The sequence below is a fragment of the Falsirhodobacter xinxiangensis genome (genome assembly GCF_004959935.1).
In the GTDB taxonomy this organism is placed as follows: Bacteria; Pseudomonadota; Alphaproteobacteria; order Rhodobacterales; family Rhodobacteraceae; genus Falsirhodobacter; species Falsirhodobacter xinxiangensis.
Genome location: NZ_SMYN01000008.1, coordinates 54361 through 157072, shown reverse-complemented (window position 1 = coordinate 157072; position 102712 = coordinate 54361). Strand labels below are relative to the sequence as shown.

Here is a 102712-nt window from a genome sequence, read left to right as displayed (position 1 = left end):
GAGCCTCTGCTTGATGTCCTGAGGTTGCATGTTGTGACCCTTGTCCTGCGGTTCCTGTGATGTGGATACCCTACTTCCCTGACGGCCGTCAACAACTTGTATTATGTGTTTGATGCAATCTGGGTGTCGTGCACAACAAACACTGTATCGCCGAGGCAGATTTTTCCGTTGCGGCGCTTGGTTGACCCTGTATTGGCGGCCTGTATGATAGGTTCAATCACGGAACCGAGGAGATATCCAGTGAAGCGACTTCTGATCACCGGCGCGGCGGGCGGGCTTGGCAGCGTGATGCGCCAGCGCCTTGCCTCGCGTGCCGAGATCCTGCGCCTGTCCGACATCGGCGACATGGGCGAAGCCGCCCCGAACGAGGAGATCGTGACCTGCGATCTGGGCGATGCGGCCGCGGTGGACCGGCTGGTCGAAGGCTGCGACGCCATCATCCACCTTGGCGGCGTGTCGGTCGAACGGCCGTTCGACCAGATCCTGAACGGCAACATCGTCGGGATGTATAACCTTTACGAGGCGGCGCGGGCGCATGGCCATCCGCGCATCCTGTTCGCCAGTTCCAACCACACGGTCGGATTCTATCGTCAGGACGAACAGATCGACGTGACTGCCCCGATGCGCCCGGACGGTCTTTACGGTGTGTCCAAATGCTTCGGCGAGGCGCTTGCGCGGCTGTATTTCGACAAGTTCGGGCAGGAAACGGCCATCCTCCGCATCGGGTCGTGCTTCCCCGAGCCGAAGAACCACCGGATGCTGTCCACCTGGCTGTCCTATGACGATTTCGAATCGCTGGTGGACCGGGTGCTGGAAACGCCGATGCTGGGCTGCCCGATCATCTGGGGCATGTCGGACAATGATTCGTCGTGGTGGGACAACAGCCACGCGAAATATCTTGGCTGGAAGCCGAAGGACAACGCAGAAGGTTTCCGCGCCGCACTGGAACAATCGGTCGAACGCCCCGCGCCGGACCATCCGAACGCCATCTTCATGGGTGGGCCCTTCACGCAGGACCCGATCTTCAAATGAAAAAAGGGGCCCCGCGGGGCCCCTTGTCGTTCAGCGGTTCTTCGTGACCGTCTCGAACCGCGTGATCCACGGGTTCACGACCAGCCCTTCGACATCGTCGCGATAGGCGGCGGTATCGACCACTTCGGAGAACGGCAGGATCGAGGGGACCACGTCTTCGATATAGACCTGAATTTCCTCGTAATCCTTGGTCTGCTGCGCGTCGTCCTGCTCCAGCAGCGCATCCACGATCATCGTGTTCAGCTTCTCGTCATAGAAGCTGGTGCGCCATGCCTGATAGTTGGTCAGCCCAGCCTCGTCCGAGTTGTCGGGGTTGTAGGCCATCGACCGCAGGTTCGAATCCGGGTGCGGCTGCTGGCCGCCGCCGCCGCGACCGACGATCAGCTCGAAGTTCCGCTCGCGCATCGCGCCATAGATCTGGTCGCCCGAACCGGTGATGATCTCGGCCTGAATGCCCGCTTGGGCCAGCGTCGCCTGAATCGCGGTGGCGATGTTCAGGAAGGGCGGTTCGGACAGGGCGCGCAGGGTGACGCGCATCCCCGATTCGAACCCGGCTTCGGCCAGCAGCGCCTTGGCCTTTTCCACGTCCAGCTTGTAGCCCGGATCGGGCAGCAGCCCCATCACGCCAGACGACAGCGGGCGCTGGTGCGGCACGCCATAGAAGGGCATGACGGCGGTGTTGATGCCGTCGTAATCGATCAGGTAACGCAGCGCCTCGCGCACCTTGGCATTGGCGAAACGTTCGTCCTTCATCGACACGGCAAGGTAATAGAAGCCCGCGCCGGGGGTGGTTTCGACCTCGATCCCGTCGGTGTTCGACAGCGCCTGAAGATCGGCGGCCAGCAGCGCATAGGCCACGTCGATGTCGCCGCGTTCCAGTTGCAGGCGCTGCGATTGCGATTCCGGCAGGTGGCGGATCAGCACGCGGCGCATCGCCGGTTCCTCGCCCCAGTATTCGTCGTTGCGGTCAAGGATGACATATTCGTTCGACCGCCACTCGCGCAGGTTATAGGCCGACGATCCCGCCGAGTTGGTCTTCAGCCATGCCGCGCCCAGATCGCCGTTCGTTTCGTTCTCCAGCGCCAGCTTGCTGTCGATGATCGAACCGGGGCCGGCTTGCGACAGAACCATCATGATGAAGTTCGGATCGTCCGCCTGCGGCAGGTTGATGCGGAAGGTCTGCGGGTCGATCACCTCGAACGAGGCGTCGGCGTTGTCGGCGTTGAAGCCGCGCGTCTTGAGGAACGATGCCTGCGCAAGGTTGATCGTCATCAGCCGTTTGAACGACCAAGCCACATCCTCGGCGGTGAATTCGTTGCCCGAGGCGAAGGTCACGCCTTCGCGCAGGTGGAACGTGATCGAGGAGCGGTCCTCGGCGATCTCCCAGCTTTCGGCAAGGCGCGGCAGGAATTCCGTGCGCTTTTCCGGGTTGGGGACGATCAGGTTGTCATAGACGCTGGTCAGAACCTGCACCGCGTCGCGCCCGGTGATCCCGGCAGGGTCGAGCGTCAGGATGTTGGTCATCGACAGGGCGATGACCAACTGGTTATCCGGCGTTTCCGCCAGTGCGGGACGGCCTGTCGTCAGGCAAAGGCCCAGCGCGACGGCAGCGACCGTGGAAAGAAGATGTTTCATAGTGCCTCCCGAAACCGCGGCCCGAGCGGGGGCCGCGTTGGCGTTCAGAAAGCCAGATATGATAGCATCTGTCAATTATCATATAAGTTGGGACACGACCGGGGCAAGCGCGCGGCCCAAGGCTGCCGTGGCCGGCGCATCCAGATGCACGCCATCCAGCGGCGATGCCTTGGCCGCGCTGCCGCCGTCGAAGAAGGCGCAGCCGGTTTCCGCGGCCAGCGCCGCATAAAGGGGCGCGATGGCCTCTGCCTCGGCGATGGAGCGGCCTTGGGCGGGGCCGCCGGTCGCGGTGTTCACGCAGGCGGGCGGGGCGACGATCAGGACCTTCGGGCGGCCTTCCTTGAACGGATAGGTCTGCACGATCTGGACAAGACGGCGCATCCCGGCCACCGCGCCCAGCGCCGTGCCGCACAGGAACGGTTTCAGATCGTTCGTCCCCAGCATGATGATGACCAGATCCAGCGGCTGATGCGCGCCAAGCGCCGTCGGCAGATCGCGCGCGCCGCTGCGCAGGGTCGGCCCGGTCGGGTCGTCATAGACGGTGGTGCGCCCGCCAAGACCGTCGGCAGTCACGCGGGCGCGGCCCGCCAGCGCCTCGGCCAGCGTGTTCGGCCAGCGCGCCTCGAACGGATGGCGCGGCCCGCCCGCCGGATCGGCGCCCCAGGTCAGGCTGTCGCCGAATGCGAGGATTTCCTTCATACGATGTCCTTTTCGATCACGATGGGTTCCGGCAGGCCGCGGATGCCGAGGTTCAGTGCGACCGTGCGGCCATCGTCGTTCTGCGGGTTTTCGCCAGCGATGCTGGTGACATAGATGGTTTCCAGATCCGCGCCCCCGAAGGCGATCTTGGTCGGGCGGGTCATCGGCACGGGGACGCGGCGTTCGATGGCGCCGTCCGGGTCCAGCCGCAAAAGCTGCGCCGCACCGATGGCGGCGCACCAGTAGAACCCTTCGGCATCGACGCAGCCGCCATCGGGGCGACCTTCCTCCGGGGTCAGGGTGCGGAAGACGCGGCGATTGGAAATCTCGCCCGTTTCGGGGTCGTGATCAAACCGCCAGATCGTCGCCACCGCCGCCCAGGAATCGGACATATACATCGTGCGGTCGTCGGCGCTGAAGGCCAGCCCGTTGCCGACATGCAGCCCGTCCAGCAGTTGCACCGGGCCGCCGGGGTCCAGCCGGTGCAGCGCGGCCAGCGGCTGGTCCGGCGGGCCCGCGACGCTGGCGGCGAAGAAACGCCCCCCGCGCGACACCGCGCCGTCGTTCAGCCGGTTCGCCGGGCGGTCCGGTTCCGGCGCGGACAGAAAGCGCGTTGATCCGTCTGCCGGATCGAACAGCGCGAAGCCGGTCTTCAGCCCAAGGATCAGCCTGCCGCGATCCGTCAGCGCGATGGGGCCGACCGGCTGGTCCAGCTGCCAGCTGTGCAGCGCCCCGTCGAAGCGGTGCAGGCGCATCCCGGTGATGTCCACCCACCACAGGCTGGATGTCGCGGCGCACCAGAGCGGGCTTTCCCCCGTTCCGGACCGATGCGGATGAATGGCTGTCATGCGTCCCCCAGTGTTTCATCCCATCATATGAGTCGCGACGACGATGCCAAGCCGCTTGATCCCCCGCGCGATCCGGGCGAGGAGTGGGAACCCACCCCGGAGGCGCGCATGAAACCCATCTTTGTCCTGAACGGCCCGAACCTGAACCTTCTGGGCAAGCGCGAGCCGGAGATCTATGGCGCCGAGACGCTGGCCGATGTCGAGCGCGACTGCGTGGCGCTGGCGGCGGAACTGGGCCACAGCCTGCGGTTCCTGCAATCGAACTGGGAAGGGCAGATCGTGGACTGGGTCCACGAGGCACGGGACGAAGGTGCGGCCATCGTCATCAACCCCGCCGCGCTGACCCATACTTCGGTCGCGGTGCTGGATGCGCTGAATGCCTTCGATGGCCCGGTGATCGAGGTCCACATCTCGAATGTGCACAAGCGCGAGGCGTTTCGGCACCATTCCTATGTTTCGCTGCGGGCGGATGGGGTGATCGCGGGGCTTGGAACCGAAGGATACCGTCTGGCACTGCGGCGCGTCGCCACGCTGCTGGCCGGCTGATCGCATCTTGCGCGGCCAGCGTGCCGGCCGCGCCCGAAAGCTTCTGCGGCTAGTTCCGCGTCGAATCCCCGTGGCGTTCGGCCAGCGCCTCGATGTCTTCAAGACTGCCGGGATGCGGCTTGTGCGTGGCACGGTTCCAGATCCACGTCGCGAGCCACAACACCACCCCGATCGCCAGAAGCCATGCGGCGACGCGGTATTGCCCCATCTGCGCCGGGCTTCGCGCCCACGGCCCGACAAGGAAGGCGCAGGTCGCGGCCCCCAGCCAAGGCAGCGCGGCGGGCGTGCGGAAGTGGTCATGCTTCACCGGCACGCGGCGCAGCACCAGAAGCGAGATGTTGACGACCGTGAACACGCCCAGCAGCAGAAGCGAGGTCGTCCCGCCCAGAAGGCTGACGGCCGGCGTGTCGGACCGCGTCACCACGAAATAGATCAGCCCGAAGGCAAGCGCCGTGGTGAACAGGATCGCGACCCAAGGCGTGCGGCGCTGGTGATCGATAAGGCCCAACGCGTGGGGCAGAACCCTTTGGCGGGCAAGGCCATACAGAAGGCGGCTGGCCATCATCATGTTGATCAGCGCCGAATTTGCGACCGCGAACATGCCGATGAACGGGAAGATCGTGTCGAAGGGCAGGTTCGGCGCCCCCGCCCGCACCACCTGCGTCAGCGCCGATCCCTTGGACGGGTCCGACAGATCGCCCACCGGCACAAGCGCCACGGCGGTGATCGACACCAGCACATAGATGACGCCGGTGATCCCCAGACCCGTCAGCATGATCTTGGGGAAGATGCGGACCGGGTCCTTCACCTCCTCGGCCATGTTGACGGAATCCTCGAAGCCGACCATGGCGAAGAAGGCCAGCGCGGTCGCCGCCGACAGCGACATGAAGGCGCTTTTCTCCTCGGACGAGGTGAAGACCATCACTTCGGAGAAATCGGCCCGCCCTTGGCTCATCGCCCAGAAGCCGATGAAGATGATCATCAAAAGGCCCGTCAGCTCCACGCAGGTCAGCACCACGTTGGCCTTGACGCTTTCGCCCACGCCGCGAAAGTTGATCGCCGCCACCAGCGCCATGAACCCAAGCGCGATCAGAAGGATACCGCTGCCGCCATCGGCAAAGCCGAAGCCGAAGCCGTCGTTCATGAACCCCGCGAAGGCGTTCGATGCGGTCGAGGCGGATGTGATCCCCGAGCACATGACGGTGAAGGCCACGAGGAAGGTCAGGAAATGGATGCCGAAGGCCCGGTGGGCATAAAGCGCCGCCCCCGCCGCCTGCGGGTATCGCGTGACCAGTTCCAGATAGGACAGCGCCGTGATGGTCGCGACGATGAACGCCACGAGGAACGGCGCCCAGGCCGCGCCCCCCACCTCGCCCGCCACGGTGCCGGTCAGGGCATAGACGCCGGTGCCAAGGATGTCGCCCACGATAAACAGAAGCAGCAGTTTCGGGCCCATGACCCGTTGCAGTTCAGGCTGGCCGGATGTTCCGGTCTGCGGCTGGTGTGTCCCCGCCATCAGTGCCTCCCTCGGTTGATCCTCTTTCAGGAAGTGGAGCCAGCCCCCGGCTTGGCAAGTGGGGGTTTCCGTTGCTGGGGAAGTCGTTGATAAAAGGCGCATCCCCGATTCCCGCGTGGTGGAGACGAGACGTCTGCATGAAGGCTGCATTCCAACGCCATGCCCTGACCCCCATCGTCGCATTTGCCGGGCTTGGGGCGTTCCTTGGGCTGGGCCTGCCGCTGCCGTTCCTGTTCGGGCCGATGGCGGCCTGCCTGATCGCGGCGCTGGTCGGCCTGCCGCTGCGGGGGCTTGGTCAGATCTCGGTCGCGGCGCGCAGCGTGCTTGGGATCGCCATCGGCACGTCCATCACCTCGGCACTGCTGATGAAGCTGCCGACGATGGCGATGTCGGTGATGCTGGTGCCGGTCTATATTTGCGCCATCGCCCTGATCGGGGTGCCGTTCTTTCGCCGCGTCTGCGGGTTCGATCCGATCACGTCCTTCTATGCCGCGATGCCGGGCGGTGCGGCGGACATGACCATCTTCGGGCAGGAGGCCGGGGCGAACGTGCGCCAGCTTTCCCTGGTCCATGTGACGCGGATGCTGGTGATCATGACGGTCGCGCCCATCGTGCTGTCGCAGCTGTATGGCGTGACGCTGACCAACCCGGTGGGCGCGCCTGCATCCGATCTGCCGTGGCACGAAATGGCGATCATGGCGGTGGTCGCGGTCGTCGGCTGGAAGCTGGCCGAAAAGGTGGGGCTGTTCGGCGCGGCGATCATGGGGCCGCTGTTCCTGTCGATGGCGCTGTCGCTGGGGGGCGTGCTGCACATGCGCCCCCCGCGCGAGGCGCTTCTGGCGGCGCAGTTCCTGATCGGGACCGGCATCGGTGTCAGCTATGTCGGGGTGACGCTGCGCGAATTGCGGCACACGGTCATGTCGGGCGCGGCCTTCGTGCTGATCCTCGCCTGTCTGGCGGCAGCGTTCACCGAGCTTGTGACCCTGACCGGCCTTGCCCCGCCGGTCGAAGGCTTCCTTGCCTTCGCCCCCGGCGGACAGGCCGAGATGACCATGCTGGCCATCATCGCGGGGGCCGATCTGGGCTTTGTGGTGGTGCACCATCTGGTGCGGATCTTCATCGTCATCCTTGGCGCGCCGATCGCCGCGCGCTGGATGACCCGTCAGTCCTCGTAGATCATCCGCCGCGTCATGCCGCCGTCCAGCGTCAGGGTCTGCCCGTTCATGAACCCCGCCCCGGCCAGATAGAGGACGGCATCCGCCACATCCTCGGGGCGGCCGACGCGGCCTGCGGGGTGTTGGGCGTGGTCGATGGGGCGCAGGCCACCCTCGGCCGCAACCCAGCCCGGCGCGATGGCATTCACGCGGATGCGCGGGCCAAGGCTGATGGACAGCGCATGGGTCAGCGCCGCCTGACCACCCTTGGATGCGGCATAGGCCTCGGTCCCCGGTTCGGACATGACGGCGCGGGTAGAGGTCATGTTGACGATGCTGCCCCCCTGCCGGATCAGCGGCACGGCGGCGCGCGTCATCAGGAAGGTGCCGGTCAGATGGCTGTCCACGATCCGTCGCCAACGCTCCAGCGACAGATCGGCGATGGGGCCGGTATCGGGGTTCGCGATCCCGGCATTGTTCACCAGAAGATCCACCCCGCTCCACCCGAGTTCGGCAAAGGCGTCGGCGACCGAAGATTCATCCCCGACATCGCAGCGCACATGCCGCGCCTTGGCCGATGTGGGTTGCAGATCGAAGGATGCGACCTGCCACCCCGCATCTGCAAGCGCCGCGCAGATCGCGGTGCCGATCAGCCCCGCGCCGCCCGTGACGATGGCCTTTTTCATGTCACAATTCCCGTGCGGGGACGGGCTCTATCCCGTTCAGCACGTGGTGAAGCGCCGTCTCGACCGTCTCGGCACTGTAGGGTTTTCGCAGGAAAAGGCTGGTCAGCCCCATGCTCTCCAGCTCCGCCGCCTCGTATCCCGAGGCGATGACCGTGGGGACATTGGCGCAGCGCAGCGCGTCGATCACGGGGCTGGCGGACGATCCGCCCAGATTGGCGTCCACGATCGCGGCATCCGGGGGGGCGGAAAGATCGCCAAGGATCGACAGCGCCTGATCGACCGACGCTGCAGGACCGATCACGCTGTAGCCCATATCCTCGATCATCGCTTCAAGATCCATGGCGATAAGGGCCTCGTCTTCGACGAGCAACAGGCGGAGCGGTTCAGTCTTCAGCAATGGGCGCCGTCCTTTCAAGCGGAAAGGAGATGCGGCAGGTGACGCCTTGCGGCGCAAAATCCAGCTTCATGTCTCCGCCCAACTCGCGGGCGACGCTGGCAAGCATCCTGCCTCCAAACCCCTTTCGGGTCGGCGGAATAACTTCGGGACCGCCACTTTCGTTCCACGCAAGATGCAGGTTGCAGTCGTTCTGCATCCAAGACAGCGTGATCTTGCCCGAGGGCGTTGAAAGCGCGCCGTATTTCGTGGCGTTGGTGGCAAGTTCGTGCAGCGCCATCGCAAGCGAGATGCTGGCATTCGGCGGCACGCGCAGCGCCGGGCCGTCCATCCTGATCCGCCGCGTGCCGTGGGCGAAGCTGTCCAGCACCGACATCGCCAATTCGCGCAGGTCCGACCCGCCCCAGTGATCCTGCGTCAGAAGACCATGCGCGCGGGCAAGCGCGGCAAGGCGCTGGCTGAAGGCTTCGGTGAACGCCTCGGGGTCGGGGGTGGTGCGCAGGGTCTGGCGGCAGATGGACTGCACCACCGCCAGCATGTTCTTCACCCGGTGGTTCAATTCGGCCACCATCAGTTCCCGCTCGTCCGTGTGACGTTTGCGGACGGTCACGTCCTGGAACACGATGGCCAGACGGGTCGTCCCCACGCGCGAGATGCCGACCTCGAACCAGCGGCCAAGGGGCTTGGCCCAAAGCTCGCGCCGTTCGCTCGCGCCGCCTTTCAGCACCCGTTCGGCCAGTTCGAACCACGGATCGTCCAGATGCGGCGCGATTTCCGACAGGCGCCGCCCGACCGGATCGCTGCGCACAAGACGGCGCGCGGCAGGGTTGGCGTCGTGGATCAGGATATCCGCAGGCCCGCTGCCCAGCCCGTGCAGGGGTTCGGCCAGCAGGTATCCTTCGTCCATCGCATCGAACAGCCCGCGATAGCGCGCCTCGCTTTCGCGCAGCCGCTCCTCGATCTCGCGCCGGGCGCTGATATCGACGAAGCTGAGCACGACGCCTTCGATCTTGCCCCCCACGGTCAGATAGGGGCGCAGCCGCATCATCAGCCATCGCCCGTCGCGGGTGGACACCTCGGCCTCGATCGGGGCGTGGTCGCGCAGAACGCGGGCGGCATCGCCTTCGACCCCGTCGAGGTTCAGCTTGTGCGTGAAATCCGAGATCGGGCGTCCGATGTCGCTGTCGGTCACGCTGAACAGACGTTCGACCGCCGGGGTCAGCATCTTGATCCGCAGATCGGTGTCGAGGAACAGCGTGCCGATTTCCGTCGCGTTGATCAGGTTTTGAAGGTCGCTATGCGCTGCCGCGATGGTGTCGAGCTTGCTTTCAAGCTCTCCGTTCACGGTGGAAAGCTCCTCGTTGATCAGCTGGAGTTCCTCCTTGCTGGTTTCCAGCTCCTCGGCGGTCAGGCGGTATTCTTCGTTGATGGACTGGAGTTCTTCGTTCGCGACGCGCAGTTCCTGGATCGCGCCCTCGTGTTCGCGGCGGCTGGCGCCGAGCCGTTCCTGCGTGGTGCGAAGTTCCTCCTCGATGCGCCGCAGACGGTCGTCGCCCTCCGACCCGGTGCCCGGCTCGGCGTCGGTCGTGGAGTGGACGGCGCCCGCATCCATGAACAGGACCAGCGCCTGCGGGGCGATGCGGTCGTCGCCGGTCAGCGGGGCGACATGCATGATGACGCGGCGCGTCGCGCTTTCGAACTGCACGTTGACCGGCAGAGTCAGCGTCGGCTCGCGTGCGGCAAGGGCGCGGTCCAGCGCGCGGCGCAGCTCCGCCCGCAGCTCCGGGCGCACCAATTCGGGCAGAAGGATGCTGATGGGGCCTTCGGGGGGCTGGATGTAACGGCCCGCATTCTTGGACAGGTTCAGGACGCGCTGCTCCTCGTCCACAAGGGCGCTGGGCGGGGCGACTTCCTCCAGCGCGATCTTGTGGGCGACGGGCGGGGGCGATCCGGTGCGGTCGCGCCCTTCGGCGGGCAGGCGGGGGAAGATGGTCGGGCGATGTTCGCGCGGCTGCTGTGTCAGCAATTCGACCCCCCGCACGGCGCGGGGGCGGGCCTTGAACACCCGCGCCTCGCGGTCCTGCGCGTGGAACAATTCGGGCGTGGTGTCGATGCTTTCGGCCGACCCGAGGAACAGGAACCCCCCCGGCCGCAGGGCATAGTGGAACAGCGACAGAAGCTGGCGCTGCATGTCCCGTTCCAGATAGATCAGCAGGTTGCGGCAGGTCACCATGTCCAGATGCATGAAGGGGGGGTCCTTCAGCGCGCTGTGATGGGCGAACAGCACCATGTCGCGCAATTCCTTGCGGATGCGGTAATGGGTGCCGTCATCGACGAAGAAGCGCCGCAGCCGGTGTTCGGTCACGTCGCCGTCGATGGTCTTGGGGTATCGACCCTCGCGCGCGGTGGCCAGCGCCGCTTCGTCCAGATCGGTGGCGAAGATCTGGATCGAGGGCGAGACCTGACGCCGCTCGGCCTCCTCCAGCAACATGATGGCAAGGCTGTAGGCTTCCTCGCCCGTGGCACAGCCGGCGGACCAGATGCGCAAGGTGCCCTCGTCCTCAAGGCTGTCGAACAGGGCGCCGATCGCCTCGCTGCCCAGCGCATCGAACGCGGCGGGGTCGCGGAAGAAGGCGGTGACCGAAATCAGCAGATCCCCGAACAGGTCATGCGCCTCCTCGGGGTTGTCGCGCAGATAGTCGTGATAGGCGGCCAGCGTATCGACGCGCGTGACCTGCATCCGCCGCATCACGCGCCGCATCACAGTCGCGCGTTTATAGGACGAAAAGTCGTGCCCGGTGCGCGAACGCAGGAAGCTGACGATCCGGCGCAGGTCTTCCTCGGCCTCCTCCTCCTCGATCTGCTGGATGGCCTTCTTGCTGCGCGCGACCTCGGCCACGCGTTCGACGATGCGCGGGATCGGTTCGATGAAGTCGGCCACGCCCGTCGCGATGGCGCTGCGGGGCATCATGCCGTATTCGGCCTCTTGCGGGTCTTGGACAAGGATGACGCCGCCCGCCTCCTTGACCTTGCGCACGCCAAGCGCGCCGTCGGAATTGGCCCCGCTCAGCACCACGGCCATTCCGTCGCCCCGGCCCGTGGCGGCGGAATGGAAGAAGCCGTCGATGGGCGCGCGTTTGCCGCGCGGTTCGGTGAATGGCAGTGCCCTGATCGCGTTGCCATCGATGATCAGCTCGCGGTCGGGCGGGATGACATAGACGTGGTTCGCCTCCAGCACCATGTCGTCATCGACCTGAAACACCGGCATCCGGGTGCGGCGGGCGATGATCTCGCCAAGCTGGCTGTCATGTTCGGGCGACAGGTGGACGATGACGACATAGGCCAGCCCAAGCTGGTCATCGATACGGCCGAAGAAATCCTGAAGCGCATGAATGCCGCCCGCAGACGCCCCGATCGAGCAGAGCGGGACAATGGGGAGCGGCCGCACTTTCGCCTTGGTCATCGCAATTCGCCTTCCTCGCCGCTTGTTGACCAATCGGTAACAGTCTTTTGCACTCGTGCGGAAGGGTCATTCGGTCTTTTCGGCCCGCGACCGCCGACGCGATCGGGCTTGATCGGGCGTTGATTTTGCCCAAGGCTGGCCTATGGATCGGGTGTCACATCATTGTCTTGTTCATCGCGCATGCGGATCGGCAAGGCTTGTTCCAAGAAGGGAGATTCGGGATGACTGGCTTCAACAGGCGTGGAGTGCTGAAAGGCGGCGCGGCGGCGGCAGGGCTTTCGCTGGCGGCCCCGTTCATCGCCCGCCGCGCGATGGCGCAGGGCGGCACGGTGAACATCTTCGCATGGGCGGGGTATCTGAACGACGAGATTCTGGGCGCGTTCCAGAAGGCGACCGGGATCACCCCGAACTTCACGCCCTATGGCACCAATGACGAATTGCTGAACCAGCTTCGTGCCAACAATGGCGGCGGGTTCGACCTGATCTGGCCGACGGTGGACCGGGTTCCGAACTATGTCGAATACGGGCTGATCCAGCCGCTGGACGAAGGCAAGATCGAGGTTGCCAAGGTTCTGCCCAGCGCGTGGGAAAACTCGGTCAACCTTGGCGCGGTCGTGGATGGCAAGCGTTACCAGGTGCCGACCGATTGGGGCACCGAGGCCGTGGCCTTCGACCGGGACCAGATGCCGCTGGAATATGGCACCGCCTCCTATGGCGACATCTGGGGCGAGCAGTCTGCGGGCCTTGCCACCGTCCGCGCCCATTCCAGCCTTGTTGGCCTTGGCTTGTGGCTGGAGGCCGAGGGCAAGCTGCCGCGCCCGCTTCTGGACGCGTTCAAGACGCCGGAAGCGCAGATCGAGATCTTCGACGTGATCGTGGCCGAGGCCATCGCGCGCAAGGGCAACATCATCCAGTTCTGGAACAACGAGAACGAGGCGCAGGGCGCGTTCCGCGTGAACGGCGCGGCTGTCGGCCAGACGTGGGATTCCACCGCCGCCGCGCTGGCCCGCGAAGGGCTGCCGGTCGGGTTCATCGCGCCGAAGGAAGGCGCGCTGGCTTGGATGGAGGGTCTGTCGATCCCGGCCGGGGCTGCGAACCTCGACGCGGCCTATGCCTTCATCAACTGGTTCCTGACGCCCGAAGCGGGGGCGATGTATACCAACGCCACCTCGATCAACTCCACCGCCGTGGGGTCGGCGGAGCTGACCTCGGACGAGGCGAAGGCCTTCTTTGCCGCCGCCTATCCCGATGATGCGCTTCAGAAACTTTGGTGGTGGCCGATCCAGGAAAGCTGGTATGTCACCAAGCGCAACGAGTATCAGGACCGTTTTCTTTCGGCCTGACCTGACAGGGGCGGGGATGACCCGCCCCCAACCATACGGGGGATGAATGTCGCATTCGGTGGAACTGTCCGGCATCGGCATGACGTTCGGCACGACCCGCGCGGTCGCGGACGTGAATTTCAAGGTCGAGCCGGGGGAGTTCTTTTCGATCCTCGGGCCATCGGGCTGCGGCAAGACGACGATCCTGCGGATGATCGCGGGGTTCATCCACCCGACCGAGGGAACCGTGCGGATCGGCGGCGAGGATATGGCGGGGCGCGGGCCGAACCAGCGCCCGACCGCGATGATCTTCCAGTCGCTGGCGCTGTTCCCGCTGATGCCGGTCTGGGAAAACATCGCCTTCGGGCTGGAGGCGCGGGGCGTCGGCAAGGCAGAGCGCCGCAAGAAGGCGGACGATCTGCTGCGCCTGATCGCGCTGGAAGGTTACGGCGACCGGATGCCGGGCGAGTTGTCGGGCGGACAGCGGCAGCGCGTGGCCATCGCGCGGGCGCTGGCGGTGGAACCGGGCGTTCTGCTGCTGGACGAACCGCTGTCGGCGCTGGATCTGAAACTGCGCCAGCACATGCGGGCGGAACTGCGCGCCTTGCAGAAACGCACGGGCGTCACCTTCATCTATATCACGCATGACCAGTCCGAGGCGCTTGCCATGTCGGACCGCGTCGCGGTGATGAGCGCGGGCGTCTTGCAGCAAGTGGCGACCCCGCGCGAATTGTATGAGAACCCCGCCACCCCCTTCGTCGCCCGTTTCGTGGGCGAGACGAATGCGATCAAGGGTCGCGTCACGGCCTCCGAAGGCGGGATCGTCACGCTGGACACGCCGATGGGTGCGCTGCGCGGGCGGGGGACGGCACAGGCCGGGCAGGGGGCGACGCTGTTCGTCCGTCCCGAGGCGCTGATCCCCGGCGGCGGCACGCTGGCCGCGCAGATCGACCGCGTGGATTTCGAGGGCGCCTTCGCGCTGGTCCATGGCCGCCTGCCGGATGGCAGCGCGCTGACCGCTTCGGTCGGCAGCACCGATCTGGCCCGCGCCCCCGCGCCGGGGGCCGAGGCCAGCTTCGGCTTCGCCCCCGAACATGCCGTGGTGCTGGCCGATGCGTGAGCTTTACACCCGGTTCGGCGGCGGGCTGGCGACGGTGTTCCTGACGCTGGTGCTGCTGTGGGTCGCGGCGATGATCGTCGCGCCGAACATCATGATGCTGGATTACGCGCTGCGGCCCAACCTGCCGCCCGCCGAACTGGGCGGGCCTCGGGACGTCCGGTCGCTGGACAACATCATGTATCTGGCGAACGAGGCGACGCACCGCGCGATCTTCTTCAAGACCGTCTGGGCAAGCGCGCTGGTGGCGGCGGTCACGCTGGTTGTCTGCTATCCCATCGCCTATTGGCTGGCGCAGAACGCGACGCCCCGGCAGCTTGGCATCGCGCTTTTGCTGCTGATCATCCCGTTCTTCATCAACGAGGTGCTGCGGACGCTGGCATGGTTCATCCTGCTGGCCTTTCGGGGGCCGCTGAACGCGGTGCTGCAATGGGCGGGGATGATCGACCGGCCGATCCGGTGGCAGGGCGATGGCGGCGTGCTGGCGGGGATGGTCTATGCCTATATCCTGTTCATGCTGCTGCCGATCTACAACGCCATCGAAAGCCTTGAGAAAGCGCAGATCGACGCAGCACGCGATCTGGGCGCGAAGCCGTGGCGCATCCACTGGCGGGTGGTGATCCCGCATGCCAAGGCCGGGATCGCGACGGGCTGCGTCTTCACCTTCATGCTGGCGGCGGGGTCCTATGTCGCGCCCGCGCTGCTGGGATCGCCCGGAAGCCGATGGTTCACCGAGGTGATCTATAACTGGTTCTTCGAAGGCGGGGACTGGAACCGGGGCGCGGCCTATGCGCTGGTGCTGCTGGTGCTGTGTCTGGCGGTGGTGCTGATCACCTTGCGGCTGTTCCGCGTCAATCTGGCGGATGTGGCGAAATGATCCAGCGCGCGTTTTTCATCTTCTACCTCGCCTGTTTCGCGGTGTTCATGTTCGCGCCCTTGCTGGTGATGGGGGCGGCGGCGTTCAACACCAGCCGCTTTCCCACCGTGATCCCGTGGCAGGGCACGACGCTGGATTGGTTCCGCGCGATGTGGGCCGATGCCGCGATGTGGCACGCGCTGTGGACCTCGGCGATCATTGCGGTGGCGGTGGTCGTGGTGGCGCTGCCCATCGGCACGGCGGCGGCGCTGGTGCTGACCTCGCTTCATGCGCGGGCACGCAGTTTCGCCTATGCGGTCATGGTCTCGCCCTTGCTGACGCCGGGGGTGGTGATCGGGATCGCGACGCTGATCCTGTGGCGGCAGGTGGGGGTCGGGGGCGGCCTTGCGCTGATCGTCGTGGCGCAGGTCAGCTTCATCAGCTGCTATGTCATGCTGATGGTGATCGCGCGGCTGCAACGGTTCGACCGCACGCAAGAGGAGGCGGCGCTGGGCCTTGGCGCCTCGCGCGGGATGGTGTTCCGCCGGGTGCTGCTGCCCTTCCTGCGGCCCGCGCTGGTCGCGGCAGGGGGGCTGGCCGTGCTGCAGAGCATCGAGAACTACAACACGACCCTGTTCGTGCGCGGGTTCGAAACGCCCCTGACCGTGTTCATCGCGACCAAGGTGCGGACGGGTCTGACCCCGGCGGTGAACGCGCTGGCACTGGTGATGATCGCGGCGGCGGTGATCGGCGCGATCATCTGGGAAATCCGGCGGCGCGCGCGTTAGGCGGCGCGGGCCTTCGTTTCCTCCTTGGCGTCGGCCAGCACGCGCATGGCCGCGGCCGCACCGCCCGACTGGTGCGGCACGCCCGCAAGGGCCAGCCCCATCTCCACCCCCGACAGCGCGCCCATCAGGGTCAACTCGTTCGTTTCGCCCAAGTGGCCGATGCGGAACACCTTGCCCGCCAGTTTCGACAGACCCGCGCCCAGCGACATGTTGAAGTTTTCCAGCACCATCTTGCGGAAGGCGTCGGCGTCATGGCCGTCGGGCATCAGCACCGTGGTCAGGATGGGGGAATATTCCTTCGGCTCCTGACACAGAATCTCCAGCCCCCAGCCCTGAACGGCGGCGCGGGTGGCGAGGGCAAGGCGCTGGTGGCGGGCGAAGACCTGCGGCAGACCTTCCTCCAGCAGCATGGCGATGGCCTCGCGCAGACCGTAAAGCAGCGTCGTCGCGGGGGTATAGGGGAAGAAGCCGGTGGCGTTGGGCTTCAGCATCTCCTCCCAATCCCAATAGGAGCGGGGCATCCCGCCCGCCTTGGACGCCGCCAGCGCCTTGTCGGAAATGGCGGTGAAGCCAAGGCCGGGCGGCAGCATAAGCCCCTTCTGCGAACAGCTTACCGTGACGTCCACGCCCCATTCCTCGTGCCGGTAATCGGCGGACCCCAGCGACGAGATCGTATCCACCAGCAGAAGCGCCGGGTGGCCGGCGGCGTCGATGGCGCGGCGAATCTCGGCGATGCGGCTGGTCACCCCGGTCGAGGTTTCGTTATGCACGACCGCGACGGCCTTGATCTCGTGCGCCTTGTCTTCGCGCAGTCGCGCCTCGATGGTGGCGGGATCGACGCCGCGCCGCCATGTGCCCGGGACGAATTCGACGTTCAGGCCCAGCCTGCGCGCCATGTTGTTCCACAATGTCGCGAAATGCCCGGTTTCGACCATCAGCACCTTGTCGCCTTGCGAGAGGGTGTTGACGATGGCCGCCTCCCACGCGCCGGTGCCGGAGGAAGGGTAGATGACGACGGGGCCGGAGGTCTGGAACACGGCCTTGCAGCCTTCCAGCACCTCTTGCCCCAGTTTCTGGAACTCCGGCCCGCGATGGTCCAGAACCGGCATGTCCATCGCGCGCATGATCCGTTCCGGCACCGGGCTCGGCCCCGGGATTTGCAGGAAATGGCGGCCTGTGGTCATGGTATCCTCCCTCTCAAGGCCGCTCCTCCGGCCGATCAAGGGTCATTTTGCATTCACTTTGCGTTCAATAGCAAGCGATTTGGTTTCGATCATGTATTCAAAGAGGGGATTGTGGCTTCCCCTGCCGGCGCGAAACCGGCTATATTGATGATGAATTCTGGAGGGATAGACATGGATCGCCCGGCGACCCTGCATGGGGAAATCCTGACGCGTCTTCGCGATCATCTGGTCGAAGGGGGCGTGCCGGATGGGGCGCGAATCCCCGAAAAGGACCTGTGCGAGCTGTTCGGCATATCGCGCACCCCGCTGCGCGAGGCGCTGAAGGTGCTGGCTGCCGAGGGGCTGGTGGAGCTTTTGCCGAATCGCGGCGCGCGCATGAAGGCACTGAGCGTGCGCGACATCAGCGAATTGTTCGACCTGATGGGCGGGCTGGAGGCGCTGGCGGGGCGTCTGGCCTGCGAAAACATAACGGATGCCGAGGTTTCTGCCATCGAGGCGCTGCATACCGAGATGTATGGCCATTACCTGCGCGGCAATCGGCATGGCTACTTTGCCTGCAACCAGCAGATCCATGAACACATCCTGATGGCGGCGCAGAATCAGGCGCTGGCCGCGAATGCCCATGCCGTCATGGGCCGCATCCGGCGCGTGCGTTTTGCCGCCAACCTTGATGATCGGGGCGAGCGGTGGAGTGCGGCGGTGAGGGAGCATGAGCTGATCCTCGATGCGCTGCGCCGCCGTGCCGGGGCGGAGCTTGCCACGATATTGTTCAACCACTTGCGCAGCAAGAAGCTGGCTGTCCTGCGCAATATCGAGGCGGGCGAAGCGCCTGAACCCCGGCAGAAGCAGGTAACTGTCACATAAATATTGAATGCAATCCTGAAAGGGTCTACACCTGTCTTTAATGCCGATGGATGAGTGGAGGCAGCCGCCGGCAGCACCTTTGGGAGGAGGGAGCAGCATGTTCAGACCTGCAATCGCGCTGGTTGCCTTGGCGTCGGGTATCGGCCCCGTCATGGCGTGGGAACCGACACGACCGATCGAGATCGTGGTCCCGTTCAGCCCCGGCGGCGCATCGGACCAGATGGCACGGACCATCCAGGGCATCATCCAGAAGAACAGTTTCACCAAGGCGCCCATCGTCGTCGTCAACAAGCCCGCCGCCGCAGGGGCCGAGGCGATGATGGACATCAAAAGCTCGGCCGGCGATCCGCAGAAGCTGCTGACCACCTCGACCGGGGTGTTTCTGACGCCGATGACGACCAAGCTGGATCTGGCATGGACGGATTACACCCCCGTCGCGATGCTGGCCGAGGATGCCTTCGCGCTTTGGGTCAACGCGGGGGCGCCCTATCAATCCGCGCAGGATTTCGTGGAGGCGGCCAAGGCTTCGGGCGCGCCGCTGAAGGTTGGCGGCACCGGGTCCAAACGCGAGGATCAGCTGATCGCGCTGGGCGTGAACAAGGCCGCCGGGATCAACACGATCTATATCCCGCATACCGGGGGCGGGCAGGCGTCGACCCAGCTTGCGGGCCAGCATCTGGACGCCACCACCAACAACCCCGCCGAGGAGGTCGCGAACTGGCGCGGCGGCGCGACCCGTCCGCTTTGCGTCTTTTCCGCCGAAGCCCTGCCTTACACCGAAAAGGTGACCGAGGATGAAAGCTGGCACGACATTCCGACCTGCGCCTCGCAGGGTCTGGACGTTCAATACCAGATGCTGCGCGGCATCTTCCTGCCGGGCGGCGTGACGCCGGAACAGCAGGCCTATTACGTCGATCTGTTCACCAAGGTTTCGGAAACCGACGAATGGAAGGAATACCTCGAACGCAGCGCGCTGCTGCCGGAATTCCGGGCGGGCGAGGATTTCGTGACCTATCTTCAGGGCGAGGAAGAAAAGCACCGCGCCATGCTGAGCGACGCGGGCTTCCTCGTCCAGTAACCGACCTTTCCCCGATGGCCGCAAGAACGACCCGGATCGCCGGGCCGGGAGGATGAGATGACGGCAATGGACAGCAACGAAGACTTCGACGAGGCGGTCGTCCGGCCCGCCGAACTGGACCCCGAAGCGGACGTTCCCGGAATTTCGCGCCGCACGATGGAAATCTGCATCTCGGGGGTTCTGGTCGTTCTGGGCGCGATGGTGCTGGTGGACAGCTATGGCATCGGGGCGGGATGGTCCGAAGGGCTGGGGCCGGAAAGCGGATATTTCCCGTCCCGTGTCGGCTGGATCTTCCTTGCGCTGTCGGTGCTGGTGCTGGTGCAGGCCATCCGCCGCCCCTCGGACGAGGTGTTCGTGACCGTGCCGCAGCTTTTGCAGGTGGTGCGGGTGCTGGTGCCGCTGGCCGTCTATGTCGCGCTGATCGCGCCCTTGGGCATCTATGTCGCCTCGGCGCTGTTCATCGCGGGGTTCATGATGATCGTCGGCGGGTCGCGGTGGGTCACGGTTCTGGCCACCGCGATCCTGCTGCCGCTGCTGGCCTTCTGGGTGTTCGAATTGCAGTTTCAGGTGCCGCTTCCGAAAGGGCCGCTTGAAACCGCCCTCGGGTATTGAGGGGGGATCATGGAAAACTTTCAGGCACTGATGCAGGGGTTCGAACTTGCCCTGTCGATGCACAACATCCTTTACATGATCCTTGGCGTGCTCCTGGGCATCGTCGTGGGGGTGCTGCCGGGCTTGGGCGGTCCGAACGGGGTTGCGATCCTTCTGCCGCTGACCTTCGGGATGGACCCGACATCGGCGATCATCCTTCTCTCCTCGATCTACTGGGGGGCGCTGTTCGGCGGGGCGATCACGTCGATCCTGTTCAACATCCCGGGCGAGGCGTGGTCCGTCGCGACCACCTTCGACGGATACCCCATGGCCCAGCAGGGCCGCGCGGGCGAGGCGCTGACCGCGGCTTTCTCCGCATCCTTCATCGGGGCGATCTGCGGCGTGCTGCTGATCACGCTGGTCGCGCCGCTGGTCGCCAGTTTCGCGCTGCGCTTCGGCCCGGCTGAATTCTTCGCGGTTTACCTTTTGACCTTCTGTTCCTTCATCGGCATGGGGCGGGAAAACCGGGGCAAGATCGGCATCTCGCTTTGCATCGGGTTTCTGCTGGCGGCGGTCGGGATGGACTCCATCTCGGGCGACATGCGGATGACCTGGGGCAGCGGAGAGCTGATGCGCGGCTTCGACTTCCTTGTCGTCGTGATCGGGCTGTTCGGCGTGTCGGAAATCCTGATGACGGTCGAGGAGGGGCTGGAGTTCAAGGGCAAGAACGCCCGCATCCAGATGACCGTGGTGCTGAAGACATGGGCGCAGATGCCGCGCCATTTCGTGACGCTGGTGCGCTCTTGCGCTGTGGGGATGTGGATGGGCGTGACGCCGGGCGGGGCGATCGCCGCGTCCTTCATGGGCTACGGCCTGGCGCGCCGGTTTTCCCGCAACGGCCGCAACTTCGGCAAGGGCGAGATGGAGGGCGTGCTGGCCCCCGAAACGGCGGCCCATGCGGCGGGCACCTCGGCGCTGCTGCCGATGCTGTCCTTGGGCATTCCGGGATCGGCCACGGCCGCGGTGCTGCTGGGCGGGCTGATGATCTGGGGGCTGCAACCGGGGCCGCTTTTGTTCGTCGAACAGAAGGATTTCGTGTGGGGCCTGATCGCGTCGATGTATCTGGGCAACCTTGCGGGGCTGATCATCGTGCTTCTGACGGTGCCGCTGTTCGCCGCGATCATGCGCGTGCCCTTCGGCATGGTCGCGCCGCTGATCCTGATGGTCTGCGCCATCGGGGCCTATACCATCGCCAATTCCATCTTCGACATCTGGCTGATGCTGGGCTTCGGCATCGTGGGATACGTGTTCAAGAAGCTGGACTACCCGCTGGCGCCGATGGTTCTGGCGCTGGTCCTTGGCGACCGGGCCGAGGAGGCGTTCCGCATGGCGATGCTGGGGTCCGGCGGCGATGTCGGGGTGTTTGCCGCCAATGGCCTCGTGTCCACCCTGATCGTGCTTGCGCTGACGCTGCTGCTGTGGGGGCCGATTTCGGACCTGCTGGCAAAGATGCGCGGCAAGATGGCCACCGAGTAAGAAAGGCAGCCATGAACATCTCCGCCCCCCCGCCCGCCGCCCGCGCCATGGCCAAGGGCCGCGCCTTCGGCCAGGCCCTGTCCGCCGCGATGGAGGGAGAGGTCCGCACCGACGCCTTCACCCGCGGGCGCTATGCCACCGACGCCTCGATCTATCAGATCATGCCCAAGGCGGTGGCCTTCCCGAAATCCGAGGACGACATCGCCGCCGCCCTGCGCATCGCCGCCGACCATGACGTGCCGGTGATCGCGCGGGGGGGCGGCACGTCGCAGAACGGCCAGCCCATCGGAAGCGGTCTGGTGCTGGACTTCTCGCGCGCGTTCGGGGGCGTGACGGATTACGACCCGGCGGCGCGGACGGTGCGGGTGCGGCCCGGCACGGTGCTGGACACGCTGAACGGGTTTCTGAAGAAGGACGGGCTGTTCTTTCCGGTGGAGCCGTCCACCGCCACCCGCTGCACCCTTGGCGGGATGGTCGGCAACAATTCGTCCGGTGCGCGATCGCTGCGCTTCGGCAAGACGGTGGACAATATCCTGTCCATCGACGGGCTGCTGCACGACGGCGAACGGTTCCACCTTGGCACCAATGCGCCGCAGGGGCGGATGCGCGCGGCGATGGGCCGCCTGACCGCCCTTGCCCGCAGCCACCGGGCCGAGATCGGGGCGATCTTTCCCAAGGTCCAGCGCCGCGTCGGGGGCTACAACCTTGACGAATTGCTGCCCGATGTGCCGAACCCTTCGCATTTGCTGGTCGGGTCCGAAGGCACGCTGGCGCTGTCCACCGGCATCACGCTGCAACTGTCCACCCTGCCGACGCACCGCGTGATGGGCGTGTGCCATTTCCCCAGCTTCCGCTCGGCGATGGAGACGACGCGCCATCTGGTCGATCTTGGCCCCGTGGCGGTGGAACTGGTGGACAACAACGTGCTGGTGCTGGGCGCCGACATCCCGCTGTTCGTGAAAACGCTGGGCGACATCACGCGGGGGCAGCCGAACTGTCTTTTGCTGGTGGAGTTCGCGGGCGACGATCTGGACGCGCTGCGCCGCGATCTGAAACGGCTGGACGAATGCATGTCCGATCACGGCTTCCCGGATGCGGTGGTCGAGGTGGTCGAACCCGCCCGCCAGAAACCCGTGTGGGAGGTGCGCGAGGCCTGCCTGAACATCATGATGTCGATGAAGGGCGAGGGGAAGCCCGTCTCGTTCATCGAAGACTGTGCCGTCCCGCTGGAGCATCTGGCCGATTACACCGACGCGGTGACGGACCTGTTCGCGCGGCATGACACGGTGGGGACGTGGTATGCCCATGCCTCGGTCGGGTGTCTGCATGTGCGCCCGATCCTGAACATGAAGACCGCAGAGGGCGCGGCGAAGATGCGCGCCATCGCGGACGAGACGGCCGATCTGGTGCGCCGCTTCAAGGGCAGCTTCTCGGGCGAGCATGGCGATGGCATCTCCCGCTCGGAATATATCGAGCCGCTGTTCGGATCGAAGCTGACCCGCGCGTTCGAGACGGTGAAGGACACGTTCGACCCCGAAAACCGCCTGAACCCCGGCAAGATCGTGCGCCCGTTGCGGATGGACGACCGCAGCCTGATGCGGTTCAAACCGGGCTATGCCGTGGATCACAAACCCGCGCTGGACTGGTCGGATTGGGGCGGTTTCGGCGGCGCGGTCGAGATGTGCAACAACAACGGCACCTGCCGCAAGCTGGCGGGCGGCACCATGTGCCCCTCCTATCGCGCGACCAAGGACGAGCAGCATGTGACGCGGGGCCGAGCGAACACGCTGCGGCTGGCGATCTCGGGGCAGCTCGGGCCGGACGCCTTCACCTCGCCCGAGATGAAGCAGACGATGGATCTGTGCGTGTCCTGCAAGGGCTGCAAGCGCGATTGCCCGACGGGGGTGGACATGGCGCGGATGAAGGTGGAATTCCTGCACCACTATCACGCAAAGCACGGGCTGCCCTGGCGCGAGTGGCTGGTCGCCCACCTGCCACGCTATGCCCCTTTCGCCGCGCGGATCGCGCCGATCCTGAACCTGCGCGACCGCATCCCGGCGCTGGCGCGGCTGTCGGAACGGATGCTGGGCTTTTCGGCAGAGCGAACCTTGCCCAAATGGCGCAGGCCGTGGCGCGAAGGCGCGGGCGCGGCGCAGGTGGTGGGCGACGGGCGCGATCTGGTTCTGTTCGGCGACACGTTCAACCGATATTTCGAACGTGAGAACCTTGAGGCCGCCGAGCGGGTGCTGATCGCCGCCGGATACCGGCTGCACCGCGTTCCGGTCTCGCGGCCGCTGTGCTGCGGTCGGACCTATCTTTCGGCGGGGCAGGTGGACGCCGCGCGGGCCGAAGCGAAGCGCAGCCTCGACGCGCTGCGCCCGCTGGTGGAAGCCGGGGCGCGGGTCGTGGGGCTGGAGCCGTCCTGCATCATGACCTTCCGCGACGAGATGACGGCCCTGCTGCCGGACACTGATTTCATCCACGGCAAGGCGTTGCTGTTCGAAGAATTGCTGGCCGCCGACAAGCCCGACCTGCCGCTGGCCGACCAGCAGGGCCGCGTCGCGCATGTCCACGGCCATTGCCACCAGAAGGCCTTCGACGCCATGGGCGCGGTCGAAACCGTGCTGCGATCCGTGCCGGGGCTGGACGTGCGGATGATCGAAAGTTCCTGCTGCGGCATGTCGGGCGCCTTCGGCTATGCCGCCGAGAATATCGAGGTGTCCAAAGCGATGGGAGAGTTGTCGCTGCTGCCCGCCGTGCGCAAGGCGGCGGTGGGCGATCTGGTCGTGGCCGACGGCACAAGCTGCCGCCACCAGATCCATGACGGGGCGGGACGGGATGCGATTCACGTCGCGCGGGTGCTGGAGGGCGCGCTGCGCGGCGGCTGAGGGCGCCGGAACCCCATTCCGGCATCGCTCCTGCGGGGAGGCAGGAGCAGGGAGGGAAGACCGAAATGTCGCGAATGATGATATCCGCGCTGCTTGCGGCGACGGCCCTGGGAACGCCTGCGATGGCGAAAGATTACTTCCTTGCCAGCGGACGCTGGGACAATGTGGTGCTGGTCATCGACCTTGAACGCGCGATGGACCCGGCCAATGACGGAACGCCGAACGCGGTGGTGAACCGTCTGCGCGTGACCCCCGATATCGAGGTGGATGGCGAGACGCAGATCGCATCCGGCCAGCCGATCATCGTGACGATCGCGCCGGATCACAAACGGGCCTATATCTCCAACCATTCCGGCGCGACGCCCGCTTTGCTGGCCGAGGAGTTCCAGCACGGCCATGCCGGATCGGTCACGGTGGTGGACCTGACCCGCGCACTGGACCCCGAGGCCAACGAGACGCTGCACGCGGTGGAAGGCTGGATCGCCAGCGAAGGCTTCGGCGCGACCGGCTTTGCGCTTCTGCCCGATGGCAAGCACGGCGCGCTGGCCCATGCCGAGGCCGAGGGGATCGAGGATGGCGGCCATCACATCAACATCGTCGATCTGGCGGCGGGCCGCGTGATCCACAAGGTCGAACAGGCGGTCGGCACCGATGGCTGCCCCCCGGCCGAGCTGCCGAAATCGGCCCCCGACGAACGCTTCGGCTGCTTTCCCGACAGCAACGGCGTCACGGCCTCGCCCCTTGGCGGGCCGCAGGGGCTGATCTTCACCGCAAATGGCGGCACGAACGACGTGTCGGTGATCGACATCGCCAAGGCCGTCGCGGGCGAGCCGGGGGCCGAGATCGGCCGCGTCCCGGTCGAGGCGGGGGGCTTCGGGATCACCACCTCGCCCGATGGCACCTTGGTCGCACAAGCCTCGCGCGAGAATCCGAAGGATGGCAAAGAGGCGAACACCATTTCCATCATCGACGTGGAAAAAGCGGGGCAGGACCCGGCCACGTCCGAGGTCGCGCGCATCCGCGTCGGCACCGACGATCCGGCGGAACCCTCGCGCCCCTTCGTTGCTGCCTTCACCCCGGACGGCACGCGCATCGTGACCACCAACTTCCGCACCAACAATATCGACATCATCGACGTCGCCAAGGCGCTGGCGGGCGAGGATGCGACCATCGCCCGCATCCCGCTATCGACCGGATCGGACGACCCTTCGCGCCCGCGCGGGGTGGCGATCACGCCCGACAATCGCTTTGCCGCGATCACCGGCGCGCCGCCCAAGAACGGGCATAATTCCAGCATGGTCTGGATCGTGGATCTGGAAACCCACGAGGTGAAGGGCCGCGTGACCGAGATCGGGTCCGAAAGCTATATGATCGGCCATTTCGCGGCGGAATAGGCTTCAGGGGGCAGGTTCGTGGATCTGCCCCTCGGCCACCAGTTCCGCGAACAGCCCGCCCTTGGCGACCAGTTCGGCGAAACGCCCCTGTTCCACGATGCGCCCGCCATCCATCACCAGAATGCGGTCGGCATCCGCCACGGTCGAAAGCCGGTGCGCGATGATCAGCGTCGTGCGGTTCGCCCGCAGCGCATCGATGGCGCGCTTGATCCGTGCCTCGGTCGCGGGGTCCAGCGCGGATGTCGCCTCGTCCAGAATCAGGACCGGCGCGTTCTTCAGCACCGCGCGGGCGATGGCCAGCCGTTGCCGTTCGCCACCCGACAAAGCGGTGCCCCGCTCGCCGATGACGAAGCCGTAGCCGCCGGGTTTGCGGGCGATGAAATCGGCGGCCTCGGCCCGCAGGGCGGCGTCGGCCACCTCGGCATCGCTGGCGCCGGGGCGGCCCACGCGGATATTCTCCGCGATCGAGCGCGAGAACAGCCCCGCCTCCTGAAACACCACCGCCGTCGCGTCGCGCAGCGAGGCCAGCGTCGTGGCCGCGACGTCCTGCCCGTCGATCTCGATCACCCCGGCATCGGGCGCGCGCAGGCGTTGCAACAGCGCCAGCGTCGTCGTCTTGCCCGACCCGGTGGGGCCGACCAGCGCGACCGTCTCGCCGGGCCTTGCCTCGAAGTCGATGTCGAAGACGCCCTGATCCGACCCCGGAAAGCGGTAACTGACCCCGCGATACCGCACATGCCCGCGCACCGGCTGGGGCAGGGCGCGCGCGCCGGGGGTGTCCGCCACCTCTCCCTGTGCGTCCAGCAGGGCGAAGAAGTTGCGCAGCGTCGGCGTCTGGCGGAAGATCGCGTTCACGAACCCGGCAAGGCGGTCAAGCTGGCCGATCATCAGCCCGGCGAAGGCGGCGAAGGACACGATCTCGCCCACCGTGATTTCGCCCGCCTGCGCCAGCAGCGCGCCGGTGGCAAAGACGATGACCATGGTGATCGTCGCCGCCGTCCGCGTCAGCACCGACAGCACGCCCCACCATGTCAGCACCGGGTATTGCGCGCGCAGAAGGTTTTCCGTCAGCGTGCCCAGCGCCTCCATCTCCAGCCGCAGGCGGGCATAGGATTGCACGACGGTCACGTTGCCGATCACGTCGCCCACGCGCCCGAACAGGCTGCCGGAATGCGCCTCCACCTCGGCCTGTCCGGCGCGGGTCTTGCGGATGACGAAGGTGTTCAGCGCGAAATACACGGCGCCAAGCCCCGCCAGCACCGCCGTCATCCGCGCATCGAGACTGAGCGCCGTGGGGATCAGCAGGATCAGTCCCGTGATCGCCGTCAACTGCTCGCGCAGCGCCGAAAGCATCAGCCCGAACAGCGCGTCGCTTCCGGCCAGCAGGGTGCGGATGACGGTGCCGGACCCCTTTTCGGCGTGATAGGACACCGGCAGCGTGATCGCGCGGGAAAACGCCTCGGACATGGATGCAAGCCGTGTGCGATGCGCCAGCCGGTCCGAGGCGATGGCCGTCACGGCTGATGCGGCGATCCCGACCAGCCCGAACAGCGCCCACAGCGCGATCACCCCAAACGCACCCGACCCGGTGGCCAGCGTATCGACCATCCGCCCGAAAAGGATCGGTTCCGCCAGCTGCACGCAGGCGACCAGCACGCCCGACCCGGCCAGCGATCCGGCCAGCCACCGTTCGCGGCGCAACTGGCCGATGGCGCGAAGATAGACCTGAAGGGTCGAGAGTTGGCTCATGGGCGGCAGTCTGTCGGGCCGCCGCCCCAAGTCAAGCGCCTACATCCAGCCGGGCAGGACGAAGGCCGCCCATGCCAGCAGCGGACCCGCCGCCACGATCAGCGCGCTATAGATCAGCAGCGTGCGGAAGAAGCGGTCCTTGTCGACATTCTGCGCATTGGCGACGACCAGCGCGCCGTTGGTCGAAAAGGGCGACACGTCCACGATGGTGGAGGACACCGCCAGCGCCGCGATCATGCCGGGGGTTCCCACGTCGCCCGTCATCAGGAACGGCACCGCCAGCGGAATGGTCGCGCCCAGAACGCCGACCGAGGATGCGAAGGCCGACACGATCCCGCCGATATAGCACAGCAGAAGCGCGACCAGCAGCGGCACGGCCAAGGATGCGACCCCGTTCGCGACATAATCGATGGCCCCCGCTTCCTCCAGCACGCCGACATAGGTGATGACGCCTGCGATCAGCAGCACCGTGGACCACGCGACCTTGTCGATCGCGCCCTTCTGTCCGCGCGGGCAGACCAGCGCCAGCACCACCGCGACGCACATCGCAACCAGCCCGACGTTCAGGCTGAAGACCAGCGCCAGCACCGCCAGCGAGCCAAGGCCGATCATCGTCAGCGTCTGTTCCATGTCGGGCCGCCCCGAGGGCTGCACCTCGGCCAGTTCGCGCGTGCGATCATGCAGATCGGCGGCCTCGTGCCCGCCATGGCCGCGGATGTCCACCGATACGCCCGGGCCGAAGGCGCTGCCATTGCCGTTCGCCGCAATCCGCGCGCCGCGATGCCCGCCCAGCACGAAGAAGGCGATGGCCGCGATGGCAAGGTTGAAGATCAGGCTGGCAAGGAACAGCGACATCTCGTTCCCCGGCAGCCCTGCGCGTTCGACCACCTGATTGGTGATGCCGCCATAGATGCTGATCGGGGAAAAGCCGCCGCCCTGCGCGCCGTGGATCACCATGATCCCCATCAGCAGCGGGTTGATCGCGTATTGCATGGCGAAGCGCAGCGCGATGGGTGCGATGATCGCCACTGCCGCCGGGCTGACAGCGCCGATCGACGTCAGCAGCGCCGCCACCCCGAACATCACCCACGGGATCGCCGAGATCCGCCCCCGCACCGCGCGCACGCAGGCTTGGACCAGCCAATCCACGGTGCCGTTGTTCTGCGCGATGCCGAACAGGTATGTGATCCCGACCAGCGTGACGAACAGATCGCCCGGAAAGCCGCCAAGGATGTCGTTCGCGCTCATCCCGACAAAGATCGTGCCGATCAGGAAGGCGAAGGCAAAGCCCAGCGCCCCCATGTTGATCGGCAGGGCGGTGGCGATGACGAACATCACCCCAAGGCCCAGTATGGTTGCCATCTGTGCGGACATATTCCCCTCCCTTTGCCCCGGCCTCCCAACCGGGGGTGTGTGTCTCAGTCGTCGAACCTCAGGTATCTGGCCAGCGCGGTTCCGGCGTTCAGCATGTGCTCGCGCATGACGCGGGCGGCCTCGTCCGGTTCGCCCCGCGTCATGGCGCGCAGGATGGCGCCGTGCTCGGCATGGGACGTGGCCAGCCGGTCCGGGTATCGCAGCTGCGTGCGGCGGAACGGCAGAAGGCGCGCGCGCAGGGCCAGCGCCTGTTCGACCAGAAACCCGTTATGCGTCGCGTGATACAGCCCTTCGTGGAACGACAGGTTGAACTCGTCATAGGCGGCGAAATCGCCGGTATCGGCTGCGGCGCGGGATGCATCGTGCAGGTCGGTCAGCTTTGCCCGCTCGGCCCCGGTGATGCGGTGGGTGGCGATGCGCACGCACATCACCTCGATCTCGGCGGTGACCTCGAACATCTCCAGAAGTCGGGGCAGGGTCATCGGCAGGACGACCGCGCCCTTGCGGGGGCGAATCTCGATCAGGCCCGCCGCTTCGACCTGACGCAGCGCCTCGCGCACGGGGGTGCGGGATGCGCCGAAGGTTTCGGCCAGCGAGGATTCGTCCAGCACCGTCCCGGGTGCCAGAACGCCGGTCGAGATGTCGTCCATCAGCGACAGACGGATGCGTTCGCTCAGCGGGCCTTCCGGTTCGGACATGCTCATGCTCCTTCGGCGTCCTTATGTATGCACACAGCAATCAGCGGCGGTCAATAAAATACATAGTTGATTGGCGAGGGGTGTTTGCAATACGCTGACCCAGAACAGCGGAGGGTGCGCGATGAAGGAATGGAACCGCCTTGGCCAGAACCGCGCCGCGCGGATGGACCGTGCTGCGGGCCTTGCGCGCGGCAAGCTCGTGGCCCCCGGCGATATCGGTGCGCTGCTGACGCGGGTGATCGAACCGGGCGACCGGGTCTGCATCGAAGGGAACAACCAGAAACAGGCGGACTTTCTGGCCAAGGCGCTGGCGGCGTTGGACCCGGCGGATGTGCATGGTCTGCATATCGTGCAATCGGTGCTGGCCTTGCCCAGCCATCTGGACGTGTTCGAAAAGGGCGTCGCGTCGAAGCTGGACTTTTCCTTCTCTGGCCCGCAGGCGGCGCGTCTGGCAAGGCTGCTTTCCTCGGGGCAGTTGAAGATCGGCGCGATCCACACCTATCTGGAATTGTTCGGGCGCTATTTCACCGACCTGACCCCGCGCGTCAGCCTTGTCTGTGCGGCGGCGGCGGATCGCAACGGCAACCTCTATACCGGCGGCAATACCGAGGATACGCCGGTGATCGTCGAGGCGACGGCCTTCCGCCGCGGCATCGTCATCGCGCAGGTGAACGAGATCGTGGACGCGGTGCCGCGCGTGGACATCCCCGGCGATTGGGTCGATTTCGTCGTCCAATCCCCGAAACCGCATTACATCGAGCCGCTGTTCACCCGCGATCCAGCGCAGATTTCGGAAATTCAGGTGCTGATGGCGATGATGGCCATCAAGGGCATCTATGCCGAATACGGGGTGAGGCGGCTGAACCACGGCATCGGCTTCGACACGGCGGCGATCGAGCTGTTGCTGCCGACCTATGCCGAAAGCCTTGGCCTGCGCGGCAAGATCGCAACCCATTGGGCGCTGAACCCCCACCCCGCGCTGATCCCGGCGATCGAGGCGGGATTCGTCGAAAGCGTGCATTCCTTCGGGTCGGAACTGGGGATGGAGGACTATATCCGCGCCCGCCCCGACGTGTTCTTCACCGGGCCGGACGGGTCCATGCGGTCGAACCGGGCGCTGTCGCAGACGGCGGGGCTCTATGCCTGCGACATGTTCATCGGATCGACCCTTCAGATCGACTTGCAGGGCAACAGTTCGACCGCGACGCTGGGCCGGATCGCGGGGTTCGGCGGTGCACCAAACATGGGGTCGGACGCGCGGGGGCGGCGACACGGAACCGAGCCTTGGCTGCGCGCGGGGCGCGAGGCGGGGCAGGACGGATTCCGCGGCCGCAAGCTGGTCGTGCAGATGGTCGAGACGTTCCGCGAACACATGGCCCCCGCCTTCGTGGACCGTCTGGACGCGTGGGAACTGGCCGATCAGGCGGGGCTCGATCTGCCGCCGGTGATGATCTATGGCGACGACGTTACCCATATCCTGACCGAAGAAGGCATCGCCAACCTGCTGCTGTGCCGCACCCCCGAAGAACGCGAACAGGCGATCCGGGGCGTTGCGGGCTATACCCCCGTGGGGCTGGCGCGTGACAAGCGGGCGGTGGAAAACCTGCGTGACCGGGGCGTGATCCGCCGCCCCGCCGATATCGGGATCGACCCGAAACTGGCGACGCGCGATCTTCTGGCGGCGAAGTCGATGAAGGACCTCGTCCGGGCATCGGGCGGGCTTTACGATCCCCCCGCGAAATTCAGGAGCTGGTGATGGAACGGCTGGAGTATGAATTCGACGGCGGCGCGCCGGTGGCCCCGCGCAACCGCCCCACGCTGACCGGGGTTCTGGGGTCGGGCAACCTTGAGGTGCTGGTGGAGCCCGCCGACCTTGGCGGGCGCGTCCGGGTCGAGGTGCAGACGGCAGCGGTCGGTTTCGGCGCGATCTGGCAGGCGGTGCTGGCCGATGTCTTTGCGCGTTGGCAGGTGGGCGACATCCGCGTGTCGATCAACGATGCGGGCGCGACGCCCGCCGTGGTCGCGCTGCGGCTGGATCAGGCGCTTTCGGATCATACGGGGGGCGGCGCATGACCAGTTGGCTTGAAGCCACCGCGCGGGAACGGATCGCCGGGCTGCTCGATCCCGGCAGCTTCACCGAATTCGTCCCGCCCGAGGCGCGGATCACCAGCCCGCATCTGGCGCAGCTGAATCAGCCCGCCGCCTTCGACGATGGCGTGGCCGTGGGACGCGGCACGCTGGAGGGCGCGCCAATGCTGATCGCGGCGCAGGAGGGCGCGTTCATGGGCGGCGCGGTGGGCGAGGTGCATGGCGCCAAGATCACCGGCCTGCTGGAACGCGCTTTGGACGAACGCGCGCCTGTGCTGCTGTTGCTGGAATCCGGTGGCGTGCGGCTGCACGAGGCGAATGCGGGCCTGATCGCGGTGTCGGAAATCATGCGCGCGATCCTTGCCCTGCGCGGTGCGGGCGTTCCGGTGATCGTGCTGAACGGCGGGCGCGTGGGCGTCTTCGGCGGCATGGGCATCGCCACCTGCCTGTGCGACCGGCTGATCATGTCCGAAGATGCCCGCCTTGGCCTGTCCGGCCCCGAGGTGATCGAGACGACGATGGGGGTCGAGGAGTTCGACGCCGCCGACCGCGCGCTGGTCTGGCGCGTCACCGGCGGCAAGAACCGCGCGATCTTCGGCGAGGCGGTTCTGGTCCCGGACGACATCGCCGCCTTCCGCGCCGCGATCCGGCTGGACCCGGTGCCGCTGGATGTCGAAGCGGAACATGCCCTGCTCGGCGCGCGTCTGGACCGCTTCGGCGCCGCCGAGGATGCGTTGGACATCTGGGCCGACCTTGGCATCGAAACCCCCGCGCGCCTGCCGCTTCTGGACACGGACGATTTCCTTTCCGCCATCGAAGGAAAACTTGCATGAAGATCGACGATCTGCTGCCACAGCTTTTTCCGAACGGGCATGACATCGCCTTCGACGGCGACTATTTCGCCGGACCCGCGGGCGATGTGGCTGTCATCGGCACCCGCGACCGCGCTGCCATCGGGGCCGCCCTGTCGCACCGCATGGCGGGCGAGGTGCTGCGCATCTGCCGCGATCATCCGGGCCGCCCGATCCTGCTGCTGGTCGATACGCTGGGCCAGAAGATGAGCCGCCGGGACGAAACGATCTGCCTGAACGCCTATATCGCGCATCTGGCCAAATGCCTGGATCATGCGCGGGGGCGTGGCCACAGGATCATCGGTCTGGTCTATGGCGAGGCGGTCAGCGCGGGCTTCCTGTCGTCGTCCATGCTGGCCGATGCCTGTTACGCGCTGCCCGAAGCCGAGGTGAAGGTGATGAACCTGCCCGCCATGTCGCGCGTGACCAAGATCCCGCTGGAGCGGCTGGAGGAGTTGTCGCAGAGCTCGGCCGTCTTCGCACCGGGGGTGGAGAATTACATCGCGATGGGCGCTGTGCGCGGGATCTGGGAAGGCGATCTGGCTGCCTGTCTGGAAAGGGCGCTGGCCGAGGACCCCGGCCCCGACACCCGCCGCACCCTGGGCGAGCAGCGCGGCGGGCGCACCCTTGCGCGCCGGGTGTCTGCCGACGTGCGCGGCGATGCGGCCTGACCGCCACAGCTTCGCCCGCGTGTCGGGACCGCTTCCGGGCGAGGCGGGCGATTGGGCGGCGGCGGGGCGGTGGTTCGTCGTCGCCGCCTCGCATCCCGGCGACGATCCGGGCACGGTGCGGCTGGGCCTTGCCACGCCCGACAAACGGCGCATCGGGCTGCACCTGCCGCTGGACCGCCTGACCGACCTGCGCCCCCCGCCCGGTCTGGACGAGATCGACCACGCCCCATGGGCAGATCGCCTGACGCAGCTTCGCGCCATCGGGGCGATGCGAGTCTATGGCTCGGCGGCATGGCAGGCGCTGACGGGGCTGCCATACCTGCGGGCGGGGTCGGATCTGGACCTGCTGATCGCCGATCCCGCGCTGGTCCCGGCGGTGCTGGCCTTGCCGCAAATCCCGCGTCTGGATGGCGAGGTGCTGCTGCCGGACGGTCGCGCGGTGGCCTTGCGCGAATACGGCGCGGCGCGGCGCATCGTCAAAGGCCATGGCGGCCCCTGGCTGGAGGCGGCATGACCCGCCAGCTTCCCATCGCCGGGGTCAGCATCGGACGCGCCGCCATCCGCGCCCTCCATGCCGAGGTGATGCTGCATCCCAAACCCGGCCTCGTCAGCCCGGTGGACAATGGCGCGCATCGGGACATGGACATCGGCACCTTCATGCGCAGCCTGTTCGCCCTGCGCGGATATTTCGTCGCGATCTCGACCGCGACGGATTTTCCGCAAATGCAGCGCCTTGGCATCGAGGCCGAGGCGCGGATGATGGCGGCCACGGGCGGCGTCAACACGCATCGGGGCGCGATCTTCAGCCTTGGGCTTCTGGCGGCGGCTGCGGGACGGATGACATCGCCGACCCCCGATGCCGTCTGCATGGCCGTCGCCCACAACTGGGGCGACGCGCTGCGGGCCATGCCGGCGCGCGCCAGCAACGGAACCGCCGCAATCCGCCGCCACGGGGCGACCGGTGCACGGATTCACGCGGCGGAGGGGTTTCCGCATCTGCGCCATGTCGTCCTGCCCGCGATGAAGGCAGGTCCGGTGCAGGCGCTGTTCGCCTCGATGGCGGTGCTGGAGGATACCAACCTTCTGCACCGGGGCGGGGCGGCGGGGCTGGCCCATGTGCAATCCGGCGCGCGCGCGTTCCTTGCGGCGGGCGGGGTTCATGCCCACGACTGGCGCGCACGGGCCGCGGCGCTGCACCGAAGCTGCGTCGCGCGGAACCTCTCGCCCGGCGGATCGGCGGACATGCTGGCCTGCGCTATGTTCCTGCGAAGCATCTGCTGATGCTGGGCCTGCTGTTTCCCGGCCAGTCCGCCCAAGGGGCCGAGGCGCTGCGAAGGCTGCTGCCCTATCCCGAAGCGGCCCCGGTCTTCGCGGCACTGGAACAGGTGGTCGGATTGCCGCTGGACGGCATCCTGAACGCGGGCGACCGGCTGTTCGAAAACGCCCTGGCCCAGCCGCTGGTCTGCGCGCTGGAACTGGCGGCGGCAGCGGTGCTGGACCCCGAGGCCGAGGTCTGCGCGGGTTACAGCATCGGCGAGCTTGCCGCCTATGGCTTCGCCGGATCGCTGACGGTGCCCGAGGTGCTGCGTCTGGCGCGCGTCCGGGCCGAGGCGATGGACGCGGCATCGGACCTGCCGCAAAGGATGGTGGCGGTGCGGGGGGTCGTGCCAGTGCTGCCCGATGGCGTGCATGTCGCGATCCGCAACGGCGCCGACCGGGTGGTGCTGGCCGGAGAGGCGAGCGCCGCCGATGCTGCCTGCGAGCGTCTTGCCGCGATGGGCGCGTCGGTCACGCCCTTGCAGGTGCGCGTCGCCTCGCACACGCCCTTGATGGCCCCCGCGATGCCTGTGTTTCGCCGCGCGCTGGAGGCTGCGGACTTCCGCGCCCCGGCACGCCGCGTTCTGGCGGGCATCGACGGCGCGCCCGTCCTGTCGCGGGACCGCGCCATCGACACGCTGTCTCGCCAGCTTTGCCAGACCGTCGAATGGGAGGCCTGCATGATCGGTCTGGAGGAAAGCGGCTGCACGGCGGCGGTGGAATTGCCGCCGGGAAGTAATCTTTCCAGAATGCTGCGCGATCGGGGAATGACCGCACGCGCGCTGGACGAATTCCAGACCCTTGAAGGTGCGGATGGCTGGATTGGCCGGCATTGAATTGCCGCATTGATTAATAAAATCGCTTGCCTGAAAAATCTGAATCGCGCAAAATTGATGTAATCGTTTGCATGGTGAATCGAGGAGGATTCGCGATGCGGGCATTCAAGGATCGGGTTCAAGCGAACAGCTGCGTAATCGCCTGAATATGCTGGCAAACCCTGTTTGCCGCAGGGTTTTCGATTGCGTCTTTCGCTTCGGCAAAGTGTTAACAACCGGAGGAGGAAAATAATGACCATTTCTGAATATGGCCTAATGGCCGTTGCCGCGACATTCGCCTTTGGCGGACAGATGGCGCAGGCCGCCACGGTGGATCTGCCCATCGGCGTGCAGCTTTATACCCTGCGCGATGCGGGCACCGTCGAGGAACGTCTGGCAGCAGTCGAACGCGCCGGGATCAAATATGTCGAAACCGCAGGTGCATTGGGCGCGACCGGCGAAGACGCCCGCGCGCTGCTGGAAAGCTATGGGCTGAGCGCGATTTCCGCGCATGTCGGGCTGTCGGAACTGCGCGACAATCTGGATGACGTGATCGCCTACAACAAGGCCATCGGCAACGATACCATCGTTTTGCCGAACGTGCCGGGCCGTCCGACCGATGCGGCGGGCTGGGCGACGCTGGGCGCGGAACTGGGCGGCATCGCGAACACGCTGGACGATGCCGGGATGCGCCTTGCCTATCACAACCACGCATGGGAGCTGGAGGAGTTCGACGGCCGCACCGCGCTGGAGATCCTGCTGGAATCCGCAGGCCCGCTGGTCAAGGCGCAGCTGGACCTTGCCTGGGCGCATGTCGCAGGGGTGGACCCGGTCGAGATGCTGAACAAGCTGGCCGGGCAGGTGATCTCGGTCCACGCCAAGGATGTCGCGACCGAGCCGGGGCCGACCACGGGCGGCACCCCGCCCGCCATGTTCGCCGCCGTGGGCGAGGGCGTTCTGGACTGGTCCGCGATCCTGCCTGCCGCGGAACTGGCCGGGGTCGAATGGTATATCATCGAACATGACTTCCCGCCGAATGCCGAGAACGTCATCACCGTCAGCAACCAGTTCCTGACCGGCCAGCTCGCGCCCCCGGCCCCCGTGCCGCTGCCCGCCAGCCTGCCGCTGCTGGCAGCGGGCCTTGTCGCGTTCGGCCTGATCCGCCGCCGCGCCGCCTGACGACGGCTGGCCGCGCAATCAAATATCAATGCGCGGCCACTTCCGGTCATTATCTTCCCGCAAAGACCCCTGCGGCATTGCAATCCGGTCCGCTGTCGCGTTAAGGCATCCGCCGGGACAAAGGGGAAGGGACATCCGATGAAGCATTTCCACGCCGCCATGCTGTTTGCCGCATTGGCCGCGCCGGCCACCGCGCAAGAGATCAAGATCGGCTATGCGCTGGCCACCGACAGCCACTATGGCGCAGGCGCGCAAGCGTTCGAGAAATCCCTGACCGAGAGCCTTGGCGACCAGTTCACTTTCCGCCACTTCCCGTCCTCCGGTCTGGGGGGCGAGCGCGAGGTGCTGGAAGGGCTGCAGCTTGGCACGGTCGAAATGACCATCGCATCCGACGGCACGCTGGCGAATTTCGTGCCCGAAGTGGGCGTTCTGGGCGTGCCGTTCCTGCTGCGCGACAAGGCACATGCCCGCACCGTGCTGGATGGCGAGATCGGCGACGAGATGCTGGCCAAGTTCGAAACCGCAGGGCTGCACGCGCTGGCTTGGGGCGAGCAGGGCTTTCGCCACATCACCTCCAACCGCGGCGCGGTCGAAACGCCCGCCGACCTTGCGGGGCTGAAGATCCGCACGATGGAAAACCCGGTCCATCTGGAGGCGTTCCGCGCCCTTGGCGCCGCCCCGACCCCGATGGCATGGCCCGAGGTGATCGGCGCGCTGGAACAGGGCGCCATCGACGGTCAGGAAAACCCGCTGTCGGTCATCGTTTCCGCCAAGCTGGCCGAGGTGCAGGATTACCTGACGCTGGACGGTCACGTTTATTCCTCGACCATCATCCTTGTCTCCCCGATCTTCTGGGACGGGCTGGACGACGCGCAGAAGGCCGCGTTCGAAAAGGCCGCCGATGACGCGGTCGTCGCGATGCGCGCCTATGTCGACGATGTGGACACTTCGGGCGTCGCGGCGCTGCGTGAAGGCGGCATGGAAGTGAACGAGCTGTCCCCCGAACAGAAAGCCGTCTTCCGCGACGCGCTGGCCGAACCCTACAAGGCTTACGAGGCGCAGTTCGGCAAGGATCTGATGGACCGCATCCAGGCGGTTCAATAACCCATGCGCCGGATCGAGAATGCCTTCGTGACCCTGAACGGGGCGGTGCTGGTCATCGGCCTGATGGCGATGTGCCTCATCCTTGGCTGGAACGTGGCGGGCCGGTATCTGACCGGCAATTCGCTGACATGGGCCGACGAGGTTGCGCGGTATTCGATGATCTGGCTCACCTTCCTTGGCAGCGGGCTTGCGCTGCGCGAGGGGGCGCATGCCGCCATCACCAACGCGCAGGACGCGCTGCCGGGAACGGGTCAGCGGGTGCTGCGCGGGGCGATCCTGCTGGTGCTGTTCGGCTTCTTCGCCTTCATGGTCTGGGTCGGCCTCGATTACATGGGCCGGATGTCGGTGCAGAAATCGGCGGCGCTTCAGGTGCCGATGAAATGGATCTATGCCGCGATGCCCACGGGGTTCGTGCTGATGATCGTCCACCTTGCCCTGATCGCGCCGGATTACCTGCGCGCGGGCCTTCAACAATCGGACGAGGCCGCCCTTGGCTGAGATCATGATCGCGACCTTTCTGATCCTGTTGATCATGGGGGTTCCGGTGGCCTTCGGGCTTGCCATTTCCGCCTTTGCCGCCGTCGCCATCGTCGGGAAATACCCGATGGTCGTCGTGGTGAAAGAGATGTTCACCGGCCTCGACAGCTTTCCGCTGCTGGCGGTGCCGTTCTTCATTCTTGCGGCGGAGATCATGTCCACGGGCGCGATTTCCCGCATGCTGCTGCGGTTCGCGTCGCAATTCGTCGGGCATTTCCGCGGGGGTCTGGGCTACGCCAACGTGCTGACCGGGACGCTGTTCGCGGGGATTTCGGGATCGGCGCTGGCATCGGCTGCCGGGCCGGGCGCGATGATGGCCCGGATGATGGAGCGTAGCGGTTATTCCAAGGCCTATGCCGGGGCGCTGACGATTTCGGTGGCGGTGGTCGATCCGATCATCCCGCCGTCGATCACCATGATCATCTATGCGCTGCAGGACCGCAACGTGTCGGTCGGATCGCTGTTCATGGCGGGTCTGCTGCCGGGGCTGCTGATTGCCGCGCTGATCGCCGGGGTGAACTGGTGGATCAGCCGCAAGCGCGACTATCGCAGTCTGGAACCCCGCCCGCCCGCCGGGCAGATGGTGCGCAACACGGTGGCGGCGCTTCCGGCGCTGGCGCTGATCGTGCTGATCGTCGGCGGTATCCGCGCGGGGCTGTTCACCCCGACCGAGGCTTCGGTCGTCGCCGTCTTCTATGCCGTGATCGCCAGCGCCTTCATCTATCGCGGGTTCTCGTTCCGCGATCTTTGGGGGGCGTGCCTGCGGTCGGCCATCATGTCGGTGGCGGTGCTGATGATCCTTGCCGCCGCCCGCGCCTTTGCATGGGTGCTGATCATCGAAGGCATTCCGCAGGCGATGGCGGACAGCGTGATCGCGATGAACCTGTCGCCCATCGCGTTCCTTCTGATGGTGAACCTGTTGCTGCTGGCCTTCGGGATGTTCATGGACCCACTGCCCGGGGTGATGATCCTCGTGCCGATCCTTGCGCCCATCGCCTACAGCCTCGGGATCGCGCCGGACCATTTCGCCATCGTGGTGATCGTGAACCTGACCTTCGGGCTGATGACGCCGCCGGTGGGGCAGTTGATCTTCGTCGTCGCCTCGGCCACGAAACAGCGGCCCTCGGCGCTGATCCGGGAAATGCCGCCCTTCTTCCTTGCGGCGATGGTGGCGCTTTTGATCCTGACCTTCGTGCCGTGGCTGTCCACATGGTTGCCGCAGGTCAGCGGTTTCGCGCGATAGGGTTGAAAGCCGCCTCCCAAGCCCGCACAAAGGGCGCAACATGGGAGGCAGCATGAACAGGCGTTTCGTCTTGACGGCAATCGCGGCGGCGGGGGTTTCGGCCTGCGCCCCGCGTCTTACGGGAACCGCTTCGGTGGCCAGCGATCTGCAGCCGATCGCGGATGGCGGCTATGACGCATGGGTGCGGGCCTTCCGTCCGCGCGCGGCGGCGGCAGGGATTTCGGACCGCACCTTCGACGCGGCCTTCCGTTCGGCCGGGTTCATCCCCGGCGTCGTCACGCGCGACCGCAGCCAGCCCGAATCTTCGCGCACGCTGGAGGATTACCTGTCCATCGCCGTATCGGACGAACGGGTGGCCAAGGGCCGCGCCGCCTTTGCCCGGCACCGCACGACGCTGACCGCGCTGGAGGCGCGCTATGGCGTGGACGCTTCCATCATCGCGGCGGTTTGGGGGCTGGAGAGCTTTTACGGCGAACGGCGGGGCGATGTGCCGGTGATCTCCGCCACCTCGACGCTGGCTTACGAAGGGCGCCGCGCGAGCTTTTTCGAGAACCAGCTGATCGCCGCGCTTCGCATCCTGCAGAACGGCGACATCACGGCGGATCGGATGGTGGGAAGCTGGGCCGGGGCGATGGGGCATACGCAGTTCATCCCCACCTCCTATCTGGCCTATGCGGTGGACTATACCGGGGACGGGCGGCGCGACATCTGGTCGGATGATCCGTCGGACGCGCTGGCCTCGACCGCCGCCTACCTTGCGCGCAGCGGTTGGACGCGGGGGCAGCCCTGGGGGCGCGAATCCGCGGACGGCCCCTTGCAGCCGCAGGCGGGCGGGCCGCGTTTCACCGTCACCGGCAATTTCCGGGCGATCAAACGCTACAACAACTCGGACCTCTATGCGATCGGGGTGGGGCATCTGGCGGACCGGATCGCAGGGGGCGGCCCGCTGCGCGGCAGCTTCCCGCCCGATGCGAACGGGTTGACCAAGAACGACCGCATCCGCCTGCAACAACGGCTGACGGCGCGCGGTTTCGACACCGGCGGCGCGGATGGCGTTCTGGGCCGCAAGTCTGAATCGGCGATCCGCGCCTATCAGACCAGCACGGGGCAGGCGGCGACGGGCATCCCCTCGCCTGCGCTTCTTGCCGCACTTGGCTGACTTGCGCGAATCGCGGGCGCAAGGCTGAATGGGCGGGCAGGTTCAACCGGAGTGATCGCGATGCGTGCTCGACTGACGACTGCCTTCCTTGCCTTGTCCATGTCCACCGCCCATGCGGCGACCGTCATCACCTTTGACGATCTGCCCGTCGGTGACACGGTTCCCGCCACATATACCGAAAGCGGCGTCACCGTCGCGGGCAGCCCCGGCTCCTATACCCGCGCCGGGGCGGTTCATATGGACGATGGCGGCACCTTCTATGCCAAGACCATCCAGATCACGACGGGCGCTGCGTTCAGCGCGCTGGGCGTCGATATCTTCGGCCTTGGCCAGAACAGCTTCGTCTTCGACGACGATCTGGGCGAGGTCGTCGGGGTCCCACACGAAAACGTCTTCATCAAGGGCTTCCTGGGCGGCAGCCTTGTGGCCGAGCTGAGCTTTTCGACCGGCCTCGCCACCGCACTGACGCAGGTGCGCTTCGACAGCAGCTTCGCCGATATCGACCTGCTGACGGTGACGGCGGATTCGGTGCTGCTGCCGGGGATGGAGTGTTTCGAATACCCCTGCGGCCATTTCGATCTGGACAATCTGATCGTCGGCGCGGTGGGCGAGGAGCTTGCGCCCGTGCCGCTGCCCGCCTCGGGGTGGATGCTGCTGGCGGGGGTTGCGGCGCTGGGCCTGCGGCTCAGGTCCAGCCGTTCTGTTCGGCGATCCGCCGATACAGGTCCATCGCGCCGTCGTTCCGGGCGATCTCCTGCTTGATCAGCCCGATCATCATCAGGTTTTCTTCCTGCGCCTCAAGGGTGTCCAGCTGCTCGCGCTCCAGCCCCAAGGTGAAGATCTTCTTCAGGATGAACTCTTTCATGATGCCCCGCCGCTGACTGCAACACCCGAACAGGCGCGCGCGCCCTGTGGTTCCCTTCAGCGGCGGGTGATGCCTTCGACCGGCGGCATGGGGGCGGGCTGGGTCACCAGTTCCGGCCTGCGCCGTTCATAGAAGGCATTCCCGCCCGTGGTGACGGTGTAATGCATGTTGTTGTATCCGGCGCGATAGGATGCGGCGTGGAAGAACTGCGCGCTGCCGACCAGCGGATGACGCTCGCCCCGCAGGACGGATGTCGCCGCCTCTCGGGTCAAGCGCTTCGACCGGGCCTCGGTCATGTCGCGCGACATGACGCCGGGCGCGAACTGCCCCTTCTGCGCCACGACGCCGCAAACGCTGCCGGGATAGCGGCCCGATTCCACGCGGTTCATCACGACGCTGCCCACGGCGACCATCCCGTCGCGGCTGGAGCGGTTGCTTTCGAAATACATGGCGCGCTCCATGCAATCCAGCTCGCTATGCCGCTGTCCGCAGGCCGCCAGCAGCGCAAGTCCAAGAAGCATCGCCGGAATTTTCATGTCGCCCTCGCCCGTTTTCGTCCGTTCTACCCGACGGCGGGGCACGATCACAACCGGCTTGACCGGGGCGCTGCCGCGTGCGACGCATTCGGGATTGCGACAGGGGCGCTTGGAGAGATCCGGGCTGAGAAGAACCCTTTGAACCTGAACCGGATAATGCCGGCGGAGGGAGGCGCGCGAAAACGGCGGGGCCAGTCCTGCCGCGTTCCGTCCTCCGACCCCCGGCGCATGGAGGACACGATGGGATTTACCCAAGACCTTGCGCGGCAGACGGCGGAGTTGCGCGCCCGCATCCATGACATGCCCTTCAACCGCGAACTTGCGGCGGGCAGCCTGTCTGCCGACGTCTTTCGCGGCTATATCGTGCAGGATGCGCATTACCTCGAAGGGTTCGCGCGGGCGCTGGCGGCGGTGGCGGCAAAGGCCCCCGGCCCGGAGGAGATCGCCCAGCTTGCCGGCTCCTCCCATGGCGCGATCAAGGCCGAACGGACGCTTCATGCGCATTACATGGCGCTGTTCGGCGTCAGCGATGCCCAGTTCCGCAATGCCGAGACGTCGGCGGCCTGCGACCACTACGTCTCGTTCCTGCTGCGGGTGGCGTTGGTCGGTGATTTCGCCGAAGGGGTGGCGGCGCTGCTGCCCTGTTTCTGGATCTATCGCGACGTGGGGCAGCGCATCGCGGCGGATGCAAAGCCGGACAACCCCTTCGCTGCATGGATCGACACCTATGCCAGCGAGGAGTTCAACCAGGGGGTCGAGCGGATGCTGGCATTGACCGACCGGGTGGGCGCGGCGGCGGATGCGGCCTCACGCGATCGGATGCACCGCGCCTTTGCCCGGTCCTGCTGGCACGAATGGCAGTTCTGGGACAGCGCCTATCACCGCAGGGGCTGGCCGATCGCCTCCTGAAGCCGCAGGACCGCCGCCTGCCGCGCGCCAGCGTCCAGATCGGGCCATTCGGGCGTGCCCGCAGGCAGGAAGCCCTGCCGGATCAGCGCATCCCGAAGCGCGGGGCGATCCGGTTCGAAGAAGGTCAGGTTCGGATTGCGGCTGCCCTCCACCGCGGTGACGCCGGTGAATGCCGGCAGGCGCAGCACGGGCGCACCGAGGAATCGTTCCAGACTGTCGCAGATCTGGCCGAAGCTGGGCGCATCGCGCCGCCGGATCACCGCGACGCGGCACGCCTCGGGCGCGGCGAAGGACAGAAGGTGCAGCGGGCTGCCCTCGGTCGCGACGACGTGGGTGGCGGCGCGGAACATCGCCACCTGCCGGGCAAGGTCGTGATCCTCGGGGCGGATCACCTGATATCCGGCAGCGGCGAACAGCGCCTCCACGCCCGGCTCGTCAAGGATCGCGCCGCGCCGGGCGGGCTGGCCGGACCGGGTGATGTAGATGCGCGCCGCGCCATCCGGGGCCACATGCGCCAGCCTGCCGCGCAGGAACGCCCGCACCTCGGGCCGCGCGCCCAGCAGGTCCCCCGCGCCGAAGCCCTGTTCGGGAATGACCAGATCGTCACAGGCCGAAGGCTGCGTCACGACCCGCACCGGGGGCAGGCCCATCACCTTGGCCAAGGGCGCAAAGCCCTTCGCCACCCGCCGCGCCTTGTCGAAGGGACGGGCGAAGAACACGATCCCCTGCACGCGCTCCACCCGGTCCAGCGCCCATAGCCGCGCGGTCGCCTCGCACAGCATGTGGCCGAAATGCCCCGACAGCACCCCGCCGAACAGCCATCGGCCCTCCAGCCGCTCTGTCGCCGCCGCCACCGCCGGAAACACCGTGGCAGGGACCGTCGCGCTATCGCTGAAGCACAGGCTTTCCGGCACCGGCGCGCCGTCTGCATCGAAGACGCCGCAGGGCTGCGGACGCTCCGGTCCGGCGGGCGGCACCAGAAGCGCATTCGGCACGATGCGCCAGCGGGTGCCCAGCGGCAGGTCCGGATCGTGGGGAAGGGTCTGGGGTTGCATGGTTTCTCCGTCGCTCGCCCGATCAGACCTGCCCTTGCGCGGATGTCCAGCCCCAATGTCGCGGTTGATCGCCCCCGCGGCATCGGACATACGCAAGGGCATGAAACGAGGACGCAGGAAAAAAGCCGGCACCCGCGAATGGTTGGCCGCGATCGTGATGGTCGCGGGCCTGTTCGCCCTGACCGGAGAGGAGCGCTGGCTGGACGAGCTGCGCGGGTTGCTGCCCGCTGCTGCGGCGTCGAACGAGGTTGCGGGCACGGCGTCGGTCATCGACGGTGATACGCTGGACATCCACGGCACCCGCGTCCGTCTGCACGGGATCGACGCGCCCGAGGGGCGGCAGACCTGCGGCGCGCGCGGGCGCACATGGCGCTGCGGGCAGCAGGCGGCACTGGCGCTGTCGGACCGGATCGGCCGCGCGCCCGTCACCTGCCGCCAGCGCGATGTGGACCGTTATGGCCGCGTGGTCGCCACCTGCTATCAGGGCGATCTGAACCTGAATGCGTGGATGGTGCGTCAGGGCTGGGCCGTCGCCTATCGCCAATACGGGCGCGATTACATCCCGGACGAGGAGGCGGCCAAGGCGGCGGGGCGCGGCGTGTGGTCCGGGCCGTTCTTGATGCCGTGGGACTGGCGGCGAAGGCAGGGATGATGTCGCGACTTCTGATCATGGCGGGGATCATCGGCGGTGCCGCGGGCTATATGCTGCTTGGGCCGGAGTTCCGCGAGGGCCATTCGATGCAGGAACAGATCGCGCTGGGCCTTCTGGGCATCCTGATGATCTGCACGCTGTTCGGCATGAAAATCACGACCATCTTCGGTATCCTGTTCCGGCTGGTGGTGATCGCGCTGATCTGGCGCTGCATCGAAATGGTGCTGCGCGTGGTCCGCCTGCGCTGAGCCTTGCCGGATGGCAATCTTTGCCATATAGTCTTGCAAGGAGGCCGCCCATGTCCACGATGAACGTATCCCTGCCCGAACCGATGAAAGCCTGGGTCGAGGCGCGGGCCCGCACCGGGCGGTTTGCCAATTCCAGCGATTACGTCCGCGACCTGATCCGCCGCGATCAGGCCCGGCAGGATGCCGTCGCCAGCCTGCAATCGGCATTGGACGAGGCATTGGCCAGCGGCACCCCCGCGCCGTTCGACGTGGACGGCTTCCTTGCGGAACGCCGTGGCTGATTACCTGCTGACGCCCAAGGCCCGGCAGGATATGGAGGCGATCTGGGATACCGGCGTCCAGCGTTGGGGCAGGGCGCATGCCGACCGCCACATCCGCACCCTTGCCGCGACCTTTGCGCTGATCGCGGATTTCCCCGAACTCGCCCCGCTGCGCGACGAGTTCAGCCCGCCCATCCGCATCCACCCGCACGGGGCGCATCTGGTGCTGTATCATCAGGACGGGGGCGTGGTGATCCTGCGCGTGCTGCACGGACGGCAGGACCTTCTGGCGGCGCTGGAAGAAGGCGCTTGACCGCCGCGCGCGGCTGCGGCACGTCACCCCTTGCGAGATGGTTTCCGGGGGTCGCGCCCCCCGAATTAAAAGGGAACGCGGTGCAAATCCGCGACTGCCCCCGCAACTGTAAGCGGCGAGCGACCCCCGAACGCCACTGGTGCCCCGGCACCGGGAAGGCGGGGCAAGCATCGACCCGCGAGTCAGGAGACCTGCCATCCCGGCCTGAACCGCAACCGGACGTGGGGTCCGCCAAGGGATGAACGAAATGAACGCAACGGCACGCATCGTGTCGCGCCTTTGGATGGCCGTCATGGCATCCGGCACGGGCGCATTCGCCGGGGATTACCCCGTCACCATCGAAAACTGCGGCAACAGCCTGCAATTCGACGCAGCGCCCGAACGGGCGATCGGCCTTGGCCAGAACAGCACCGAGATCCTGCTGATGCTTGGCCTTGCGGATCGCATCGCGGGCAGCGCCATCTGGGTGTCGCCCGTGCTGCCCGAACTGGCCGAGGCCGAGGCGAAGGTCCCGCGCATTTCGGACACGACGCCGGGGTTCGAGGCGGTCGTCTCGCGCGATCCCGATCTGCTGGCGGTGCAGTTCGCAAGCTCGGTCGGGCCGGACGGGCGCATCGGCACGCCCGAGCAATTCGCCGATCTGGGCATCCCGACCTATGTCTCGCCCACCAACTGCGACACGGATACGCGCGGCAATGGCGATGGCAGCCGCGCGCGGCTTTACTCCAACGCGCTGCTTTACACCGAGGTGGCAGAGCTTTCGCGCATCTTTGGCATCCCGGATCGCGGCGATGCGCTGGTGGCACAGATGACCGCGCGCGAGGATGCGGTCCGCAGCCGTGCGGCGGAGGGGGTCTCGATCCTCTACTGGTTCTCCTCGCCCGAGGTGGCTGGGGATGCGTGGGTCGCGGGCAAGAACGGCGCACCCGCCTATGTCAACAGCCTGCTGGGCGCCGAAAACGTCATCGACAGCGAGGAGGAATGGCCGCTGGTCGGGTGGGAAACCATCGCCGCGCTGGACCCGACCGTGATCGTGATCGGCACGATGGACCGGCGCAACCAGCCCGCCGACGATCCGGCGGTGAAGCGCGATTTCCTGGCCACCGACCCCGTCGCGCGCGAACTGACGGCGGTGCAAAAGGGCCGGATCGTCGAGATGGACGCGCAGGCGATGAACCCGACCCTGCGCACCGTGCAGGGGGCCGAGGTGCTGGCCCGCGCGCTGGGCGAATTCGGCCTTTTGAAGTGAGCGGTCTGCGCCTGCTGGTCGGCGCGGCGGCGGTGCTGTCCGCGCTGCTGGTCGCCATCGCGCTGGCCGTCGGGATCGGCGAGATGCCGATCGCGCCCGCGACCACGCTGGCCGCCGTCACCAACCGCATCGGCCTGACCGAGATCCCCCTGCGCCGGATCGAGGAGGCGGTGATCTGGGATTACCGCCTGTCGCGCGCCTTGCTGGCCGCCTTGTGCGGCGCGGGGCTGGCGCTGTCGGGGGCGATCCTGCAATCGCTGCTGCGCAACCCCTTGGCCGAACCCTATGTGCTGGGCATATCGGCGGGGGCGTCCACGGGTGCGGTGTCGGTGATGCTGCTGGGTCTTGGCGCGGGCACCGTCACGCTGTCCTTGGGCGCATTCGCCGGGGCGCTGGTGGCCTTCGTCTTCGTGATCCTGCTGGCGGGAACGGGGCAGGCGGCGGACCGCACCATCCTTGCCGGGGTGGCGGCGTCGCAGCTTTTCAACGCGCTGACCTCGTGGATCGTGTCCACATCGGCCGATGCCGAACAGGTCCGCAGCGTGATGTTCTGGCTGCTGGGCAGCTTTGCCGGGGTGCGCTGGCCGGATGTGTGGCTGGCCAGCGGCGTGGTCGCGGCGGGGCTGGCGGTCTGCATCGCCCATGCCCGCGCGCTGGACGCCTTCACCTTCGGCGAGGATGCGGCCCGCTCGCTGGGCATCGACGTGCGGCGGGTGCGGGCGGTGCTTCTGGCCGTGACCGCGCTGATGACGGCGACGATGGTCAGCATCGTGGGCGCCATCGGTTTCGTCGGGCTGGTGATCCCCCATGCCGCGCGGTTCGTGGTGGGGCCGGGGCACCGGCGGCTACTGCCCGCGACGGCGTTGACGGGGGCGCTGTTCATGGTGCTGGCCGACATCGCCTCGCGCCTTGTCATCGCGCCGCAGATCCTGCCGGTGGGGGTGGTGACGGCGCTGGTGGGGGTGCCGTTCTTCTCGGTCATCCTTTACCGCGCGCGGAGGGCGGCATGAGCATCGCGGCAACCGACATCAGCTGGGCCTCGGGCGGCGAGGCCATCGTGCAGGGCGTCACGCTGGAGGTGCGCGAGGGCGAGACGTTCGGCCTTCTGGGTCCGAACGGGTCGGGCAAATCCTCGCTTCTGCGGGTGCTGGCGGGGCTGCGTGTGCCGCAATCGGGGCAGGTGGCGCTGGACGGGGCGGACCTGCGGGCGATGGCCCCCCGCCGCATCGCCCGGCGCATCGCGGTGGTGGAACAGCACGCCGCGACCGACATCGCCATTTCGGTGATCGAGGTCGTGCGCCTTGGCCGCACCCCGCATCACGGCATCCTGTCGGGCTGGACGGCAGAGGACGACCGGATCGTGGAAAAGGCGCTGGCGCGCGTGGATCTTGGCCACCGCCGCAACCAGCCCTTCCACACCCTGTCCGGGGGCGAGCGCCAGCGCGTCCAGCTTGCCCGCGCCTTGGCCCAGAATCCGACCCACCTGATATTGGACGAGCCGACGAACCATCTGGACATCCAGCACCAGCTTGAAATCCTGGCGCTGGTGCAGGCGCTTCCGATCACCAGCATCGTCGCGCTGCACGATCTGAACCTTGCGGCGATGTTCTGCGACCGGCTGGGCGTGATGAAGGCGGGGCGGCTGATCGCCTGCGGCGCGCCCGAGGATGTGCTGTCGGCGGCGATGATCGCCGATGTGTTCGGGGTGCGCGCCCATGTCGCGCCATCGGCCCATCACGGGCGGGTGCATGTGCAGTTCCTGCGTTGACAGCGCGCAGGTCAGCGTCGATTTTGCACAGATGGACCCGACGTTGATGAACGATTTGGCACGGCCCGTGCTGGACTGGCTGGACGTCGCCGGGATCGCGGTCTTCGCGGTGTCCGGCGCGCTGGCGGCGGCGCAGGCGCGCCAGACGCTGGTGACCTTCGCCTTCTTCGCCGCGATCACCGGGATCGGGGGCGGGACGCTGCGCGATCTTCTGATGGGCGCGCCGGTGTTCTGGATGCACGACCCGGTCTGGATCGCGACCTGCCTGATCGTCGCTGTGCTGGTCTGGATGACGCCGCGCGGGCTTTGGCCGAACCGGGCCGTCGAATGGTTCGATGCGGCGGGGCTGGCGGCCTATTCCGTCTATGGCTCGGCCAAGGCGCTGGCCTTCGGCATCCCGCCGTTGCCCGCCGCGATCATGGGCGTGGTGACGGCCTGCGCGGGGGGCATCTTTCGCGATGTGCTGGCCGGCGTGCCGTCCATCATCATCCGGCCCGAGATCTATGTGACCGCCGCCGCCGCCGCTTCGGCCAGTTTCGTCGCGCTGACGGTGCTTGGTTGCCCGCTGCTGCTGGCCGCCCCGGCCTCGGCGCTGGCGGGTTTCGTGCTGCGGGCGCTGGCAATCCTGCGCGGCCTGTCGCTTCCGGCCTATCGCGGCTGAGCGATCCTTGCCAATCTGCACCGCGCAGGATGGAGGAATGGAATGCGGAACGGTGGTCGGTTGCTGGTCGAAAGCCTTGTCGGGCTTGGCGCGAAAAAGGCGTTCGGGGTTCCGGGCGAAAGCTATCTTGCGGTGCTGGACGCGCTGCACGACACCGCGGGGGCGCTGGATTACGTCCTCTGCCGGCACGAGGGGGGCGCGTCCTTCATGGCGGCGGCTTGGGGCAAGCTGACGGGACAGCCGGGCATCTGCTTCGTCACGCGCGGGCCGGGGGCGACCAATGCCTCGATCGGGGTGCATACGGCGATGCAGGATTCGGTGCCGATGATCCTGTTCATCGGGCAGGTCGCAACGGATCAGCAGGGGCGCGAGGCGTTTCAGGAAATCGACTACCGCGCCATGTTCGGCGGCGTTGCGAAATGGGCGGTTCAGATCGACCATGCCCACCGCATCCCCGAGATCCTGTCGCGCGCATGGTCGTTGGCGCTGTCCGGGCGCCCCGGCCCCGTGGTGGTGGCGCTGCCCGAGGATATGCTGATGTCGGCGACGGATGCCGCCCCGCTGACCGCCGCGCCGCGTATCGTGCCGCCCGCCCCTTCCGCCGCCAGCGTGGCCGAGACGCTGGACCTGCTGCGGGGGGCGTCGCGCCCGCTGATCCTGACCGGCGGCGCGCCGTGGTCAGGGGCGGCCCGCGCCGCGCTTCAGGATTTCGCAGAGCGATCCGACATCCCGGTCGTCGCCGCCTTTCGCTATCAGGACCAGTTCGACAATCGATCGCCCATGTTCGCGGGCGAGGCGGGCGTGGGCATGATCCCGCATGTGAAGGCGCTGATCCGCAACGCCGACGTCATCCTCGCGCTGAACATCCGCTTTGGCGAGATGACGACCGATGCGTGGCAGTTGCTGGACGTGCCGCATCCGGCGCAGCGCATCATCCATGTCCACCCCTCGGCCGACGAGATCGGCAAGATATACGTCCCGACCCTTGGCATCCACGCCGGCGCCGAAGCGTTGGCAACCGCGCTGACGCCGGTTGCCGGGCCGTGGGCCGAGTGGCGCGAAAAGGCGCGGGCCGGGTTCGAGGCCAGCTTCGACGCCCCGCCGCAGCCCGGCCCCGTGGACATGGTCGAGGTGACGCGCCACCTGCGCGAGGTGCTGCCCGAAGACGTGGTGCTGACCAACGGCGCCGGCAACTTTGCCGTCTGGCCGAACAAGTTCTTCAGCTTCGGCCCCCACCAGCGCCTGCTGGCCCCGCAATCGGGCGCGATGGGCTATGGGCTGCCCGCCGCCATCGCGGCCCGGATCGAGAACCCGGACCGCGTCGCCGTCTGCTTTGCGGGCGACGGCGATTTCCAGATGAACTGCCCCGAATTGGGAACGGCGATGCAGATGGGCGCCTGTCCGATCGTGTTGATCCTGAACAACGGCACCTATGGCACCATCCGCGCGCATCAGGAGCGCACCTTTCCGGCTCGGGTCAGCGGCACCGATTTGCAGAACCCCGACTTTGCCCTGCTGGCGCGGGCCTATGGCATCCATGCCGAACGGGTCGAGCGCACGACGGATTTCGCCGCCGCCTTCGACCGTGCGCTGGCCTCGCCGAACGGGGCGGTGCTTGACCTTGCCATCGCCGCCGAAGCACTGACCCCGCGGCAGACCCTGTCCCAAATGCGCGCGGCGGCGCAGGAAAGGCTGAAGACCACCTGATCATGCCGGAGAGGCACGAGGGTGGCGATCATGGACGTCGCGACAGAGCCCGGTTCACTGCTGCATCAATACCGCCTGGATGTCCCGGCCAAAGTCATCCAGCCCGCGGTCACCCTCGTGATACTTCACGATCCGCCCTTCGCGATCCACCAGAACCGAGGTCGGCCAATACCGCGTGCGATAGGCCTGCCATGTGCGATAGCGGTTGTCCTGCACCACCGGATAGGCGATGCCGTGCCGCATCACGGCATCCTGCACGGCGCCAAGGTCACGCTCGAACGGGAATTCGGGGGTGTGGACGCCGACGATGACCAGCCCGTTCGCGGCCATCTCGTCGTGCCATTTCGTCAGATAGGGCAGGGTGTTGACGCAGTTGACGCAGCCGAAGGTCCAGAAGTCCACCAGCACGACCTTGCCGCGCAGATCCGCCATCGTCAGCGGGTCGGAGTTGATCCAATTCTCCAGCCCTTCGAATTCCGGCGCAAGCTCGGACGGGTTCGCGGCCAGCGCCGGTAGGACGGGCAGGGCAAGCGTGGCGGCGATCAGGCCGCGTCGGGTGATACCGGTCATGGAAAGCTCCTGGGTCAAAGGCCGGCGCGGCCTTGGGGATAAAGGGCGGTCAGGCGCGAGACGATGATCGTGTCATATCCGGTCCAGATGGCGGCCGCGGACAGGATCATCAGGACGCCGAAGACCCGCTGCAACGTGTGGGTGTGACGCGCAAGGACGCGAACGCGGCTGGTTGCCGCCTGCCCGCCATAGGCGATCAGCAGCATCGGGATGGCGCAGCCCAGCGCATAGGCCAGCAGCAATATCAGCGAACTTGCCCAATCCGGCGATGTCGCGACGAAGACGAGGATCGAGGCGAGCACCGGCCCCGCGCAGGGCGCCCAGACCAGCCCCAGCCCGGCGCCCAGCGCCAGCGCGCCCAGCAGACCTTCGCGATTGCCGTTTCCGGCCAGCGAGGGCAGCCGTGCGGTGATGCGCGCCATCGGCGCAGGCCAAAGCATGAAGATGCCGAACAGCCCGATCAGAACCGCCGATCCAAGGCGCAGGTCCAGCGCCGACAGACCGGCAAGCCGGGTGAAGAAGCTGAAGATCAACGTGAAGGCGCTGAAGGCCAGCACGAACCCGGACACGATGAACAAAGGCCGCAGCGGCGACCGCTTCCCGATCGACGCGCCAAGCAGGATGGGCAGCATGGGCAGGATGCAGGGCGCCGCGATGGTCAGAAGACCGGCGGCGAAGGCGAAGCCAAGGCTTACGGGCATGATCGTCCTCGGGGCGGGGGGCAGGACGCGGCGGGGGTGCCGCGTCCTTGGGGGGCGTCACATCGGGGGTTTGATCCCGTTCGATTCCGCGATGACGCGGTTGGTGGACAGGGTGCCGTCCTCGGCCTGCATCGCGATGATGAACACGTCCGCGCCGGGGGCCAGCAGAGCGGCATCGCCGGGCCCGAAGGAGATGACGGGCGCGTCGTCGGGGATGGTCATGGTCACATTTTCATCGCCATAGTTCAGCGTGATCTGCCCGCCATCGTTGATGGTGGTGACACCGCTGATGGTCGCGTTCGTCATCACGCTGTCGGGCGCGGCATCCCACGGGCGCTGGCCCTCGTTCTGTCCGGCCATCGCGGCAGGCAGGATCGAAACCTGAAGCGCCGTCAGCCCGCCGTTTCCGTCCGGCACGGCCGTGGTCGATACGGCATCGCCCACGGCGATATCGGCGGGCGCGCGCGGGATCATGCTGACGATCTCCAGCGCCTCGGGGACGGCAAGATCGACGACTTCGCCGGTGCGTGCGGCGATGCGCAGCGTGCCGGGGGCGAAGGATTCGACCTCTCCGCGCAGCGGGACGGGGCGGGGCTGTGCCAGTGCCGGCAGGGCGGCAGCGACGAGGAGGGCGGCAAGGATCGGGGTCTTCATCCGGATTTCCCTTTCATGGCGAGGATCGCAGTTCGATTGATACATAGCGTCGCGATACCTCGCAACACAAAGTAACAATCTGTCGTTCAATTCACCCAGTCGTGAAACGCCGCCTCATGCGCGCGGTCGGTCACCAGCGCCGCGACGAAATCCGGCCAGGGGGCAAAGGTAGAAAGATGCCAGAAACGCGGTTTCGGCTGCGTCAAAAGTATCCGGCAGCGCGCGCGCCCGACCGGCACCACGACTTGCGCAGCGTCCAGCGCCAACCCGTATCCCGTTGCCTTCAGCGCAGCCTCTTTGCACACCCAGCGAAGAAGCAGGTCTTCGCACCCACGTATCCGCTCGGCGGGGGACAGCTGCGCGGCAAGCCAGTCCGTTCTGCGCCCAAGGACCTGCTCCAGATCCGCGCCGACGATGCCGGATGCGGCAACGGCGACCAGCGCCCTGTTGCCGGTATGGCTGACGGAAAACGGAACATGCGGGATGCTTTCGGGCCGATGTCCCGCAGGCTGCATGATGGGAACAGCGGCCGGACACATCCCGATCCGCTGCCCGAGTATTCCGCGCAGGGCGCTGCGGCATGCCGCGAAATGTTGCGCATCGGCGGGTCGCATGAAACCCGCGGCGCGGTCTCTCTCCTCGCCGCTGAGCCAATCGTGGCGCGCTGGACGGTCCAGTGCGACGCGCCACAGATGCACATGCATCATGCGATGCGCAGCCCCAGTTCCTGAATGGTTCGCCGTGCATCCGGGCAATCGATGCCCGTTACCGTGACCGCCCCGTCCGCGCCCAGGGACAGCGCCCCGTCGAACTCCGGCAAGGCCGTCCGCAACGCATGCTGCGCCGCCATCCGCCGCAACTCTACGCGGAAGACCTTGCCCACGCGGGTCAGCGGCAGTTCCGGCACCACGATGATATGCGCAGGCCGTGCGTGGGGTTCGGCCAGCCTTTGCCGCAGGTGTTCCCCGATCGCTTCGGGGTCGGACGCCCTGCCTTCGTGAAGGGTCACGAACAGCGCCGGCACCTCGCCCGCATAGCGGTCGGGCATGGCGACGGCGGCGCAGGTGGCGATGGCGGGGTGGCTTCCGGCAGCCTCCTCGATGACCGACGGGTCGATGTTGTTGCCGGACCGGATGATGATGTCCTTGGCGCGTCCGGTGACGGCAAGCGTGCCATCCACGCCCAGCACGCCCATGTCGCCGGTCACGAGCCAACCATCCGCAAGGCCGCCGCCGTCCAGATAGCCGCCGAAGACCTGCGGCCCGCGCAGCGCGATGACGCCCGCCCCGCCGTTGACGGGCGCGCCCGCACCGTTTTCACCGTATTCGAGGATGCGCAGTTCGGTCTGCGGCGCGGGGCGTCCGACGGTCGCATAATCGGGAGACACACCAAGCGGCGCGGTCGCGATCAGGCCGGCTGCCTCGGTCATGCCATAGATGGTGTGAATCGGCAGACCGAACATGCCTTCGAATTGCGCGGCGGCGATGGCGGGCATCGGCGCGCCGCCGGTGGCGCAGAACCGGACGGACGAGATGTCCGCGCCCTTCAGCGGAATGTCCAGTAGCGCGACGAGCGAGCTGGGAATGCCGCCGATGATCGTCGGGCGGGCGTGTTCGACGATTTCCCAATGTCGGGCAAGGACCAGCGGGCTGCGCAGCCCCGCCTCCGAGAACATCTGCACCTCGGCTCCGGCCAGAAGCGGCGCGGTCAGCAGCAGGTTCGATCCCGCGACATGGAACAGCGGCAGCGCGTTCACGATGCGCGTTCCGGGCCCGAGCGCCCAGGCGGACGACAGGCCCGATGCCGCCGCAAGCAGGTTCCGATGCGTCAGCGGCACGATTTTGGGCCGTCCGGTCGTGCCTGCGGTGTTGAACAGCGCGGCCAGATCGTCCGCCTGCGGCTCCGCCCCCTGAAGTTCGGTCGGATGCGTGCGAAGCAGATCGCGCAGCGCATGCGCGCCGGTCGGGGCCGAAGCGCGGTCCGTCGCGATCCGCGCGCGAACGTCTGGGGCCGCCGCCTCCAGCCGGGACCAGACCCCCTGCGCGCCGCCCGCCCCATGCGCCACGGCGATATCGGCACCCGCCGCGGCCATCGCGGCGGCGATTTCATCCGGCGCAAGGAAATGGTTGATCGGATTCGCGCGGCCCGCGACCTCGGCGGCCAGAAGCGCGATCACCCCGTCGATCGTGGACGGGATCAGCAGCGAGACGACCGGACGTTCCTTGCCCGACAGGGTGCGATAGGCATTGGCCAGCGCGACCACGCGCTCCAAAAGCTGGCCATAGGTCACGATGCTTGGGGCGCTGCCCTCGAAATCCAGCTCGGCCGGATCGACGAAACGCAGGGCGGTTGCCTCGGGATGCGCCGCCGCGCCCGCGCGAAGGATCGAAAGGATCGTGTCAGTCATGAAGCGCGCCATAGACGATGTTGCGAAAACCGAAGCGCAGGTGGTTCCGCGCAGTGGGGGCGGCGGCCATCAGGATGGCGACGATGTCCTGCTCGCGGTCGATCGTGAAGGTGGTGCCGTTCAACCCCGACCAGTTGACGTCGCCGGTGCTGCCCGCCACGATCGCACCGCCATCGCCCAGCCGCACGGCAAAGCCGAGGCCGAAGCCGTATCCCGGTCCCGTGAATCCCTCCGGCCCGCCCGCCATTCCGGCGATATGGTCGGACATCATCAGACGCAGGCTGGCGGGCGACAGGATGCGCACGCCGTCCAACTCGCCATCTTCCAGCACCATCCGGGCAAAGCGCAGATAGTCGCTGGCCGTCGAAACCAGCCCGCCGCCGCCGCTCAGATATGCCTCGCCGCGGGGCTGCTGGACGCGCATCCAGCCTTCGGTGAAGGGCTTCATCGGATCGCCCCGCGGCACCTCGGCCAGACGCGGCACATCGGCGGCATCGACGGCGAAGCCGGTGCTGTCCATGCCCAGCGGGTCGAAGATCCGGCGGTCCAGCACGGCGTCCAGCCTTTCGCCCTCGATCCGTTCGACGATGAAGCCCAGAAGATCGACGCCAAGACTGTATTCGAATCGCGTGCCCGGCTGGAACGCCAGCGGAAGCGCGGCAAGGCGGGACAGCATCTCGCCTTCGGTCATGTCGGTGCGGACCTGTTCCAGATCGGCCGCGGCATAGCGTTCGCGCAAAGCAGGGTCGGCGGCCCCGAACGCGCTGTAGGTGAACCCGCCGCTGTGACGCATCAGGTCTTGCACCGTGGGCTGGCGGGCGGGATCGCTGCCATCGGCCATCTTCAGCCCGGCCAGTTCCGGCAGGAAGGTCGCGATCGGTGCATCCAGCGCCAGCCGCCCTTCCTCGACCAGCATCATCGCGGCGACCGACACGACGGGCTTGGTCATCGACGCGATGCGGAACAGATCGTCCGCCTGCATCTGCCGCGCGGCGCCCGCATCCGATGTGCCATAGGCTTGCAGCAGGACCACATCGTCATCCTGCGCGGCCAGCGCGACGGCACCGTTGATGCGGCCGGCCTCGATCTCGGATTCCATGAACGCGCCCATGCGTGCGGACAGCAGATCGCGGTCCAGCGTTTCAGCGGCCAGAGGCAGCGGCAACAGCGCAAGCGCGGCGATACGGACAAGGTTCATTGCAGGCTTCTCCATTTGTCGTCTTCGCGCACCACGCGGCCAAGCTGTTCAAGCCGGATCAGGACCGCCTCGACCGTGCGTTCGGCAATGCTGCGCGTTTGGGGACCAAGGTTGCTGTAGCTGCGCTCGACCACTTCGGACGTGGCGGCGGGGCGGTCGGCGATCAGCGTCCAGAGGCTGCGTTCACGTTCCGCCATCTGCACCATCAGCGCATCGAGGAACCGCCGCGTGCCGCGCACCTGCGGGCCGTGACCGGGCAGGAAGGTGCGGCAGCGCAGATCGGCAAGGCGCGAAAGACTGTCGTGATACTGCGCGGCGCAGCCGTCGGGGGCCAGAACCGAGGTCGGCGCCCAGCCAAGGACGTGATCGCCCGTAAAGGCCACGTCGCCCATCACGAAACACAGATGGTCGCGCGAATGGCCCGGAGTCTCTACGACGGTCATGCCGTCGATCGTGTCGCCGTCGAACAGCACCGTGTCGATGTCATAGCGCGCCTTGGGGCAGGCCGCGCCCGGTGCCGCCGCGACCGTTGCTCCGGTCCGTTCGACCAGCGGCGCGACGCCTGCGACGTGATCCTCATGCGCGTGGGTCAGCAGGATGCGGTCCACGCGGCCATCCGCCGCCGCGATGACGGCGTCGATATGGGCATCGTCGGCGGGGCCGGGATCGATCACGCTGTGGCCGACGATATAGGTGTTGGTGCCGTGATAGGTCATCGGCCCCGGATTTGGCGCGACCAGCCGAAGGATGCTGTCCGTGACGCGAAGCGGCGTGCCGCGCGGCGGTTCGGTTTCGGATATGAACATGTGCCCTCCGGCTGGTCGGGTTTCAGAAGCTGCGGCGCAGGGTGATCAGCACTTCGGTCCGGCGCGTCTCGTTCACGTTGGTGGTGATGGGGAAGCTGCCGAAACGCGATTCCAGCACCCGCCCGTCATAGGACAGATCGTCCAGCAGGCGGACATGACGCAGCTCGGCCGACAGGGTCAGCCCTTGGGCGGAGGGCACGTCCCAGGATGCGCCCACCATGATCTGCGCGGCAGGCGAGGTGTCGTGCGTGTCATGGCCGACACGTTCGCCGGGGACATAGCTGATCGTGTCGTTCCACGCGACGCGGCTGATCCCGACACCGCCACCCAGATAGGGGCGGATCGGCCCCTGCACGGTGTGGAAATCATACAGCGCGTTCACAAAGACCGATGTCTGGCCGTAATGCCCGTCGGTCGCCGCATCCTTCAGCGCGCCCGCGGTGGTCAGATCGAAATTCGCGCGGCGATAGGTCAGCTCCAGCTCGGTCCGCCAGCCGTTGCCGAAGCCCCAACCGGCAGCGATCCCGGCGCCATAGCCGGTGTCGGTGGACAGACGCCCCCCCGGCTGCGGGCCGAAGCCGGTGTCGACATCCTCGATCTTCTGCTCGTCGATGGCCGAGATGGCGGCATGGCCCGAGACGTAGAACCCGCTGACGGGATCGGCCAGCGCGGGGGCGGCGGTCAGGGTCAGGGCTGCGATGGTGCGAAGGAACATGATCGGCCTCATTCGTGCGACAGGATGCCGACGGCCATCGCGGAACCCAGCATCTGGTGCACGCGCGCGGTCGGGTATTCGGGGGTCAGGTAGACGAAGCTTTCGAAGTCGCAGAGGTCCTCCTCGACCAGCAGGCAGGCCTCGGTGGCGTTGGTCAGCCCGAAGCCCGCGCCGTTGCGCTGCATGTCCTTGACGAAATCGTCGAAGCTCCAGCGGATGAGGGTGAACGATCCGTCGTCGATCCGGTCCAGCATCGCGTCGAACGTGTCGTTGTAGTATTCCGACAGGCGCGTGCCGCGCGCCGCCGCCTCGGGGCCGAAGGCCAGCAGCGCGGGCGATGCGCCGACGTCGATGAAATCGGGGGCGAAGACGGTGACGGCACCGGCATCCACGATGCGTTTCGTCTGGGTTTCGATGCCCGCGACGGCATCGTCCAGGATCTTGGTCGCGGTCGCGTCATCCATCTCCATCACGGCCTTGATGACGTCATTGCCGCCGATGAACATGAAATACAGCGCCGCCGGGTCGGCCTTGCCGCCGTTGCGTTCAAGGAAGGCATCCACCTGTGCGGGCAGATCATGCGGCCCGGTGCCGCCCGCCAGCGCGTCGGCGACGGCAAAGTTGGTGCCGCCCTGCTCGCCGATCAGGTGCAGCGAGGGTTCGGCCTCGTGCCCCATCCAGCGGGCCAGTTCCTCGACCGCGACGGGACCGTTGGTGGACCGATTGTTCACGAAGGGCGCGGGCAGGTCGGTTCCGGCCTCGGCATGGAAATTGCCGGTGTCGGACAGCGCACCGCTGAAGGCGACCAGCTGCGAATAGCGTTCGGCATCGGCGGTGCCGGCCCATGCGGCAAGCAGAAGGGCGGGGGCGTAACGGATCATCGTGCGGTCTCCTTGAAGGCGCTGCGCATCTGCGCGGTCACGTGGGGGGTGTTGTTTGCGGACAGCATGGTCAGGTGGGTGCCGGGCACGGCATGGGCGTCGCAGCCGGTGCGGGTCAGCCCGGCCCAGCCCAGCGTTCCCGCCGCATCATCGGCGGCGGAATAGTCGTAGTCGGGGTGATGGTCCCCGGCGCGGATCAGGGTGATCGGCGCGTCGATCCCGCCTGCCGCGGCATAGCGGGCGCGGCTGGCGGCCTGGAACACGGCCACGAAGCCGCGCAGGTGGTCGGCGGCGGCAGCGGCTGGCAGCAGCCCCGCATCGGCGATCCTTGCGGCGGCGGCGGCCAGCGGATCGCCCGCGACACGCAATTCGGCGGCGTCGATGGTCAGCGGCACTTCGGCGCTTTCGGCCAGCACCTCGGACACCTTGGCCAGCCAATCGGCATCGTCGGTATCGGGGCGCTCGATCTCGTTCAGCCCGTGACCCAAGGGGGCGGGGGCGTCCATGATGACCAGCCGTTCCACCGCCTCGCCCGCCGCTTCCAGCCTGCGGGCGATCTCGAACGCGACGATCCCGCCGAAACAGTGACCGGCAAGGCGATAGGGGCCCTGTGGCTGGCGGATGCGGATCGCCTCCAGCGCCTCGGCGGCCACGGCCTCGACGCTGTCATGGGGCGTGTGGGCGCCATCGGTTCCGCGAAGCTGGACGCCGACGAAGGGCAGGTCCATCCCCTTGGCCATGTTCTGGTAATACAGCGTGCTGCCCCCGCCGCCCGCCACGCAGAACAGCGGCGTGCCGCTGCCGCGGTTCATGGGCACCAGCGGCTGGAAGCCGGCATCCGCGCCGATCGCCTCGGCCATGGCTGCGATGGTCGGGTTGCGCATCAGAAGCGCGGTGGGCAGCTTCATCCCGAAGGCCGCCCCCGCCTCGGACACCAGATGCACGGCCAGAAGCGATTGGCCGCCCAGACGGAAGAAGTCGTCGTTCACGCCCACGGGCGCGATGCCCAGCACCTTTTCCCAGATCGGTTGCAGCAGTGCCTCGGCTTCGGTGCGGGGGGCGACGAAAGTCTCGGCCTCGTCGCGCGCGTCCTGCGGTTCGGGCAGCAGGGCGTGGTTCACCTTGCCGTTGCCGTTCAGCGGCACCGCGTCGATACGCATGAACACCGATGGCAGCATATAGTCGGGCAGCGTCCGCGCCAGATGGGCGCGCAGATCGGCGTCGGTCGCATCGCCCACCACATAGGCGACAAGGCGGCGGCCCTGCACGGGATGGTCCTGCGCCACGGTGACGGCCGAGCGGATGTCGGGATGGCGGCACAGCGCGCCCTCGATCTCGCCGAGTTCGATCCGGAAGCCGCGGATCTTCACCTGTTTGTCGTTGCGGCCAAGGTATTCGATGTCGCCGTCGGGCAGGTGCCGCGCCAGATCGCTGGATTTGTAGTATTGCACTCCGTCCGGCCCGGTCACGAATTTTTCCGCCGTCAGGTCGGGGCGGCCCAGATAGCCGATGGCAAGACCGGGGCCCGAGACGTGGATTTCCCCCGCCGCGCCGATGGGCACCGGACGCAGGCGGTGGTCCAGAAGATCCAGCCGCAGATCGGGGATGGCGACACCGACGGTGCTGCGCGGGCGGCGCAGGTCGGCCTCGCGCATGATGCGGTATGAGGCGTGAACGGTGGTTTCGGTGATGCCATACATGTTGACGATCAGCGGGGATTCGTCGCCATGCCGCGCGACCCAAGGGCGCAGGCTTTGCAGATCCAGCGGCTCGCCCGCGAAGATGATCGCGCGCATGGCGAAACGTTCTGGGGCGGGGCGGGCGCCTTCCTCGGCGACGAACAGCTTGAAGGCGGACGGGCTCTGGTTCAGCACCGTCACCCCTTCGTCCCGCACCAGATCGACGAACAGCGCCGGGGATCGTGACACCACATAGGGCACCACCACCAGCCGCCCGCCATTGGTCAGCGCGCCCCACATCTCCCACACCGACACGTCGAAGGCGAAGGAGTGGAACAGCGGCCAGACATCCTCGGGGCCGAAGCGATACCAGCCTTCGGTGTTCAGGAACAGCCGCGCGACGTTGCGGTGCGACAGCTGCACACCCTTGGGCCGCCCGGTGGTGCCGGAGGTATACATGACATAGATGCGCCCGTCCAAATCGGCCAGCGGGGGCAGGTCGTCCTCTGGCCAATCGCCCGCGATCTCGCCACCCGGCAGCATCTCGATCAACTCGGCCCCGGCGGTGTCCACGACGCCTGCCTTGCCGGTCTGATGCACGATCAGCTTCGATGCGCTGTCGCCCATGATGTAGTTCACGCGGTCGGCGGGCAGCGTCGGGTCCAGCGGCAGATAGGCCGCGCCCGCCTTGAGGATGGCGAGGATGCCGACCACGATCTCGAAATCGCGGTCGGTGCACAGGCCGACCAGATCGTCCGGCCGCACGCCCGCCGCGATCAGCCGATGCGCCAGACGGTTCGCGCGGCGGTTAAGCTGGTCATAGGTCAGGTGCCGCCCCTCGCAGGTCAGGGCGATGGCGTCGGGGGTCCGGCGAACCTGCGCGGCAAAGGCGTCATGCACGCATTCGGTGGCCGGGATCGGTGCGGCGACGGGGGCGGTGAACCCCGCGATCAGCGCCAGCGAGGCGGCGCTGACGATGGGCAGATCGTCGATCGGTCGCGACGGATCGGCCACCAGACCCGCCAGCATCGCCGCAAAGTTTTCGGCCAGCCGTTCGATCGTGCCCGGCTGGAACAGGGCGGTGTCGTATTTCAGAACGCCGCGCAATGCGCCTGCAACCTCGAACATCTCCAGATCCAGATCGAACTGGCCGACCTGTTGCGGCAGATCGATATATTCCGCCCGCAGGCCCGCCCAATCGGCCTCGCCCGACATCAGTGCCATCGCGCCGCCGCCACGCTGGGCCTTCTGCATCACGAAGGACACCTGAAACAGCGGCGTCGTGCTGGGATCGCGGCGCAGGTTCATGCGTTCGACGATGGTGGGAAAGGGCAGCGCGTCATGGGCCAAAGCCTCCATCGCACCCGCATGGAGGGCGCGCAGGAAATCGACGGCAGCGGCGTTCGGGTCAATGTCGGCGATGACGACGACGGGGTTCACGAAATACCCGGCGATGTCGCCATCCTGCGGACCCCGTCCGGCGGAACGGGTGCCGACCGGGATCACCGACTGGCCCGACCAGCGCGACAGGAACATCTGCCACGCGCCCAGCATCAGGGTGAAGGGCGTCATGGACAGATCGCGCGCCAGATCGGTCAGGCGGGTGCTGAGCGATGCGTCCAGCGCAAAGCGATGCGCCGCCCCTTCGGACGCGCGCACCGGCGGGCGGGGCGCATCGAAGGGCAGGTCCAGCGCCGCCTTCGCAGGGGCAAGGCGCGCGGTCCACCATTCGGCATCCGCATCGCTGGCGGCGATCGCCGCCTCTTGCCGTTCGATATGCTGGACATAGGTGCCGCGCACCGGATGCAGCGCAGGCTCGCGCCCCGCCGCGAACGCCTCGTATGCGGTGCGGATTTCATCCGCGACCATCCACAGCGACCAGCCGTCGAAGACGATGTGGTGGATGGACAGCAACAGCGCGTGATCCTCGGGGCCGGTGGCGACCAGTTCGGGACGGAACAGCGCGTCGGTCTCCAGATCGAAGGGGCGGGCGGCGGCGGCGCGCAGCACCGTTTCGGCATCATCGGTCAGCGTCACGGGCAGATCGACCCGGCGATAGCCGCGGATGTCCTGCACCAGCGCGCCGTCCGCCTGCATGCGGAAGTTCGCCCGCAGCTGTTGATGGCGGTCCACCATCAGTTGCAGCGCGCGCAGCAGGGCGACCCGATCCAGCGTGCCGCGCAGGCGCAGTGCGAAGACGATGGTATAGGCGGGGTTGTCCGGCGCAGCCTGATGCAGGAACCACAGCGCCTGCTGCCCGCGCGACAGCGGATGGCTGGAGACCTGCCTTTCGCCCTTTTCGCGCAGAAGTCTTGCCAGAAGATCGCGCCGCGATCCGGCGTCAAGGATATCGAGATCGTTCATGTCATTCACCCGGAACTTCCAGAAGGGCGATCGAGCGTTCGATCTCCTCTGGGCTCATCTGTTCAAGGCGGGCCAGAAGCTCGCCCATGTCGGCGGTGCGGGGTGCCTCCTTAACGGGGGCGGGGGGTGGGGCGGTGTCGACCATCGCGGCCACGTTGCGGGCCAGCGCCGCGAAGGCGACGCCCTTCATCAGCTCCAGCGTCGGGACCTTCAGGCCCAGCCTGCGGTCGATCACGGCCTGAAGCTCCATCGCCATCAGCGAATCCACCCCCATGTTCAGAAGCGAGCGGTTGACGTCGATCGCATCGGCAGGCAGCCGCAGGACCGAACCGACCAGCTCGCGCAGCGTCGCTTCGACCAGCGCGGTGCGTTCTTCGGGGGTCATGTCGGCCAGCGACACGCCCTCGGCCTGCGCGGCGCTGCGTTCGGGAACAAGGTGGCGATAGCGGGGCGAGGCCGCCCATTTGCGATACGTCTCGCCCCACAGCGCCCAGTCCATCGGCGCGGCGGCAAGGTTGACGGGGTTCCAGCCAAGGATGCGGTCCAGCATCCCGATCGCTTCGGCCGGTTTCAACGACCCGACGCCGACGCGGGCGAAGTGTTTCTCGACCCCGTCGTGGCGGGCGGCCATCCCCACCTCGGCCAGTGCGCCAAGGTTGATGGCGATGCCGGGGCGGCCCGCAAGGCGGCGGTGGCGGACCAGAGCGTCAAGGAAGGTGTTCGCCGCGGCATAGGACCCCTGACCGGGGCTGCCCAGAAGCGAGGCGATGGACGAGATCGCGACGAAGGCATCCAGATCGTGGTCCAGCGTTGCCTGATGCAGGTTCCACGCGCCCAGCGCCTTGGGCTGCATCACACGGTCGATCTGCCCCGCGTTCAGCAGATAGACGGGCGCATCGTCAAGGATGCCCGCCGCGTGGAAGATGCCGCGCAGGTCCGGCCCTAGCGTTTCGACCATCTGTGCGACGGCCAGCGCATCGGCCATGTCCACCGCCAGCGGGATCGCCTTGCTGCCCAGCGCGGCGATCTGGTCCATCATCTCTTGCGCGCGGGGGGTGTCCGCGCCCTTGCGGCCCGCCAGCGCGATGGTGCCCGCGCCCTTGGCGGCCAGCCATTTCGCGATCTCGAACCCGAAGCCGCCGAAGCCGCCCGTGACCAGATATGTGCCGTCCGCGCGGATGACCGGCACGGGGGCCGAGCGCAGCAGGGACATTTCCGCCGCAGGGCCGGACTGGCCGATCACATGGCGCAGCGGCGCGCCCCGGCCTTGGACGAAGGTGCGGGGCAGCTTGCCCGCGATGCGACCCATCGCGTCGCCCAGCGAACAGATGCGAACCGCACGCGGATCGAGCCGCAAGAGCGTCAGGTCCGCCGGGATCGGCAGGTCCGCACCGCCAAGGTCCAGAACCGTGCCGCCTGCCATCGCCGGAAAAAGCGCCCGCGCCAGATCATCGGCCGCGGTCAGGCACAACAGGTCGATCCGCGGCAGGCTGCGGGCGGGTTGCAGGGCGCCCGGCACCTCGGCCAGCACCGCGCCGCGCAGGGTGGCGGCGACGGCCAGCGCGCGGGCCAGATCGCCACCCGCAGGATGGATGACCACCGTCTGCCCTTCCTCCAGCCCTGCGCGGGCCAGCATGGCATCCGCGATGGCGACCGGCAGCATCGCCAGCGTCTCGGCATCGTCCATGCCCTCGGGGGCGGTGACGGTTGCCTCGGGCTGCACATGCACGAAGCGGGGGGCGGCGCCGTCGTGGCGCAGCAGCACGCGCCGCCCGTCCGGTGTCAGGGCAAGGACATCGCTTGCGGTCGCGCTCTGGAAGGCGGCGATCACCTCGACCTCCATGCCGGTGCCGTGCTTGCGGCGGGCCAGCGCCTCGTCGGCGATCCGTGCGGCGGGGATGTGTTTCAGGCGGCGGACGAAGCGGGCATCGGCGGTCAGCACCACGTCATCCTCGTCCGTTGCCGACAGCAGTTCCGCCGACAGCCGGTCCTGCGTGGCGGCCGATCCGTCGATCTGGATCATGCGGATGTCCATGTCGGCATATTCGTTCGCCGCAACGCGCATCAGGCCCAGACGCGCCGCGCAGTCCAGTGCCACCGCCGAGGGTTGCCCCGCCCGCGTCGGCAGCACGAGGCTGTAGCGGCGGCGTTTGCCGTCCTGCGGCATCGACTGGAGCGTGGCAAGAAGATCGACCGCGCCTTGGGTGCCCACCGGGTCTTCGCCATGTTCCGACAGGGCGCGCAGGTCGATCACGTGATCGGCGTCCTGCATGGGCTGGCCGTCCTCGACGATGGCAAGCGCGATGCTGGCACCCAGAGCGGCGGCCAGCGCGCGGCCGTGGCCTTCGCGGTCCATCAGCAGCACCGCACCCGTCGCGGCGCTTCCGGCCGGAAGGTCCTGCCGTTCCATCTCGAAACGGGTGATCAGGTGATCGACATCCGCCTCGACATTGGCGCCAAGGCTGCGGGCATGGATACCGCCCAGTTCCACCAGCACGGTGCCGTCATCGGCCAGAAGGCGCAGGTCGGCCTGCATCTGGTGCGCGTCATGCGACACAAGCGTGCCATGCGCGGTGAATGTGCCATGCGGTCTGGCATGGACGACGATTTCCTCGATCCGCACGGGGACGTAGGCCACCGGGTCGCCGCTGTCGGGCAGCATCGAGATCAGCGCCTGAAAGCAGGCGTCCAGCAGCGCGGGATGCAGCACCTCGCCGCGCGGCTGCAGGCTGGCGGGGGTTTCGACGCGGGCCAGAACCTCGGTGCGGTCGTGGGACAGGTCGATCTGCGCGATGCCGCGGAAGGCGGGGCCGTATTGCAGCCCGCGCGCATCCATTCCGGCGTAATGCGCGGCGGTGCCGAAGCCTTGGGTGATGCGGGCGCGCAGGGCGGGCATGTCTTCGGCCAGCGGGGCGGGCATCTCGCGCGAGGATACGCGGCCCGTCGCGTGCAGCGTCCAGTCCGTGCCCGCCGTGCTGTGGATGGCGAAGCGGCGGCTGGCCGTGTCGAAGCCGGTCTGGATCGAAATCTCGTCCAGATCGCCGATCAGCAGGGCCTGGCTGAAGCTCAGGTCGGACAGGTGAAGCGGCCCTTGCAGCGCAGCGGCAAGTTCCAGCGCGATCTCGACATAGGCGGCGCCGGGCAGGACGGTGCTGCCCTCGACGCGGTGATCAAGCACATAGGCCATGCGGTTGCGGTTGAAGCTGGCGCGCCACAGCGGAGCGGGCGCGGATTGCGGCGCGCCCAGCAGCGTCGCCTCGTCCGGCGTGCCAAGGCGGTCGGCGCGTGCGGCGTCGCCCTCGCTCCAGAAGCTGCGGCGCTGCCACGGATAGGCGGGAAGCGGCACATAGCTGCCGGTGTCGAAGAACCGCGCCCAATCGACGACAACGCCCGCAACGTGAAGCTGGGCGATGCCGCGCAGGATGTTCTGGCGTTCCGGCTGGCCGCGGCGCAGGGTCATCGCGGTCACGCCTTCGACATTGGCATCCAGCAGGCATTCGCGCAGCGACCCGCCCAGGACCGGATGCGGGCCGACTTCAAGGAAGCATTCGTGACCGTCGTCGATCATCTCGCGCACCGTGTCGGCAAAGCGGACGCAGTCGCGGACGTTGTGGCGCCAGTATGCGGCGCCGAAATCCTCGTCCTCGGCCTGCATCGCGGTCACGGTGGAATAGAGCGGCAGCGTGGCGGGTTGCGGCGCGATGCCTTGCAGGCCAGCTTCCAACGGGTCCAGAAGCGGGTCCATGACCGGGCTGTGATAGGCGGTTTCGACCTGAAGCATCCGGTTGAAGATGCCGTCATCGGTCAGGCGGGCGGCGATGTCCTCCAGCGCGGCCGCGTCGCCCGCCAGCGTGATCGAGGCGGGGCCGTTCGCCGCGCCGATGGACACCAGCGCCTCGTGCCCGGCCAGATAGGAGGCGGCGGCGGCAGGCGACAGGCCCACGGCCAGCATCGCGCCCTGACCTGCGGTGGTCGCCTGAAGTTTCGCGCGCAGATGCGACACGCGCAGCGCATCCTCCAGCGACAGAACGCCCGCGGCATGGGCCGAGCTGACCTCGCCCACGCTATGCCCGACGACCGCAGCCGGATCGACACCCATCGAGCGGAGCAGATGCATCAGCGCCGTCTGGATCAGGAAATTGGCAGGCTGGGCGATCTCGGTCTTCGTCACGCGGCTTTCGGCTTCGGGGCGCGCAAGTTCGTCAAGGATGGACCAGCCCGAGATGCCCTTGAAACGCGCGTCGATCTCTTCTGCGGCAGCGCTGAAGACGGGGTCGGCGGCCAGAAGGTCACGCCCCATGCCCCACCATTGCGGGCCCATGCCGGTGAATACGAAAACGGGTGCCTCGCCCGAACGGCGCGCAAAGCCCTTCACGACATCGGGGTTTTCACGCCCTTCGACGAAATCGTCCAGCGCCGCGGCCGCGGCTTCGGCATCGGCCGCCACCACGACAAGGCGGTATTCATGCTGGCTGCGGCGGCGCGCGGCGGAATGGCACAGATCGGCGAAGTCCTGTGCGTCCAGCCCCGCAAGACGGTCGCGATAGCGCGCCGCCAGATCGCGCAGCGCATCGGTGCTGCGCGCCGAAATCAGCAGCAGCGTGCTGGGCGCTGCCGCGCGGGCGGGTGCCGCTGCGGTTTCCGGCGGCGCCTCCATGATCAGCGATGCGTTGGTGCCGCCATACCCGAACGAGTTGATCGCCGCGCGGCCCCGCTGGCCATTGGGCAAGGCGGGCAGGGGGGCAAGGGCGCGCGGCAGGTCGAGCCGCCATCCCGCCAGATCCAGCGCCGGGTTGACGGTTTCAAGATTGGCCACGGGCGGCACCATGCCTTTCTTCAGGCACAGGGCGGTCTTGATGACGGCGGCGATACCCGCCGCGGCTTCCAGATGGCCGATATTGGCCTTGACCGACCCGACAAGGCAGGGGTCCTGGCCCGCCTTGCGCGCCGATCCGAACACGCGGCCCAACGCGCGCAGCTCGATCGGATCGCCGATGGCGGTGCCGGTGCCATGCGCCTCGACATAGGTGATGCCTGCGGGGTCGATCTCCTCGCGTGTGCAGACGGCGCGGATCAGGTCGGCCTGCGCATCGCCGTTCGGCTGGGTGATGCCGTCGGTGCGCCCGTCCTGATTGACGCCGCTGCCGCGGATGACGGCGTGGATGCGGTCGCCCGCAGCCTGCGCATCGGAAAGGCGCTTGACCAGCACCATGCCCGCGCCTTCGCCGCGACCATAGCCGTCGGCCCGCGCATCGAAGCTTTTGGACCGCCCGTCACGCGACAGGAAGCCGCCCTTGCACATGGCGATCAGCGTCTCGGGCCGGAAGATCACGTTCACGCCGCCGACCATCACCAGATCGCATTCGCCGTGGCGCAGCGCCTGACATCCCTGATGCATGGCCACCAGCGACGACGAACAGGCGGTATCCAGCGTGAAACTCGGCCCGTGCAGGTCCAGAAGATAGGAGATGCGGTTCGACAGGATCGTTAGGGTCGAACTGACGGCGCTGTGCTGTCCGATGGCGTCGCGGCCAAGCGGGCTGAACTGCGTCAGCATCCCGTCGACCATGAAACCGCCGATGAAGACGCCGGTATTGCTGCCGCGCAGCTTGTCCGCCGGAATGCCCGCATCCTCGATCGCCTCGAATGCGACTTCCATCAGCAGGCGCTGCTGCGGGTCCAGATAGGCCGCCTCACGCGGGGACATGCCGAAATATTCCGCATCGAACGCATCCAGCGACTGTTCAAGGAACCCGCCGTGCCGCACGAATATCTTGCCGGGCGCCTCGGCGCGCGGGTCGTAGAACTTGTCGATGTCAAGCCGGTCAGCAGGAATCTCGCGGATGCCGTCGCGGCCCTCGGCCATCAGGGCCCAATAGTCGTCCAGCGTCGCAACCCCGCCCGGAAATCGGCATGCCATCCCGACGATGGCAAGGGGTTCGGACGGGGCGGGGCGGGGCGGTGAAGTCTTGGGCTGATACATTGCATTTCTCCTGCGGCGGGCCGTGCGAGATCGGCCCGAGAAGCGCGGGGCGCCTCGGATGACAAGACATGAGGGGGCCGGGCCCTAAGCCCGACGCCTCAATTTGGCGATGTGGGGAAGGCTGCCCTTAGAAAAGCTCTTTGGGCAGGCTCAGCGTTTTGAGGGATGTGACATAGGCGACGACAAGGTTCAGCAACCGCGCAAGGATGACGATGCAAACCGTGGCAAGCGCCGCGAAAGTGACCGAACCCAGACCATAGTTGGCAAGGCTCATGACGCTCGGTCCCGTCAGCACGAAGATGGAACCGATGATGGCAAGGGCGGACAGAAGGATGAGGACGGATGGCGCGGCGATGGTGACAAGGTCGCTTTTGGGGCCGTCGCCCATCCGGATGCGCGGAAAGAAACGGCTGCCCGAGATCAGCCCGACCGTCAACAGAAGCACGGCGATCAGGAAGGCATAGCGGTCGATGGCAAGCAGCGCATCGCCCCAGAAGGTGGATTGCAGGCTGTCGCGCCAGCCCGGTTCCAGAAAGAAGTTGCGCAGCCGCATCCCGACGAAGACGGCGATCATCGCGTAAAGGGCTGTGGAGCGCATGCGCTTCAGCCGCCATCCCACCACGGCGGTGCGATATTCGGCCACGAATGCAACGGGAGAGCCGAAACGCTCGATCGCGGCGCGGGCGGGGTCTTGAGCGTCTTCCGCCTCCAGGGCCGCTTCGGCAAGGTGGTCCATGATCTCCCACCGCAGCCTTTCGGCCATTTCACGGTCGGAAGACGCGGCTTCGGCAGTGCGGGTGGCGTATTCCTCTATAAGGCGGTTGCCGTACGCGGCTTCGTCAGCAGGGCGGTGATCACGTTCGCGAAGGAGTTCCATTGATCGCATCTCTCAGTAAGAGTTCGTCTTCCAAGATCGGTCAAAGTATAGGTTCGTCTTTTGCGCCCCGTCGGGGCCTGTTCCCACTCGCTTACGATCAGGCCCGCTTTTTCAAGCCTATGAAGCGCAGGATAGATGGTGCCTTCCGGCAGAGTGAGTGCGCCTTGGCTGCGTTGGCCGATTTCCTTGATGATCGCATAGCCATAGTGCGCGCCGCCTTCGACGACCGAAAGCACGACTGCATCAAGGTGGCCTTTGAGCATCTCCGGGTTCACAACACCCCCACTACCTTGTTGTTACAAATCCCGCATCGGCGGGAATCACACCGCGCGGCACAGGGGTTGCATAGCATACCTAGCTTCACATGGTATAGAATTTTTGTGATCGGTTCGTGATTTGGGTGTTCCGGCGGCATGAGGCCTTATCGGAACTCGTCCGGAATGTTGCGCGAGGCAGGGGGACATCCCACCCCGCCTTGATGGCTAACACCAGTAATCGCGCTTATGTAATTCACAGCGCCGCTTTGCGCGTCACCTTGATTTCGATGCACAGTGCAACAGGCGCATTTCAGGACTTGCGCAGCACGTCCCGCCATTCGGGGTGACGTTGGAATTGCGCTTTGGCGAAAGGGCAAAGCGGCACGATCTCGACCCGGTCGCGGCGCGCGTCCTCGACGGCTCGGCGCACCAATTGCTCGCCCACCTTGCGGCCGCGCAGAGCTGCGGGGACTCCGGTATGGTCTATGATGACGAGGTCGCTGCCGGCGCGGCTGTAGGTCATCTCGGCCTCGACACCGCCGACCGCCAGAAGGTAGCGCCCTTTCGTCGGACCATCCTCGCGCAGGATCGGCTCGGCAACCGGCTCGGCAGCGGTCGCATCGGGCCGACGCACGAAACGGGGGCGTCCTTGCGCGCATTCCAGCAGATCGCGGTCCCACGCGCCAAGATCGGTCGCCGCCTCGTAGGTCGATGTCAGGAACGCCAGAAGCGTCGCATCGGGATCGTCTGCCGACCGCACGGCATCGTATGGCAAAACGAACTCGGAAAGACCCTCGTGCCAGAAGGCGGCGTCGGGCTGGACCCTTGCCGCACGGAAGCCCCCCGGCGCCGGATAGGCGTAGGCATAGAAGGCCGGATAGTCGATGCCACCGCCCCCGGGCCAGAAGCCGGCGGACGAGACCTCCCGATCATAGGCCTCGCGTGCGACATCGTCGGGCAATGCGGGAATGCCAGCAGGATGCAGCGGCGCGCGGCGGCCGGAAAACCGCGTCACGGCCAGATCGAGCGCGCCCCAGAACAGATGGACCGGGCTGGACTTGCCAAGGAACGAGGTGCGGAACGTGTTGAAGACGCGGTCGATCCGCATGGTGGCCTGATGGAAGCGCCGCACCGCATCTCGGTCATAGGGACGGTCGCGGTGGTCTTCGGCGAAGGGCACGGGATGCGGCACTTCGTTCGGCAGGCCGTTGAACACGGGCGTGCCGCCAAGGTCGGAGACAAGTTCGACGAAGGCCGCATGAAACGCCGCCACCGTCATCGGCCCAAGCGCGAACGAGGCGGTCCGGCCCTCGCCATTCACGCCGACGACCCTGTGTTCGTGAAGATCGAACACGATCTCGATGCCCGGCCCGTCCGGGATGGGCGATGACGTCAGGCCCGTGGGCGTGACATAGAACGTCGCGTTCCACGAATGGTTCAGCCACGGCGAATGCGCCAGCCGGTATTTTCCCGCGATCTGCAGATAGAGATGCAGCGCGGAACATGTCTCGCGCCATCCCAGATAATCCAAGGTCGGCCAGGCCATTCCGTTCGCTCCCTATTCCGGCAGGGGGATGTGTTCGTCGCGGTCGTCCGGCGGCAGGTCGAACCGCCCCTTGCCCCAGTTCTGCGCGCGCCATTCGATCTTGGCCGCCTCGATCCGCTCGCGCGAGGAGGCGACGAAGTTCCACCAGATATAGCGCGGCCCGTTCAGCGTCGCGCCGCCAAGGATCATCAGCCGCGCACCGCGCTCGCCCGCCGCCACCGTGATCCGGTCGCCGGGGCGGAACACCATCATCTGCGGTGCTGCGAAATCCTGCCCCGCGATGGTGATCGAGCCGTCGACGATGTAGATGCCGCGATCCTCATGGTTGTCGGGCAAAGGCAACCGCGCGCCCGGCTCCAGCCGCACATCGGCATAGAAGGCCTCGGACAGCATCGTCGCCGGGGCGGACTTGCCATAGGCCGACCCGAGGATCAGCCGCAGCGAGATGCCGTGATCCTCGATCATCGGCAGCGTGTCTTCGCCGTGATGCTCGAAGCTGGGGGCGATGTCCTCGTGCGTCTCGGGCAGGGCCAGCCACGTCTGGATGCCGAACAGGCTGTTCGGCCCCTGCCGTGCCTCCGCCGAGGTGCGTTCCGAATGCGTCACTCCCCGCCCCGCAACCATCCAGTTCAGCGCGCCGGGGCGGATGACCTGATCGGCGCCGGTGCTGTCGCGGTGGTGGAAATCGCCGCGGAACAGATAGGTGACGGTGCCAAGCCCGATATGCGGATGGGGCCGCACGTCGATCCCCTGCCCCGTCAGAAGCTCGGCCGGTCCGGCCTGATCGAAGAAGATGAACGGCCCAACCATCTGCCGCTTCGGCGCAGGCAGCGCACGTCGGACCTCGAACCCGCCAAGGTCGCGGGCGCGCGGCACGATCAGCGTCTCGATGGCGTCCATGCCGACATCATCGGGGCAGCCGGGGTCAAGCGCGGGGTTCCAGCTCATGTCATCCTCCGTTTGCGCCATGTTGGCGGCTGCCGGGCGATGTGGATAGTCCCGCGATGCGCCCATCGGTGTCCCGGTTTGCGGAACGTCACAGCGCGGCGAATTCGGGGCTTTGCCTGAAATGTTCGGTCAGCAGTTCGGTCAGGATGCGCACCTTGCGCGCGGGATGCTGCCCCGGCGGGCGCACGACATAGGCCCCCGCCGCAGGGGGCGGATGGTCCGTCATGATCCGCACCAGCGCCCCCGAGGCGACATGCGCATGGGTCAGGCAATCGGGCAGCCACGCGATCCCCAGCCCCGCCACCGCCGCCGTCAGAAGCGCGTTGCCGTTGTCCGCCTTGAACCGCCCCTGCGGCTGGACCGTGACGGACTGGCCGCCCTCCATGAACTGCCACCCCTCGGTTCCGTGCATCAGCGCCTGATGGCCGGGAACGTCGGCGGGCACCTCTGGCGCGCCATGCGCTGCGATGTATTCGGGGCTGGCCAGCAGACTGCCGAAGATCGGCCCCACCCGTTTCGCCACCAATGCCGAGTCCGGCAGATACCCGACGCGGACCGCGCAATCGAACCCCTCTGCGATCAGATCGACGAAACGGTCGCTATAGGCGGTGTGTATCTGCAACTGCGGATGGGTCTGTGCCATCTTCGCCAGCGACGGCGCGAAATGCGTCGGCCCGAGCGTCAGCGGCATTGCCACGCGGAACCGTCCGCGCAATGCGCCGCTCGGCTGGATCGCCTCGCGCGCGGTGTCGATCTCGGCGCTGGCGCGGGCGGCATGGTCGCGAAAGGCGGCCCCCGCCTCGGTCAGTGCGGCGCCGCGCGTGCTGCGGGCCAGAAGCTGCACGCCCAACTCCGCCTCCAGCCGGTGCAGACGGCGGCTGACGATCGACTTCGACAGGCCCATCCGCCGCGCCGCCGCCGAAACGCCGCCCGCATCGGCCACCTCGACGAAGGTCTGCAAATCCTCGATGTCCATGGCGTTCCCCATTCTGCGACACAGCTTGCCCGCGCGCGGCACTATCGCACCGAAAACCCGAACGGCAAAGTGCAGGCGCAACCCCCGAGAAAGGATCCGACCATGACCTTCCGCAACGGCCTCTCCTCGCTTCTGCGCCCCGAGGATTCGGTGCTCGTGCTGATCGACCACCAGCCCTATCAGCTTGCCAACGTGAACAGCCACGAGCCGCAGATGGTGGTGAACAACACCACCGCGCTGGCCAAGGCGGCAAAGGCCTTCGGCGTGCCCACCATCCTGACCAGCGTGATCGCCGATCGCGGCGGATACCTGTTCCCGCAGATCACCGACGTGTTTCCGGGCCAAGAGGTGATCGACCGCACCTTCATCAACACGTGGGAGGACGCGGCGGTCGTGGACGCGGTCAAGGCCACGGGCCGCAAGCAGCTGATCATCGCCGGCCTCTGGACCGAGATCTGCGTCGCCATGCCCGTGATTCAGGCGCTTGGCGAGGGCTGGGACGTCACCGTGGTCACCGACGCCTCGGGCGCCGTATCGGTCGAGGCGCATGAGGTCGCGATCCAGCGCATGATCGCGGCGGGCGCGAACGTGATGACATGGCTGGCCGTGGCGGCGGAATGGCAGCGCGACTGGGCGCGGACCGAACACGCGGCCGAACTTGCGGACATCCTCAAGCACCATGCGGGCGGCAGCGGCATCGCCTTCCTGTGGGAACAGCAACTGCTGAACACCCCCATCCCCGGCTGACCCCCGCCATCTACCGACCAAACAGACGCGACAGGCCGGCGCCGGTCGTCTTCTTCACGACGAACGGCGCCAGCGCCACCTGCCGCTCGACCGCACGTCATCTGGGGCGCACCCCCAATATGCCGTCGCGGAACCGCAAGACGTAACCCGACAGGTCGCCGTCGCGATTGCCCGTGATGATGCCCAGATTCCGCGTCACCACCGGATCGACCAGTTCGACCGCGCGAAGCGTCGGGTGATCGGGGCGCGGGCAGTTCATGAGCGGCAGCGCGCTGACCCCCAACCCCGCATCGACCATACCGGCAACGGCAAGGAAATGGTTGAAATCCATCACCGTCTTCATCGAACGCCCATGTTCGCGCATGGCCGCATCCACCGCGAAACGGGTGCCGCTTCCGACATTGGCGCCGATGATGTCGTATTGAACCAGTTCGGCCCATGTGATCCTTGCCTGTGCCGCAAGCGGATGGTCGTGGCGCATCACGGCGTAGAAGGGGTCCTTGACGATCTCGGTGAAGGTCACGTCAAGCCCGCCATGCGGCAGAAAGCTGGACACGGCCAGATCCAGATCGCCGCGATGGACGGCGTTGAACAACCCCTCGGCGGCATCGTCCCGCACCGTCACCTCGACCTCGGGGAAATCGTTCCGGAACCGCGTCAACGCCTCGGGCAGATAGCTGACGACGGCAGAGGCAAGAAACCCCAGCCGTAGCTTTCGCGCGGGCGCCTTGCCGAAGTTCCGCACGCTGTCCACCGCTGTCTGCAAGGCGGGCAAGGCATCGGCAAGATGGCGGCGAAACTCGACCCCCTCGGCGGTCAGGGTCACGGCGCGGGTGGTGCGGAGAAACAGCGCCGCGCCCACATGTGCCTCCAGCAACGCGATATTCTGGCTGAGCGCCGGCTGCGACATGCCCATCCGGGCCGCCGCGATGCGAAACGAGCGCGCCTCGGCCAGCGCCATGAACGCTTCGAGGTGGCGGTTGGAGGGCAGCGGCATTGATCTACTTTGCTTATCAAATCATCCATTATTGCGATTTGTCTTATCTATCGCGCGGGAATAAGGCAACCGGGATGTCCAGTGGACAGACGTATACATTCATCACGGTGCCATCTTGAAACCCCATTCCCAAATCGCGCGGATGAACCGCCGTCAGCTTTTCCTGCTTGGAACGGCGGCGATGCTTGCCAACGCGATGCCTTCGTTCACATTCGCCGCCACGCAGGACATCGAATCCCGGTTCATGGGCGCATCGCAGCTGCTGGTGAACCACGATCTCAGCCCCGCGGTCGGTGCGCGCATCGCCGCGTTTGCGCAGGCCTCCTATCCCAACCTTGGCGACATGCTTGACCGGATCACCGAAACCGCAGCCGCACGGGGTGCAAGCCGGGTCGAGGATTTCTTCGACGCCATCCCCGAAGGAGAGCTGCGCGACTTCGCCTTCTGGGTGATCTCGGCGTGGTATACCGGATCGTCCTCCGGGGACCGGGATGCGACGCTGTTCACCTATGAAGAAGCGCTGCTTTACCAGCCGACCATCGACATGGTGCCGATCCCCACCTTCGGGTTTTCCGCGCCGAACGCATGGGGGAACGACCTTTACCCCCTGACCGACCTCCCCCGGTTCTAAGACAAGCAAAGCCAGTTATCATGACCAGCTCCTCCCAAGTCATCGTCGTCGGAACCGGCGTCGTCGGTTCCGTCATCGCCGAACATTGCCTCGATGCGGGGCTCGAAGTTCTGATGATCGAAGCCGGCCCGCGCGTGTCGCGCGCGCAGATCGTCGAGAATTACCGCAACCTGCCATTGGGCGCGAAGCCCGACGCCACCGCCTCCTACCCCCCCGCCGACTGGGCGCCGCACCCCTTTCACGGGCTGGAGCATCTGGAAAGCACCGGGCCGAACAAATACGATCCGACCTATATCCGTTACGCCGGGGGGTCGACCTGGCACTGGGCGGGCACCTCGTGGCGGCTGACGCCCGAGGACATGCAGCTGCGCTCGCGCTATGGGGTGGGCCGCGACTGGGCGTTCGATTATGAAACGATCGACCCCTATTACAACATGACCGAGCGCAAGCTGGGCATCTGCGGCCCCGCCGACCCCGCCGACCAATGGCCGGTGCGCACGCGGTCCATGCCCTATCCCATGCCGCACCTGCCTTTGTCGCAGGGCGAACGCAAATTCACCGAGGTGATGCGTGACAAGCTGGGCCTGCGGAACGTCCCGGTAGCACAGGCGCGCAATTCCGGCATGCCCTATGACGACCGCCCGGCCTGCTGCGCGAACAACAACTGCGTTCCAGTCTGCCCGGTGGGCGCGAAATACGACGCCGCCACCTCGCTGAACCGGCTGGAGGCAAAGGGCGCGACGATCCTTGAAAATTCCGTGGTGTATCGGGTCGAGACGGGCGAAGGAAACCGCATCGTCGCGGTCCATTACTATGACCGCGACAAGACCAGCCACCGCGTCACGGGCGAACATTTCGTCATCGCCTGCAACGGGGTCGAAACGCCGCGCCTGATGCTGATGTCGGCGGATGATCGGAACCCGAACGGGCTTGCGAACTCGTCCGATCAGGTGGGCCGCAACATGATGGACCACCCCCAGCAGGGCTATACCTTCACTACGGTCGAGCCTTATTGGCTGGGCGCAGGGCCGGTGGTGAACAGCGGGATCATGGAAACCTCGCAGGGGGATTTCCGCGCCGATCATGCCGCCGTCTATTTCCGGCTGAACAACTTCGCCCGCAACCGCGACATCGCCAAACGCGCCATGTCCAGCGGCAAGGTCGGCCGCGCGCTGGACGAGGAGATCCGCCGCCTGACCGCCACATCCCTGAACGTCGTCGCGGCGTTCGAGATGCTGCCCGATCCGAACAACCGCCTGACCCTGTCGGCGCAGAAAGACTGGCTGGGCCTGCCGCGCCCCAGCGTCTACTGGGACGTGGGCGATTACGTGCGCCGGTCATCGGCGGAATATTCGAACCCGCTGGCGCAGCGCATCGCCGAAGCGGTCGGCGCGACCGACTTCAAACCCGCCAGCCCCGAAAAGTTCAGCACGTCCAAACACATCATGGGCGGGACGATCATGGGCAACGATCCCGCGACATCGGTCGTGGATCGCCATTCGCGCACGCATGATCACGCCAACCTCTATCTGCCCGGCGGCGGCGCGATGGCCAGCACGGCCTGCGGCAACAGCACCATCACCATGACCGCGATGGCCTTCATGGCCGCCGAGGCGCTGGTGTCCGAGGCGAAGGGAGCATGACCATGAAAACCGCCCTCGCCTTCTTCGCCCTGTCCGCAAGCATGGCCGCCGCGCAGACTTTCCCCGACGATCTGGTGGAGCGCGGCCGCTATGTCGCGACCGCATCGGATTGCGTGGCCTGCCATACCGGCCCCGAGGACAAGCCCTTCGGCGGCAACCACCGCATCGCATCGCCGGTGGGCGACATCTGGGCGGGCAACATCACGCCCTCGACCACCCACGGCATCGGCAACTACACCGAACAGCAATTCGCGGATGCGGTCCGGCGCGGCATCCGTGCCGATGGCGCGAACCTTTATCCGGCCATGCCCTATACCGCCTTCGCCAAGATCACGGACGAGGATATCCACGCGCTTTACGCCTATTTCATGCAAGGCGTAGCCCCCATCGACGAGCCGAGCCAGCAGACAACGCTGGAATTCCCGTTCAACCTGCGTTTCTCGATGATCGGCTGGAACCTGATGTTCCGCGACACGGCGGTGCATCGGGACGATCCGGCGAAGTCGGCGGAATGGAACCGCGGCGCCTATCTGGCCGAGGGTCCGGGCCATTGTTCGACCTGCCACACCCCGCGCGGCATGCTGATGCAAGAGGATGGCAGTCTACATCTGGCGGGCGCACAGGTCGGCCCGTGGTTCGCGCCGAACATCACCTCGGACAAGGACGCCGGCATCGGAAGCTGGCAGAAGGACGAGATCGTCGCCTATCTGGCCACCGGCCGCGCCGAGGGTAAATCCCAGGCGGGCGGCAGCATGGCCGAAGCTGTCTCGCACAGCTTCTCCAAGCTGACGAAGGACGATCTGGGCGCGATCGCCACCTATATCATGGACGTGCCCGCAATCGGCGGCCCGGCCCGTTTCGGACAGGGGGAGGCCGGAAACCTGACGGCAAGCTTCCGCGGGATCGAAAGCCCCGACCTGTCCGATCCGGGCAAGGGCGCGCAAATCTATTCCGCCAACTGCGCATCCTGCCACGGTTATGACGGGCAAGGGACCCAGGACCAGTATTACCCCAGCCTGTTCCACAACTCCGACACCTCGGGCGCGGGCGTGAACAACTTCGTCGCGGCGGTGCTGAACGGCGTCGATCGCAAGACCGAAGAAGGCCATGTCTTCATGCCCCCCTTCGGCACGCAGCCGAACGCGTTCAATTCGCTGGACGATGGTCAGATCGCGTTGCTTGCGAACTATGCCGTGGCGCAGTTCGGCGACGGGCAGATGACGGTCGCCGCCGAAGACGTCGCGATGATCCGTGCGGGCGGTCCGACGTCGAACATGGTGCGCAACGTGCGCATCCTGATGGCGGCGGCTGGCGTCCTCGTGCTGATCGGCACAGTGGTCTTCCTGCGCCGCCGCAAGACCGCGTGACATCGGGCGGCCCGGTCCCCCGGGATCGGGCCGCCGCAAATTCAGGCGTTGCGGCTCCAATCGGCATACCACGCGTCGAAAAGCCGAAGCTGCGCCTCGGCATAGCCGCGCTGGCTGTCGGACAGTGCGTCCGTCTCGTTGAAATGCAGCGCATATTCCGGCGCGCCTTTCAGCACCATCATGTGCTTGTAGAACAGCACGAGGTCCGGGCCTTCGTCGAAGGACGACAGCACCGCCAAGGCCGCTTCCAGTTCCAGCGCAAGACGCCGGGCCTTGGCATCGCCGCCCGCCGCCGCCTGCGACAGCGCGACGAGGTGCTGAACCTCCTTGGGCAGCACGTTGCCGATCCCGGTGATCGCCCCGGTGGCGCCGCAGTTGACGAAACCGTGGAAGACGGCGGTATCGACCCCCACCATCAGCGACACGTCATCGTCCTGGCTCGTGATATTCTCGGCGGCATAGCGCATGTCGGCGGGGCCGCCGAATTCCTTGAACCCGACAAGGTTCGGATGTTCGGCCCGCAGCGCAAAGAACAGGTCCGCCCGCGTGACGAAGCCGTAATAGGGGCTGTTGTAGATGACGGCGGGCACGTCCGGCGCGGCGGCGAGGATCGCCTTGAAATGCGCGCGCTGGGCGGTGGCCGAAGGGCCGCGCGACAACACGCGCGGGATCACCATCAGCCCCTTGGCGCCGACGCTTGCGGCATGGGCGGCAAGGGCGACCGCGCTGGCGGTATTGACCGCCCCCGTCCCGACGATCACCGGAACGCCGGCGGCGACAAGGCGTGCGACACCCTCCATCCGCTGATCATCCGTCAGAAGCGGCCAGTCGCCCATCGAACCGCAATAGACGACGGCGGACATGCCTTGGGCGATCAGATCCTGCCCCTTGGCGACCAGCGCGTCGAAGTCGGGACGGCGGTCCGCGGTGCATGGGGTCATCAGCGCCGGGATGCACCCGGAAAAGATCTCGGCCTTCATGGTCACTCCCTTGGCTGTTTTTCTTTACCCCGAATATATGCGTTGTATTTTTCTTGTCGACTCAAATTTGCAGCTCCAGCGAATGCCGTCGATCCCGCGCGATAAGCGACTGGATCTGTTTGACGATCTGGTCGGCATGTTCCGTCGCCACCCGATCCGCGCCCGCGATATCGCCCGCCTCGATCACCGAAATGATCTCGTCATGCTGATCGACATATCGGCGGGGAAGGCGATCACCATAGGAGGAATAGTAGATGCGCAGGATGCGCCGCCCCTCGTCCAGAAGGCGGCAGAACAGCCCGCTGTAATACGGGTTGCGCCCCGCATCCGCGATCGCGGCGTGGAAGTCGCGGTTGGTCGCGATCATGGCGCGGGCATCCTGCGCCTCGACCGCGGCGGCGAAGGCCACCTGATGGTCGCGGATGACCTCCAGGTCCGCCTCGGTCCGGTATTCGGCGGCCAGCCGTGTCGTCACGCGATACATCAGCGTCAGCGCGTCGAAGAAAGTGTGCATGTTCAGAAAGTCGATGTTCGACACGATGGTGGATCGGTTCGGCAATGTCGTGACCAGCCCTTCGGCGGCCAGCCGGACCAGCGCCTCGCGGATGGGGGTGCGCGACATCGACAGCCGCTCGGCCAGCTGGATCTCGTCGATCGGGCTGCCGGGTGGCAGGACGAGGTTCAGGATGTCGTCGCGAAGGATGGAATGGACAAGCCGCACCCCGTCGCCACGTTTTCGTTCGGTCACATCGGTCATCGCGGTTCCTTTCAGACGTCAGACGGCAGCAAGCCCAAGATCGTGCAGCCGGTCGAGTTCGGCGCGCTCCTCATCGTTCAGGGCGATGCCATCCGCCAGCGCCTTCGCCCGCGCGGCGAAACGGCGTTGCGAGGGAAGGCGCGCGCCCTGCCCCAGAATCGCATCGAACAGCACCTCGGCGCGTGCAAAGGGATCGCCCGGACGCCCAGCAGCAAAGCGTTCGGGACTGAAGGCGATCACCAGCTCTCCGTGTTTGGGCAGCAGCGACATGCCGCCCAGATCGGCCCGCGCCTCGGGGCTGGTCATATCGCCGATCATCACCCCGGCCAGCAGTTCGATCATGGTGGAAATGGCAGACCCCTTGTGGCCACCGAAGGGCAGCATCGCGCCTTCCAGCGCCTGTTCGGGATCGGTGGTCGGCTGGCCATCGGGATCGACGGCCCAACCCTCGGGCAGCACCTTGCCCGCGCGGCGGTGCAGTTCGATCTCTCCGCGCGCCGCGACGCTTGTGGCGAAGTCAAAGACATAGGGGTCCGCGCCCGGACGCGGCCAGCCGAAGGCGATGGGATTGGTGCCCAGCAGCGCCGCCGTCCCGCCCGCAGGCGCCACGCTGGCATAGCTGGGGCACATGGCCAGCCCCGCGACGCCCAGATCGGTCAACGCCTCCACCTCGGGCCAGAGGGCCGAGAAATGCGTGCAGTCGTTGATGACCAGCGCGGCCATGCCCAGCGTCCTGGCCCGTTCCGCCAGCGCGGGCGCGCCCAGTTCGAACCCGGCGCAGGAGAACCCGCCATTGGCATCTACCCGCAGGATGGCCGATCCGTCATCGGTCAGCACCGGCGCCGCCATCGGATCCACCTTGCCCGCCTTGACCGTCCGCAGGCAGCCGGCGATGCGATAGATGCCATGCGACTTGCAGGCGTCCCGTTCCCCCGCCACGATGGTGCGTGCTATCGCCGCCGCCTGATCGGGCAGAAGCCCCGCGCGGACGAATATCTGCGTGACCGTCCGTGTCAGCGCCTCGACTGCGATTCGCATCCGTTCCTCCTCCGGCCAAGTTAAATCCCAGAAATATACATACAGTATTTTTGTTGATTCACGAAAGAGTCGGCTCCATACTTTTGGAACAAAAGGTCGCTCGAATGACCGCGAACAGGGAGAATCACCATGAAGACCGCCGTCACGGCAGGGCTGTTTGCCGCCACATGCCTTACCGCCGCCGCCCATGCCGATGCGCTGGATGACATCATCTCGTCGGGCACGCTGCGCTGCGCGGTCGTGCTGGATTTCCCGCCCATGGGCTCGCGCGACGAGGCGAACAACCCCATCGGCTTCGACGTCGATTACTGCAACGACCTTGCCGCCGCCTTGGGGGTCGAGGCCGAGATCGTCGAGACGCCCTTCCCCGAACGCATCCCCGCACTGATGTCGGGCCGCGTCGATGTCGGCGTCGCGTCCACCTCGGACACGCTGGAGCGGGCGAAGACGGTCGGCATGACCATCCCCTATTTCGCGTTCCAGATGGCGGTGACGGCGAATGACGCATCCGGCATCACATCGTTCGAGGATATGAAGGGCAAGACCGTCGGCGCGACCGCAGGCACATACGAGGCGATCGCGCTGGAGGAGCAGGTGAAGGAATGGGGCGAGGGCACCTTCCGCCCCTATCAGACGCAGGCCGACGTGTTCCTCGCGCTCAGCCAAGGGCAGCTTGATGCGACGGTTTCGACATCCACCGTGGCGCAGGCCAACGTCAAGACCGGCAACTTCCCCGGCATCTCCGTCGTGGGGAACGCGCCGTTCGACACCGATTACGTCGCCCTGTTCGCCATGCGCGAGGAATACGGCCTGATCAATTTCCTGAACCTGTTCATCAACCAGCAGGTCCGCACCGGGCGCTATGCCGAGTTGTATGAGAAATGGGTCGGCGGCGACCTGCCCGACCTGACCGTGGGCGGCACCTACCGCTGACGCCCCTGCGGCGGCATCCGTGCCGCCGCATTCCCCAGACGTGGGCCTGTCATGTTCAACTATACCTTCCGCTGGAATCAGGCGTTCAATGCGCTGCCCCGGCTTCTCGAAGGCGCTTTGGTCACGCTGGAGATCGCGCTGCTGTCGATGCTGATCGGCATCGTCATCGCGATCCTGCTGACCGGGTTCCGCCTGTCGGGCAATGCGCTGCTGTCCGCCATCGCCCGCACATGGGTCGAGGTGGCGCGCAACACGCCCGCGCTGTTCCAGATCTATATGGCGCATTTCGGGCTGGGCGCGTTCGGCATCCATCTCAGCCCCTATACCTCGCTTCTGGCCGGGATCGCGTTCAACAACGCAGGTTATCTGGCCGAGAATTTCCGCGGCGCGTTGAAGGCCATTCCCGACACGCAGACCCGGTCGGCGCGGTCGCTGGGCATGCCCGCGATACAGGCGTTCCGGCTGATCGTCATGCCGCAGATGCTGCGGATCGCGTTTCTTCCGGCGACGAACCAGATGGTCTGGGCGATCCTGATGACCTCGCTGGGCGTCACGGTGGGGATGAACACCGACCTTGCGGGCATCACGCAAGAGCTGAACGCGCGGTCTTTCCGCACCTTCGAATTCTTCGCCATGGCTGCCGTGATCTATTACCTGATCGCCAAGGCCGTCACGCTGGCCGCCCGCGCGCTGGCATGGCGCATGTTCCGGTATTGAGGGAGAGCCACGATGTTCGACACAGCCCTCACATGGAACGACATGGCCTTTCTGGCCCAAGGCGCGTGGATGACGCTGATGGTCACCGCCGTCGCGGTGGTCGCGGGCACGGTCATGGGGATCGTCTTTGGCGTGCTGCGCTATCAGGCGGGACCGTATTGGTCGCTGCCGCTGACCTTCGTTCTGGACATCTTCCGGTCCGTCCCGCTGCTCATCCAGCTTGTGCTGGGCAATGCGTTCCAGTCCATCGCGCGGCTGGGCTGGGACCCGTTCACCACGTCCTGCGTGATCCTGTCGCTCTATACCGCCGCCTATTGCACCGAGATCGTGCGCGGCGGGATAGAGGCGGTGCCCCCCACCACCCGCCGCGCGGCACGCTCGCTTGGCATGACATGGCGGCAGGACATGATGCACATCGTGGCCCCTCTTGCGACACGCGTGTCGCTGCCCGCATGGATCGGCCTGACGCTGGGCGTTCTGAAGGATTCCTCGCTGGTCCTCTGGCTCGGCCTGATCGAGCTTCTGCGCGCGTCGCAGATCCTCGTGACGCGGCTGCAAGAGCCGCTGTTCATCCTGCTGATCTGCGGTGCGATCTATTTCCTCATCAGCTTCCCCATCGCCCGTCTTGGCGGTTATCTTGAAAAACGGTGGTCCCCCAATGATTGAGATCCACGACGTCCGCAAATCCTTCGGCCCGCTGGAGGTTCTGAAGGGGATCGACCTGACCGTGAACAAGGGCGAGGTTCTGACCGTGATCGGCGGATCGGGGTCCGGCAAGTCCACGCTGCTGACCTGCATCAACGGGCTGGAGCCGATCGATTCCGGCCGCATCCTGATCGACGGGACCGAGGTTCACGCCAAATCCACCGACCTGAACAAGCTGCGCCGCAAGGTGGGCATCGTGTTCCAGCAATGGAACGCGTTCCCGCACCTGACCGTGCTGGAAAACGTGATGCTGGCCCCGCGCAAGGTGCTGGGCATCCCCAAGGCGGATGCGCGGGCCATCGCGGTGAAGCAGCTTTCGCATGTCGGGCTGGGGGAAAAGCTGGACGTCTATCCTTCGCGCCTGTCGGGGGGACAGCAGCAGCGAATGGCCATCGCGCGGGCGCTGGCGATGTCGCCCGACTACATGCTGTTCGACGAGGTGACATCCGCGCTGGACCCGCAGCTGGTGGGCGAGGTGCTGGACACGCTGCGGATGCTGGCCCGCGAAGGCATGACCATGATCTGCGTCACGCACGAGATGAAGTTCGCGCGCGAGGTGTCGGACCGCGTCGCCTTCTTCCATCAGGGCGTGATGATGGAGATAGCGCCCCCGGCCGAATTCTTCGGCAACCCGCAAACGCCGGAACTGCAGAAGTTCCTGTCGGCCACGCACTGACATGGACGCCATCGTCATCGGCGCGGGGGTCGTCGGGCTGTCCTCGGCGCTGGCCTTGCAGGCGCGGGGGCTGCGGGTCATGGTGCTGGACCGCAGCGGCCCTGCGGCGGGGGCGTCGGCGGGCAATGCCGGGGCCTTCGCCTTCACCGACATCCTGCCGCTTGCCTCGCCGGGGATACTGCGCAAGGCGCCGGGCTGGCTGATCGACCCGCTGGGGCCGCTTTCGGTCCCGCCTGCCTATGCGCTGCGGATCGCGCCGTGGATGTATCGCTTCTGGCGGGCCTGCTCGCCCGCCCGCGTCGCGGCATCGACCGCCGCCCAGACAGCGCTGATGGACCTGTCGAAAGCCGAGTTGGAGCCGTTCCTGCGCGCCACCGGCACCCATCACATGCTGCGGCGCGACGGGAACCTTCAGGTCTATGAATCGCAGGCGGAACTGGACGCGTCCCTGCCCGGCTGGCAGGCCCGCGCCGATCACGGGATCGAATTCCAGCACATGCGCGCGGACGAGATGGCGGTGCTGCAACCGGGCCTTTCGCCGCGCTTCACGCATGGCACCTTCACCCCCGGCTGGTTTTCCATCGACGATCCGCGCCTTTTCACGCTGGCGCTGGCGGAACGCTTCACCGCCAATGGCGGCATCCTTCGGCAGGACGAGGTCACCGATCCGGCCAGCCTTCAGGCCCGCCACATCATCCTTGCCGCAGGCGCGCATTCCCACCGCCTCGCCCCCGAAAAGATCCCGCTGGAGACCGAGCGCGGCTACAACACCACCCTGCCCGCCGATGCGTTCGATCTGCGCCGCCAGATCACCTTCGGCGGCCACGGCTTCGTCATCTCGCGCCTCTCCACCGGCATCCGGGTCGGCGGCGCGGTTGAACTGGGCGGGCTGGAACGGCCGCCGAACTTCAAACGGGCCGAGGCGATGCTGAAAAAGGCCGCCGCCTTCCTGCCCGGTCTGCGCACCACGGGCGGCACGCAATGGATGGGGTTCCGCCCGTCCCTGCCCGACAGCCTGCCGGTCATCGGCCCGTCACGCGCCGATCCGCGCATCATCCATGCCTTCGGCCACGGCCATCTGGGTCTGACGCAGGCCGCAGGCACGGCGCGGCTGGTTGCCGATCTGGTCACCGGGGCCGCGCCCGCCATCGACATCACCCCCTTCTCGGCACAAAGGTTCTGACATGCCCACCCATACGTTTTCCTGCATCGACGGGCACACTTGCGGCAATCCCGTCCGGCTGGTGTCCGGCGGCGGGCCACGGCTTGACGGCGCGACGATGCTGGAGAAGCGCGCCCATTTCCTGCGCGAATTCGACTGGGTCCGCACCGGCCTGATGTATGAGCCGCGCGGGCATGACATGATGTCCGGCTCGATCCTCTATCCGCCGACGCGGCCCGATTGCGACGTGGCGGTGCTGTTCATCGAAACCTCGGGGTGTTTGCCGATGTGCGGGCACGGCACCATCGGCACGATCACCATGGCGATCGAAAACGGCCTCATCACCCCCCGCACGCCGGGCAAGCTGTCCATCGACGCCCCGGCGGGCAAGGTGGACATCACCTATCGCCAGGAAGGCCGCTTCGTCGAGGAGGTGCGCCTGACCAACGTGCCCGGATATCTGCATGCCGAAGGTCTGACCGCCGAGGTGGAGGGCTTGGGCGAGATCGTCGTCGATGTGGCTTATGGCGGCAATTTCTATGCCATCGTCGAGCCGCAGAAGAATTTCCGCGACATGGCCGATCATACGGCGGGGGAATTGGTCGGCTGGTCGCCGAAGCTGCGTGCGGCGCTGAACGCGAAATACGAATTCGTCCACCCCGAACACCCCGAAATCAACGGGCTGTCGCATATCCAGTGGACGGGCGCGCCGACGGTTCAGGGCGCCCATGCCCGCAACGCGGTGTTCTATGGCGAAAAGGCCATCGACCGTTCGCCCTGCGGCACCGGAACCTCGGCCCGGATGGCGCAGCTGGCGGCCAAGGGCAAGCTGGCGGTGGGCGACACGTTCATCCACGAATCCATCATCGGCAGCCTGTTCAACGGGCGCGTCGAGGCCGCCGCCACCGTCGGGGGCAAGCCCGCCATCATCCCTTCCATCGCCGGTTGGGCGCGGATGACCGGCTACAACACCATCTTCATCGACGACCGCGACCCCTTCGCGCATGGGTTAATCGTGAAATGACCGGGGTCGCGCTGGTTCCCGGCACCGCCTCCGGCCCGGTGATCGCCAGCGCCGAGGGGCTCAGCTTCTGGGGCGGGGTCGATCCGGCGACGGGGGTGGTGATCGACGCGCATCATCCGCTGCACGGGCGCTGCATCACCGGGGCGGTGCTGATGATGCCGACCAGCCGCGGCTCCTGCACCGGCAGCGGCGTGCTGCTGGATCTTGCGCTGACCGGCCGCGCCCCCGCCGCCCTGATCTTCCGCGAGGCCGAGGACATCCTGACCCTTGGCGCGCTGATCGCCGGGCGGATGTTCGACCGCGCCCTTCCCGTCCTGCGCCTTGGAGCCGCCGATTTCGACGCCATCGCCGCAAGCGGCCATGCCGCGATCACCCCCGGCCATGTGAACGGCATTCCCCTGACCGCGCCGCCCGCCGCGCTGGCCCTGACCGACCACGACCGCGCCCTGCTGGCCGCCCCCGCGACCCGGCTGGCGATGGAGGTGATCTGCACCATGGCCGCGAACCAGGGGGCCACCGCGCTGACCGATGTGACGCAGGCGCATATCGACGGCTGCATCTATGCCAGCCCCGCCAACCTGCGCTTTGCCGAGGCAATGGCCGATATGGGCGCGCAGGTCCGCATCCCGACGACGATGAACGCAATCTCGGTCGATCGAGCGAACTGGCAGGCGCAGGGCGTGCCGCCGGATTTCGGCATCCCCGCCAGCCGCCTTGCCGATGCCTATGTCCGCATGGGGGCGCGCCCGACCTTCACCTGCGCGCCCTATCTGCTGGACAGCGCGCCGGGCGCCGGAGAGTCGGTGGCATGGGCCGAATCCAACGCCGTCATCTATGCCAATTCCGTGCTTGGCGCGCGCACGGTGAAACATCCCGATTTTCTGGACCTGATGATCGCGCTGACGGGCCGCGCGCCGCTTTCGGGCGTCTATCTGACCGAAAACCGCCGCCCAGCGCGGATATTGGAGGTCGAGGCGCAGGAGCGCGATGATGCGTTCTGGCCGCTTCTGGGCTATGTTGCGGGGCTGAAATCGCCCGACCGCATCCCGCTGCTGCGCGGGATCGGCCATGCGACGCTGGACGGGCTGAAGGCGCTGTGCGCGGCCTTCGGCACCACTTCTGCAGCGCCGATGCTGCATGTCGAAGGCGCAACACCGGAGCCGCTGCCCCCGGCGGATGCCGACACGCAGCGGATCACCCGCGCCGACCTTGCCGCCGCGTGGCAGCAGTTCAACCGCGGGCCCGAGGCGGTCGATCTGGTGGCGCTGGGCAGTCCGCATTTCTCGATCACCGAATGCCGGGCGATGGCGGCGCTGGTCAGGGGTCGGCGGGCGACGGTCCGCACCATCGTCACCTGCGGGCGGGACGTGATCGCCGCCGCCCGCCACGACGGCACTCTGGCCGCGCTGGAGGCGTTCGGCGCGACCGTCATCCCCGACATCTGCTGGTGTTCCATCTCCGAACCCGTCTTCCCGCCCGAGGCGCGGTCGCTGATGACCAATTCCGGCAAATACGCCCATTACGCGCCGGGGCTGTCCGGCCGCGCCGTCCGCTTCGGCAGCCTTGCCGATTGCGTGACCGCCGCCGCCACCGGATCGGCACCGGGCCTGCCCGGCTGGCTTGGCTAAACCAGACCGCGGCAAATCAGCACCCCCCGGAGTTTGCGATTTTTCATATGCCGCATGAACGTCGCGCGGTGGGACCAGGCGCGATCTGCGCCGATCTTTGGAATGGAACGCGGCACCCTCGCCGTTACGCTGGTGTCATGAATTGACCCGCGAGGATACATGATCCGAATTCTTTTGACCTCTGCCGCCACCGCCCTGACGCTGTCGCACGCAGCCCTTGCCAGCGACGGCCCGCTGGTCACCGCGGAATGGCTGGAACAGAACCTCGATGCCGAAGGCATCAGCGTCATCGAGGTTTCGGTGAACCCCGGCGTCTATGAACGCGGCCACATTCCCGGCGCCACGAATGTGGTCTGGCACACGGATCTGGTCGATCCGGTGCGCCGCGACATCGCCTCGGGCGAGCGGATTCAGGAACTCCTGCGCGCGGCGGGCGTGAACGAGGATACGACCGTCATCCTCTACGGCGATACGAACAACTGGTTCGCCGCTTGGGGCGCATGGGTTCTGGACGTCTATGGCGTCCAGAACGTGAAGCTGCTGGATGGGGGTCGCAAGCTGTGGGAGGCGGAAGGCCGCGCGCTGGACACGGCGGCCCCCGCCCATCCCGAAGGCGCGATCACCGTCGCCGATGCGGATGCCACCAAGCGGGCCTTCATCGCGGATGTGGTCGCCGCGTCCGAGGGTGGCAGCGCCGACATCATCGACATCCGCTCTGCCGACGAGTTTTCCGGCAAGATCATCGCCCCCGAGGGGTTCAAGGAAACCGCGATCCGGGCAGGCCACGTGACCGGCGCGATCAACGTGCCCTGGGGGCAGGCGGTGCAGGAAGACGGCCGCTTCAAATCGCCCGAAGCGTTGAAGGCGCTGTATGCCGAGGCCGGGGTGGATGGATCGCGCCCCATCATCACCTATTGCCGTATCGGAGAGCGGTCGAGCCACACATGGTTCGCCCTGTCCAAGATCCTTGGCTATGACGTGCGCAACTATGACGGATCGTGGACGGAATACGGCAACGCCGTCGGCGTGCCTGTGACCAATGTCGCCGGGCTGGTCTGGACCGGGCAATAGGGCTTTGCGTGCCCGCCCCGCGCGGCGGGCACGGATCATTTCCGGACGGATCATGACGACCCGCAACGCATTCGCCGCCGCCCTTCTTGCGGCCCTCTTCTGCTCCATCTTCCTGCTGCTGCCGCAGCGCGATGCACTTGGACGGCCGCTTCCGCTCAGCTTTCTGCTGGGCGGCGCGTTCGGAGTGGTGCTTCAGCGCGGGCGGTTCTGTTTCTGGTGCAACTGGCGCGACCTGCTGGAAGGCCGCGGCAGCAATGGCGTCGCGGCGATCCTGATCGCGCTGATGGTCGGCAGCCTCGGATATGCCGCGATCTATGGCGCGTGGCTGCCGAACCCATCCTCGGGCCGCCTGCCGCCGGATGCCCATATCGGCCCAGCGTCGCTGACGCTCGCCCTCGGGGCAGCGGCGTTCGGGTTGGGCATGGCGCTTTCGGGGTCCTGCATCTCGGCCCACCTTTACCGGCTGGGCGAAGGATCGGCGGGATCGGTGATCAGCTTGGCCGGCGCCCTTCTGGGCTTCGGCCTTGGCTTTGTGTCGTGGAACACGCTGTATCTGTGGGATGTGCAGTCCAGCCGTCCCGTCTGGTTTCCAGCCTCCATCGGCCATGGCGGCTGGCTTGCGGTGCAGCTTGCGGCACTGGCGGCGCTGCTTTCATGGGCGATGCGCGGCTGGCAGAGCGCGCCCGCCGCATCGCCGTGGGAGGCCGTGTTTCGCCGCAGATGGCCCGCCCCGGTCTCGGGCATCCTGACCGGGCTGATCGCGACCATCGCCTATTTGCGCGTCGGCCCTCTGGGCGTCACCGCCGAGCTTGGATCGATCGCCCGGACGACCGGGACATGGGCCGGCCTGCTGCCCGAGGGTCTGATGGGGCTGGACGGGCTGGCGGGCTGCGCGACCGTGGTGAAGGAAGCAATCCTGTCGCGTAACGGCGTCTTCGTGGCGGGGCTCGTGCTGGCAAGCTTCGCCTCGGCCCGGTTGGCGGGGGATTGGGCGCCCACCCTGCCCCCGCGCGCCGCCATCCCGCGGCTGCTGATCGGCGGTGTGCTGATGGGGTGGGGCGCGATGGTGGGCCTTGGCTGCACGGTCGGCGTCATCCTGTCGGGCACGATGGCGGGATCGCTGTCCGGCCCGATCTTTGCCGCCGCCTGCATTGCCGGGGCAACGGGCGGCTGGCTCGTCATGCGCAGGCTATAGCCCCATCGCCTTCAGCTCCTGAAGCGGCGGGATCGTCTCGTACATGTGCGGATCGAGCCGGTCCCAGACGATGCCGCAGGTCGGCTTGTGCGGCGCCGCCACGGGGATCGTCCGCGTGGGCGTGAAGACCACGTCCATCACGGTGTCATAGACGTCGGGGGTCAGCGTCTCGGTCAGCAGTTGGCAATCATGCACCACGGCGGCGGCGGGGGTCGCGACGGTGATCCGCTGCAACTGATACAGCATCCCCCATTCGGCATCGAAGAAGCCGTGGCCCTTGCCGAACCGCACGCCTTCGGTGTTGATCGCGCCCGTCCCGGTGACCATGAAATCGACGGGGGGCAGGGTCGCGATCTCCATCAGGGTCAGCGGCTGGCCGATCCGCTCCATCCCGTCCAGCGTGGACGCATAAAGATACAGCGACGGATCGATCTTGGCCGGGTCCAGCAGCCAGAACCCGCGCTTGATGGAGTAGGTGGTCATCAGCACGATCTTGCCGTCCTGCAACGCGCGCAGGCGCAGGCGGTCAAGGCAGTTGTCCGGCGTGATGAAGATCAGCTTGGCATCGCGGTAATAGTCGTGGTCGATCAACCGGGCGACCGCCTCCTCGCCGCCGTCGAAATCCGCGATGAATTCGCCGAAGTCGAAATGGAAACGGCTGTCGGGAACGGCGACCTTGCGCAATTCGGACCAGACGCGGTTGCGCACCTCGGTCTTGTGCCGGTCGATCTCGGCAACGGTCATTTCGGTCATGTCGGTTCCTTCGCTTAGGCGGCGGTCGTCATGCCGAGCCGGGCAAGAACCCGGCGTTCGATCCAGACGACGACCTGATAGAAAAACACGGAAAGCAGCACGGACAGAACGGCGACCGTCCAGATCATCCCGTAATCGAGATATCCGCGCGACTGGTTCAAAAGGTTGCCCAGCCCCGTGCCGGTAGCCAGCCATTCGGCGGTCATCACCCCCAGCAGGGCGCGCGGCACCGCAAGACGCAGCGCGGCAAAGACATAGGGCGCGGATGCCGGGATCGACACGAGCCGCAGCACCGTCCAAGGGCTGGCACCATAGGCGCGCGGCACGTCCAGCGCCGACCGCGCCACCATCTGCAACCCTTGGGCCATGGTGACGAAGGCCGGAAAGAACGTGACCGACACCGTGATCCACAGGATGACCGACGGCCCGCGCCCGAAGATCAGCACCAGAAGCGGCGTCAGCGCGACCAGCGGCATCGTCTGCGTGACCAGCGCCACCGGCATGAAGGCCCGCACGATCCCGGGCCGCAGCACCGATCCAAGCGCCAGGGCAAAGGCGAAGCCGAGGCCCAGCGCGATCCCGACGGCGGTGATCGGCAGCGTCTGCGCCAGCGCGTCCAGAATCCGCTCGCCCGCCTTGTTCGGCAACATCAGGTAATCCACCAGCGCCATTGGTGTTTTCGCGATCATCGCGGGCGCGCCGCTGGCGGCGATCAGCCCCCACCAGACAGCGAAGGGCAGCAGCACCGACCCCGCCGCCAAGGCCGCGCGCTGCCACAGGGGCCTAGGCGCATCGCCCGCAGGCGGCGTCGCGGCAACCGTCACCGCCACGGTCGATGCCGTGACACGCGCCGCGATCATCGCGAAGACGGCATATCCGACCCCCGCCAGCACCGTCGCCGCCAGCCCGATCCCCCACAGCCGCGCCGGGTCCGCGCGACCAAGCGAGCCGATCAGATACGCGCCCAGCCCGAACCGCCCGCCGCCGCCGAACTCGGCCAGGATCGACCCCAGCACCGCCGCAGGGGCCGCGATCCGCAGCGCGCCAAGGATCTGCGGCACGGCGGACCGCAATTCCACCAGCCGCAAGGATGCCAGACGCCCGCCGCCATAGGCGCGGATCACGTCGCGCATCCTCGCATCGGCCTGCGTGATGCCGGTCACGGTCGCGGTCATGGTCACGAAATAGCAGCCCAGCGCCGCAAGGATCACCCGCGGCGTCATGCCCGTGGTCATCAGCGTCAGGATCGGCGCGATGGCGATGGCGGGCAGCGCAAAGATCGCAATGTTCACCCCCCGCGCCAGCCGCGCCGCGACCGGGGAGACGGCGAACAGCACCCCCGCCAGAACCGCGACCAGATTGCCGATCAGAAAACCGATTCCCGCCCCCTGCATCGTCGCCCAGACATGCATGGGATAATCGCCCCGATCCGCCCAGAACCGGATCGCGATGGCCGAAGGCGCCGGCAGCGCCCCGCCCGCGACCAGCGCCAGACGCCCGACCAGTTCCCACAAGGCCAGCGCAAGGATCGCCCTAATGGCCATCGAGCGCCCCTGCGATTTCGGCCTCCAGCGCGGCGAATTCGGGCGTGCCGAACAGCTCTGCCCGGCGCGGGCGCGGGAACGGGATGTCGATCACGCGCGCGATCCGCCCCGGACGGGCGGCCATCACCACCACGCGGTCGGCCAGAAAGATCGCCTCGTCGATGCCATGGGTGACCAGCAGCGTCGTCGTGCGGCTCTCCATCCAGATGCGCTGCAATTCGACATTCATCTGGCGGCGCAGGATCTGGTCCAGCGCGCCGAACGGCTCGTCCAGAAACAGCATCTCGGGGTCGTTGACCAGGGCGCGGGCGATGGCGACGCGCTGGCGCATGCCGCCCGAAAGCTCTCCCGGCAGGGCCTTTTCGAACCCGGTCAGCCCGACCAGCGCGATCAGTTCCGCGATGCGCGCGGCATCATGCGGACGGCGCAGCACATCGAAGGGCAGCGCGATGTTGTCCTCGACGCTGCGCCACGGCAGCAGCGCGGCGTCCTGAAACGCGATCCCGGTCAGCCCCTTGCGCGCCGCCTCGGCCGGGGACAGCCCCCCGACCGAGACGCGCCCCGCATCCGGCAGGTCCAGCCCGACCGCCAGCCGCAGAAGCGTGGATTTCCCGCAGCCCGAAGGACCGATCAGCGCGGTGAACGCCCCCGGAGCAACCTCCAGCGAGACGCCCGACAGCGCCGCGACCCTGCCGCCGCGCCCGTCGAAATGGCGCGAGACGCCGGAAAGGGACAGACCGACGGGCATCAGATTTCTTCAAGCAACGTGGTGTCGAAGTGATCGCGCGTGGCGGCGATGCCGACCTTGGCCAGCGCCTCGATATTGGCTGCGATCGCGTCTTCGGACATGGCGAAGATGCCGCCTTCGGCTTCGATCAGCGGTTTCTGCGCGGTGTTGAAGAACACCTCGTTGTCGATCTCGCGGCCCGTGCCTGCGAACCAGGTATCGGCCCATGTCGGCGGGTATTTCGCCGGATCGACCAGATTCTCCTCCCATCCCTTGCGGGATGCGCGCAGGAAGGCGACCAACTCGCCGCGCCGCGATGCCAGCACGTCTTCGGTCACGACCACCGTGTCGTTGAACACGGTATAGCCGTGGTCATACAGCAGGAAGGACGTCGCCTCCTCGCCCGCCAGCTTGATCGTATAGGGCACGTTGGTCGTGAAATCGACCGAGGCGTCGATCTCGCCCCGGATCAGCGGCGTCGGATCATAGGCATAGGGGACGATGGTCAGCTGATTGCGCGTGATGCCGTTCGCGGCCAGCATCGCCTCGACCGAGATGACGTTGACGGGCGGCACGGCCAGCGTCTTGCCGATCAGGTCCTTCGGCTCGTTGATCGGGGCCTTGGCCAGCGACACGATGCCCAGCGGGTTCTTCTGGTATTGCGCGCCGATGATCTTGAAAGGGGCACCCTGTTCCGTGATCGCCTTGATCGTGGTGTCGGGCGTCGTCAGCGTCAGATCCGCCCGCCCGGTGATGAGCGTGCTTTCCGGGATCACGTCCGGCCCGCCGGACAGATAGGTCAGATCCAGCCCCTCGGCGGTGTAATAGCCGTTGTCGGCGGCAAGGAAATAGCCCGCGAATTCCGCGTCGTTGATCCAGCTTGCCTGAAACGCGAAGGGCGTGGCCGCCCGCCCGCGCATCGGCATCAACGCGGCTGCACCCGCAAGGCCAAGGAAAAGGCGGCGGTCAAGGGAAAGGGTCATGGAAAGCTCCCGGCTTCGGTGTTCAGGCGATGCCCCGGTCCTGCGCCAATTCGCGCAGCGGGGGGATTGTGTCGATCATATCCGTGTCGATCCCGTCCCAGCGGACGCCGCGCGGCCTGCGGCCCTGCCGCGCCACGACGACCAACCGGGTCGGCGTCGCGATCAGGTCCACGGGCAGATCGCCGTCCGACAGGTGCAGAAGATCGTCCACAAGCTGCACGTCATGGGTGATGGCTGCGATCTTCGTGCGCTCGTCCACCAGACCCAGATGCGAAAAGATGCCCCATTCCAGATCGAGGAACGTATGCCCGCGGCCAAAGCGGATACCGTCCACCGACACCGCGGATGCGCCGGTCGCGACCAGTCCGATCCGCCCCATCGCCGCCAATGCGGCAAGGTCCAGCGGCCGGGCATGGCGTTCGATCACGTCCAGCGTCGCCAGATCCTCGGGGGCCAGGGCGGGCATCGCGGCGGGATCGACCAGCAGGAACCCCCGGCGCAGGTTGTAGCTGGCCATGAGGAAGCTGCGCCCTTCGCGGATCAGATGCGCGCGCAGGGCCAGCATCGCATTGTCGGGGGTGACGAAGCACAGCGCATCGGCCAGATGGGCGATCCGCCCCGTGGCGACGTCCGATCCTTGGAAATCGGGAACGAACTGTTCGAAATCCAAATGGAACCGGGCATCGGGCCGCGCGACGGGCGCAAGCCTGTCCCAGATGCGCTGGCGGATGAGGCGGGGATGCTGCATGGAATCGCTGTGTGGGGTTTCAGTGTTTCATTTCTATGAAACCAATGTTTCATCTTTGCAAGAGGGGTGCTAATCTTTTCCGGACGGAGGTGACCGATGGCATCAAGACTGGTCCTCAGGATTCAGGAAAACTACGACCGGCTGACGGCGGGCGAGCAGAAGCTGGCGCAGCTGATCCTTGACCGGCAGGACGACATCCTGACCTTTCCCGCGTCCGAGATCGCGCGGTTGGCGGGCGTGTCCAAGGCCACGGCGGCTCGGTTCTTTCAGCATCTGGGTTACAGCGATTTCAACGAGGTGAAGGCACAGGCGCGCGAGGAACGCGACCGCGCGGCACCGTATGAGATGTCGCTGGCGCAGTCGGGACAGGTCGCGATGGGCCGCACCATCGGCGCCCATCTGGAACTGGAGTTGAAGAACCTGACCCGCACCTTCGAGGAGATGCGCTCCGACACCCTTGCCGCCGCGACCGACCTGATCGCGGAAGCGCCGCGCATCTGGGTTCTGGGTCTGGGCCTCGATGAAGGGCTGGCGCGCTATGCCCGGCTGCAACTGGCGCGGCTGCGGCATGGGGTGCTGCTGCTGGGCATCGGGCAAAGCGCGCTGGCCGAAGAGCTGGCGATGCTTGGCCCGAAGGACGTGCTGCTGCTGATCACCCTGCCGCCCCACGCGGCGATGCTGAAGCCGCTGCTGTCCTATGCCCGCACCAGCCGGCTGTCGATCGTGACCTTGACAGATCGCGGGTCGCAGCTGGAGCTTCAGCGCCTGTCGGACGTGGTGCTGCCCTGCCATGTCGCCAGCTTCGGGCTTGGCCCATCGAATACGGCGCTGGCCAGCGTGATCCGGCTTCTGGCGCTCAGCTATGCCGCCAAGGCCGGGGCTTCGGCGCTCCAGCGCAGCGACATCATCGCGGCGATCAAGGAAGAGATCATGGACATGTCCTGATCACGCCTGCAATCCCGGCCGAAAGCCGCGGGCGGCCAGCGCGGCGGCGGCCGTGCGTGTGTTGACCCCAAGCGCACGCAACAGCGCCGAGACATGGACGCGGACGGTCGATGGCGAAATGCTCAGCCGCCGCGCGATGGTCTTGTTGGTGTGCCCCTCGACCAGCAGCTCCAGAACGTCGCGCTGACGGCCCGAAAGGCGCGCCAGCGCATCCTCGGGGCAAGGCGCGGCGACCTCGGCCTGCGGCGAGATCATGATGACCTGCGCATCCGGGTGCAGCTGTTCGATGATCTGGCGCATGTCGTCCTGAAAAGCGGGGTTGGCATTGGCGATAATGATCTTGGTGCGGATATCTTCCCCTTCGGCGTCGGGCGTCATCAAATCCTTCACGGGTGTCTCCTCTGGGCATCTGAAGAAAATAGACGTTTCGCAAAGATGCCCCGATTCCCCGCAAGGGGCAGCCCGGATCGCCCAAAACACGGGATCGAGGCGATTTTCTGCGTGTTTCGCGCCTTCGCCCTGCGCAAGTTCCCGCCGAAGATGGCGGGATTGGCGCCCGGACTAGGTCATCTGTCCAAGGGCTTACGCCACCCTGCCGAATAGGGAACCCGTCCGGTTCATGGCTTGATGTCCCCGGTCGCCTTCGAATGCGACCGGATGGAGAAAGCAATGAGCCATACCGAGATTACCGAACTGGAGCCGCGTCAGATCGACATGGTTTCGGGGGGCGCGCTGGACGGCATCTTCCCGCTGCCCTTCCCGCCGATCGCCCTGCCGCTGCCCCTGCCGCGGCTGCCTGCGCCGCTTCCGATCCCGCATCCGCGCCTGCCGCTGGTCTGAGCCATGCGGGACGACGAAACAACCTTGGTCGAACTGGACGCCGCACAGATCGAAACGGTCTCGGGCGGGCTGACGGGGCCGATCATTCCACCGATTTATCCGCCGATCCTCTGGGTGCTCCAGAAGCTCGCCGGATAAAGACCGCCCATCCGGGGCACAACCTGAAAGGAGGCATCATGCTTGCCGAAAACACCCAACTGAAACTGGTCGAAAACGAAGCCGAGCTGATCGAACTGGACAGCCTTGAAGTGGACGAAGTGTCGGGCGCGGTCATTCCCGTCGCCGTCGTCGCCGCCATCAAGATCGGCGCTGCGGTGACCGGCACGGCCGCCGTCGGCGCAGGCGTCGGGTTCGGCATCGGATACTGGGCCAACCGCGACTGACAGCGAAACACGGAGATTTGGGATGTCTATGCCAACGATAGTGGCCGTAGGGGGGCTGACGCTGGTGTTCTTCGTCGCCCTGTTCGGCGGCTACGGCGTCGGCTCGGATGCCGCCAAGCGCGACAACCTCGCGGACGCTCGGATCGAAAACCGCGAAAACTGAAGGAGACGACAAGATGAACGAGATGACCATTCACGAACTGGACAACGCAAACATCGACGCCGTTGCAGGGGGCGTGCTGCCCGCGCTGCCCATCGCATGGGGGATCGCCGCGGTCTTCACCGGGGCGGCGGCAGGCGGTGTCGCCTTCGGCTATGGCGTCGGCAAGGACCGGGCGGAACGCGACAACCGCAACGACTGACCGGGCGGGGCGCCACCGGGCGCCCCTTCCCCATTTCACGGGACACGGACATGAGCGACGATCGCAAACCCACGCCGCTGTTCCGCCAGCAGGCGGTGCAATACCAGTCCCGCGCGCTGGACGGCGAGGTGCTCTTGTCGCTGTCCATGCGGATGCGGGTTCTGATCGCGCTGGCGGTCGTCATCGTCATCGGTGCGGTGATCTTCGCCACCACCGCCACCTATGCCCGGATGGAAACGGTGCCGGGCTGGGTCGTGCCCGAGGGCGGGCTGATCCGCGTCACCGCCCGCAACGGCGGCGTGATCGAGGAATTGCCGATCCGCGAGGGCGACACCGTCGCCGCCGGGCAGTCCATGGCGAAACTGCGCCTGTCCTCGGATCTGGACACCGGCAATGTCGGCCAGATGCTGGAGACGCAGCTTCGCACCCAGATCGAGGCCGTCCGCGCCTCGGCCGAGGCGGAGCGGCAGAAGCTGATCGCCGAGGAGCAGGGCCTGCGGTCGCAGCGCGACGCGATGCAGCGCGAACTGGACCAGTCGCGGGGCCGGGTTTCGATGATGACCGAACGGGTGGACCTGATGCATTCCAACGCCGAACGCGTCCGCACGATTGCCGCGCGCGGATATGCCAGCACCAAAAGCGTCGAGGAAGCCGCGATGGCCGTGCTGGTCGCCGAACAGGAACTGGTCGACATCCGCGCCAGCGTCATGGCGATGGAACGCCAGATCGACCAGATCGACGCCGAACTTCATGTCCTGCCGATTTCCATCCGCGCCGCCGATGCGCAGGCCCGCGCCAGCCAGGCGCAGCTGGCCCAGCAGGGGACGGAAATGGCGGTGCAGAACACCTATCACGCGGGCGCGACCGTCGCGGGCCGCGTGGTCGCCGTGCCGGTCGCGCGGGGTCAGACCGTGGCCGCCCAGCAGGTGCTGGCCGTCGTCACCCCCGAAGGATCGACGCTGGAGGCGGAACTCTACGTCCCCTCCCGCTCTGCTGGGTTCATCACCGAAGGGCAGGAGGTGCAGTTGATGTATCAGGCCTTCCCCTATCAGAAATTCGGCGCGGCCGAGGGCGCTGTCCGCAGCGTCTCGCGCACCGTCCTTGCCCCGACCGAGGTCGCCATTCCCGGGCTGGAGGTGAACGAGCCGGTGTTCCGCGTGAAGGTCGAACTGGATCGCGATGCGGTCACCGCCTATGGGCAGGACATTCCGGTGCAGCCGGGGATGCTTCTGTCGGCCAGCATCGTGATCGACCGCCGCACGCTGGTCGAATGGCTGCTCGATCCGATCTATGCAGTGGGACGTCTGGGATGAGCATTGCCGAGCTGAACTTCATGGGCCGCCGCCGGCTGCCGGAAATCCGCGCGTCCGAATCCGCCGAATGCGGGCTTGCCTGCATGGCGATGGTCGGGCGGTATCACGGGCATGACATCGACCTGAACGGGCTGCGGCAGCAATTCTCGCTGTCCTTGACCGGGGCGACGCTGCGCAACCTGATGCAACTGGCAGAACAGTTGTCGCTGGCCCCGCGCGCGCTGCGGGTCGGGCTTCAGGCCCTGAAGGACGTGCGGCTTCCGGCGATCCTGCATTGGGACCTGAACCATTTCGTCGTGCTGAAATCCATCACCGCGAAACAGGCCGTCATCCACGACCCCGCCCGCGGCGCACGCACCCTGCCGCTGGAGGAATTCGCCAACCATTTCACCGGCGTCGTGCTGGAGGTGCAGCCCGCCGAACATTTCCAGAAGGCCGAGGCGAAGATCCCGGTCAAGCTGACCTCGCTCTGGTCCAAAACCGAAGGGATGGGCCGCGCGATCTTTCAGGTGCTGGCCCTGTCGCTGGTGTTCCAGATCGCGACCTTCGCCATGCCCTTCCACATCCAGCTTGTGGTGGACGAGGCGATCGGGCGGGCCGATGGCAGCCTTCTGACCGTGCTGGCGCTGGGCTTCGGCGCGCTGACCGTGATGCATGCCGCGCTGGAGGCGCTGCGCAACTGGGTGCTGCGGCTTCTGGGCTCGATGATGTCGTTTCAGATCGTCGGCAACATCGTGCGCCACCTGATGCGCCTGCCGGTGCCCTATTTCGAGAAACGCCATGTGGGCGACATCATGTCCCGCATTGAATCCACCAGCGCCATTCAGGATGCGCTGACGCGGGGCATGGTTTCCGCGATGGTGGACGGGCTGATGGCGGTGATCGCGGCGGGGGTGCTGTTCCTTTATTCGCCGATGCTGGCGGTGGTGGTGATCCTGTCGCTGCTGATGGTGCTGGGCCTTGGCTTCGCCTTCTATCCCGCGACCCGCGCCGCGACCGAGGAGAACATCGTCACGATGGCGTCGGAGCAGTCGCACCTGATCGAAACCGTCCGCGCTATGCCCACGATCAAGCTGATGGGCGGCGAGACGGAGCGAGAGGGCAAATGGCGCAACCGTTTCGCCTCGGTCATCAACGCCTCGGTCCGGGTCGGAAAATACGAGATCACGCTGCGGTTCCTGCAGAACGTGGTCATCGGCATCCAGACGGTGCTGGTCATCTATCTTGGCGCGCGGATGATCCTGAATGCCGAAGGCTTCTCGGTCGGGATGCTGATGGCGTTCCTGTCCTTCCGCCAGACCTTCAGCGACCGCGCGCAATCGCTGGTGGCCGAGGTGATGCAGTTCCGCCTGCTGAAGCTGCATCTGGAACGGCTGGGCGACATCGTCACCGCAGAGCCCGACGTGGCGCATGTTTCGGGGCGTCCGCAGCGCATGATCGACGTGAAGGGCGGGATCGACCTGCGCAGCGTGGATTTCCGCTATGGCGCCGGCTCGCCCTTGGTGCTGAAGGACGTGTCGCTGTCGATCGCGCCGGGGGATTTCGTCGCGATCACCGGCGCGTCGGGCGGTGGCAAGACCACGCTGGCGAAACTGCTTCTGGGCCTGCACCAGGCGGAATCCGGCCAGATCCTGCTGGACGGCCAGCCCGCCTCGCCGGAACTGTGGCGGGCATGGCGCGGCCAGATCGGCGTCGTGGCGCAGGACGATCAGCTTCTGTCCGGCAGCATCGCCGACAACATCGCCTTCTTCGACCCCGAGATGGACATGGAGCGTGTCGCCGCCGCCGCGATGGCTGCGCAGGTTCACGAGGATATCGCCCGGATGCCGATGCAATACCTGTCGCTGGTGGGCGACATGGGGTCGGCCCTGTCCGGCGGGCAGCGCCAGCGCGTGCTGCTGGCTCGCGCCCTCTACCGCCAGCCGCGCCTGTTGTTGCTGGACGAAGGCACCGCCAATCTGGACGAATCCACCGAGCGGGCGATCGCGGACCTCATCTCCTCGTTGCCCGTGACGCGCATCGTGATCGCGCACCGCCCGGCGCTGATCGAACGCGCCAGCCGCTGGCTGCGTGTGGGCGAGGGCCGGGTCGAGGAAATCCCCAAGCGCCCCAGCAAGGTGATCCACACGGCCTGAGGCTGCGGCGCGATTGACGCTGGCCTCGCCCCCGAAGGCGCGATCCGCGTCGGAACTGGTGGACGCGATGAAGGCCGATGGCACCGTCGCCGCCTCGTTCGCGCGGCACGGGCTGGCGCGATAACCCCTTCCCGCAACGCCCCGTCATCCCCATCTGAGGGCGATGGAAACCCTTGCAACGCTGCTGGAGGAGGTCCGCGCCTGCCATCGCTGTGCGGACCTGCCACTTGGCCCCCGCCCGATCCTCAGCATCGCGCCCGGCGCGCGCATCCTGATCGCCAGTCAGGCGCCGGGCACGAAGGCCCATGCGACGGGCATCCCCTTCGACGACGCCTCGGGCCGCCGGTTGCGCGAATGGCTGGGCGTGACGCCGGAGGTTTTCTACGATCCGTCCGGTTTCGCGATCCTGCCCCTGGGGCTGTGTTATCCCGGACGGCGGGCAGGCGGCGATGCCCCGCCCCGCCGCGAATGCGCGCCGATCTGGCGTGACCGGCTGTTGCGGCAGGCGACCGGCATCCGGCTGACGCTTCTGATCGGATCGCATGCGCAGAACCACGTGCTCGGGCCGGGGGTGATGACCGAACGGGTCCGCGATTTTCGTCGCCATCTGCCCGATGTCCTGCCGCTGCCGCATCCGTCATGGCGTTCGACCGGATGGATGCGCCGCAACCCGTGGTTCGAGGCAGAGGTGCTGCCCGCGCTGCAGGCACGGGTCCGCAACCTGCTTGAAACGCCGCCCGCCGCCCCCATATCTTGCGGATGATAGAGACTTACTGGGGGAATCCCGTCACCTTGATCGAAGGCCCCGACGGAGCTGCAAAATCCATCACCACGGTCGAACAGGCGCTTTTTCGCCTTGGAAAACGCTGGCCCGACCGCCGCGGTCCGAAGCATGGCGAAGCCGTCGCCTATGCGCGGGCGGCCCGCGAATGCCTGACCGATCCCGGCGCGGCACGGCTGGCCTTCATCGAGGCCGCGCGCGAGGCCGGATTCCGCCTTGCCTGAGGGTGCGCCGATCTGCCCCCTCTGCCAGCGGCCCATCCCGCCAGACGTTCCACAAAGCCTGCACCACCTGATCCCCCGCGCCAAAGGTGGCGCAAAGGGTCCGACCGTGCTGCTTCACCACATCTGCCACAAGGAAATCCACGCGGCGCTGGGCGAGACGGACCTCGCCCGCCGCTTCAACACCATCGAGGCGCTGCGCACCCATCCAAGACTGGCGGCGTTCATCCAATGGGTCGAACGCCGCCCGCCCGGCTTTCTGTCGCGCGTCCCGGGCGGCACCCGCAAGCGGCGTTAGACGGCGGGCAGCCCCAGCCGTTCGCGCAGCGTATGTTCGGCATAGCTGGTGCGGAACAGCCCGCGCGCCTGAAGCTCCGGCACGATCAGATCGACGAAATCATCCACCCCATCGGGCATCGAGGCCGGGATCACGTTGAACCCGTCCGCAGCCCCGCTTTCGAACCAGCGTTGCAGATCGTCCGCGATCTCGGCCGGCGATCCGACAAGGATGCGGTGCCCGTGCGAGGCGATGGCCAGCGCGGCCA

At 66.8% G+C, this 102712-nt stretch carries 101 protein-coding genes and 2 riboswitches (1 of these 103 cut by a window edge); of the genes, 60 read left to right on the top strand and 41 right to left on the bottom strand.

Annotated elements, in window-relative coordinates; all coding sequences use genetic code 11:
* The first annotated feature begins 240 nt into the window (after positions 1-240).
* A complete protein-coding gene (locus E2K76_RS11855; RefSeq protein WP_136684519.1) occupies positions 241-1032 on the top strand; it encodes an NAD-dependent epimerase/dehydratase family protein in 792 nt (263 codons plus the stop codon).
* A gap of 30 nt (positions 1033-1062) precedes the next feature.
* On the opposite strand, the gene E2K76_RS11850 is transcribed toward E2K76_RS11855, so the two are convergent.
* The 3 genes from E2K76_RS11850 to E2K76_RS11840 all read right to left on the bottom strand — a co-directional run bounded on the left by E2K76_RS11850 (position 1063) and on the right by E2K76_RS11840 (position 4214).
* Entirely contained in the window at positions 1063-2667 is a 1605-nt protein-coding gene (locus E2K76_RS11850; protein ID WP_136684518.1) for an ABC transporter substrate-binding protein, read from the bottom strand.
* Between the two features lie 78 nt (positions 2668-2745).
* Positions 2746-3366 carry an SGNH/GDSL hydrolase family protein gene (locus E2K76_RS11845; protein WP_136684517.1) on the bottom strand — a complete coding sequence of 207 codons (621 nt, stop codon included), beginning with the start codon at positions 3364-3366 and terminating at the stop codon, positions 2746-2748.
* Complete coding sequence (locus E2K76_RS11840) at positions 3363-4214, bottom strand: SMP-30/gluconolactonase/LRE family protein (RefSeq protein ID WP_136684516.1); 852 nt, start codon at positions 4212-4214, stop codon at positions 3363-3365. Before E2K76_RS11840 ends, E2K76_RS11845 begins: the two co-directional genes overlap by 4 nt.
* A gap of 108 nt (positions 4215-4322) precedes the next feature.
* Between E2K76_RS11840 and aroQ the strand changes: the two genes are divergently transcribed.
* The gene (gene aroQ, locus E2K76_RS11835; protein ID WP_136684515.1) at positions 4323-4760 is read left to right on the top strand and encodes a type II 3-dehydroquinate dehydratase; all 438 of its coding nucleotides are present in this window, start codon (positions 4323-4325) and stop codon (positions 4758-4760) included.
* A gap of 49 nt (positions 4761-4809) precedes the next feature.
* Here the strand turns inward: aroQ and E2K76_RS11830 are convergent, their stop codons facing one another.
* Positions 4810-6276: an APC family permease gene (locus tag E2K76_RS11830; RefSeq protein WP_169053291.1), complete on the bottom strand. Its 1467-nt coding sequence runs from the start codon at positions 6274-6276 to the stop codon at positions 4810-4812.
* A gap of 137 nt (positions 6277-6413) precedes the next feature.
* Here E2K76_RS11830 and E2K76_RS11825 point away from each other — a divergent pair, with 137 nt between their 5' ends.
* Entirely contained in the window at positions 6414-7451 is a 1038-nt protein-coding gene (locus E2K76_RS11825; protein ID WP_136684514.1) for an AbrB family transcriptional regulator, read from the top strand.
* On the opposite strand, the gene E2K76_RS11820 is transcribed toward E2K76_RS11825, so the two are convergent.
* From E2K76_RS11820 to E2K76_RS11810, 3 genes are read right to left on the bottom strand one after another with little or no spacing between them, the layout of a single operon-like run.
* A complete protein-coding gene (locus tag E2K76_RS11820) occupies positions 7439-8116 on the bottom strand; it encodes an SDR family NAD(P)-dependent oxidoreductase (RefSeq protein ID WP_136684513.1) in 678 nt (225 codons plus the stop codon). The two genes, E2K76_RS11825 and E2K76_RS11820, sit on opposite strands and share 13 nt — an antisense overlap.
* A 1-nt stretch (position 8117) precedes the next feature.
* Positions 8118-8513 carry a response regulator gene (locus E2K76_RS11815; protein ID WP_136684512.1) on the bottom strand — a complete coding sequence of 132 codons (396 nt, stop codon included), beginning with the start codon at positions 8511-8513 and terminating at the stop codon, positions 8118-8120.
* Positions 8500-11973 (bottom strand): CheR family methyltransferase, encoded by a 3474-nt coding sequence (locus tag E2K76_RS11810; RefSeq protein WP_136684511.1) that lies wholly within the window; start codon positions 11971-11973, stop codon positions 8500-8502. Before E2K76_RS11810 ends, E2K76_RS11815 begins: the two co-directional genes overlap by 14 nt.
* A gap of 221 nt (positions 11974-12194) precedes the next feature.
* Here E2K76_RS11810 and E2K76_RS11805 point away from each other — a divergent pair, with 221 nt between their 5' ends.
* From E2K76_RS11805 to E2K76_RS11790, 4 genes are read left to right on the top strand one after another with little or no spacing between them, the layout of a single operon-like run.
* A complete protein-coding gene (locus E2K76_RS11805) occupies positions 12195-13316 on the top strand; it encodes an extracellular solute-binding protein (protein WP_136684510.1) in 1122 nt (373 codons plus the stop codon).
* Between the two features lie 46 nt (positions 13317-13362).
* Positions 13363-14415, top strand: coding sequence for an ABC transporter ATP-binding protein (locus E2K76_RS11800; RefSeq protein ID WP_136684509.1), 1053 nt, complete (start codon positions 13363-13365; stop codon positions 14413-14415).
* Positions 14408-15289 (top strand): ABC transporter permease, encoded by an 882-nt coding sequence (locus E2K76_RS11795; RefSeq protein ID WP_136684508.1) that lies wholly within the window; start codon positions 14408-14410, stop codon positions 15287-15289. Before E2K76_RS11800 ends, E2K76_RS11795 begins: the two co-directional genes overlap by 8 nt.
* Positions 15286-16056 (top strand): ABC transporter permease, encoded by a 771-nt coding sequence (locus E2K76_RS11790; RefSeq protein ID WP_136684507.1) that lies wholly within the window; start codon positions 15286-15288, stop codon positions 16054-16056. The genes E2K76_RS11795 and E2K76_RS11790 overlap by 4 nt, the downstream gene beginning before the upstream one ends.
* Here E2K76_RS11790 and E2K76_RS11785 read toward each other — a convergent pair.
* Positions 16053-17240 (bottom strand): pyridoxal-phosphate-dependent aminotransferase family protein, encoded by a 1188-nt coding sequence (locus E2K76_RS11785; RefSeq protein WP_136684506.1) that lies wholly within the window; start codon positions 17238-17240, stop codon positions 16053-16055. The two genes, E2K76_RS11790 and E2K76_RS11785, sit on opposite strands and share 4 nt — an antisense overlap.
* Before the next feature lie 171 nt (positions 17241-17411).
* Here E2K76_RS11785 and E2K76_RS11780 point away from each other — a divergent pair, with 171 nt between their 5' ends.
* The 6 genes from E2K76_RS11780 to E2K76_RS11755 all read left to right on the top strand — a co-directional run bounded on the left by E2K76_RS11780 (position 17412) and on the right by E2K76_RS11755 (position 25591).
* Complete coding sequence (locus tag E2K76_RS11780; protein WP_220432227.1) at positions 17412-18104, top strand: GntR family transcriptional regulator; 693 nt, start codon at positions 17412-17414, stop codon at positions 18102-18104.
* A 97-nt stretch (positions 18105-18201) separates the two neighbouring features.
* Positions 18202-19182: a Bug family tripartite tricarboxylate transporter substrate binding protein gene (locus E2K76_RS11775; RefSeq protein WP_136684504.1), complete on the top strand. Its 981-nt coding sequence runs from the start codon at positions 18202-18204 to the stop codon at positions 19180-19182.
* 57 nt (positions 19183-19239) lie between these two features.
* The gene (locus tag E2K76_RS11770) at positions 19240-19794 is read left to right on the top strand and encodes a tripartite tricarboxylate transporter TctB family protein (RefSeq protein WP_220432226.1); all 555 of its coding nucleotides are present in this window, start codon (positions 19240-19242) and stop codon (positions 19792-19794) included.
* A gap of 9 nt (positions 19795-19803) precedes the next feature.
* On the top strand, positions 19804-21309 hold the full coding sequence (locus E2K76_RS11765; protein ID WP_136684503.1) for a tripartite tricarboxylate transporter permease: 1506 nt from the start codon (positions 19804-19806) through the stop codon (positions 21307-21309).
* An 11-nt stretch (positions 21310-21320) separates the two neighbouring features.
* Entirely contained in the window at positions 21321-24197 is a 2877-nt protein-coding gene (locus E2K76_RS11760; RefSeq protein ID WP_136684502.1) for an FAD-binding and (Fe-S)-binding domain-containing protein, read from the top strand.
* 65 nt (positions 24198-24262) lie between these two features.
* Positions 24263-25591 carry a YncE family protein gene (locus E2K76_RS11755; RefSeq protein WP_136684501.1) on the top strand — a complete coding sequence of 443 codons (1329 nt, stop codon included), beginning with the start codon at positions 24263-24265 and terminating at the stop codon, positions 25589-25591.
* A 3-nt stretch (positions 25592-25594) separates the two neighbouring features.
* Here the strand turns inward: E2K76_RS11755 and E2K76_RS11750 are convergent, their stop codons facing one another.
* The 3 genes from E2K76_RS11750 to E2K76_RS11740 are packed head-to-tail and all read right to left on the bottom strand — an operon-like array spanning position 25595 to position 29412.
* Complete coding sequence (locus E2K76_RS11750; RefSeq protein ID WP_136684500.1) at positions 25595-27340, bottom strand: glucan ABC transporter ATP-binding protein/ permease; 1746 nt, start codon at positions 27338-27340, stop codon at positions 25595-25597.
* A 39-nt stretch (positions 27341-27379) separates the two neighbouring features.
* Entirely contained in the window at positions 27380-28714 is a 1335-nt protein-coding gene (locus E2K76_RS11745) for an SLC13 family permease (RefSeq protein ID WP_136684499.1), read from the bottom strand.
* Between the two features lie 44 nt (positions 28715-28758).
* A complete protein-coding gene (locus E2K76_RS11740) occupies positions 28759-29412 on the bottom strand; it encodes a GntR family transcriptional regulator (protein WP_220432225.1) in 654 nt (217 codons plus the stop codon).
* 121 nt (positions 29413-29533) lie between these two features.
* On the opposite strand from E2K76_RS11740, the gene mdcA reads away from it, so the two are divergent.
* The 13 genes from mdcA (at position 29534) to E2K76_RS11675 (ending at position 41138) form a co-directional block, all read left to right on the top strand.
* Complete coding sequence (mdcA, locus tag E2K76_RS11735) at positions 29534-31168, top strand: malonate decarboxylase subunit alpha (RefSeq protein ID WP_136684497.1); 1635 nt, start codon at positions 29534-29536, stop codon at positions 31166-31168.
* Complete coding sequence (gene mdcC / locus E2K76_RS11730; RefSeq protein WP_136684496.1) at positions 31168-31485, top strand: malonate decarboxylase acyl carrier protein; 318 nt, start codon at positions 31168-31170, stop codon at positions 31483-31485. The genes mdcA and mdcC overlap by 1 nt, the downstream gene beginning before the upstream one ends.
* Positions 31482-32333 (top strand): biotin-independent malonate decarboxylase subunit beta, encoded by an 852-nt coding sequence (locus E2K76_RS11725; RefSeq protein WP_136684495.1) that lies wholly within the window; start codon positions 31482-31484, stop codon positions 32331-32333. The genes mdcC and E2K76_RS11725 overlap by 4 nt, the downstream gene beginning before the upstream one ends.
* The gene (locus tag E2K76_RS11720) at positions 32330-33022 is read left to right on the top strand and encodes a biotin-independent malonate decarboxylase subunit gamma (protein WP_136684494.1); all 693 of its coding nucleotides are present in this window, start codon (positions 32330-32332) and stop codon (positions 33020-33022) included. The genes E2K76_RS11725 and E2K76_RS11720 overlap by 4 nt, the downstream gene beginning before the upstream one ends.
* Positions 33012-33536, top strand: coding sequence for a malonate decarboxylase holo-[acyl-carrier-protein] synthase (gene mdcG, locus E2K76_RS11715; protein ID WP_136684493.1), 525 nt, complete (start codon positions 33012-33014; stop codon positions 33534-33536). Before E2K76_RS11720 ends, mdcG begins: the two co-directional genes overlap by 11 nt.
* On the top strand, positions 33533-34303 hold the full coding sequence (locus E2K76_RS11710) for a triphosphoribosyl-dephospho-CoA synthase (protein WP_136684492.1): 771 nt from the start codon (positions 33533-33535) through the stop codon (positions 34301-34303). Before mdcG ends, E2K76_RS11710 begins: the two co-directional genes overlap by 4 nt.
* On the top strand, positions 34303-35175 hold the full coding sequence (locus E2K76_RS11705) for an ACP S-malonyltransferase (protein ID WP_136684491.1): 873 nt from the start codon (positions 34303-34305) through the stop codon (positions 35173-35175). The genes E2K76_RS11710 and E2K76_RS11705 overlap by 1 nt, the downstream gene beginning before the upstream one ends.
* A 231-nt stretch (positions 35176-35406) precedes the next feature.
* Positions 35407-36333: a sugar phosphate isomerase/epimerase family protein gene (locus E2K76_RS11700; RefSeq protein ID WP_136684529.1), complete on the top strand. Its 927-nt coding sequence runs from the start codon at positions 35407-35409 to the stop codon at positions 36331-36333.
* A 138-nt stretch (positions 36334-36471) separates the two neighbouring features.
* Entirely contained in the window at positions 36472-37437 is a 966-nt protein-coding gene (locus E2K76_RS11695) for a TRAP transporter substrate-binding protein (RefSeq protein WP_136684490.1), read from the top strand.
* A 3-nt stretch (positions 37438-37440) separates the two neighbouring features.
* On the top strand, positions 37441-37935 hold the full coding sequence (locus E2K76_RS11690) for a TRAP transporter small permease (RefSeq protein ID WP_136684489.1): 495 nt from the start codon (positions 37441-37443) through the stop codon (positions 37933-37935).
* Entirely contained in the window at positions 37928-39217 is a 1290-nt protein-coding gene (locus tag E2K76_RS11685; RefSeq protein WP_136684488.1) for a TRAP transporter large permease, read from the top strand. The genes E2K76_RS11690 and E2K76_RS11685 overlap by 8 nt, the downstream gene beginning before the upstream one ends.
* A 52-nt stretch (positions 39218-39269) precedes the next feature.
* Positions 39270-40376, top strand: a complete 1107-nt coding sequence (locus E2K76_RS11680) for a lytic murein transglycosylase (protein WP_246032949.1) — start codon at positions 39270-39272, stop codon at positions 40374-40376.
* Between the two features lie 60 nt (positions 40377-40436).
* The gene (locus tag E2K76_RS11675; protein ID WP_136684486.1) at positions 40437-41138 is read left to right on the top strand and encodes a VPLPA-CTERM sorting domain-containing protein; all 702 of its coding nucleotides are present in this window, start codon (positions 40437-40439) and stop codon (positions 41136-41138) included.
* On the opposite strand, the gene E2K76_RS11670 is transcribed toward E2K76_RS11675, so the two are convergent.
* Both E2K76_RS11670 and E2K76_RS11665 read right to left on the bottom strand, forming a co-directional pair.
* Positions 41062-41241 carry a hypothetical protein gene (locus E2K76_RS11670; RefSeq protein ID WP_136684485.1) on the bottom strand — a complete coding sequence of 60 codons (180 nt, stop codon included), beginning with the start codon at positions 41239-41241 and terminating at the stop codon, positions 41062-41064. The genes E2K76_RS11675 and E2K76_RS11670 overlap by 77 nt on opposite strands.
* A gap of 56 nt (positions 41242-41297) precedes the next feature.
* Positions 41298-41777 carry a cell wall hydrolase gene (locus E2K76_RS11665; protein WP_136684484.1) on the bottom strand — a complete coding sequence of 160 codons (480 nt, stop codon included), beginning with the start codon at positions 41775-41777 and terminating at the stop codon, positions 41298-41300.
* Positions 41778-41868: 91 nt separating this feature from the next.
* A riboswitch (TPP riboswitch) is annotated at positions 41869-41965 on the top strand.
* A gap of 52 nt (positions 41966-42017) precedes the next feature.
* On the opposite strand from E2K76_RS11665, the gene tenA reads away from it, so the two are divergent.
* Positions 42018-42686: a thiaminase II gene (gene tenA / locus E2K76_RS11660; RefSeq protein WP_169053290.1), complete on the top strand. Its 669-nt coding sequence runs from the start codon at positions 42018-42020 to the stop codon at positions 42684-42686.
* On the opposite strand, the gene E2K76_RS11655 is transcribed toward tenA, so the two are convergent.
* Positions 42656-43741 (bottom strand): glycosyltransferase family 61 protein, encoded by a 1086-nt coding sequence (locus E2K76_RS11655; RefSeq protein ID WP_169053289.1) that lies wholly within the window; start codon positions 43739-43741, stop codon positions 42656-42658. The two genes, tenA and E2K76_RS11655, sit on opposite strands and share 31 nt — an antisense overlap.
* Before the next feature lie 100 nt (positions 43742-43841).
* Here E2K76_RS11655 and E2K76_RS11650 point away from each other — a divergent pair, with 100 nt between their 5' ends.
* From E2K76_RS11650 to E2K76_RS11615, 9 genes are all read left to right on the top strand, one after another.
* Complete coding sequence (locus E2K76_RS11650) at positions 43842-44393, top strand: thermonuclease family protein (RefSeq protein ID WP_246032948.1); 552 nt, start codon at positions 43842-43844, stop codon at positions 44391-44393.
* Positions 44393-44641: a hypothetical protein gene (locus tag E2K76_RS11645; RefSeq protein ID WP_136684480.1), complete on the top strand. Its 249-nt coding sequence runs from the start codon at positions 44393-44395 to the stop codon at positions 44639-44641. The genes E2K76_RS11650 and E2K76_RS11645 overlap by 1 nt, the downstream gene beginning before the upstream one ends.
* 50 nt (positions 44642-44691) lie before the next feature.
* The gene (locus E2K76_RS11640; protein WP_136684479.1) at positions 44692-44922 is read left to right on the top strand and encodes a type II toxin-antitoxin system ParD family antitoxin; all 231 of its coding nucleotides are present in this window, start codon (positions 44692-44694) and stop codon (positions 44920-44922) included.
* On the top strand, positions 44915-45214 hold the full coding sequence (locus E2K76_RS11635; RefSeq protein ID WP_246032947.1) for a type II toxin-antitoxin system RelE/ParE family toxin: 300 nt from the start codon (positions 44915-44917) through the stop codon (positions 45212-45214). The genes E2K76_RS11640 and E2K76_RS11635 overlap by 8 nt, the downstream gene beginning before the upstream one ends.
* Before the next feature lie 22 nt (positions 45215-45236).
* A riboswitch (cobalamin riboswitch) is annotated at positions 45237-45427 on the top strand.
* 34 nt (positions 45428-45461) lie between these two features.
* Positions 45462-46463, top strand: coding sequence for an ABC transporter substrate-binding protein (locus tag E2K76_RS20615; protein ID WP_220432224.1), 1002 nt, complete (start codon positions 45462-45464; stop codon positions 46461-46463).
* Positions 46460-47473, top strand: a complete 1014-nt coding sequence (locus E2K76_RS11630) for a FecCD family ABC transporter permease (RefSeq protein WP_281280732.1) — start codon at positions 46460-46462, stop codon at positions 47471-47473. The genes E2K76_RS20615 and E2K76_RS11630 overlap by 4 nt, the downstream gene beginning before the upstream one ends.
* Entirely contained in the window at positions 47470-48231 is a 762-nt protein-coding gene (locus E2K76_RS11625) for an ABC transporter ATP-binding protein (protein ID WP_136684476.1), read from the top strand. The genes E2K76_RS11630 and E2K76_RS11625 overlap by 4 nt, the downstream gene beginning before the upstream one ends.
* 46 nt (positions 48232-48277) lie before the next feature.
* Entirely contained in the window at positions 48278-48892 is a 615-nt protein-coding gene (locus tag E2K76_RS11620; protein ID WP_220432223.1) for a trimeric intracellular cation channel family protein, read from the top strand.
* 42 nt (positions 48893-48934) lie between these two features.
* Entirely contained in the window at positions 48935-50599 is a 1665-nt protein-coding gene (locus E2K76_RS11615) for a thiamine pyrophosphate-dependent enzyme (protein WP_136684475.1), read from the top strand.
* A 54-nt stretch (positions 50600-50653) separates the two neighbouring features.
* Here E2K76_RS11615 and E2K76_RS11610 read toward each other — a convergent pair whose 3' ends face one another.
* The 16 genes from E2K76_RS11610 to E2K76_RS11535 all read right to left on the bottom strand — a co-directional run bounded on the left by E2K76_RS11610 (position 50654) and on the right by E2K76_RS11535 (position 73161).
* Positions 50654-51169, bottom strand: a complete 516-nt coding sequence (locus E2K76_RS11610) for a redoxin family protein (protein WP_136684474.1) — start codon at positions 51167-51169, stop codon at positions 50654-50656.
* 14 nt (positions 51170-51183) lie between these two features.
* Positions 51184-51870, bottom strand: a complete 687-nt coding sequence (locus E2K76_RS11605) for a cytochrome c biogenesis CcdA family protein (RefSeq protein ID WP_136684473.1) — start codon at positions 51868-51870, stop codon at positions 51184-51186.
* A gap of 57 nt (positions 51871-51927) precedes the next feature.
* Entirely contained in the window at positions 51928-52524 is a 597-nt protein-coding gene (locus tag E2K76_RS11600) for a hypothetical protein (RefSeq protein WP_136684472.1), read from the bottom strand.
* 86 nt (positions 52525-52610) lie between these two features.
* On the bottom strand, positions 52611-53231 hold the full coding sequence (locus E2K76_RS11595) for a 4'-phosphopantetheinyl transferase family protein (RefSeq protein WP_136684471.1): 621 nt from the start codon (positions 53229-53231) through the stop codon (positions 52611-52613).
* On the bottom strand, positions 53228-54931 hold the full coding sequence (locus E2K76_RS11590; protein ID WP_169053287.1) for an AMP-binding protein: 1704 nt from the start codon (positions 54929-54931) through the stop codon (positions 53228-53230). The genes E2K76_RS11595 and E2K76_RS11590 overlap by 4 nt, the downstream gene beginning before the upstream one ends.
* Positions 54924-56129, bottom strand: a complete 1206-nt coding sequence (locus E2K76_RS11585) for a serine hydrolase domain-containing protein (RefSeq protein WP_169053286.1) — start codon at positions 56127-56129, stop codon at positions 54924-54926. The genes E2K76_RS11590 and E2K76_RS11585 overlap by 8 nt, the downstream gene beginning before the upstream one ends.
* Positions 56126-56935, bottom strand: a complete 810-nt coding sequence (locus tag E2K76_RS11580; RefSeq protein WP_136684468.1) for an MBL fold metallo-hydrolase — start codon at positions 56933-56935, stop codon at positions 56126-56128. Before E2K76_RS11580 ends, E2K76_RS11585 begins: the two co-directional genes overlap by 4 nt.
* 22 nt (positions 56936-56957) lie before the next feature.
* A complete protein-coding gene (locus E2K76_RS11575) occupies positions 56958-57650 on the bottom strand; it encodes an outer membrane protein (protein WP_169053285.1) in 693 nt (230 codons plus the stop codon).
* 8 nt (positions 57651-57658) lie between these two features.
* Entirely contained in the window at positions 57659-58531 is an 873-nt protein-coding gene (locus E2K76_RS11570) for an SGNH/GDSL hydrolase family protein (RefSeq protein ID WP_136684466.1), read from the bottom strand.
* The gene (locus tag E2K76_RS11565; protein ID WP_136684465.1) at positions 58528-62574 is read right to left on the bottom strand and encodes a non-ribosomal peptide synthetase; all 4047 of its coding nucleotides are present in this window, start codon (positions 62572-62574) and stop codon (positions 58528-58530) included. The genes E2K76_RS11570 and E2K76_RS11565 overlap by 4 nt, the downstream gene beginning before the upstream one ends.
* A gap of 1 nt (position 62575) precedes the next feature.
* The gene (locus E2K76_RS11560; protein WP_136684464.1) at positions 62576-68557 is read right to left on the bottom strand and encodes a type I polyketide synthase; all 5982 of its coding nucleotides are present in this window, start codon (positions 68555-68557) and stop codon (positions 62576-62578) included.
* Between the two features lie 127 nt (positions 68558-68684).
* Positions 68685-69434 carry a hypothetical protein gene (locus E2K76_RS11555; protein ID WP_136684463.1) on the bottom strand — a complete coding sequence of 250 codons (750 nt, stop codon included), beginning with the start codon at positions 69432-69434 and terminating at the stop codon, positions 68685-68687.
* Positions 69368-69709, bottom strand: coding sequence for a PadR family transcriptional regulator (locus E2K76_RS11550; RefSeq protein WP_136684462.1), 342 nt, complete (start codon positions 69707-69709; stop codon positions 69368-69370). The genes E2K76_RS11555 and E2K76_RS11550 overlap by 67 nt, the downstream gene beginning before the upstream one ends.
* A gap of 292 nt (positions 69710-70001) precedes the next feature.
* Positions 70002-71237, bottom strand: a complete 1236-nt coding sequence (locus E2K76_RS11545) for a DUF5996 family protein (protein ID WP_136684461.1) — start codon at positions 71235-71237, stop codon at positions 70002-70004.
* A 12-nt stretch (positions 71238-71249) separates the two neighbouring features.
* Positions 71250-72185 carry a pirin family protein gene (locus E2K76_RS11540; protein ID WP_136684460.1) on the bottom strand — a complete coding sequence of 312 codons (936 nt, stop codon included), beginning with the start codon at positions 72183-72185 and terminating at the stop codon, positions 71250-71252.
* 88 nt (positions 72186-72273) lie between these two features.
* Entirely contained in the window at positions 72274-73161 is an 888-nt protein-coding gene (locus E2K76_RS11535) for a LysR family transcriptional regulator (RefSeq protein ID WP_136684459.1), read from the bottom strand.
* A gap of 102 nt (positions 73162-73263) precedes the next feature.
* On the opposite strand from E2K76_RS11535, the gene E2K76_RS11530 reads away from it, so the two are divergent.
* On the top strand, positions 73264-73908 hold the full coding sequence (locus tag E2K76_RS11530; RefSeq protein WP_136684458.1) for a hydrolase: 645 nt from the start codon (positions 73264-73266) through the stop codon (positions 73906-73908).
* A gap of 97 nt (positions 73909-74005) precedes the next feature.
* On the opposite strand, the gene E2K76_RS11525 is transcribed toward E2K76_RS11530, so the two are convergent.
* A complete protein-coding gene (locus tag E2K76_RS11525; RefSeq protein ID WP_136684457.1) occupies positions 74006-74905 on the bottom strand; it encodes a LysR family transcriptional regulator in 900 nt (299 codons plus the stop codon).
* Between the two features lie 115 nt (positions 74906-75020).
* On the opposite strand from E2K76_RS11525, the gene E2K76_RS11520 reads away from it, so the two are divergent.
* The 3 genes from E2K76_RS11520 to E2K76_RS11510 are packed head-to-tail and all read left to right on the top strand — an operon-like array spanning position 75021 to position 78546.
* Entirely contained in the window at positions 75021-75536 is a 516-nt protein-coding gene (locus E2K76_RS11520) for a sorbitol dehydrogenase family protein (RefSeq protein ID WP_220432222.1), read from the top strand.
* A 20-nt stretch (positions 75537-75556) separates the two neighbouring features.
* Positions 75557-77179, top strand: a complete 1623-nt coding sequence (locus tag E2K76_RS11515) for a GMC family oxidoreductase (protein ID WP_136684456.1) — start codon at positions 75557-75559, stop codon at positions 77177-77179.
* Positions 77180-77181: 2 nt separating this feature from the next.
* Positions 77182-78546, top strand: a complete 1365-nt coding sequence (locus E2K76_RS11510) for a cytochrome c (protein ID WP_220432221.1) — start codon at positions 77182-77184, stop codon at positions 78544-78546.
* Positions 78547-78587: 41 nt separating this feature from the next.
* Here the strand turns inward: E2K76_RS11510 and E2K76_RS11505 are convergent, their stop codons facing one another.
* The 3 genes from E2K76_RS11505 to E2K76_RS11495 all read right to left on the bottom strand — a co-directional run bounded on the left by E2K76_RS11505 (position 78588) and on the right by E2K76_RS11495 (position 81321).
* On the bottom strand, positions 78588-79526 hold the full coding sequence (locus tag E2K76_RS11505; protein ID WP_136684454.1) for a dihydrodipicolinate synthase family protein: 939 nt from the start codon (positions 79524-79526) through the stop codon (positions 78588-78590).
* A 61-nt stretch (positions 79527-79587) separates the two neighbouring features.
* Entirely contained in the window at positions 79588-80283 is a 696-nt protein-coding gene (locus tag E2K76_RS11500) for a GntR family transcriptional regulator (RefSeq protein WP_136684453.1), read from the bottom strand.
* Positions 80284-80301: 18 nt separating this feature from the next.
* The gene (locus tag E2K76_RS11495) at positions 80302-81321 is read right to left on the bottom strand and encodes an Ldh family oxidoreductase (RefSeq protein WP_136684452.1); all 1020 of its coding nucleotides are present in this window, start codon (positions 81319-81321) and stop codon (positions 80302-80304) included.
* Between the two features lie 129 nt (positions 81322-81450).
* On the opposite strand from E2K76_RS11495, the gene E2K76_RS11490 reads away from it, so the two are divergent.
* The 9 genes from E2K76_RS11490 (at position 81451) to E2K76_RS11450 (ending at position 90432) form a co-directional block, all read left to right on the top strand.
* On the top strand, positions 81451-82254 hold the full coding sequence (locus E2K76_RS11490; protein WP_136684451.1) for an ABC transporter substrate-binding protein: 804 nt from the start codon (positions 81451-81453) through the stop codon (positions 82252-82254).
* 51 nt (positions 82255-82305) lie between these two features.
* Positions 82306-82971: an amino acid ABC transporter permease gene (locus tag E2K76_RS11485; protein ID WP_136684450.1), complete on the top strand. Its 666-nt coding sequence runs from the start codon at positions 82306-82308 to the stop codon at positions 82969-82971.
* 12 nt (positions 82972-82983) lie between these two features.
* Positions 82984-83637: an amino acid ABC transporter permease gene (locus E2K76_RS11480; protein ID WP_136684449.1), complete on the top strand. Its 654-nt coding sequence runs from the start codon at positions 82984-82986 to the stop codon at positions 83635-83637.
* Positions 83630-84352 carry an amino acid ABC transporter ATP-binding protein gene (locus tag E2K76_RS11475; RefSeq protein ID WP_136684448.1) on the top strand — a complete coding sequence of 241 codons (723 nt, stop codon included), beginning with the start codon at positions 83630-83632 and terminating at the stop codon, positions 84350-84352. Before E2K76_RS11480 ends, E2K76_RS11475 begins: the two co-directional genes overlap by 8 nt.
* A 1-nt stretch (position 84353) precedes the next feature.
* Positions 84354-85535 carry an NAD(P)/FAD-dependent oxidoreductase gene (locus E2K76_RS11470; protein WP_136684447.1) on the top strand — a complete coding sequence of 394 codons (1182 nt, stop codon included), beginning with the start codon at positions 84354-84356 and terminating at the stop codon, positions 85533-85535.
* Between the two features lies 1 nt (position 85536).
* Positions 85537-86538 carry a 4-hydroxyproline epimerase gene (locus E2K76_RS11465; protein WP_136684446.1) on the top strand — a complete coding sequence of 334 codons (1002 nt, stop codon included), beginning with the start codon at positions 85537-85539 and terminating at the stop codon, positions 86536-86538.
* Positions 86535-88166 (top strand): cis-3-hydroxy-L-proline dehydratase, encoded by a 1632-nt coding sequence (gene lhpI / locus E2K76_RS11460; RefSeq protein ID WP_136684445.1) that lies wholly within the window; start codon positions 86535-86537, stop codon positions 88164-88166. The genes E2K76_RS11465 and lhpI overlap by 4 nt, the downstream gene beginning before the upstream one ends.
* Positions 88167-88325: 159 nt before the next feature.
* Positions 88326-89237, top strand: coding sequence for a sulfurtransferase (locus E2K76_RS11455; RefSeq protein WP_136684444.1), 912 nt, complete (start codon positions 88326-88328; stop codon positions 89235-89237).
* Between the two features lie 52 nt (positions 89238-89289).
* Positions 89290-90432, top strand: coding sequence for a YeeE/YedE family protein (locus E2K76_RS11450; protein ID WP_220432220.1), 1143 nt, complete (start codon positions 89290-89292; stop codon positions 90430-90432).
* Here the strand turns inward: E2K76_RS11450 and E2K76_RS11445 are convergent.
* The 5 genes from E2K76_RS11445 to E2K76_RS11425 are packed head-to-tail and all read right to left on the bottom strand — an operon-like array spanning position 90427 to position 95187.
* Positions 90427-91185 (bottom strand): 5-formyltetrahydrofolate cyclo-ligase, encoded by a 759-nt coding sequence (locus tag E2K76_RS11445; RefSeq protein ID WP_220432219.1) that lies wholly within the window; start codon positions 91183-91185, stop codon positions 90427-90429. The two genes, E2K76_RS11450 and E2K76_RS11445, sit on opposite strands and share 6 nt — an antisense overlap.
* A gap of 14 nt (positions 91186-91199) precedes the next feature.
* Positions 91200-92729 carry an ABC transporter permease gene (locus tag E2K76_RS11440; RefSeq protein WP_136684442.1) on the bottom strand — a complete coding sequence of 510 codons (1530 nt, stop codon included), beginning with the start codon at positions 92727-92729 and terminating at the stop codon, positions 91200-91202.
* Positions 92719-93477, bottom strand: coding sequence for an ABC transporter ATP-binding protein (locus tag E2K76_RS11435; RefSeq protein ID WP_136684441.1), 759 nt, complete (start codon positions 93475-93477; stop codon positions 92719-92721). Before E2K76_RS11435 ends, E2K76_RS11440 begins: the two co-directional genes overlap by 11 nt.
* Positions 93477-94439: an ABC transporter substrate-binding protein gene (locus tag E2K76_RS11430; RefSeq protein WP_136684440.1), complete on the bottom strand. Its 963-nt coding sequence runs from the start codon at positions 94437-94439 to the stop codon at positions 93477-93479. Before E2K76_RS11430 ends, E2K76_RS11435 begins: the two co-directional genes overlap by 1 nt.
* Positions 94440-94461: 22 nt before the next feature.
* On the bottom strand, positions 94462-95187 hold the full coding sequence (locus tag E2K76_RS11425) for a 5-formyltetrahydrofolate cyclo-ligase (RefSeq protein ID WP_136684439.1): 726 nt from the start codon (positions 95185-95187) through the stop codon (positions 94462-94464).
* Positions 95188-95283: 96 nt separating this feature from the next.
* On the opposite strand from E2K76_RS11425, the gene E2K76_RS11420 reads away from it, so the two are divergent.
* Positions 95284-96132, top strand: a complete 849-nt coding sequence (locus E2K76_RS11420; protein ID WP_136684438.1) for a MurR/RpiR family transcriptional regulator — start codon at positions 95284-95286, stop codon at positions 96130-96132.
* Here the strand turns inward: E2K76_RS11420 and E2K76_RS11415 are convergent, their stop codons facing one another.
* Positions 96133-96522 (bottom strand): helix-turn-helix domain-containing protein, encoded by a 390-nt coding sequence (locus tag E2K76_RS11415; RefSeq protein WP_220432218.1) that lies wholly within the window; start codon positions 96520-96522, stop codon positions 96133-96135.
* Between the two features lie 279 nt (positions 96523-96801).
* Between E2K76_RS11415 and E2K76_RS20345 the strand changes: the two genes are divergently transcribed.
* From E2K76_RS20345 to E2K76_RS11380, 10 genes are all read left to right on the top strand, one after another.
* Positions 96802-96972 (top strand): hypothetical protein, encoded by a 171-nt coding sequence (locus E2K76_RS20345; protein ID WP_169053284.1) that lies wholly within the window; start codon positions 96802-96804, stop codon positions 96970-96972.
* A gap of 3 nt (positions 96973-96975) precedes the next feature.
* A complete protein-coding gene (locus E2K76_RS20995) occupies positions 96976-97110 on the top strand; it encodes a hypothetical protein (RefSeq protein ID WP_281280731.1) in 135 nt (44 codons plus the stop codon).
* 38 nt (positions 97111-97148) lie between these two features.
* The gene (locus tag E2K76_RS11410) at positions 97149-97355 is read left to right on the top strand and encodes a hypothetical protein (protein ID WP_136684437.1); all 207 of its coding nucleotides are present in this window, start codon (positions 97149-97151) and stop codon (positions 97353-97355) included.
* A gap of 22 nt (positions 97356-97377) precedes the next feature.
* Entirely contained in the window at positions 97378-97518 is a 141-nt protein-coding gene (locus tag E2K76_RS20340) for a hypothetical protein (protein WP_169053283.1), read from the top strand.
* 13 nt (positions 97519-97531) lie between these two features.
* Positions 97532-97717, top strand: coding sequence for a hypothetical protein (locus E2K76_RS11405; RefSeq protein ID WP_136684436.1), 186 nt, complete (start codon positions 97532-97534; stop codon positions 97715-97717).
* Positions 97718-97767: 50 nt separating this feature from the next.
* On the top strand, positions 97768-99030 hold the full coding sequence (locus E2K76_RS11400) for an HlyD family secretion protein (protein WP_169053282.1): 1263 nt from the start codon (positions 97768-97770) through the stop codon (positions 99028-99030).
* A complete protein-coding gene (locus E2K76_RS11395) occupies positions 99027-101165 on the top strand; it encodes a peptidase domain-containing ABC transporter (RefSeq protein WP_220432217.1) in 2139 nt (712 codons plus the stop codon). The genes E2K76_RS11400 and E2K76_RS11395 overlap by 4 nt, the downstream gene beginning before the upstream one ends.
* Positions 101166-101328: 163 nt before the next feature.
* Complete coding sequence (locus E2K76_RS11390) at positions 101329-101928, top strand: uracil-DNA glycosylase family protein (protein ID WP_136684434.1); 600 nt, start codon at positions 101329-101331, stop codon at positions 101926-101928.
* Positions 101929-101957: 29 nt separating this feature from the next.
* Positions 101958-102170 carry a DUF982 domain-containing protein gene (locus E2K76_RS11385; RefSeq protein ID WP_169053281.1) on the top strand — a complete coding sequence of 71 codons (213 nt, stop codon included), beginning with the start codon at positions 101958-101960 and terminating at the stop codon, positions 102168-102170.
* Positions 102163-102465, top strand: coding sequence for an HNH endonuclease (locus E2K76_RS11380; protein ID WP_136684432.1), 303 nt, complete (start codon positions 102163-102165; stop codon positions 102463-102465). The genes E2K76_RS11385 and E2K76_RS11380 overlap by 8 nt, the downstream gene beginning before the upstream one ends.
* On the opposite strand, the gene E2K76_RS11375 is transcribed toward E2K76_RS11380, so the two are convergent.
* On the bottom strand, positions 102462-102712 hold the end of the coding sequence (locus tag E2K76_RS11375) for an LLM class flavin-dependent oxidoreductase (protein ID WP_136684431.1). 1030 nt of this gene lie beyond the right edge of the window; only the last 251 of its 1281 coding nucleotides appear in the window; the start codon falls outside the window, past its right edge; the stop codon is at positions 102462-102464. The two genes, E2K76_RS11380 and E2K76_RS11375, sit on opposite strands and share 4 nt — an antisense overlap.

What these genes read in the sequence shown, in the direction of transcription:
- E2K76_RS11790 (WP_136684507.1), top strand. Translation starts at nt 15,286, where the DNA reads ATGATCCAGCGCGCGTTTTTCATCTTCTACCTCGCCTGTTTCGCGGTG.
- E2K76_RS11515 (WP_136684456.1), top strand. Translation starts at nt 75,557, where the DNA reads ATGACCAGCTCCTCCCAAGTCATCGTCGTCGGAACCGGCGTCGTCGGT.
- E2K76_RS11820 (WP_136684513.1), bottom strand. Translation starts at nt 8,116, where the DNA reads ATGAAAAAGGCCATCGTCACGGGCGGCGCGGGGCTGATCGGCACCGCG.
- E2K76_RS20995 (WP_281280731.1), top strand. Translation starts at nt 96,976, where the DNA reads ATGCGGGACGACGAAACAACCTTGGTCGAACTGGACGCCGCACAGATC.
- E2K76_RS11475 (WP_136684448.1), top strand. Translation starts at nt 83,630, where the DNA reads ATGATTGAGATCCACGACGTCCGCAAATCCTTCGGCCCGCTGGAGGTT.
- E2K76_RS11590 (WP_169053287.1), bottom strand. Translation starts at nt 54,931, where the DNA reads ATGACTGACACGATCCTTTCGATCCTTCGCGCGGGCGCGGCGGCGCAT.
- E2K76_RS11560 (WP_136684464.1), bottom strand. Translation starts at nt 68,557, where the DNA reads ATGTATCAGCCCAAGACTTCACCGCCCCGCCCCGCCCCGTCCGAACCC.
- E2K76_RS11670 (WP_136684485.1), bottom strand. Translation starts at nt 41,241, where the DNA reads ATGAAAGAGTTCATCCTGAAGAAGATCTTCACCTTGGGGCTGGAGCGC.
- E2K76_RS11485 (WP_136684450.1), top strand. Translation starts at nt 82,306, where the DNA reads ATGTTCAACTATACCTTCCGCTGGAATCAGGCGTTCAATGCGCTGCCC.
- E2K76_RS11650 (WP_246032948.1), top strand. Translation starts at nt 43,842, where the DNA reads ATGAAACGAGGACGCAGGAAAAAAGCCGGCACCCGCGAATGGTTGGCC.
- E2K76_RS11490 (WP_136684451.1), top strand. Translation starts at nt 81,451, where the DNA reads ATGAAGACCGCCGTCACGGCAGGGCTGTTTGCCGCCACATGCCTTACC.
- E2K76_RS11430 (WP_136684440.1), bottom strand. Translation starts at nt 94,439, where the DNA reads ATGACCCTTTCCCTTGACCGCCGCCTTTTCCTTGGCCTTGCGGGTGCA.
- E2K76_RS11840 (WP_136684516.1), bottom strand. Translation starts at nt 4,214, where the DNA reads ATGACAGCCATTCATCCGCATCGGTCCGGAACGGGGGAAAGCCCGCTC.
- mdcC (WP_136684496.1), top strand. Translation starts at nt 31,168, where the DNA reads ATGGAACGGCTGGAGTATGAATTCGACGGCGGCGCGCCGGTGGCCCCG.
- E2K76_RS11830 (WP_169053291.1), bottom strand. Translation starts at nt 6,276, where the DNA reads ATGGCGGGGACACACCAGCCGCAGACCGGAACATCCGGCCAGCCTGAA.
- E2K76_RS11615 (WP_136684475.1), top strand. Translation starts at nt 48,935, where the DNA reads ATGCGGAACGGTGGTCGGTTGCTGGTCGAAAGCCTTGTCGGGCTTGGC.
- E2K76_RS11400 (WP_169053282.1), top strand. Translation starts at nt 97,768, where the DNA reads ATGAGCGACGATCGCAAACCCACGCCGCTGTTCCGCCAGCAGGCGGTG.
- E2K76_RS11755 (WP_136684501.1), top strand. Translation starts at nt 24,263, where the DNA reads ATGTCGCGAATGATGATATCCGCGCTGCTTGCGGCGACGGCCCTGGGA.
- E2K76_RS11540 (WP_136684460.1), bottom strand. Translation starts at nt 72,185, where the DNA reads ATGAGCTGGAACCCCGCGCTTGACCCCGGCTGCCCCGATGATGTCGGC.
- E2K76_RS11500 (WP_136684453.1), bottom strand. Translation starts at nt 80,283, where the DNA reads ATGACCGATGTGACCGAACGAAAACGTGGCGACGGGGTGCGGCTTGTC.
- E2K76_RS11805 (WP_136684510.1), top strand. Translation starts at nt 12,195, where the DNA reads ATGACTGGCTTCAACAGGCGTGGAGTGCTGAAAGGCGGCGCGGCGGCG.
- E2K76_RS11445 (WP_220432219.1), bottom strand. Translation starts at nt 91,185, where the DNA reads ATGACCGAAATGACCGTTGCCGAGATCGACCGGCACAAGACCGAGGTG.
- E2K76_RS11845 (WP_136684517.1), bottom strand. Translation starts at nt 3,366, where the DNA reads ATGAAGGAAATCCTCGCATTCGGCGACAGCCTGACCTGGGGCGCCGAT.
- E2K76_RS11455 (WP_136684444.1), top strand. Translation starts at nt 88,326, where the DNA reads ATGATCCGAATTCTTTTGACCTCTGCCGCCACCGCCCTGACGCTGTCG.
- lhpI (WP_136684445.1), top strand. Translation starts at nt 86,535, where the DNA reads ATGACCGGGGTCGCGCTGGTTCCCGGCACCGCCTCCGGCCCGGTGATC.
- E2K76_RS11450 (WP_220432220.1), top strand. Translation starts at nt 89,290, where the DNA reads ATGACGACCCGCAACGCATTCGCCGCCGCCCTTCTTGCGGCCCTCTTC.
- E2K76_RS11390 (WP_136684434.1), top strand. Translation starts at nt 101,329, where the DNA reads ATGGAAACCCTTGCAACGCTGCTGGAGGAGGTCCGCGCCTGCCATCGC.
- E2K76_RS11655 (WP_169053289.1), bottom strand. Translation starts at nt 43,741, where the DNA reads ATGCAACCCCAGACCCTTCCCCACGATCCGGACCTGCCGCTGGGCACC.
- E2K76_RS11795 (WP_136684508.1), top strand. Translation starts at nt 14,408, where the DNA reads ATGCGTGAGCTTTACACCCGGTTCGGCGGCGGGCTGGCGACGGTGTTC.
- E2K76_RS11710 (WP_136684492.1), top strand. Translation starts at nt 33,533, where the DNA reads ATGACCCGCCAGCTTCCCATCGCCGGGGTCAGCATCGGACGCGCCGCC.
- E2K76_RS11595 (WP_136684471.1), bottom strand. Translation starts at nt 53,231, where the DNA reads ATGATGCATGTGCATCTGTGGCGCGTCGCACTGGACCGTCCAGCGCGC.
- E2K76_RS11690 (WP_136684489.1), top strand. Translation starts at nt 37,441, where the DNA reads ATGCGCCGGATCGAGAATGCCTTCGTGACCCTGAACGGGGCGGTGCTG.
- E2K76_RS11575 (WP_169053285.1), bottom strand. Translation starts at nt 57,650, where the DNA reads ATGTTCCTTCGCACCATCGCAGCCCTGACCCTGACCGCCGCCCCCGCG.
- E2K76_RS11545 (WP_136684461.1), bottom strand. Translation starts at nt 71,237, where the DNA reads ATGGCCTGGCCGACCTTGGATTATCTGGGATGGCGCGAGACATGTTCC.
- E2K76_RS11580 (WP_136684468.1), bottom strand. Translation starts at nt 56,935, where the DNA reads ATGTTCATATCCGAAACCGAACCGCCGCGCGGCACGCCGCTTCGCGTC.
- E2K76_RS11850 (WP_136684518.1), bottom strand. Translation starts at nt 2,667, where the DNA reads ATGAAACATCTTCTTTCCACGGTCGCTGCCGTCGCGCTGGGCCTTTGC.
- mdcG (WP_136684493.1), top strand. Translation starts at nt 33,012, where the DNA reads ATGCGGCCTGACCGCCACAGCTTCGCCCGCGTGTCGGGACCGCTTCCG.
- E2K76_RS11465 (WP_136684446.1), top strand. Translation starts at nt 85,537, where the DNA reads ATGCCCACCCATACGTTTTCCTGCATCGACGGGCACACTTGCGGCAAT.
- E2K76_RS11395 (WP_220432217.1), top strand. Translation starts at nt 99,027, where the DNA reads ATGAGCATTGCCGAGCTGAACTTCATGGGCCGCCGCCGGCTGCCGGAA.
- E2K76_RS11620 (WP_220432223.1), top strand. Translation starts at nt 48,278, where the DNA reads ATGAACGATTTGGCACGGCCCGTGCTGGACTGGCTGGACGTCGCCGGG.
- E2K76_RS11405 (WP_136684436.1), top strand. Translation starts at nt 97,532, where the DNA reads ATGAACGAGATGACCATTCACGAACTGGACAACGCAAACATCGACGCC.
- E2K76_RS11625 (WP_136684476.1), top strand. Translation starts at nt 47,470, where the DNA reads ATGAGCATCGCGGCAACCGACATCAGCTGGGCCTCGGGCGGCGAGGCC.
- E2K76_RS11435 (WP_136684441.1), bottom strand. Translation starts at nt 93,477, where the DNA reads ATGCCCGTCGGTCTGTCCCTTTCCGGCGTCTCGCGCCATTTCGACGGG.
- E2K76_RS11425 (WP_136684439.1), bottom strand. Translation starts at nt 95,187, where the DNA reads ATGCAGCATCCCCGCCTCATCCGCCAGCGCATCTGGGACAGGCTTGCG.
- E2K76_RS11510 (WP_220432221.1), top strand. Translation starts at nt 77,182, where the DNA reads ATGAAAACCGCCCTCGCCTTCTTCGCCCTGTCCGCAAGCATGGCCGCC.
- E2K76_RS11605 (WP_136684473.1), bottom strand. Translation starts at nt 51,870, where the DNA reads ATGCCCGTAAGCCTTGGCTTCGCCTTCGCCGCCGGTCTTCTGACCATC.
- E2K76_RS20340 (WP_169053283.1), top strand. Translation starts at nt 97,378, where the DNA reads ATGTCTATGCCAACGATAGTGGCCGTAGGGGGGCTGACGCTGGTGTTC.
- E2K76_RS11720 (WP_136684494.1), top strand. Translation starts at nt 32,330, where the DNA reads ATGAAGATCGACGATCTGCTGCCACAGCTTTTTCCGAACGGGCATGAC.
- E2K76_RS11770 (WP_220432226.1), top strand. Translation starts at nt 19,240, where the DNA reads ATGACGGCAATGGACAGCAACGAAGACTTCGACGAGGCGGTCGTCCGG.
- E2K76_RS11675 (WP_136684486.1), top strand. Translation starts at nt 40,437, where the DNA reads ATGCGTGCTCGACTGACGACTGCCTTCCTTGCCTTGTCCATGTCCACC.
- E2K76_RS11525 (WP_136684457.1), bottom strand. Translation starts at nt 74,905, where the DNA reads ATGCCGCTGCCCTCCAACCGCCACCTCGAAGCGTTCATGGCGCTGGCC.
- E2K76_RS11495 (WP_136684452.1), bottom strand. Translation starts at nt 81,321, where the DNA reads ATGCGAATCGCAGTCGAGGCGCTGACACGGACGGTCACGCAGATATTC.
- E2K76_RS11645 (WP_136684480.1), top strand. Translation starts at nt 44,393, where the DNA reads ATGTCGCGACTTCTGATCATGGCGGGGATCATCGGCGGTGCCGCGGGC.
- E2K76_RS11785 (WP_136684506.1), bottom strand. Translation starts at nt 17,240, where the DNA reads ATGACCACAGGCCGCCATTTCCTGCAAATCCCGGGGCCGAGCCCGGTG.
- E2K76_RS11600 (WP_136684472.1), bottom strand. Translation starts at nt 52,524, where the DNA reads ATGAAGACCCCGATCCTTGCCGCCCTCCTCGTCGCTGCCGCCCTGCCG.
- E2K76_RS20615 (WP_220432224.1), top strand. Translation starts at nt 45,462, where the DNA reads ATGAACGCAACGGCACGCATCGTGTCGCGCCTTTGGATGGCCGTCATG.
- E2K76_RS11570 (WP_136684466.1), bottom strand. Translation starts at nt 58,531, where the DNA reads ATGATCCGTTACGCCCCCGCCCTTCTGCTTGCCGCATGGGCCGGCACC.
- E2K76_RS11610 (WP_136684474.1), bottom strand. Translation starts at nt 51,169, where the DNA reads ATGACCGGTATCACCCGACGCGGCCTGATCGCCGCCACGCTTGCCCTG.
- E2K76_RS11680 (WP_246032949.1), top strand. Translation starts at nt 39,270, where the DNA reads ATGAACAGGCGTTTCGTCTTGACGGCAATCGCGGCGGCGGGGGTTTCG.
- aroQ (WP_136684515.1), top strand. Translation starts at nt 4,323, where the DNA reads ATGAAACCCATCTTTGTCCTGAACGGCCCGAACCTGAACCTTCTGGGC.
- E2K76_RS11825 (WP_136684514.1), top strand. Translation starts at nt 6,414, where the DNA reads ATGAAGGCTGCATTCCAACGCCATGCCCTGACCCCCATCGTCGCATTT.
- E2K76_RS11740 (WP_220432225.1), bottom strand. Translation starts at nt 29,412, where the DNA reads ATGTCCGAACCGGAAGGCCCGCTGAGCGAACGCATCCGTCTGTCGCTG.
- E2K76_RS11765 (WP_136684503.1), top strand. Translation starts at nt 19,804, where the DNA reads ATGGAAAACTTTCAGGCACTGATGCAGGGGTTCGAACTTGCCCTGTCG.
- E2K76_RS11535 (WP_136684459.1), bottom strand. Translation starts at nt 73,161, where the DNA reads ATGGACATCGAGGATTTGCAGACCTTCGTCGAGGTGGCCGATGCGGGC.
- E2K76_RS11725 (WP_136684495.1), top strand. Translation starts at nt 31,482, where the DNA reads ATGACCAGTTGGCTTGAAGCCACCGCGCGGGAACGGATCGCCGGGCTG.
- E2K76_RS11470 (WP_136684447.1), top strand. Translation starts at nt 84,354, where the DNA reads ATGGACGCCATCGTCATCGGCGCGGGGGTCGTCGGGCTGTCCTCGGCG.
- E2K76_RS11480 (WP_136684449.1), top strand. Translation starts at nt 82,984, where the DNA reads ATGTTCGACACAGCCCTCACATGGAACGACATGGCCTTTCTGGCCCAA.
- E2K76_RS11585 (WP_169053286.1), bottom strand. Translation starts at nt 56,129, where the DNA reads ATGAACCTTGTCCGTATCGCCGCGCTTGCGCTGTTGCCGCTGCCTCTG.
- E2K76_RS11705 (WP_136684491.1), top strand. Translation starts at nt 34,303, where the DNA reads ATGCTGGGCCTGCTGTTTCCCGGCCAGTCCGCCCAAGGGGCCGAGGCG.
- E2K76_RS11640 (WP_136684479.1), top strand. Translation starts at nt 44,692, where the DNA reads ATGTCCACGATGAACGTATCCCTGCCCGAACCGATGAAAGCCTGGGTC.
- E2K76_RS11440 (WP_136684442.1), bottom strand. Translation starts at nt 92,729, where the DNA reads ATGGCCATTAGGGCGATCCTTGCGCTGGCCTTGTGGGAACTGGTCGGG.
- E2K76_RS11775 (WP_136684504.1), top strand. Translation starts at nt 18,202, where the DNA reads ATGTTCAGACCTGCAATCGCGCTGGTTGCCTTGGCGTCGGGTATCGGC.
- E2K76_RS11695 (WP_136684490.1), top strand. Translation starts at nt 36,472, where the DNA reads ATGAAGCATTTCCACGCCGCCATGCTGTTTGCCGCATTGGCCGCGCCG.
- E2K76_RS11810 (WP_136684511.1), bottom strand. Translation starts at nt 11,973, where the DNA reads ATGACCAAGGCGAAAGTGCGGCCGCTCCCCATTGTCCCGCTCTGCTCG.
- E2K76_RS11505 (WP_136684454.1), bottom strand. Translation starts at nt 79,526, where the DNA reads ATGAAGGCCGAGATCTTTTCCGGGTGCATCCCGGCGCTGATGACCCCA.
- tenA (WP_169053290.1), top strand. Translation starts at nt 42,018, where the DNA reads ATGGGATTTACCCAAGACCTTGCGCGGCAGACGGCGGAGTTGCGCGCC.
- E2K76_RS11700 (WP_136684529.1), top strand. Translation starts at nt 35,407, where the DNA reads ATGACCATTTCTGAATATGGCCTAATGGCCGTTGCCGCGACATTCGCC.
- E2K76_RS11780 (WP_220432227.1), top strand. Translation starts at nt 17,412, where the DNA reads ATGGATCGCCCGGCGACCCTGCATGGGGAAATCCTGACGCGTCTTCGC.
- E2K76_RS11750 (WP_136684500.1), bottom strand. Translation starts at nt 27,340, where the DNA reads ATGAGCCAACTCTCGACCCTTCAGGTCTATCTTCGCGCCATCGGCCAG.
- E2K76_RS20345 (WP_169053284.1), top strand. Translation starts at nt 96,802, where the DNA reads ATGAGCCATACCGAGATTACCGAACTGGAGCCGCGTCAGATCGACATG.
- E2K76_RS11665 (WP_136684484.1), bottom strand. Translation starts at nt 41,777, where the DNA reads ATGAAAATTCCGGCGATGCTTCTTGGACTTGCGCTGCTGGCGGCCTGC.
- E2K76_RS11745 (WP_136684499.1), bottom strand. Translation starts at nt 28,714, where the DNA reads ATGTCCGCACAGATGGCAACCATACTGGGCCTTGGGGTGATGTTCGTC.
- E2K76_RS11565 (WP_136684465.1), bottom strand. Translation starts at nt 62,574, where the DNA reads ATGAACGATCTCGATATCCTTGACGCCGGATCGCGGCGCGATCTTCTG.
- E2K76_RS11420 (WP_136684438.1), top strand. Translation starts at nt 95,284, where the DNA reads ATGGCATCAAGACTGGTCCTCAGGATTCAGGAAAACTACGACCGGCTG.
- E2K76_RS11555 (WP_136684463.1), bottom strand. Translation starts at nt 69,434, where the DNA reads ATGGAACTCCTTCGCGAACGTGATCACCGCCCTGCTGACGAAGCCGCG.
- mdcA (WP_136684497.1), top strand. Translation starts at nt 29,534, where the DNA reads ATGAAGGAATGGAACCGCCTTGGCCAGAACCGCGCCGCGCGGATGGAC.
- E2K76_RS11760 (WP_136684502.1), top strand. Translation starts at nt 21,321, where the DNA reads ATGAACATCTCCGCCCCCCCGCCCGCCGCCCGCGCCATGGCCAAGGGC.
- E2K76_RS11530 (WP_136684458.1), top strand. Translation starts at nt 73,264, where the DNA reads ATGACCTTCCGCAACGGCCTCTCCTCGCTTCTGCGCCCCGAGGATTCG.
- E2K76_RS11410 (WP_136684437.1), top strand. Translation starts at nt 97,149, where the DNA reads ATGCTTGCCGAAAACACCCAACTGAAACTGGTCGAAAACGAAGCCGAG.
- E2K76_RS11800 (WP_136684509.1), top strand. Translation starts at nt 13,363, where the DNA reads ATGTCGCATTCGGTGGAACTGTCCGGCATCGGCATGACGTTCGGCACG.